114 protein-coding genes, 1 tRNA gene and 2 pseudogenes (1 of these 117 running past the window's edge) are annotated in these 115,343 nt (G+C 43.7%); 85 read left to right on the forward strand and 32 right to left on the reverse strand.

The features are described from left to right. Positions 1–78, reverse strand: a pseudogene (locus BU202_RS10405) (IS200/IS605 family transposase); the annotation flags it as partial. 178 nt (positions 79–256) lie between these two features. Beyond that, positions 257–622, reverse strand: a complete 366-nt coding sequence (locus BU202_RS06045) for a MerR family transcriptional regulator (RefSeq protein WP_075104898.1) — start codon at positions 620–622, stop codon at positions 257–259. Between the two features lie 71 nt (positions 623–693). On the opposite strand from BU202_RS06045, the gene BU202_RS06050 reads away from it, so the two are divergent. After that, positions 694–996, forward strand: coding sequence for a hypothetical protein (locus BU202_RS06050; protein WP_075104899.1), 303 nt, complete (start codon positions 694–696; stop codon positions 994–996). On the opposite strand, the gene BU202_RS06055 is transcribed toward BU202_RS06050, so the two are convergent. Beyond that, the gene (locus tag BU202_RS06055) at positions 982–1,488 is read right to left on the reverse strand and encodes an NUDIX hydrolase (RefSeq protein WP_075104900.1); all 507 of its coding nucleotides are present in this window, start codon (positions 1,486–1,488) and stop codon (positions 982–984) included. The two genes, BU202_RS06050 and BU202_RS06055, sit on opposite strands and share 15 nt — an antisense overlap. A gap of 154 nt (positions 1,489–1,642) precedes the next feature. Between BU202_RS06055 and rnpA the strand changes: the two genes are divergently transcribed. From rnpA to jag, 3 genes are read left to right on the forward strand one after another with little or no spacing between them, the layout of a single operon-like run. Then, the gene (rnpA, locus tag BU202_RS06060) at positions 1,643–2,002 is read left to right on the forward strand and encodes a ribonuclease P protein component (RefSeq protein ID WP_075104901.1); all 360 of its coding nucleotides are present in this window, start codon (positions 1,643–1,645) and stop codon (positions 2,000–2,002) included. After that, positions 1,986–2,798 carry a membrane protein insertase YidC gene (locus BU202_RS06065; RefSeq protein WP_075104902.1) on the forward strand — a complete coding sequence of 271 codons (813 nt, stop codon included), beginning with the start codon at positions 1,986–1,988 and terminating at the stop codon, positions 2,796–2,798. The genes rnpA and BU202_RS06065 overlap by 17 nt, the downstream gene beginning before the upstream one ends. Positions 2,799–2,816: 18 nt before the next feature. Next, complete coding sequence (jag, locus tag BU202_RS06070; protein ID WP_075104903.1) at positions 2,817–3,776, forward strand: RNA-binding cell elongation regulator Jag/EloR; 960 nt, start codon at positions 2,817–2,819, stop codon at positions 3,774–3,776. Between the two features lie 519 nt (positions 3,777–4,295). Here the strand turns inward: jag and BU202_RS06075 are convergent. Next, positions 4,296–5,459 carry an IS110 family RNA-guided transposase gene (locus BU202_RS06075; protein ID WP_075104904.1) on the reverse strand — a complete coding sequence of 388 codons (1,164 nt, stop codon included), beginning with the start codon at positions 5,457–5,459 and terminating at the stop codon, positions 4,296–4,298. Between the two features lie 444 nt (positions 5,460–5,903). On the opposite strand from BU202_RS06075, the gene rpmH reads away from it, so the two are divergent. The 6 genes from rpmH to rsmA all read left to right on the forward strand — a co-directional run bounded on the left by rpmH (position 5,904) and on the right by rsmA (position 10,361). Next, positions 5,904–6,041 (forward strand): 50S ribosomal protein L34, encoded by a 138-nt coding sequence (gene rpmH / locus BU202_RS06080; protein WP_018368178.1) that lies wholly within the window; start codon positions 5,904–5,906, stop codon positions 6,039–6,041. Between the two features lie 109 nt (positions 6,042–6,150). Continuing rightward, positions 6,151–6,930: a TatD family hydrolase gene (locus BU202_RS06085; RefSeq protein ID WP_075104905.1), complete on the forward strand. Its 780-nt coding sequence runs from the start codon at positions 6,151–6,153 to the stop codon at positions 6,928–6,930. Between the two features lie 28 nt (positions 6,931–6,958). Then, positions 6,959–8,419, forward strand: coding sequence for a PIN-like domain-containing protein (locus BU202_RS06090; protein ID WP_075104906.1), 1,461 nt, complete (start codon positions 6,959–6,961; stop codon positions 8,417–8,419). After that, positions 8,323–8,901 carry a ribonuclease M5 gene (gene rnmV / locus BU202_RS06095; RefSeq protein ID WP_075104907.1) on the forward strand — a complete coding sequence of 193 codons (579 nt, stop codon included), beginning with the start codon at positions 8,323–8,325 and terminating at the stop codon, positions 8,899–8,901. The genes BU202_RS06090 and rnmV overlap by 97 nt, the downstream gene beginning before the upstream one ends. Next, a complete protein-coding gene (locus BU202_RS06100) occupies positions 8,894–9,421 on the forward strand; it encodes a DUF1697 domain-containing protein (RefSeq protein ID WP_075104908.1) in 528 nt (175 codons plus the stop codon). The genes rnmV and BU202_RS06100 overlap by 8 nt, the downstream gene beginning before the upstream one ends. Before the next feature lie 64 nt (positions 9,422–9,485). After that, positions 9,486–10,361 (forward strand): 16S rRNA (adenine(1518)-N(6)/adenine(1519)-N(6))-dimethyltransferase RsmA, encoded by an 876-nt coding sequence (rsmA, locus tag BU202_RS06105; RefSeq protein WP_075104909.1) that lies wholly within the window; start codon positions 9,486–9,488, stop codon positions 10,359–10,361. A gap of 59 nt (positions 10,362–10,420) precedes the next feature. On the opposite strand, the gene BU202_RS06110 is transcribed toward rsmA, so the two are convergent. Beyond that, entirely contained in the window at positions 10,421–11,293 is an 873-nt protein-coding gene (locus tag BU202_RS06110) for a metallophosphoesterase family protein (RefSeq protein WP_244149027.1), read from the reverse strand. Positions 11,294–11,489: 196 nt separating this feature from the next. Between BU202_RS06110 and BU202_RS06115 the strand changes: the two genes are divergently transcribed. The 23 genes from BU202_RS06115 (at position 11,490) to purR (ending at position 35,640) form a co-directional block, all read left to right on the forward strand. After that, the gene (locus BU202_RS06115) at positions 11,490–12,437 is read left to right on the forward strand and encodes an aldo/keto reductase (RefSeq protein WP_244149028.1); all 948 of its coding nucleotides are present in this window, start codon (positions 11,490–11,492) and stop codon (positions 12,435–12,437) included. A gap of 6 nt (positions 12,438–12,443) precedes the next feature. Beyond that, complete coding sequence (locus tag BU202_RS06120) at positions 12,444–13,208, forward strand: sugar phosphate isomerase/epimerase family protein (RefSeq protein WP_075104912.1); 765 nt, start codon at positions 12,444–12,446, stop codon at positions 13,206–13,208. A gap of 18 nt (positions 13,209–13,226) precedes the next feature. Then, positions 13,227–14,480, forward strand: a complete 1,254-nt coding sequence (locus BU202_RS06125) for an ABC transporter substrate-binding protein (RefSeq protein WP_075104913.1) — start codon at positions 13,227–13,229, stop codon at positions 14,478–14,480. Positions 14,481–14,559: 79 nt separating this feature from the next. Further along, entirely contained in the window at positions 14,560–15,447 is an 888-nt protein-coding gene (locus BU202_RS06130) for a carbohydrate ABC transporter permease (protein WP_075104914.1), read from the forward strand. A 2-nt stretch (positions 15,448–15,449) separates the two neighbouring features. Further along, complete coding sequence (locus BU202_RS06135) at positions 15,450–16,274, forward strand: carbohydrate ABC transporter permease (protein ID WP_075104915.1); 825 nt, start codon at positions 15,450–15,452, stop codon at positions 16,272–16,274. An 8-nt stretch (positions 16,275–16,282) separates the two neighbouring features. After that, positions 16,283–16,843, forward strand: a complete 561-nt coding sequence (locus BU202_RS06140) for a hypothetical protein (RefSeq protein ID WP_075104916.1) — start codon at positions 16,283–16,285, stop codon at positions 16,841–16,843. Between the two features lie 17 nt (positions 16,844–16,860). Continuing rightward, on the forward strand, positions 16,861–18,876 hold the full coding sequence (locus BU202_RS06145; protein ID WP_075104917.1) for a BglG family transcription antiterminator: 2,016 nt from the start codon (positions 16,861–16,863) through the stop codon (positions 18,874–18,876). Next, positions 18,873–19,175 carry a PTS sugar transporter subunit IIA gene (locus tag BU202_RS06150; RefSeq protein WP_075104918.1) on the forward strand — a complete coding sequence of 101 codons (303 nt, stop codon included), beginning with the start codon at positions 18,873–18,875 and terminating at the stop codon, positions 19,173–19,175. Before BU202_RS06145 ends, BU202_RS06150 begins: the two co-directional genes overlap by 4 nt. A 1-nt stretch (position 19,176) precedes the next feature. Next, positions 19,177–19,518: a PTS sugar transporter subunit IIB gene (locus BU202_RS06155; RefSeq protein ID WP_075104919.1), complete on the forward strand. Its 342-nt coding sequence runs from the start codon at positions 19,177–19,179 to the stop codon at positions 19,516–19,518. 3 nt (positions 19,519–19,521) lie between these two features. Beyond that, the gene (locus BU202_RS06160; protein WP_142354769.1) at positions 19,522–20,739 is read left to right on the forward strand and encodes a PTS transporter subunit EIIC; all 1,218 of its coding nucleotides are present in this window, start codon (positions 19,522–19,524) and stop codon (positions 20,737–20,739) included. A 15-nt stretch (positions 20,740–20,754) separates the two neighbouring features. Continuing rightward, positions 20,755–21,351 carry a YitT family protein gene (locus BU202_RS06165; protein ID WP_083605765.1) on the forward strand — a complete coding sequence of 199 codons (597 nt, stop codon included), beginning with the start codon at positions 20,755–20,757 and terminating at the stop codon, positions 21,349–21,351. A 3-nt stretch (positions 21,352–21,354) separates the two neighbouring features. Further along, complete coding sequence (locus tag BU202_RS06170) at positions 21,355–24,471, forward strand: alpha-mannosidase (protein WP_075104922.1); 3,117 nt, start codon at positions 21,355–21,357, stop codon at positions 24,469–24,471. After that, positions 24,462–25,277: a 5-deoxy-glucuronate isomerase gene (iolB, locus tag BU202_RS06175; protein WP_075104923.1), complete on the forward strand. Its 816-nt coding sequence runs from the start codon at positions 24,462–24,464 to the stop codon at positions 25,275–25,277. The genes BU202_RS06170 and iolB overlap by 10 nt, the downstream gene beginning before the upstream one ends. 11 nt (positions 25,278–25,288) lie before the next feature. After that, complete coding sequence (iolC, locus tag BU202_RS06180) at positions 25,289–26,251, forward strand: 5-dehydro-2-deoxygluconokinase (protein ID WP_075104924.1); 963 nt, start codon at positions 25,289–25,291, stop codon at positions 26,249–26,251. Positions 26,252–26,257: 6 nt separating this feature from the next. Beyond that, positions 26,258–28,174 (forward strand): 3D-(3,5/4)-trihydroxycyclohexane-1,2-dione acylhydrolase (decyclizing), encoded by a 1,917-nt coding sequence (iolD, locus tag BU202_RS06185; protein WP_075104925.1) that lies wholly within the window; start codon positions 26,258–26,260, stop codon positions 28,172–28,174. Positions 28,175–28,195: 21 nt separating this feature from the next. Next, complete coding sequence (locus BU202_RS06190; protein WP_075104926.1) at positions 28,196–29,347, forward strand: iron-containing alcohol dehydrogenase; 1,152 nt, start codon at positions 28,196–28,198, stop codon at positions 29,345–29,347. 10 nt (positions 29,348–29,357) lie between these two features. Further along, positions 29,358–30,137: an endonuclease/exonuclease/phosphatase family protein gene (locus BU202_RS06195; RefSeq protein ID WP_075104927.1), complete on the forward strand. Its 780-nt coding sequence runs from the start codon at positions 29,358–29,360 to the stop codon at positions 30,135–30,137. Positions 30,138–30,327: 190 nt separating this feature from the next. Next, positions 30,328–31,203, forward strand: a complete 876-nt coding sequence (gene rsgA, locus BU202_RS06200) for a ribosome small subunit-dependent GTPase A (RefSeq protein WP_075104928.1) — start codon at positions 30,328–30,330, stop codon at positions 31,201–31,203. Between the two features lie 15 nt (positions 31,204–31,218). Further along, positions 31,219–31,878, forward strand: a complete 660-nt coding sequence (rpe, locus tag BU202_RS06205) for a ribulose-phosphate 3-epimerase (RefSeq protein ID WP_075104929.1) — start codon at positions 31,219–31,221, stop codon at positions 31,876–31,878. Next, positions 31,871–32,503: a thiamine diphosphokinase gene (locus BU202_RS06210; protein WP_075104930.1), complete on the forward strand. Its 633-nt coding sequence runs from the start codon at positions 31,871–31,873 to the stop codon at positions 32,501–32,503. Before rpe ends, BU202_RS06210 begins: the two co-directional genes overlap by 8 nt. Before the next feature lies 1 nt (position 32,504). Then, positions 32,505–33,740 carry a DNA recombination protein RmuC gene (locus tag BU202_RS06215; RefSeq protein WP_075104931.1) on the forward strand — a complete coding sequence of 412 codons (1,236 nt, stop codon included), beginning with the start codon at positions 32,505–32,507 and terminating at the stop codon, positions 33,738–33,740. Next, on the forward strand, positions 33,730–34,671 hold the full coding sequence (locus tag BU202_RS06220) for a 3'-5' exoribonuclease YhaM family protein (RefSeq protein ID WP_075104932.1): 942 nt from the start codon (positions 33,730–33,732) through the stop codon (positions 34,669–34,671). Before BU202_RS06215 ends, BU202_RS06220 begins: the two co-directional genes overlap by 11 nt. Before the next feature lie 156 nt (positions 34,672–34,827). Then, positions 34,828–35,640, forward strand: a complete 813-nt coding sequence (gene purR / locus BU202_RS06225; protein ID WP_075104933.1) for a pur operon repressor — start codon at positions 34,828–34,830, stop codon at positions 35,638–35,640. A gap of 729 nt (positions 35,641–36,369) precedes the next feature. Here the strand turns inward: purR and treC are convergent. After that, positions 36,370–38,004: an alpha,alpha-phosphotrehalase gene (gene treC / locus BU202_RS06230; RefSeq protein ID WP_075104934.1), complete on the reverse strand. Its 1,635-nt coding sequence runs from the start codon at positions 38,002–38,004 to the stop codon at positions 36,370–36,372. 116 nt (positions 38,005–38,120) lie between these two features. Next, the gene (gene treP, locus BU202_RS06235; protein WP_075104935.1) at positions 38,121–40,097 is read right to left on the reverse strand and encodes a PTS system trehalose-specific EIIBC component; all 1,977 of its coding nucleotides are present in this window, start codon (positions 40,095–40,097) and stop codon (positions 38,121–38,123) included. Positions 40,098–40,289: 192 nt separating this feature from the next. Between treP and treR the strand changes: the two genes are divergently transcribed. From treR to trxA, 7 genes are all read left to right on the forward strand, one after another. Continuing rightward, positions 40,290–41,003, forward strand: a complete 714-nt coding sequence (gene treR / locus BU202_RS06240) for a trehalose operon repressor (RefSeq protein WP_083605766.1) — start codon at positions 40,290–40,292, stop codon at positions 41,001–41,003. A 68-nt stretch (positions 41,004–41,071) separates the two neighbouring features. After that, the gene (gene zapA, locus BU202_RS06245; protein WP_075104937.1) at positions 41,072–41,383 is read left to right on the forward strand and encodes a cell division protein ZapA; all 312 of its coding nucleotides are present in this window, start codon (positions 41,072–41,074) and stop codon (positions 41,381–41,383) included. Then, complete coding sequence (locus BU202_RS06250) at positions 41,380–41,928, forward strand: CvpA family protein (RefSeq protein ID WP_075104938.1); 549 nt, start codon at positions 41,380–41,382, stop codon at positions 41,926–41,928. The genes zapA and BU202_RS06250 overlap by 4 nt, the downstream gene beginning before the upstream one ends. A gap of 130 nt (positions 41,929–42,058) precedes the next feature. Further along, complete coding sequence (locus BU202_RS06255) at positions 42,059–44,392, forward strand: endonuclease MutS2 (RefSeq protein WP_075104939.1); 2,334 nt, start codon at positions 42,059–42,061, stop codon at positions 44,390–44,392. Between the two features lie 41 nt (positions 44,393–44,433). Next, positions 44,434–44,823, forward strand: coding sequence for a VOC family protein (locus tag BU202_RS06260; protein WP_075104940.1), 390 nt, complete (start codon positions 44,434–44,436; stop codon positions 44,821–44,823). Between the two features lie 119 nt (positions 44,824–44,942). Next, complete coding sequence (locus BU202_RS06265) at positions 44,943–45,593, forward strand: GNAT family N-acetyltransferase (RefSeq protein ID WP_075104941.1); 651 nt, start codon at positions 44,943–44,945, stop codon at positions 45,591–45,593. A 66-nt stretch (positions 45,594–45,659) separates the two neighbouring features. Next, entirely contained in the window at positions 45,660–45,974 is a 315-nt protein-coding gene (gene trxA, locus BU202_RS06270; protein WP_075104942.1) for a thioredoxin, read from the forward strand. Positions 45,975–46,030: 56 nt separating this feature from the next. Here trxA and BU202_RS06275 read toward each other — a convergent pair whose 3' ends face one another. Further along, entirely contained in the window at positions 46,031–46,330 is a 300-nt protein-coding gene (locus BU202_RS06275; protein ID WP_075104943.1) for a YbaB/EbfC family nucleoid-associated protein, read from the reverse strand. Between the two features lie 73 nt (positions 46,331–46,403). Continuing rightward, positions 46,404–46,550 (reverse strand): annotated as a pseudogene (locus tag BU202_RS06280) (MurR/RpiR family transcriptional regulator); the annotation flags it as partial. Between the two features lie 61 nt (positions 46,551–46,611). On the opposite strand from BU202_RS06280, the gene BU202_RS06285 reads away from it, so the two are divergent. Together BU202_RS06285 and BU202_RS06290 are read left to right on the forward strand one after the other, a co-directional pair. Continuing rightward, entirely contained in the window at positions 46,612–48,213 is a 1,602-nt protein-coding gene (locus tag BU202_RS06285) for a serine hydrolase (RefSeq protein WP_075104944.1), read from the forward strand. 379 nt (positions 48,214–48,592) lie between these two features. Continuing rightward, positions 48,593–49,756: an SIS domain-containing protein gene (locus BU202_RS06290; protein WP_075104945.1), complete on the forward strand. Its 1,164-nt coding sequence runs from the start codon at positions 48,593–48,595 to the stop codon at positions 49,754–49,756. Between the two features lie 172 nt (positions 49,757–49,928). Here the strand turns inward: BU202_RS06290 and BU202_RS06295 are convergent, their stop codons facing one another. Beyond that, positions 49,929–52,199 carry a Xaa-Pro dipeptidyl-peptidase gene (locus BU202_RS06295; protein WP_075104946.1) on the reverse strand — a complete coding sequence of 757 codons (2,271 nt, stop codon included), beginning with the start codon at positions 52,197–52,199 and terminating at the stop codon, positions 49,929–49,931. A gap of 91 nt (positions 52,200–52,290) precedes the next feature. Here BU202_RS06295 and gla point away from each other — a divergent pair, with 91 nt between their 5' ends. The 3 genes from gla to BU202_RS06310 all read left to right on the forward strand — a co-directional run bounded on the left by gla (position 52,291) and on the right by BU202_RS06310 (position 54,937). Next, complete coding sequence (gene gla, locus BU202_RS06300) at positions 52,291–53,142, forward strand: aquaglyceroporin Gla (protein ID WP_075104947.1); 852 nt, start codon at positions 52,291–52,293, stop codon at positions 53,140–53,142. 134 nt (positions 53,143–53,276) lie between these two features. Beyond that, the gene (locus BU202_RS06305) at positions 53,277–54,008 is read left to right on the forward strand and encodes a CppA N-terminal domain-containing protein (protein WP_075104948.1); all 732 of its coding nucleotides are present in this window, start codon (positions 53,277–53,279) and stop codon (positions 54,006–54,008) included. After that, a complete protein-coding gene (locus tag BU202_RS06310) occupies positions 54,005–54,937 on the forward strand; it encodes a serine hydrolase domain-containing protein (protein ID WP_075104949.1) in 933 nt (310 codons plus the stop codon). The genes BU202_RS06305 and BU202_RS06310 overlap by 4 nt, the downstream gene beginning before the upstream one ends. A 168-nt stretch (positions 54,938–55,105) precedes the next feature. On the opposite strand, the gene pflB is transcribed toward BU202_RS06310, so the two are convergent. Further along, on the reverse strand, positions 55,106–57,448 hold the full coding sequence (gene pflB / locus BU202_RS06315) for a formate C-acetyltransferase (protein ID WP_075104950.1): 2,343 nt from the start codon (positions 57,446–57,448) through the stop codon (positions 55,106–55,108). 210 nt (positions 57,449–57,658) lie between these two features. On the opposite strand from pflB, the gene dinB reads away from it, so the two are divergent. From dinB to BU202_RS06330, 3 genes are all read left to right on the forward strand, one after another. Next, entirely contained in the window at positions 57,659–58,723 is a 1,065-nt protein-coding gene (dinB, locus tag BU202_RS06320) for a DNA polymerase IV (RefSeq protein ID WP_075104951.1), read from the forward strand. A 167-nt stretch (positions 58,724–58,890) separates the two neighbouring features. Continuing rightward, on the forward strand, positions 58,891–59,811 hold the full coding sequence (locus BU202_RS06325; protein ID WP_075104952.1) for a 1-phosphofructokinase family hexose kinase: 921 nt from the start codon (positions 58,891–58,893) through the stop codon (positions 59,809–59,811). Positions 59,812–59,826: 15 nt separating this feature from the next. Next, a complete protein-coding gene (locus BU202_RS06330) occupies positions 59,827–60,096 on the forward strand; it encodes a DUF4177 domain-containing protein (RefSeq protein WP_075104953.1) in 270 nt (89 codons plus the stop codon). 60 nt (positions 60,097–60,156) lie between these two features. Here the strand turns inward: BU202_RS06330 and BU202_RS06335 are convergent, their stop codons facing one another. From BU202_RS06335 to BU202_RS06380, 10 genes are all read right to left on the reverse strand, one after another. Continuing rightward, positions 60,157–61,227, reverse strand: coding sequence for a DUF4097 family beta strand repeat-containing protein (locus tag BU202_RS06335; protein ID WP_075104954.1), 1,071 nt, complete (start codon positions 61,225–61,227; stop codon positions 60,157–60,159). Continuing rightward, a complete protein-coding gene (locus BU202_RS06340) occupies positions 61,224–61,811 on the reverse strand; it encodes a DUF1700 domain-containing protein (protein ID WP_075104955.1) in 588 nt (195 codons plus the stop codon). Before BU202_RS06340 ends, BU202_RS06335 begins: the two co-directional genes overlap by 4 nt. After that, positions 61,798–62,124 carry a PadR family transcriptional regulator gene (locus BU202_RS06345; RefSeq protein ID WP_075104956.1) on the reverse strand — a complete coding sequence of 109 codons (327 nt, stop codon included), beginning with the start codon at positions 62,122–62,124 and terminating at the stop codon, positions 61,798–61,800. Before BU202_RS06345 ends, BU202_RS06340 begins: the two co-directional genes overlap by 14 nt. Before the next feature lie 439 nt (positions 62,125–62,563). Continuing rightward, the gene (recD2, locus tag BU202_RS06350; protein WP_075104957.1) at positions 62,564–64,933 is read right to left on the reverse strand and encodes an SF1B family DNA helicase RecD2; all 2,370 of its coding nucleotides are present in this window, start codon (positions 64,931–64,933) and stop codon (positions 62,564–62,566) included. A gap of 100 nt (positions 64,934–65,033) precedes the next feature. Continuing rightward, positions 65,034–65,627, reverse strand: a complete 594-nt coding sequence (gene lepB / locus BU202_RS06355) for a signal peptidase I (RefSeq protein ID WP_075104958.1) — start codon at positions 65,625–65,627, stop codon at positions 65,034–65,036. A gap of 10 nt (positions 65,628–65,637) precedes the next feature. Continuing rightward, positions 65,638–66,537: a ribonuclease HIII gene (gene rnhC / locus BU202_RS06360; RefSeq protein WP_075104959.1), complete on the reverse strand. Its 900-nt coding sequence runs from the start codon at positions 66,535–66,537 to the stop codon at positions 65,638–65,640. A 178-nt stretch (positions 66,538–66,715) separates the two neighbouring features. Further along, positions 66,716–67,465 (reverse strand): CPBP family intramembrane glutamic endopeptidase, encoded by a 750-nt coding sequence (locus tag BU202_RS06365; protein ID WP_075104960.1) that lies wholly within the window; start codon positions 67,463–67,465, stop codon positions 66,716–66,718. Positions 67,466–67,501: 36 nt separating this feature from the next. Further along, positions 67,502–68,368, reverse strand: a complete 867-nt coding sequence (locus tag BU202_RS06370; RefSeq protein WP_075104961.1) for an RluA family pseudouridine synthase — start codon at positions 68,366–68,368, stop codon at positions 67,502–67,504. A 4-nt stretch (positions 68,369–68,372) separates the two neighbouring features. After that, entirely contained in the window at positions 68,373–69,341 is a 969-nt protein-coding gene (locus BU202_RS06375; RefSeq protein ID WP_075104962.1) for an NAD(P)/FAD-dependent oxidoreductase, read from the reverse strand. Positions 69,342–69,426: 85 nt separating this feature from the next. Then, entirely contained in the window at positions 69,427–69,684 is a 258-nt protein-coding gene (locus tag BU202_RS06380) for a hypothetical protein (protein WP_075104963.1), read from the reverse strand. A gap of 152 nt (positions 69,685–69,836) precedes the next feature. Here BU202_RS06380 and pbp2a point away from each other — a divergent pair, with 152 nt between their 5' ends. The 8 genes from pbp2a to BU202_RS06420 all read left to right on the forward strand — a co-directional run bounded on the left by pbp2a (position 69,837) and on the right by BU202_RS06420 (position 75,622). Continuing rightward, on the forward strand, positions 69,837–72,020 hold the full coding sequence (pbp2a, locus tag BU202_RS06385) for a penicillin-binding protein PBP2A (RefSeq protein ID WP_075104964.1): 2,184 nt from the start codon (positions 69,837–69,839) through the stop codon (positions 72,018–72,020). A 48-nt stretch (positions 72,021–72,068) separates the two neighbouring features. After that, entirely contained in the window at positions 72,069–72,221 is a 153-nt protein-coding gene (rpmG, locus tag BU202_RS06390; RefSeq protein WP_075104965.1) for a 50S ribosomal protein L33, read from the forward strand. Between the two features lie 9 nt (positions 72,222–72,230). After that, a complete protein-coding gene (gene secE, locus BU202_RS06395) occupies positions 72,231–72,407 on the forward strand; it encodes a preprotein translocase subunit SecE (protein ID WP_075104966.1) in 177 nt (58 codons plus the stop codon). Between the two features lie 87 nt (positions 72,408–72,494). Then, the gene (gene nusG / locus BU202_RS06400; RefSeq protein ID WP_075104967.1) at positions 72,495–73,034 is read left to right on the forward strand and encodes a transcription termination/antitermination protein NusG; all 540 of its coding nucleotides are present in this window, start codon (positions 72,495–72,497) and stop codon (positions 73,032–73,034) included. Between the two features lie 72 nt (positions 73,035–73,106). After that, entirely contained in the window at positions 73,107–74,111 is a 1,005-nt protein-coding gene (locus BU202_RS06405; protein ID WP_075104968.1) for a YdcF family protein, read from the forward strand. 133 nt (positions 74,112–74,244) lie between these two features. Further along, a complete protein-coding gene (locus BU202_RS06410) occupies positions 74,245–74,547 on the forward strand; it encodes a DUF4298 domain-containing protein (protein ID WP_075104969.1) in 303 nt (100 codons plus the stop codon). Between the two features lie 424 nt (positions 74,548–74,971). Further along, on the forward strand, positions 74,972–75,157 hold the full coding sequence (locus BU202_RS06415) for a type II toxin-antitoxin system HicA family toxin (protein WP_075104970.1): 186 nt from the start codon (positions 74,972–74,974) through the stop codon (positions 75,155–75,157). 60 nt (positions 75,158–75,217) lie between these two features. After that, complete coding sequence (locus BU202_RS06420) at positions 75,218–75,622, forward strand: type II toxin-antitoxin system HicB family antitoxin (RefSeq protein WP_075104971.1); 405 nt, start codon at positions 75,218–75,220, stop codon at positions 75,620–75,622. A gap of 169 nt (positions 75,623–75,791) precedes the next feature. Here the strand turns inward: BU202_RS06420 and BU202_RS06425 are convergent. Next, a tRNA-Cys gene (locus BU202_RS06425) sits at positions 75,792–75,862 on the reverse strand. Positions 75,863–76,101: 239 nt separating this feature from the next. On the opposite strand from BU202_RS06425, the gene rpsB reads away from it, so the two are divergent. Both rpsB and tsf read left to right on the forward strand, forming a co-directional pair. Continuing rightward, positions 76,102–76,884: a 30S ribosomal protein S2 gene (gene rpsB, locus BU202_RS06430; RefSeq protein ID WP_075104972.1), complete on the forward strand. Its 783-nt coding sequence runs from the start codon at positions 76,102–76,104 to the stop codon at positions 76,882–76,884. 75 nt (positions 76,885–76,959) lie between these two features. Continuing rightward, a complete protein-coding gene (gene tsf / locus BU202_RS06435) occupies positions 76,960–78,000 on the forward strand; it encodes a translation elongation factor Ts (RefSeq protein WP_075104973.1) in 1,041 nt (346 codons plus the stop codon). A 190-nt stretch (positions 78,001–78,190) separates the two neighbouring features. On the opposite strand, the gene BU202_RS06440 is transcribed toward tsf, so the two are convergent. After that, entirely contained in the window at positions 78,191–78,760 is a 570-nt protein-coding gene (locus tag BU202_RS06440) for a hypothetical protein (protein ID WP_075104974.1), read from the reverse strand. Position 78,761: 1 nt separating this feature from the next. Beyond that, on the reverse strand, positions 78,762–79,106 hold the full coding sequence (gene traF / locus BU202_RS06445; protein ID WP_075104975.1) for a conjugal transfer protein TraF: 345 nt from the start codon (positions 79,104–79,106) through the stop codon (positions 78,762–78,764). 486 nt (positions 79,107–79,592) lie between these two features. Between traF and BU202_RS06450 the strand changes: the two genes are divergently transcribed. Both BU202_RS06450 and BU202_RS06455 read left to right on the forward strand, forming a co-directional pair. Next, a complete protein-coding gene (locus BU202_RS06450) occupies positions 79,593–80,051 on the forward strand; it encodes a CtsR family transcriptional regulator (protein ID WP_075104976.1) in 459 nt (152 codons plus the stop codon). Position 80,052: 1 nt separating this feature from the next. Next, positions 80,053–82,503, forward strand: a complete 2,451-nt coding sequence (locus BU202_RS06455) for an ATP-dependent Clp protease ATP-binding subunit (protein ID WP_075104977.1) — start codon at positions 80,053–80,055, stop codon at positions 82,501–82,503. Between the two features lie 36 nt (positions 82,504–82,539). Here the strand turns inward: BU202_RS06455 and dusB are convergent, their stop codons facing one another. The 4 genes from dusB to BU202_RS06475 form a co-directional block, all read right to left on the reverse strand. Then, positions 82,540–83,532: a tRNA dihydrouridine synthase DusB gene (gene dusB / locus BU202_RS06460; RefSeq protein WP_075104978.1), complete on the reverse strand. Its 993-nt coding sequence runs from the start codon at positions 83,530–83,532 to the stop codon at positions 82,540–82,542. Beyond that, entirely contained in the window at positions 83,525–84,391 is an 867-nt protein-coding gene (hslO, locus tag BU202_RS06465) for an Hsp33 family molecular chaperone HslO (RefSeq protein WP_075104979.1), read from the reverse strand. Before hslO ends, dusB begins: the two co-directional genes overlap by 8 nt. 390 nt (positions 84,392–84,781) lie before the next feature. Beyond that, positions 84,782–85,732 (reverse strand): 1-phosphofructokinase family hexose kinase, encoded by a 951-nt coding sequence (locus BU202_RS06470; RefSeq protein WP_075104980.1) that lies wholly within the window; start codon positions 85,730–85,732, stop codon positions 84,782–84,784. 24 nt (positions 85,733–85,756) lie between these two features. Then, positions 85,757–86,494 carry a DeoR/GlpR family DNA-binding transcription regulator gene (locus BU202_RS06475; RefSeq protein WP_075104981.1) on the reverse strand — a complete coding sequence of 246 codons (738 nt, stop codon included), beginning with the start codon at positions 86,492–86,494 and terminating at the stop codon, positions 85,757–85,759. A 223-nt stretch (positions 86,495–86,717) separates the two neighbouring features. Between BU202_RS06475 and BU202_RS06480 the strand changes: the two genes are divergently transcribed. The 6 genes from BU202_RS06480 (at position 86,718) to rhaD (ending at position 90,741) form a co-directional block, all read left to right on the forward strand. After that, positions 86,718–87,173 (forward strand): PTS sugar transporter subunit IIA, encoded by a 456-nt coding sequence (locus BU202_RS06480; protein WP_075104982.1) that lies wholly within the window; start codon positions 86,718–86,720, stop codon positions 87,171–87,173. 14 nt (positions 87,174–87,187) lie between these two features. After that, entirely contained in the window at positions 87,188–87,490 is a 303-nt protein-coding gene (locus tag BU202_RS06485) for a PTS sugar transporter subunit IIB (protein WP_075104983.1), read from the forward strand. A 23-nt stretch (positions 87,491–87,513) separates the two neighbouring features. Continuing rightward, a complete protein-coding gene (locus tag BU202_RS06490; protein WP_075104984.1) occupies positions 87,514–88,863 on the forward strand; it encodes a PTS galactitol transporter subunit IIC in 1,350 nt (449 codons plus the stop codon). Next, the gene (locus BU202_RS06495; protein WP_075104985.1) at positions 88,853–89,095 is read left to right on the forward strand and encodes a hypothetical protein; all 243 of its coding nucleotides are present in this window, start codon (positions 88,853–88,855) and stop codon (positions 89,093–89,095) included. The genes BU202_RS06490 and BU202_RS06495 overlap by 11 nt, the downstream gene beginning before the upstream one ends. Beyond that, positions 89,096–89,848, forward strand: a complete 753-nt coding sequence (locus BU202_RS06500; RefSeq protein ID WP_075104986.1) for a class II aldolase/adducin family protein — start codon at positions 89,096–89,098, stop codon at positions 89,846–89,848. Between the two features lie 77 nt (positions 89,849–89,925). Beyond that, a complete protein-coding gene (rhaD, locus tag BU202_RS06505; protein WP_075104987.1) occupies positions 89,926–90,741 on the forward strand; it encodes a rhamnulose-1-phosphate aldolase in 816 nt (271 codons plus the stop codon). A 701-nt stretch (positions 90,742–91,442) separates the two neighbouring features. Here the strand turns inward: rhaD and gshAB are convergent. Then, positions 91,443–93,695 carry a bifunctional glutamate--cysteine ligase GshA/glutathione synthetase GshB gene (gene gshAB, locus BU202_RS06510; RefSeq protein ID WP_075104988.1) on the reverse strand — a complete coding sequence of 751 codons (2,253 nt, stop codon included), beginning with the start codon at positions 93,693–93,695 and terminating at the stop codon, positions 91,443–91,445. A gap of 265 nt (positions 93,696–93,960) precedes the next feature. Here gshAB and mvk point away from each other — a divergent pair, with 265 nt between their 5' ends. From mvk to BU202_RS06545, 7 genes are all read left to right on the forward strand, one after another. Next, the gene (mvk, locus tag BU202_RS06515) at positions 93,961–94,896 is read left to right on the forward strand and encodes a mevalonate kinase (protein ID WP_075104989.1); all 936 of its coding nucleotides are present in this window, start codon (positions 93,961–93,963) and stop codon (positions 94,894–94,896) included. Then, positions 94,889–95,923: a diphosphomevalonate decarboxylase gene (gene mvaD, locus BU202_RS06520; protein ID WP_075104990.1), complete on the forward strand. Its 1,035-nt coding sequence runs from the start codon at positions 94,889–94,891 to the stop codon at positions 95,921–95,923. The genes mvk and mvaD overlap by 8 nt, the downstream gene beginning before the upstream one ends. Continuing rightward, positions 95,916–96,992, forward strand: coding sequence for a phosphomevalonate kinase (locus tag BU202_RS06525; RefSeq protein ID WP_075104991.1), 1,077 nt, complete (start codon positions 95,916–95,918; stop codon positions 96,990–96,992). Before mvaD ends, BU202_RS06525 begins: the two co-directional genes overlap by 8 nt. 9 nt (positions 96,993–97,001) lie before the next feature. Continuing rightward, positions 97,002–98,099 carry a type 2 isopentenyl-diphosphate Delta-isomerase gene (fni, locus tag BU202_RS06530; protein ID WP_075104992.1) on the forward strand — a complete coding sequence of 366 codons (1,098 nt, stop codon included), beginning with the start codon at positions 97,002–97,004 and terminating at the stop codon, positions 98,097–98,099. Positions 98,100–98,216: 117 nt separating this feature from the next. Continuing rightward, complete coding sequence (locus tag BU202_RS06535) at positions 98,217–98,651, forward strand: MarR family winged helix-turn-helix transcriptional regulator (protein WP_075104993.1); 435 nt, start codon at positions 98,217–98,219, stop codon at positions 98,649–98,651. A gap of 13 nt (positions 98,652–98,664) precedes the next feature. Continuing rightward, entirely contained in the window at positions 98,665–99,027 is a 363-nt protein-coding gene (locus BU202_RS06540; protein ID WP_075104994.1) for a DUF1304 domain-containing protein, read from the forward strand. A 127-nt stretch (positions 99,028–99,154) separates the two neighbouring features. After that, positions 99,155–99,715 carry a DUF6287 domain-containing protein gene (locus BU202_RS06545; RefSeq protein ID WP_089503453.1) on the forward strand — a complete coding sequence of 187 codons (561 nt, stop codon included), beginning with the start codon at positions 99,155–99,157 and terminating at the stop codon, positions 99,713–99,715. Positions 99,716–99,879: 164 nt separating this feature from the next. Here BU202_RS06545 and BU202_RS06550 read toward each other — a convergent pair whose 3' ends face one another. After that, the gene (locus BU202_RS06550; protein ID WP_075104995.1) at positions 99,880–101,967 is read right to left on the reverse strand and encodes a GH92 family glycosyl hydrolase; all 2,088 of its coding nucleotides are present in this window, start codon (positions 101,965–101,967) and stop codon (positions 99,880–99,882) included. A gap of 166 nt (positions 101,968–102,133) precedes the next feature. Between BU202_RS06550 and BU202_RS06555 the strand changes: the two genes are divergently transcribed. From BU202_RS06555 to BU202_RS06595, 10 genes are all read left to right on the forward strand, one after another. Next, the gene (locus BU202_RS06555) at positions 102,134–103,420 is read left to right on the forward strand and encodes a glycoside hydrolase family 125 protein (protein WP_075104996.1); all 1,287 of its coding nucleotides are present in this window, start codon (positions 102,134–102,136) and stop codon (positions 103,418–103,420) included. Position 103,421: 1 nt separating this feature from the next. Next, the gene (locus BU202_RS06560) at positions 103,422–106,052 is read left to right on the forward strand and encodes an alpha-mannosidase (RefSeq protein ID WP_075104997.1); all 2,631 of its coding nucleotides are present in this window, start codon (positions 103,422–103,424) and stop codon (positions 106,050–106,052) included. 326 nt (positions 106,053–106,378) lie between these two features. Then, positions 106,379–107,248, forward strand: a complete 870-nt coding sequence (locus tag BU202_RS06565) for an ROK family protein (RefSeq protein ID WP_075104998.1) — start codon at positions 106,379–106,381, stop codon at positions 107,246–107,248. Further along, positions 107,242–109,119 carry a beta-N-acetylhexosaminidase gene (locus BU202_RS06570; RefSeq protein ID WP_075104999.1) on the forward strand — a complete coding sequence of 626 codons (1,878 nt, stop codon included), beginning with the start codon at positions 107,242–107,244 and terminating at the stop codon, positions 109,117–109,119. Before BU202_RS06565 ends, BU202_RS06570 begins: the two co-directional genes overlap by 7 nt. Positions 109,120–109,626: 507 nt before the next feature. Then, positions 109,627–109,791, forward strand: a complete 165-nt coding sequence (locus tag BU202_RS10555; RefSeq protein WP_167364747.1) for a hypothetical protein — start codon at positions 109,627–109,629, stop codon at positions 109,789–109,791. 18 nt (positions 109,792–109,809) lie between these two features. After that, entirely contained in the window at positions 109,810–110,190 is a 381-nt protein-coding gene (locus BU202_RS06575; protein WP_083605767.1) for a hypothetical protein, read from the forward strand. Positions 110,191–110,282: 92 nt separating this feature from the next. Next, positions 110,283–110,678, forward strand: coding sequence for a DUF1310 family protein (locus BU202_RS06580; RefSeq protein ID WP_075105000.1), 396 nt, complete (start codon positions 110,283–110,285; stop codon positions 110,676–110,678). 79 nt (positions 110,679–110,757) lie between these two features. Beyond that, entirely contained in the window at positions 110,758–111,156 is a 399-nt protein-coding gene (locus tag BU202_RS06585; protein ID WP_075105001.1) for a DUF1310 family protein, read from the forward strand. A 73-nt stretch (positions 111,157–111,229) separates the two neighbouring features. Next, complete coding sequence (locus BU202_RS06590) at positions 111,230–111,628, forward strand: hypothetical protein (RefSeq protein ID WP_075105002.1); 399 nt, start codon at positions 111,230–111,232, stop codon at positions 111,626–111,628. Between the two features lie 161 nt (positions 111,629–111,789). Continuing rightward, positions 111,790–112,188 (forward strand): hypothetical protein, encoded by a 399-nt coding sequence (locus BU202_RS06595; RefSeq protein ID WP_075105003.1) that lies wholly within the window; start codon positions 111,790–111,792, stop codon positions 112,186–112,188. A 116-nt stretch (positions 112,189–112,304) separates the two neighbouring features. On the opposite strand, the gene BU202_RS10695 is transcribed toward BU202_RS06595, so the two are convergent. Then, positions 112,305–112,433 (reverse strand): hypothetical protein, encoded by a 129-nt coding sequence (locus BU202_RS10695; RefSeq protein WP_279626017.1) that lies wholly within the window; start codon positions 112,431–112,433, stop codon positions 112,305–112,307. Positions 112,434–112,454: 21 nt separating this feature from the next. After that, the gene (locus BU202_RS06605) at positions 112,455–114,071 is read right to left on the reverse strand and encodes an ATP-binding cassette domain-containing protein (protein WP_075105005.1); all 1,617 of its coding nucleotides are present in this window, start codon (positions 114,069–114,071) and stop codon (positions 112,455–112,457) included. Positions 114,072–114,382: 311 nt separating this feature from the next. On the opposite strand from BU202_RS06605, the gene BU202_RS06610 reads away from it, so the two are divergent. Continuing rightward, entirely contained in the window at positions 114,383–115,312 is a 930-nt protein-coding gene (locus BU202_RS06610) for an ABC transporter permease (protein ID WP_075105006.1), read from the forward strand. An 11-nt stretch (positions 115,313–115,323) separates the two neighbouring features. Further along, positions 115,324–115,343 carry the start of a carbohydrate ABC transporter permease gene (locus BU202_RS06615; RefSeq protein WP_075105007.1) on the forward strand. 910 nt of this gene lie beyond the right edge of the window, so the window shows 20 of its 930 coding nt (coding positions 1–20); its start codon is at positions 115,324–115,326; its stop codon lies beyond the right edge, outside the window.

The raw sequence follows: 115,343 nt of genomic DNA on the forward strand, positions 1-115,343 counted from the left end.
TCTATACTTAGGGGTAAACACAATGTGATATTTACACATCCATTTTGTGTGCGATAAACTATGTGCCTTTTGTGCCATATTAGTATCTCCTTTCGCTTTACAGTAGGCTTGAACACCTTTATTGTATTGCGTTTGGAGATTTTTTGTATAACAGTCGATGCGCACCCGCATAGCGGGTGGTTGATTTGTCTCGCACCTATCGGAGCGAGACTGGGCTTAAAGCCACATAAATAAAATGAAAAGCCTAGGCTTTTTCCTAGGCTTTTTCTGCTATTTTCTCGTTTAACTGCTCTAGCAACTCTGTCATGTTTTGGATTTGCTGTTCTAGTTGCTGGATGTGAGCTTTGCGCTCTGCGATTTCATCTTGCAAGACTTGGCGGTTTTCTAGCCATTGTTCTCTTGTACCGCACATGGTATCGTGAACTTCTTTCATGCGTTTAATGGCTTTGATAGACAGTCCTAGTTCTCTTAATTGGAGAATATTTTCCAAGTCCTTGCAATCATCTTTGCTCCACTTGTAGTGGCCTTGGACAATCGCTGGGGCAAGCAAGCCTTTCGTGATATAAAAACGAAGTGTATCTCGGCTGATGTGATAGGTTTGGGTGATTTGTCCAGTTTTCATCGCTCTTCCTTTCAAAAATGCTTGACAGGGGCTTAGCCCCTCATGATTTAATGGCAAAAAAGGAGGAAAATATGTTTCAAATGTTCATCAGTGTGTATGTTTCTTTGCCATTTGTGGCGGCTCTATCCATGAAAAATCAGCTTTCTGCGGTTTGGCGGATTGTGTATGCTCTGCCAATGTTACTAGCGCTGTTAGCCGTTCTAGGGAATGGTGACAAGGCTACCTGTCAAGGATTGTTGATTGCTAGTCTTTTTCTTGCTTGGGTGATTCGTCCCTTGGGGGGAAAATTCGTCTTTGGTCAGGTTCACCTGTCTCATTTTCTCGTTCATGGCATCATCAGTTTGCTTCTTGTCTTTGGGCTACTCTTTTTCTAAAAACAACCGCTCGACATACTCTTTTTGTCGCGGAATGACGCGCGCGGTATCTAAAAAGGCTGGGAGGTCTTGGCGTGCCACCCAGATGAAATCAGTCGTTTCTCCTTCTTGGAGGACAATGCTGTCCTTCTTGCAGTCGACTTCTGCCCAATAGAGGTCGAAGATACATTGGTGTTCGTGCGCAACAAAGTCGTGGTGATGAATGAGCTGACTAGCTTCTAGCTGGATGCCAGTTTCTTCATGTATTTCACGAAGAATCGCTGTTTTAGGGTCTTCATCAAGCAGTGCAGAGCCACCTGCTGTTGCTTCAAAATAGTTGGGAAAGGCGGGTTTCGTGCTGTCTCGCTTCATGAACAGAATGCTTCCGTCCTTGTGAGCAATGATACATTCGACGACCAAGTGATAAAGTCCTGTGGGAATAGCCTTGCCCCGCTCTAAAATGACGTCTGTTTTCTCCCTGTTTTCCAGATAGGCGTTCCAGTATTCTGACATAACCTGCTCCTCTTATTTTGTAGTGCAATTAGCATACCATAAATTTTTAAAAAAATCTGTAAAAAATCGTGGGAAAGGGCATAACTAAGCAGTTTATTGGCTTTTTTGAAAAATATGGTATAATAGAAGTAATTTTGAAAGATGGAGTTAGATTTTGAAGAAAACGTATCGTGTGAAGCGTGAACGTGATTTTAACGATATTTTTACACAGGGCAAAAATGTAGCCAACCGGAAGTTTGTGATTTATCGATTGGCTAAGGAGCAAGCGCATTTCCGAGTCGGTTTATCTGTCAGTAAAAAATTGGGAAATGCAGTGACGCGCAATAGAATTAAACGTAAAATTCGGCATGTTCTGATGGAATGCGCTCCTTATCTAGCAACAGATGATTTTGTAGTCATTGCTCGTAAAGGGGTCGAGGAGTTATCCTATCAAGAAATCAAGCAAAATCTTCTGCATGTTTTAAAACTAGCTAAACTATACCAGGAAGGTGTTTCTCTTGAAAAAGAAAGTTAAATGGGCTAGCCTGCTCACTTTATCCCTGCTTTTACTGACGGCTTGTGGTAGGGGAGATGTGACTAGCCAATCGACCGATGCTTGGGAACGATTGATTTATTGGTTCGCAAGTATCATCAAATTGTTGTCTATCAATGGACAGTTGGGAGTGGGGATTATTCTCTTTACCATCTTAGTCCGTACGCTCCTCTTGCCGCTTTTCCAATTGCAGATGACCTCATCTCGGAAAATGCAGGAATTGCAGCCTCAATTGCGAGCTTTGCAAGAGCAGTATCCAGGAAAAGATTTGGAGAGCAGACAGCTTCTCACGGAAGCAACGCGGAAGCTCTACAAGGACAATGACGTCAAAATGTCAGCGTCCATGATTCCAGTCTTTATCCAGATGCCGATTTTGTTGGCTCTTTATCAGGCGCTTACAAGGGTGCCAGACTTGCGGGTTGGACAGTTCCTTTGGTTAAATCTTGGGGAGACCGATCCTTATTATATCTTGCCTATTCTAGCCACTGTGTTGACATTCTTGAGTATGTGGTTGAGCAATAAGGCTGCGCCAGAGCGCAATGGCGCCATGACCGTCATGATGGTTGCGATGCCACTGATGATTTTGATGTTTGCCCTAACAGCAGCAAGTGGGGTCACTCTTTATTGGACGGTATCAAATGCCTATCAGGTCTTCCAAATCTTGGCCTTGAACAATCCCTTTAAAATCATTGCGGAACGAGAAGCCAAAGTTGCAGCGGAGAAGGAGCGTCAAGCTAAAATCAGAAAAGCTCAGAAAAAGGCTCGGAAAAAGAAATAGGATATTAGGAGATAAAAGATGAAATTTACAGGAGCAACAGTAGAAGAAGCGATCCAGAATGGATTAGCAGAATTAAACATTCCTCGTAAGAGAGCACACATCACCGTACTTGCACGTGAAAAAAAAGGATTTTTAGGATTTGGGAAAAAGCCTGCTCAAGTCGACATCGATGTTATTGATGAAACCACGGTTGTTAAAGCCAATCAAAAGGCTGTTCGTGGTGTTCCAAGTGAGGTCAATGAGCTCAATGAGCCGGTTAAAAGTGTTTCTGAAGCAACGATTGACCTTGGGAAAGTGGTTGCAGCAGTCAAAGAATTTGAAAAAACGGGTCAGCATTTAGAAGATACAGTAAAGGCTAAAATCTTGAAAAACAAGAAGGATGCGAAGGCCATTCTTGCTGAAACAGGTCGCATCGAGATTCTTAAAGACGAAGATATCGTAGCAGGAGCAGAGCCTGAAGCAGCTAAAGCCGAATCGTTTGATGACTTAGATATCAAGGTTGAGCAACAATACGACATTGACCAAGTGGTAGCAGAAGTCTCTGCCTATATCCAAGAAATCTTAGATGACATGGATGTGGAAGCCCGTATCGAAACAACCCACAATCGCCGTACAATCAATCTCCAAGTGGATACGGATGAGCCAGGACGCGTCATTGGCTACCATGGAAAAGTTTTGAAGTCCTTGCAACTCTTGGCGCAAAACTTCCTCTACAATCGTTACGAGCGTAATTTCTATATTACAATCAATGTCAATGACTATGTAGAACATCGGGCAGAAGTCTTGCAAGGATATGCGCAAAAGCTAGCTGAACGGGTGTTGGAGGAACAAGAGGCCTACCATACAGACCCAATGTCTAGTAGCGAACGCAAGATTATTCACCGCATCATTTCCAAAATGGACGGCTTGACCAGCTATTCAGAAGGTAGCGAGCCAAACCGTTATGTGGTGGTGGACATCGAAGGAAAACATGACTAAAAATGGATAGGGAGTGGGACTCAATCGTGATTTCGTAGAAATCGATTATCCTCACTCCTTTATTTCTAGGTTCGGGCTAAAATAATCCACTGGATTATTTTACTCCCACCCTCGCAAGTTGACTAGCTTCCACAATTGAGAATTGTGGAAGGTTAGAAATAAGGCTAGCGAACGCTTCTTCGCTAGCCTCTTCTAATAGAATGTTGATTTATCAACGTCATGGATAAGTTGCTCACAACTTTCTGTTCTCTTCAATGCTCCACTGGAGCATTGAACCCAGAGACAAGCCTCGCTTTCGGATTTCTAGGCTCGGGTATCAATAGTCACTCCCCTGACTGTCTTCGCTTTCTAGTTTCCGAGCTCAGGTATTAACAGTCCACTGGACTGTTAATATATACGTCAAACTGTTAAAACTATAAAACGTAAGGAGATATGGGACTTTTTATACGAAAACTAAAAAAGTGCAAAAAATCCTCCCCTATGATATACTATAGGTGAAACTTTTTATGTATTAGATTGTTAGCTCGTCTCTAACAATCTTTTTTGTTGGTAATATTCAGAATAGGTTCGATTCGTTGATAAGAGTTCATAGGCTAGTTTCAGTAAGTAATGGGCAATGGCAATCGTGGCTTTCTGTGGTCCTCTTCTAGCCCGTAATCTGTTAAATCGTTGGGATATGGGACTTCCTTTCTGTCGCTTGGCCGCAAAAGCAGCTTGACATAAGCATTTCTTCAAGTAAGCATTTCCATGTCGTATCCTAGTACTTTTCTTCTTGCCTGCACTCTCATGATTTCCTGGGCATAAGCCCGTCCATGAACTCAACTGTCCAACTGTTGGAAACTGATTCATATCAGCACCAACTTCAGCTAGAAAGACCGAAGCCGTAATGTGATCAATTCCTGATATACTCTCTAAAATGTCTACTTCTCTCTCATATTCGGCGAGATAGGACTCTATTCGTTCTTCTAATGAGTGGATTTTCCTTTGGTAGAAATCATATATCTCTAAGGACTCCTCAAGCATAAACCGATGATGTTCAGAAAAATAACCATCCAAAGCTTTTTCGAGCTGAGGCACTTTCCGTTTTAAACTAGTGTATACGTTGTCTCGAATGGTTTGAGGAGTTATCTGTTCTCCCTTAACAAGAAGATTCATCAAATTGCGACCGGAACTCCCCATAATATCTTCAATATAGGTAGTGAGCTTGATACCACCTGATTGAAGAATCATGTGAATCCGATTCACTTCTCGGTTACGTGTTTCTACATGATGTTTTCGTTGACGAGTCAACTCTCTCATCTCCTGAATCCTTTCCTCGGGTACAAAACTTTTTGGAAGAAGTCCGATACGGGTGAGTTTGGCAATCCACAATGCATCCTTCTTATCTGTTTTTTTACCAGGGATAGTTCTCATGTGTGCTGGATTAGCCAAGATGAGTTCAAAATCATGACAGAGCGCATGCCAAATAGGTTTCCAGTAAACGCCAGTACTTTCCATGCCAACAACCTGAACATCCAATGCTTTTAGAAAATCGCGACACTCTTTAAGACCTTCTGCTGTTGTATCGAACTGGGCCTCTTCACGTTTAGGACGAGTAGTAGTGAGAGAGCCGTGTAACACACAAACAGCTATCATAGCTTGGTGAACGTCAATGCCTGCACAAGACTTATATAGGATATCCATCTTTTTTCCTCCTTGCATAACAAAATAATGAGGACTTATCTACCTAAAGATTCGTATTTTTATACTCATGCCATAAAGGCGATATTTTGGGGTGCTCGTAGGTAGACTGGATTAGTTTGTCCCTCGATTCATTTTTCAATAAAATATCAACCACAAAGCCCTCACTAGGAGTATACACCTAATGAGGGCTTTATGCGAGTTTTCATATGTTTGTGGGTGAGCGCGACGCGCTCATCGTGGTTTGTCCCAGCCTCTTTTCTTGAAAATTTCTATTTTTTCTCTCGCTTTTTCATGCAAATAGGTAAATTATTGAAATTTAAAGACTTGACTAGCCAGAATAGCTTGACAAAGCCGACAGAATCAGATAGAATAGTAAAGTATGTTTAGTAACTGATCAAAACTAGCCGGCTAAACGAATACAAAATCTATGAGGAGGTATTCATCGTGAAACGTACTTTTCAACCAAGTAAAATCCGTCGCGCACGCAAACACGGATTCCGTAACCGTATGTCAACTAAAAACGGCCGTCGCGTGTTAGCAGCTCGTCGTCGTAAAGGACGCAAAGTGCTTGCAGTGGCATAATAAAACGATAAAAAAGCCAGCAGAAACTCGAGTCTGTTGGTTTTTTTATGGCAAAAGCGGTATAATAAAGAAAATGAGTTTTTGAGTTGCAAATAGTACAGGAGAAAAAATGATTCAAATTTTTGATACCCATACCCACCTCAACGTTGAAGAGTTTGAAGGACGGGCTGATGAGGAATTAGCCTTAGCAGCAGAAATGGGCGTGACTAGAATGAATGTGGTGGGCTTTGATAAGCCGACGATTAAACGTGCCTTGGACTTGGCAACTCGCTATGAGCAAGTCTATGCGACCATTGGCTGGCATCCGACTGAAGCTGGTACCTATACTGACGAGGTTGAGCAGTTTTTGCGTGAGCAATTGCAGCACGATAAGGTCATCGCCCTGGGAGAGATTGGGCTGGATTACCACTGGATGACGGCTTCTAAAGAGGTGCAGGAGCAGGTCTTTCGCCGGCAGATTGCTTTAGCAAAAGAGTTGGACTTGCCCTTTGTTGTCCACACCCGCGATGCCTTAGAGGACACCTATGACATCATCAAGAGCGAGGGCGTGGGACCTCGTGGCGGGATTATGCACTCTTATTCAGGCTCTTTGGAAATGGCAGAGCGGTTTATTGAGCTTGGGATGACCATTTCCTTTTCAGGTGTTGTCACCTTTAAGAAAGCAACGGATATTCAAGAAGCAGCGACTCACTTGCCACTAGATAAAATTTTGGTTGAAACCGATGCTCCGTATCTAGCTCCTGTTCCCAAACGTGGACGGGAAAATCGCACCGCCTATACCCGCTATGTGGTCGATAAAATCGCAGAGCTCCGCGGTTTATCTAGCGAAGAAGTCGCAAGTGCGACTTACCAAAATGCCCTGCAGATATTTAATTTAGAAGTGAAGTAGAAAGTATTGAATTGAGAGGTTTATAATTATGAATTATATAAAGTATTGTAAAGATGTTTTAGCACAAAAAAAGGAATCAATAAGTAAAAAAGATCTTATAGAAGAATCGGTAATTATTATTGATACTAATTGCTTATTGTATCCTTTAAAAGATATGAAGTTAGGGGGAAAGTTAATAAAGAATTTTAATAAAATTAAAGATAGTTGCTACATCCCCTTTATTACTCAACAAGAGTATATCAATAACGAACAAATTACTATTACTCAGACAGCATCTAATATAGATAAGTGTGAAAAGACGATAAATAATTTAAAAAATACAAAAAATATTTTATCATCTAGTTTAATAGAGAAACGTATTTGTGAACAGATACGTGAAAAAATCAAAAATCAAGACAAGGAAGATGGTTTTAAAACATTTATTGGTACAATAGAATCATTTGAAGAAGATTTAAAAAACTTGTTGAAAGAGGATATAGAGAAAGAAGTAAATACTCTTAATGATAAGATTAATAAAAAATTATCAGAAAAGTCAGCTGAGTTTGAAAAACAGAATAAAGCAGATTTTGATAAGAAGTTTTATATAGAGAAATATTCTAAAAAGATTGTAGAGGCTTTATCAAGGTGGCTAGATGATGTTCAACTAGGTGAGATGTATACAGAAGAACAAATAAAAAAATATGAATCAATAATTTCTTCTCGCTATCAGGCAAGAGTTTCTCCTGGATTTGAAGATGATGGTAAAAAAGATAAATATATTATTATGAATTCTATTCCCATTAATAGGAGTTATTCGGATGCTATTTTTTGGTTAGATGCTTTGGAACATATAGAAAAAAATATTAATAATAAGAAATATTTGGTTGTTTTATCCAATGAAAAGAAAGGTGATTGGGTAGTTAATGAAGATGCTAAAGATATAAATGAGGATATGTTTATTGAATGTCATAGAAGAACAAGGTTAATTGCTAAGAAATTAGACGTCTGGTCGTTTATGGAATTGATGGGAGTTCCCCAAGACTCTGTTGAAAAATCTAAACAGCGTTACTCAGAATCAATAGATTACACTTTATATGGTCAGCTATACAGTCAAAAAAGTCAACGGCAAATGATGATAGATATTTTCTCTAGAGTTTTGGAAGAGACTTCTGGAGAAAAATATGTTTCATCACTTCCGTGTTTACAGCAAGAGGATGAGTTTAGACATAATACAATTTTTGATAGTAAAGTTGTGATTAGTGATAAAAAGAATAAAAAATTCGTATTAGGATTACAATTAAATAGAAAAGACAAATTACAGTATATCTGTAAATTATTAGAGACTAGAGTCATTGACAGTTCTGATCAACTACAATTTTTTGACGAAGAGAATCAGAACGAATGGGAAGATATATGCAAGCAAGTAAGGGAGAAAAGAGACAAATTACAGAAATCATCGTGGTTGAAGGACGAGATGATACGGCTAACCTCAAACGATTTTACGAGGTAGAAACCTATGAAACCAGAGGGTCTGCCATTTCGCAGGCGGATCTCGAGCGGATTAAGCGCTTGAATGACCTGCATGGGGTGATTGTATTTACAGATCCAGACTTTAACGGTGAGCGGATTCGGAAGCTGATTATGGCGGCTATTCCGACCGCCAAGCACGCCTTTTTAAATCGCGATGAGGCAGTACCCAGCTCCAAGACCAAGGGCAAGTCGCTCGGTATCGAGCATGCGTCTTTTGAGGACTTGGACAAGGCCCTCTCGCAAGTCTTAGGTGCAGAGGAAGAAAGGCCTGCCTTTGACATCGCACGGAGCGATTTGATTCGCCTCGGCTTTCTGGCAGGATCAGACAGCCGCAAGCGTAGGGAGTACCTCGGTGAGCAGCTCCGCATTGGCTACACCAACGGCAAGCAGCTCTTGAAACGCCTAGAGCTGTTTGGCATCTCGCTAGCTGAAGTCGAAAAGGTTATGGAGGGGTATGAATAAGAGGATTGTATTGCTGCGTGGTGTGATGCCGACAGGGCAAAATCACATTCCCAAGATGTCTTATCTGGTAGAAATTTTGGAGGAAGCGGGTTTTAAAGAAGTCAAGACCCACATTCAAAGTGGGAATGTCGTATTGAAGACAGAGCACTCTGATGAAGACGTCAAGCGAATCGTTCATGATGTGATTGTTGCTAGGATTGGGGCTGATTTGGCGGTGATTGTCAAAACACCTCAGCAGTTGGAGAGAGCCGCAGCTGAACAGCCGTTTGCTGAGCTTCTTGATCGTTCGCGTATTCATCTGGTCTTTACCAATGATTTCCTTCCTCAAGACAGTTTGGACAGGCTGCTGCGGGAAGATTTTGGAGCTGAACAGTTGGTTCAAGGGCATGAGTGCTTATACTTGTACCTGCCCCGTGATGCGAAAAAGAAACGCTTGTACACGAATTTTCTCGAAAAACGCTTGGGCAGTATCATGACAGCCCGCAAGTTGAGCGTTGTAGAGCGTTTGATGGAGATGTAGGAAACGTTTGTTTTTATAGTGGGGTAAATGATAACCCTGAAATGAAAGAGAGTTACAAGAAGGTATGCATATTGCAGATTACAGCGTGACGCGTGCGATTTTGGAGCGTCATGGTTTTACGTTTAAGAAGTCGTTTGGTCAGAATTTTTTGACTGATACCAATATTTTACAGAAGATTGTGGATACGGCAGAGATTGATGAGGCGGTCAATGTCATTGAGATTGGGCCTGGAATTGGGGCTTTGACGGAATTTTTGGCAGAGCGGGCAGCGGAGGTTATGGCCTTTGAGATTGATGAGCGTTTGGTGCCGATTTTGGCGGATACGCTCCGTGATTTTGACAATGTGACCGTGGTCAATCAGGACATTCTAAAGACCGACTTGGAAGCAGCTGTCAAGCAGTTTAAAAATCCAGCCTTGCCGATTAAGGTGGTGGCAAATCTTCCTTATTACATCACGACACCGATTTTGATGCACTTGATTGAAAGTGGCATTCCCTTTAGCGAATTTGTCGTAATGATGCAGCGGGAGGTGGCTGACCGCATTTCAGCAGAGCCCAACACCAAGGCTTACGGGAGCTTGTCGATTGCGGTGCAGTATTACATGACGGCTAAAGTAGCCTTTATCGTACCGCGCACGGTCTTTGTGCCTGCGCCAAATGTGGATAGCGCTATTTTGAAAATGACCAGACGTCCAGAGCCCGCGGTAGCGGTGACAGATGAAAAGTTCTTTTTCAAGGTGGCAAAAGCCAGCTTCACCCATCGTCGAAAGACCTTGTGGAACAATCTGACCAGCTATTTTGGCAAGGCAGACGGTGTCAAAGAAAAGCTAGAAGCGGCGCTTGAAGCAGCTAGCTTGCAACCGTCTGTCCGCGGGGAGGCTTTGACCTTGGAAGATTTTGCACGTTTGGCAGATAGCCTAAAGGCAGAAGGATTGGGATAGAAATTGATTGAAGAAAAAAATACCGAGAGAACAGGGTATCCGTGTTCTCTCGGTATTTTTTATGAGTAGGTGTGAATCTCAGTTTCCATATTATCAGGAGAAAGAGTGATTGATCGGTAGCCTCGTGGTAAAACACCATAGCAATTATAGCCAGAAACATTTCCATAGATAAACCGATGGTTTAAGAAGACTCCCTCGAAGTTATTATCGTGATCGTGTCCGCAGAAAATAGCATGTATGTGGTGTTGATACAAGATATGGCTGAAGAGTCCAGTATTTAATTTAGGGGCTGAGATACGAGGGTTCATTTCCCAATAATGCCCATCGATGATATGTTCTCCTGCCTGTTCAAATTCAGGGAGTGGAATATGCAAGAAGAGTAAATCGTGAGTCAAATCTGGGTGTTGCATCAAATATTGTTGAGATGTTTCTTTGTACCAGTTTACTTGCTCTAAGGACACCCAGTCATAGCTTTCAATATCTAGTAAAGCATCTGCTCCAGAATCAATGAAATAAAGCACATTGCTTAACCGTTGGTCTTTATAAAGTTCAATGGTAAAGCATTCTTTATGGTGGCTATCGCAAAATACATGTGATTTTGGCGCTAGGTAATGGAAGTATTCTTGTTCTAAGGCTTGCAAATCTTGACGGGATAAGGATTGTTCGGAGTCGTGGTTTCCATAAGTGATGGCTAGTGGAATAGGGTACTGATTAAAGATGTCTGCTAGGGCCTTCAATCCTTTTTGGGGGTCCTTCACGCCATCAGACCAAATCAAATCACCGGTAATGCAAATCAAATCAGCTGGTGTTGACTCAAGAGTGGCCTTGATTTTTTCAAAACTTTTGAGATCCTCCTGATTAAAAGGTGCTTCACCGATATGAATATCGGTAAACTGTAAAATAGTGAATGTTTTGTTTGGATAAGTGAGCATCAAGAACATCCTTTCGTTAAATTTTCTATGCTTTTACCATAACCAAGATTGACTTAAAAATCAAGTTTATTAATAACATTTTTTTGTATAAAATTTGTAAAAGTTTGTTATTCATTCTGTTGAAAGTCATTTTTGTATATGGTAGACTGGATATGTATAAGTAAGCGCTTTCTAAAAACAGAAAGGAGATTTCTTGGTGAAAAACGAAATCATAAAGGTAGACAGTGGAGAAATTCGGCTATCTAAAATTATTTTGGGATCGAGTGATTATCTGAAATTAAACAATATGTCAAAAGTCCATGCGATGTTTGGGGCTTATGTCAATGCAGGTGGATTAGCCATTGATACTGCGCGTCATTATAGAGAGAGCGAGTCAGTCATTGGTGAGTGGCTAAATGGGAAACCGCGTTCTGCCTATACGATTATTACCAAGTGTTGTCATCCCGTTCGAGAAGCACCTCACGCACCGAGAGTGACCCCAGAGGATATTATTCAGGACTTGACGACTAGTTTAGAAATGCTTGGTACAGACTATGTGGATATTTTGTTACTCCACCGTGATGATATTAACTATCCTGTAGGTCCTTTAATGGAGACACTTAGTCAGCTGGTAGATGAACAGAAAATCCGAGCATTTGGAGTATCTAACTGGACCTTGGGCCGAATCAAGGAAGCTCTAGCTTATTGTCAGGAGCATCAGTTGCATCCTCTATCCTTTAATAGCCCCAATTTAAGTTTGGCTGCTGTCAACTGTCAGCGCTGGGACAATACTGTAACAGCTAATCAAGAAATGCTAGACTGGCATGAAGCCAATCAGTTCCCTTTGATTGCTTGGTCTGCTCAGGCGGAAGGCTTCTTTGGCCATCGCTTCAAAAAAGAAGACAAGGATAATCCAGAATTAAAAGAATTTGTAGATGTCTATTTTAACGAGTTGAATTGGAAACGCTTAGATATATGTGATCGATTGGCGCGAGAAAAGGGTGTAAAACCGATTCAAGTTTCATTAGCTTATGTATTAAATCAACCATTTCCAGTATTTGCAACGATTGGTCCAGAAGAAGAGTGGCATCTTCAGGATTCGCTTGATGCATTGGACATTCGCCTTTCAGATGAGGAAATGGAATCTTTAAGGAAAGGAGAGTAGAAATCAGTGGAGAAAAAGAAAATAGCGGCGCAGCTCTATTCGGTTCGCAAGGAATTGGCCAAGAATCCAGAGGAAACCTTTAAAGCTTTAAAGGAAATTGGATTTGAAGCCGTGCAGTTGGATGGAATGCGTGGTCATTCTCCTAAGGAAATCAAGTCATTGGTGGATCAATATGGTTTTGAGATTGCTGGAATGCATATCAAGCATGATCGATTCTTTCATGACATCGACGGTATCATTGAAGAGGCCTTGCTCTTTAACTGCAAGACAATCTATGATAAATACATTGATGATGAAGAACAGCACTTGGACGGCTATGTCAAGACCAAGCAGCAGCTATTGCGCGTTCAAGAGCAGTTAAAAGGTCTAGGCTTTCGTGTTGGTCTGCATTGTCCAGAGTATGACTTTAACAACCAGATAGAGGGTGTGACAGTTTTGGACTATATCACTGCTCCAGAGTACGGTTTGGGCATTTATGCTGAGCCAGACACTTATTGGATGTCGGTTGCAGGAAAAGATCCTGTTGAAGAGTTCAAAAAATTCTCGTATCGTGCTCCGATTGTGCATTTGAAGGATTATAAAAAAGGCTTTGATCCTAAAGATATGGACAACAACCTGACGGAGTTGGGTAGTGGAGATGTACGGTTTGATCAGATTGTTCGCTGGGGAGAAGCAAACGGCGTAGAGTATTATTGTATTGAACAAGATTACTCGAAGATTGGAATGCTACATAGTTTAGCAAAAAGTTTTGATTATTTATTGTCAATTTAAAAAAGTGAGGAAATACAGATGAAAAACAGGTCAAGATGGGTATTGATGAGCAGTGTATTGCTAGGTGGGGCTCTGCTTAGTGCTTGTGGTAGTAGTTCGTCAACATCAAGTGATAAGGTATCGCTATCGATTAACTATTATAATGGTGCCATTAGTGACACAGCTATCGAAAATGCAAAGAAGGAATTTCCTGATTATGAATTGAACTTCAAGCAAATTCCAGCCAATGGGGATTTTGATACCAAATTGAAAGCCAGTCTAAATTCAAAATCAGCACCAGATATTACCGCAATCAATAGCAACATTGCCGACTACATTCCTTATAGTGATCGCTTTGTGAATCTATTAGACTATGGCACAGCCGATCTAGCCAAAGACTATGTTGAGTGGAAATGGGATTCTTGCTTTACAAATGATAAATCAGCTCAGATTGCGATGCCGATTGATATTGGGCCAACGGCTTTGTTCTACAATGTTGAAGCCTTTAAAAAAGCAGGGTTACCAACAGATGATAAGTCAGTCAGCGAGTTGTTGAGTAGTGATGAGAAGTACATGGAAGCGGCGAAACAGATGAAGGAAAAAGCTGATATGCCGATGTTCCAATCTTCATTGTCTCTTCTTCAACAACGCTATCGTGCGATGACTAAGCACATCTATGATAAAGATGGCAACTTAATCTATGCTGATGGCGAATTGAAAAAAGCCTGGGATTATGCTGTTATGGCAGAAAAGAATGGCTATACACTTGGGGCAAAAGGAAATAGTGCCGATGGTGCAAACTCCGTTCAACGAGGCCTATTTGGTGGTATGATTGAAGCCTCTTGGGGGATCAATGACTTGGCTGAAGATGGAGCTTCTCCTGAGCAATGGTTGATTGCGAAATCACCATTCTTACCATCCAACTATGGTGGTTCCTATCTTGCAGTTATCAAGACAACTGCTCATCCAAAAGAAGCAGCTGAAGTGGTTAAATATCTCACTAATGAAGAAAGCCAACGAGTGAACTATAAAGAGTTGGCGCTCTTCCCAGCAAATAAAAAAGTATTTGATGATGAATTTGCCAATGTGAAACATGAATTGTTCGGTAATGAGCAATACAATCATTACTTTATTGAAGCAGCGAATGCCTTGGAGTACATTCCATTTGATCCACGTGAATCTGCTGCCTTTGAATGTTTTGAAAATCAGATGACTCTTGTTGCAGAACAAGGAAAAGATCCTGAACAAGCATGGAATGATGCGATGAAAAAGGTAGAAGAAATCTCTAAATAGTTGATAGAACATTGTTTTGCTAGTAGATAATGTGTTCTACTAGCAAAACTTATCTTTCAAAGAGATGAAAGGTAGGACGATGAGTAAGAAAAAAGATATTGACAAGTATGTTCCCTATCTTTTTATTTCTCCATTTTATATTTTGTTTTTGATTTTTGGCCTCTTTCCCATTGTATTTGCGGGTATTTTAGCGTTTAACAAATGGGATGGTCTGGGAGAAATGAGATTTGTCGGATGGGGAAATTTTATCCGATTGATACATGATGCGGATTTTTATCTATCCGTAAAAAATACATTGATTATTTGGGCAGTTGGAACCTTCCCGATGCTCTTTATAGCTTTGGTGTTGGCTTTTATGATCAATCTAAAGTTTGTGAAGCATAAAGAATTGTTAAAGGCCATTTTCTTTTTACCGAATATTACTTCTGTTGTTGCAGTTACCATCCTGTTTGGTCTGATTTTCTCCAATCTGGATGGTCTTGCAAATAGTTTATTGCAGTTTTTAGGTTTGGCACCGATAAAGTGGGTGACCTCGACATTCTGGGTTCGGATTGTTATCGCCCTCATTAATATTTGGATGTATCTGGGATACAATACCATTATCTATCTGACAGGTATTACGAAAATTCCAAATGATTATTATGAGGCGGCCATAATGGATGGGGCGACGAATTTTCAAATCTTTCGTCACATTACCATTCCGCAATTAAAGCCGATTATCTTATTTACTGTGATGATGTCGACAATCGGTGGTTTGCAGGTATTTTCAGAAGCGCAGGTTCTCGTACCGCAAGGCGCTACGCCAGAAGGTGGTGCGATGACTATTGTCTATTACTTGTATAATACAGCGTTTTCTAATAATGATTATGGATACGGGTCCGCAATCGCTTGGGCTTTGGTGATTATTATCATGATCTTCTCATTATTAAACTGGTATTTGACGACTTATCGCATCAAGGGAGAGTAGGTATGGGAAATAAGCCGTTTAAATTATTCGTGAGAATTTTTCTAGGAATTGGTGTGGTTCTATCCATTTTTCCATTTTACTGGATGTTAGTGATGGGCAGTAAGCAGAACAAGGAAATCTATCAGATTCCACCCAATTTACTACTTGGTTCTGAGTTATTTCATAATATTGAGACTGTGTTTAGAGAGACATCGTTCTTTCATTCGGTACTCAATACGCTCTTTATTGCAATTACATCAACGATACTTATTTTGTTCTTTGATTCCCTGGCAGGCTTTTCCTTTGCAAAATTAAAATTTAAAGGCAAGGGCTTCTTGTTTACCTTTTTATTGGGAACGATGATGATTCCAGGACAGTTAAACATTATTCCATCTTTCTATTTGATGGATAAGTTAGGTTGGGTTGGCTCGTATAAAGCATTGATTATTCCAGGGATGGCAAATGCTTTTGGGATTTTCTGGATTAAGCAATACTGTACAGATGCGATACCGGATAGTCTCATTGAATCAGCAAAATTAGATGGGTGTTCGACCTTTAAAGTGTACTTTAAGATTGCACTCCCTATCATGAAACCAGCATTGGCCTTCTTAGCCCTGTATTCCTTTATGGGGTCATGGAATGATTATGTGTGGCCGTTGATTATTTTGAATGATGAGTCAAAGTATACCTTGATGTTGGCGCTCACTCAGCTAAAAGGACTTTACACCGTTAACTATCCATTGGTCATTACAGGAACGCTATTAGCAACGATTCCATTATTGATTGTATTTGTAATCTTTAGTAGACAGTTGATTGCAGGTATTACAGAAGGGGCTGTGAAACAGTAGGCAAGGCGATGAAAGAAAAAGTAATAGAATGGCAAGCAAAATTGATGGATATCATCATCGTGAGTATGATGATTGTGCTGGGCTTGTTGACGGTCGTTGGAGGGGTATACAGCCTATTGATTGCGTTTGTATATCTGGCTCCACTATCAGATAGCAAGTGGACAGTTACAAAAGACAAGAAGGTTATTGCAGTTTGTATAGGGGCGCAGATTCTGGTCTATGCTCTCTTAGCTATTCTGTTCCTAAATCTTCAGCTTCTTCCAGTCTTGCCGAATCTTTTGGTCATTGTCAGTAGCTTTTTACTAACAGTATTGAGTATTACCAGTTTTTCACTCTTGACAACAGGTATATGGCAATTAGCTAGGGGTTATGTCCCATCTATGGCTCTTGTCTATCAAGGGATGCGAGGGTTGGTTTTGGGTGTTCCCAGTTGGATTGTCTTATTTGCTTTGTTGTTAATGGCAGTTTTTGCAGTGGTGGTTTATCCGCCCTGTTTGGTGATAGTAATCGGCAGTTTTCTTAAGCTACTCAATAAAATGAGTGAGAAGATGATGCTAGAAAGAAGCTAGTGCTAAGGAGGAGTACCATGAAGTTGACCCAGCGGGAAATTGACTTACTCCGGTTCATTTTAGAACAAAAAGATGGGCTGGACATCGAAAATATCCGCCAAAGATTGGGCCTGTCTGATAATCAGATTCGATACACCATAGGGAAAATCAATCAGTTTTTACGAAGCAGAAAAGCCAGTTTGTTAAAGGTGGAGAAGGACTGTATTGTGATTGGAAATCGAGAAAGAGTCCTAGAAGAATTTACCTTTTTTGTGTCTCATACAACACCAGGGCAGTTCAAATTTACTCCCCGACAGATGGAATATTTCATTTTACTGAAGCTCCTCATCGCAGATGACTATATTCCGATTAATTATTTTACAAAAGTGCTAGGATCTTCTAGAACTAGCATTGTCAACCTGCTTGAAAAGGTTAAAAAAAGATGTGCGAGGGAAGCGATTCAACTGGACTATGTGCTGAGACGAGGCTATCGTATACCAGAATACAGCTTTAAGCGATTTGCTTTCTTTGTATCGATTCTAAAAAAATTAATCAATATCCGGGAAATCTACAGTTTCTATTACAAGGACAATGTCTACTCTAAAGTAGGCGACTTGGTTTTCTTTGATATTTTTGAATTAGATGTGCTCTTTGAAGCCTTGGAAAAAACGATTGAATATTCCAAGACGGTAGATGATCAGATGGATGATACGGCCTTTTTGAATATGATGATTCTCAATTATAAATTGATGAAGGTGGAAAAGGAAGCGCCTAATCCAAGCCAACAAGAAAGGCTGAAGCAACTGAGCCAGTTCCTATCTAGTTTAGAGATGAATCATGAACAAAAAATTGAAGACTTACAGTTGGCACAGGACTTACTGGCGTACCTGAATGCTAAAATCGCATCCGCATTTCGACTGGTCGAATCACGACATTCTACAGAAGTATTGACGCGCCATCTCCAGCGCTTCATTTTGCGGCAAAAGCAACACAATCCGATGCAAGATGTCAATTTAGAGTTCGTCAAAACGCATCCTGAGTTATTTCAGATTATTTTTACAGCGCTCCGTTCCTACAAGGGGCAGCTATTTCAACATGTGACCGTATCAGAAGCCGCCTTGGTGACTCTTTATTACATCAATGGTATTGATGATCACCCAGTAGTGTGTCAAAGTTGTCCGCGGATTCTCATTATTTGCGCAGAAGGACGGGCTATTTCGCGTGTCTTAAAAGGACGTATCGCACGCTTTGTCGATGAGAGCTATATTGATACGATAGCGGTTTTTGAATTTAAGCCGCAACAGCTTCAGGATTACGATTACATTATTACCACGATTAAACTACCAGAAGTGGATTCAGAAAAAGTGATTTATACAGAAAACGCCTTTTCAGAAGCCTTTTTGCAAAAAATCCAGCCCCTATTGATGGGCCAAATGTGTGTAACACCCGCTCGCGATGTGACTAAGCTCTCGCAGATTATGGAAGTTCTAGTAGAAGAATTGGGCGATCAGATTCAGATGGATCGGATAGAAGCGAAGATTATCAACATTCTAGCAAGCAATGTTATCAAGAAACCATCGATTGCTTCTGTGGATTTTGTCTTTGATCCGACGATGCTCGTCTATCATCAAAATCATGAGGGATTGGCATGGAGAGAGGCTGTACAACTTAGCTCGGAATGCTTACTAGAACACGGTAGCATTGAAGAACGCTATACCCAAAAAATTATTCGCAATATCGAACAATTCGGGATGTACATGGTCATTGCTCCTGGTGTGATGTTGGTCCATGCTGGAGCAGAAGACGGTGTGAGACAAAATGGACTCAGTATGCACGTCTTTGAAGAGCCGGTCATTTTCCCTTCGACAGATGGGATGCCCATACAAGTCATCGTTGTCGTTGCGATGGATAAACAAAATTCCTACCCGGTAATTGAAGGCTTGATCCATTGGATTACGCAGGAAGAATCGCTATTTACCCTGCGGGATAGCGGCAATCGTTTGAAATGTATACAAAAAATAAATACTTTATTAGGAAAAAAAGAGGGAAGATGATGAACGAGATTTCTTTTGAATTGATTTCAAAAGCAGGAACTGCTTTTTCACTATTAGTAGAAGCGTTGCGAGAAGCTAGGAGACACCATTTTGAGATTGCAACACAAAAAAGAGCAGAAGCAGAGCAATTGATGAATGAGGCCCATAATCTGCAAACACAATTGATTGTGAAGGAGATGAATGGTGAGGAAAATCAAGTGAATGTATTGTTGGTTCATGCCCAAGGAACGCTGATGAATACTATTTTGATGTCTACCATTGTTGAAGAATTTATTTTGTTATATAAAGAAGGAGAATAAGATGGAAACATTATCAATCTGTTTAGCTTGTAATTTAGGCGCCTCTACTAGCATACTTGTCGGTAAAATGAGAAGTATCGTTGAAGCGAGTGAGAAGCTATCAAGTAGCAATGTGACCATCGATGCGGTACCGGCGGGAAGCATTGATGAAAAGATTTTAGAGAAGTATCAAGTTATTTTATTAGGGCCACAGATTGGCCACCGAAAAGAAGAAATTGAAGAGAAGGCTAGGCCTTACCATGTGCCGGTAGCTGTGATTCATGCGGCCGATTACGGAACCATGAATGCAGCAAATATCTTAAAAGAAGCCATCTATTTGATAAAGACCAATTCAGAGGGGTAAAGAGTGCTAGGAGATAGATTTCATCATAGGCTTGAACGATTTCAGAAGTTGATGTTGCCCTTGGTTGCTACAATTGAAAAAAATAACTGGTTTCAAGGTTTGAAGCAATGCTTTATACACCTAAATATTCTGATGATGACAATGTCTGCTCTTGCCATGCTCAAGGTTATCACTCACTCTTTAGGCTATCCATTGCTCAATCAGATGACGACCGAATTGTTAGGGCTTTTGACGCAACATTTTTCATGGATTTTTCTGGTTTTTTTAGCCTATTTAGTTGCTCGAGATCAGACAAGATACCTGTTTTATGGCTGTAGTGTCATTGTCTTCTTTCTCTTGAAAGGAGAAGGGAATTCGGCCCTTGTAGATATGCCTGCCGCCTTTCTCTCGCTTCTTGTCAGTGCAGGGATTCTTCAAGTCTACCATCAAGTGCTGGAGCGTTTTTTGCGCTCTATATCTTTACCGATGAAGGGGATGGAATACTTCTGTCAGGTGCTCTATCTTATCCTGGTATTTGGAGGTTTGTGGGTGGTAGCGCAGTGGTTATCTGTTCACTCTCTCCTTTCTTGTTTTGAGTACGTGACATTGGATCATCCCTTGGTCGTTTTTCTCATTGTTTTTATGGAGATGCTCTTGTGGTATGTTGGTATCAACGGTTATGGCGTCTTGGTTCCGTTTGTCCTCTTTTTTGCTGTGAACAATTTTCAAGCAAATCTAACTGCTCTTGCAGCTGGGCAAACTCCTGAGCATATTTTCACACCGAATTTGTGGGATTATTTTTTTAGTGTGACGGGTTCTGGGCTAACAGGGGCCTTGGTAATCCTATCCTTGTTTAGTTCTAAAAAGACCTTTAAAGAAGTAGGGAAAGCAGCGGTTTCGGGGATGTTTTGGTCTGTATCAGAGCCAATTGTCTTTGGTGTTCCCGTGGTAATGAATCGCTACTTATTTGTACCTTTTGTTATTGGAACTCCGCTATTAGCGGTATTTCAATGGTTTGTTTTTCGACAAGGTTGGGTCAATCCACCTATCTTTTTTGTAGCAGATGTACCACTTCCACTTGCACCTTTTCTTGCGACTTTAGATATTCGCTCTTTGGTACTGGTTGCTGTCGTTTTGCTACTTGCAGTAGCGATGTATTATCCATTCTTTAAGGCCTACGAAAAACAATATCAGGAAAAAGTAGAGGAGGATCGCTACGGAGACTTAGATCTAGATTTTTAAAAAGGAGGTACAGGATTGCAAAAATCAATCTTAAAAATAATGTTTGGGAATATTTTGCTAGGTTTAGCCTACGCCAAACTGATGGTACCGAATCATATTATTAATGGCGGGGTGACGAGTCTATCCTTGATTTTTAGTCGTATTTTTCAGCTGGATATTACGATTTTTACAAATGGACTTACCTTAGCCTTACTGGTCATAGCCTATCTATTTGTAGGGCGATCGTTTCTACTATCGTCGATGGTCAGCAGTGTTTTTTACTTGCTATTTTTCAATGTCTTTTACCACCTACCATTCACCCTGCATACCGTTCTTGCTGTAGATTTTCTGCTTGCTGTCTTCTTGATTGCTGGAGGCTACTATTGCTGTTTATCAGAAAATTCATCGACAGCTGGTTTGGATGTCTTTGCGGTTATTTTACACAATCGTTTTCCTAGATACTCAGTTGGGACTTACTTGCGGTATATCAATGTGCTAGTTCTAGGATTGGGCTATACTTCTTATGGTTTTCGTTCAGTATGTCTAGGGATTTTGTTTAGTGTTTGTTTTACCAAGGTGATGGACATGTTGATGAAGCAGGAAAAAAAGAAAGAAAACGTTTCAAGGAGCTAATAAATGAGTTTATTTTATCTAACAGAGAAGCTACGTACTCGAATCAATGAGTTAGAAAATTATCGCTTTCATACAATTCAGACCATTCCAGAATGGAAATTGTTGGAAGATGAGACGAAACAAGAGAAATACCCTCCTTCTCCATTTGCCAATAGCGCTCCTTTCGTGCTAGGAGATATATGGAAGGGAAGGGATTATTATCTGTGGATTCAACAAGATATAACCATCCCTAATGAGGATGATTTGTACCTATACTTGGATTTTGGTCATACTGGTGGTGGTTATAATTCAGGTTTTGAATCTCTTTTATTCATTAATCGAGAAATCTATCAGGGAGTCGATTCGAATCATAAGGAAGTCAAGTTGAAGGATGAGTATCGCAATCGGACTATTACAGTTTCGCTCAAGTTGTGGTCAGGTTTAGAAGGTGGTGGCGAAGAAAAGATTCAGACACATGAATTTCGGAAAGCTGCCGTGTGCCGTCTAAACCGTTCAGTAGATGCCCTAATTTGTCATGCAGATTTGCTCCACAAGACAATGGCGGAGTTAGGGGAAAATCACCCGCTCTATCATCGCTACTCTACCCTACTAAATCAAACTTTCCAATTGATTGACTGGGCAGAGCCTGGTAGTAGGGCCTTTTATCAATCAGTAGAAGGTGCCTATCACTCGCTAAAATCAGAGCTTCAATCCATGCCTAAGGATAGCCCGATTACGGTGACAACGGTTGGCCATACTCACATTGATGTGGCCTGGTTATGGAGATTAAAGCATACGCGCGAAAAAGCGGCTAGAAGTTTTGCGACTGTTCTGCGTTTAATGGAGGAGTATCCAGACTATATCTTCTTACAGACCCAACCGCAACTTTATCAATTTATCAAAGAAGATTATCCAGAGCTCTTTGAAAAAATCAAGGAACGTGTGGCAGAAGGTCGTTGGGAGGTTGATGGAGCCATGTGGCTCGAAGCCGATTGTAATATTCCGTCAGGTGAGTCCTTGACCAGGCAGATTTTACATGGTTCACAATTTATTCGCGATGAATTTCAGAAGGATGTCCACTATCTCTGGTTGCCTGATGTCTTTGGCTATTCGTGGGCCTTGCCACAAATTCTGAAAAAGAGTGGTATCGATACGTTTATGACCACAAAAATCAGTTGGAATCAGTTCAATCGGATGCCCCATGACACCTTTATTTGGAAAGGCTTGGATGGTTCTGAGGTCTTAACTCATTTTATTACGACGCCAGAGCCAGGAGAAGAAAACGAATGGGAGTCCAATTGGTACTACACCTATAATGGTGAGCTAGAACCTGAAACGGTTTTAGGGGTTTATGAAGCTTATCGGGATAAAAATATTAATCAAAATCTGCTCATCTCTTATGGATTTGGAGACGGCGGTGGTGGTGTTACTCGCGATATGCTAGAGAAACGCAGGGTCATGGACCAATTACCTGGCTTGCCGCATGTGAAAAATGGTCGGGCAGATGACTATTTTGCTACTCTGCAAGAAACCTTCCAGAATACGGATGAGTATGTTCACACTTGGGACGGAGAGTTGTACCTAGAATACCATAGGGGAACGTATACCTCTCAAGCATTTGTGAAAAAGACCAATCGACAATGTGAATTGTTCTTACGTAAGTTGGAATACCTGTTCTCATTGCTTGACGTGAAAGCGCATACTAAATATCCGAAAGAAGAATTGTATGCTCTATGGGAGACAGTTCTTCGGAATCAATTTCATGATATTATACCAGGTTCATCGATTAAAGAAGTTTATCAGGATTATCGCCTAGAAATGGGAGATGTCGTAGACAGCTGCAATCGATTACTCAAGGGAGTATCGATGCCTTCCACAGCTGTAACGGTTTGTAACAGCAGCACTTGGGAGCGGACTTCCATCCTAGAATTACCACTAGCACCTTTAGGAACTGCCTATACAGATTCCAAAGGAAAACCATTGCCTAGCTTCAATGCGCAAGATAAGACATATGCCTTGATGGAGCGTCTACCAGCTTATGGGTCTGAAACCGTACAACTATCAGACAGTCCAACAGCTGGTGAGCCAGTCCAAGCAGCCGCCACTTTTGGTCCGTCATCTGTTGAAAATGAATGGTATCAAATTCAATGGAATGAGGAGGGGCAGTTAACACGGATTTACGATAAAGAGTGTCAAAAAGAAGTGCTTGCAGGAAAAGGAAATGTTTTCCAACTCTTTGAAGATAAGCCGATGAATTTTGATGCTTGGGATATTGATATTTTCTATCAAGAGAAACACCGTGTATTGACGGTAGACCGCATTGAGGTGCTGGCGACAAATCCTTTATTTGACAGCGTTCAATTTTGTTATCGTTTTGGTAGATCAACCTTAGTGCAGGAGATGAGACTCTATCATCATACCAAACGGATTGACTTTGTGACCGAAGTTGACTGGCAAGAACGCCAGCAATTGCTGAAAGTCAAATTTGATGTCAATGTCCGAAACACTTACGCAACCTACGATATTCAATATGGAAATGTGCGTCGCGCAACCAACTGGAATACTAGCTGGGAATTGGCCAAATTTGAATCTGTTGTGCATCAATGGGTTGATTTATCGCAAAGAGATTACGGAGTAAGTCTGCTCAATGATTCCAAATATGGTTGCGATGTCAAAGGACAAACCTTACGCTTGAGTTTGTTAAAAGGAGCTATCTACCCAGACCCGACAGCAGATATTGGTCGTCATCAATTTACCTACAGCTTATATCCGCATAAAGGCGACTTTATTGAGGGAGAAACAGTAAAAGAAGCTTGGGAGATCAATGATTCCTTATTAGTAGTAGATGCAGCTATTGAAATGCCGAAAATGACCTTGACAGGTGGGGAACATGTAGCTATGGATGCCTTTAAAAAAGCTGAAGATGGACAGGGTTATATCCTTCGATTCCACGAGTATGCCGGAGGAACAGAGAGCCTCGAACTTTCGCTTGAGAATAGTCAGTGGTGGCAGGAAGTTGATTTGTTAGAACGCCCAATAAGTATCAAACAAGAAGGTCCTATCCATATGACAATAGAGCCCTATGAGATTAAAACCGTTCGTGTAGGAATGAAAGACGAGGAGGACGAAGTATGCAAGTAATCAAACACCCAATCTATTTTCCGGTCACGGAAGGGGTGGAGCTCATCCAGTATGTCAATCACGAAAATAGCAGGATGCAGTATACGGCAGTTGAAGTTTATGAGTTGAAAGCCGATGCCGAGCTGATGATTGCTACAGGTCAAGAGGAATGCTGTGCAGTTGTTTTGTGCGGGCAGGCCAGTTTATATGTTGATTCTGATACTTCTTTCTTGCATCTTGGCACTCGACAATCCGTTTTTGAGAAAAAACCAACAGACAGCGTCTACCTCGGTATCGAGAATCAGTCTAAGCTAGTAGCAGATACAGATTGCCGCATTTTACTGGCAAAATCAAGAACGACAGTGAAAAAGCCAGTCACCTTAATCCCTCATACAGAGGTTGAGATTGAATTTCGAGGAAAAAATCAAAACCAACGGTGTGTACACACCATGTTATCCGATGCTAGTGATATCAGTGATCGTTTACTGGTGGTAGAAGTCTACACAGACAGCGGACATTTCTCTAGTTATCCTCCGCATAAACATGATGAGGATAATCTTCCTCAAGAATCCTTGTTAGAAGAGATCTATTACCATGAAATAAATCCTTCGCAAGGCTTTGTATTTCAACGAGTCTACACCGATGATCGCTTACTGGACAGCAGTCTCTCATGCCATAACAAAGACATTGTATTAGTGCCCAAAGGCTATCATCCAGTAGGGGTGCCAGATGGATATGAATCCTATTATTTAAATATCATGGCTGGCCCGCATAAGGTGTGGAAATTTACAGATGATCCGGATCATCAATGGACAAAAAATAGATAGGAGATGGTAAAATGAGCTTTTCGTTGATTGCTCTTGGGAGAGCATGTATTGATTTAAATGCGGTGGACTACAATCAACCGATGGAAGAGACCATGACTTTCCAGAAATATGTTGGTGGCTCACCAGCTAATATTGCTATTGGACTAGCAAAACTTGGTGAGAATGTCGGTTTTATTGGGAAAGTATCAGATGATCAGCATGGTCGTTTTATCCGTGAGTTTATGAGAAAATCTGGCGTGGATGTATCTCAGATGATTTCAGATGATGCAGGCCATAAGAGTGGTCTTGCCTTTACAGAAATCAAGAGCCCGTCAGAATGCAGTATCTTGATGTATCGTGAGGATGTAGCGGATCTGTATCTGGATGCGACAGAGATTTCAGAAGACTACATTCAGCAAACCAAGTTCTTATTGGTTTCAGGTACAGCCTTAGCCCAAAGTCCATCTCGAGAAGCTGTTCTCAGAGCAGTAGAAATTGCCCGAGAAAAAGATGTGCCAGTCATTTTTGAGCTGGACTATCGTCCCTACACCTGGCAATCTCTAGCAGAAACAGCAGTTTATTATCAGCTGGTTGCACAAAAGGCTACAATCGTGATTGGCACACGGGATGAATTTGACATTTTGGAAAACAAAGAGGGTGGAGACAATGAGACAACAGTCACATCGCTCTTTGCTCACTCACCAGAGCTCATTGTCATTAAGCATGGTGTGGATGGCTCCTATGCCTATGAGAAAAATGGAACTGTGACGAGAGGTTATGCCTATAAAGCCAAAGTTTTAAAAACCTTTGGTGCAGGGGATTCCTATGCGGCAGCCTTCATCTATGCCTTGCTGCATGAAAAAGGAATTGAGGCTGCCCTCCAGTATGCAGGTGCTGCATCAGCCATCGTTGTGAGTCGTCATAGCTCGTCAGAGGCCATGCCAACAGTTCAAGAAATTGAGGAAGTCATTCAAACACAAACATGGGGAGGGTGACGACTGATGAAGAAAACAATCCGTTTAACGACCGCTCAGGCCTTGGTCAAATTTTTAAACCAGCAATATCTCTCCAGTGATGGAGAAGAAATTCCCTTTGTCAAAGGTGTCTTTCATATCTTTGGTCACGGGAATGTCTTAGGAATCGGTCAGGCTTTAGCAGAAGATCCTGGACATTTGGAAATTTATCAGGGAAAGAATGAACAAGGAATGGCACATGCTGCAATCGCTTTTGCCAAACAGAGCTTGCGCAAGCAAATTTTTGCCGTAACGACTTCTGTGGGGCCGGGTGCAGCGAACCTTGTTACGGCTGCTGGATGCGCTCTAGCGAATCATCTCCCGGTTCTCTTTTTGCCGGGAGATACCTTTGCGACACGGCAACCCGATCCTGTTCTGCAACAGATTGAACAAAAAAGTGGGATTAGTATTACAACAAATGATGCCCTACGTCCTGTTTCGCGCTATTGGGATCGCATCCATCGTCCTGAGCAATTGATGAGTGCCTTGCTCCGTGCTTTTGAAGTTTTAACAGATGCTGAATCAAGTGGGCCGGTGACCTTGGCTCTTCCTCAAGATGTTGGAGGAGAAGCCTATGATTTTCCGGTGGAATTTTTTGAGAAACGTGTGCATTATCTAGATCGGCGCGCAGCTACAGATCGCGAAGTTGCTCAGGCTGTAGAGCTCATTCAGAGCAGTCGTTATCCAGTCCTCGTAGTTGGAGGCGGTGCGCATTATTCAGGGGCTGGAAGCATCCTTGAGAGGCTTGCTACACAGCACCAGATTCCGATTGTAGAAACGCAGGCTGGGAAGGGGACAGTAGTTGCTCACTTTTCGCTAAACTTAGGAGGAGTGGGAGTTACTGGAAATGCAGCTGCTAATGAGGTGATGAAAAAGGCTGATTTGATTATTGGTGTTGGAACACGGTATTCGGATTTTACCACCTCATCAAAGACAGGTTTTGCTATTAGTCGTGCCCGCTTTTTAAATATCAATGTATCCCGTCAACATGCCTATAAGCTAGATGGGGTGTCCATCGTGGCAGATGCAAAGAGGGCCTTGGAGCAAATTACGGCTAGTCTTGCTACGGACTATCAAACGGCTTATGGAGAAGAAATAGCGCAGATTCAACAATCGTGGCAAGAAGAGAGAAAGCGGCTATCACAGACCACCTTTGATACAACAGATTATCAGCCAGAAATTGCAGGCCACTTTACGCCCGAACATCTAGCTGACTATGTTGCAGCTTTGGGCACCACTTTGACACAAACTAGTGCTGTCTTAACCATCAATGAGTCGATTTCGAAAGATAGCATTATTGTAGGAGCAGCAGGATCATTGCCAGGGGATCTACAGCGTTTGTGGGAAGCAAGAGATGTGAACACTTACCATATGGAATACGGTTATTCGACAATGGGATATGAAATTGCAGGTGCTTATGGGGCAAAAATAGCTGCTCCAGACCAAGAAGTTTATGCATTTGTAGGCGATGGTAGTTTTCACATGCTCCATTCAGAGTTGTTATCTAGTGTGCAATATAGCAAGAAGATTACGATTCTCTTGTTTGACAATGCTGGTTTTGGTTGTATCAATAATTTACAAATGGGAAGCGGAATGCCATCTTTTGGAACAGAATTTATTGATGTCAACCAGCAGTTGATGACGGTTGATTTTGCTCAATTAGCCCAGGCTTATGGCGCAGTAGGTTATACTGTCGGTAGCGCTGAAGAATTGAAAATAGCATTGAAAGAGGCACAGCAGCAAACCAAGACTAGCTTGATCCATATTAAAGTGCTGCCTAAAACAATGACAGGTAATTATCTATCATGGTGGAATACAGGCCTTGCTCAAGTTACCCGAGACGATCAAAGTCAAGCTGCCTTGGAAGAAAAGGCGGAAAAATTGGCAGCCGCTTTGCGATATTAGAAATAGATGCTTGGAGAAAATATGAAACGACTATATTTACCACAAGAAATAATTTATGGACAAGATGCGATTAAAAGTGCGTGTGATAGTATTGTAGGATATGGAAACAGCTTTTTGATTATTACAGATGAAACCATGCTGAAGTTGGGCCTAGTAGATAAACTAACGCAGACATTAGAGGGGAGCTGGACAATCTTTTCAGGAGTGACCAGTGAGCCGACTGATGCGATTGTTAATCAAGTTCTAACACTCATGCATGGCCAAGAACAGCCGATTGAAGCTCTTATCGCACTAGGGGGCGGTAGTTGTATTGATACAGCTAAGGCAGCCTCTGTCATGTATCGGAATGGCTACTCGACGATTCCTGCTTTAGCTAGTGCCAAGGAGTTCAAGGTCTCGCCTTTACCAGTCATTGCTATTCCAACAACAGCTGGCACAGGATCTGAGGCAACAGATGTCACCGTTATTACAGATACGCAACAACAGATTAAATACATGATGAAAGACAAGAATTTCTTGCCAAAAGTTGCAATTATCGATCCCTTAATGACTCAGTCCAGCCCGCCATCTATTACAGCTGCGACAGGTCTAGATGCTCTTTGTCATGCTGTTGAGAGTTACATTTCAAGAAAAGCTCATGCCTTGACGCAGGAATTATCCTTATCGGCAGTAAAAGCGATTATGCACCATATTGTGACGGCCTATCAAGATGGAGATCACTTAGCGGCAAGAGAAGAGATGGCCTTGGCTGCTTTGAAAGCAGGGATTGCTTTTTCAAATGCCTCCGTCACATTGATTCATGGGATGTCACGTCCAATCGGAGCTCTATTCCATATTCCACATGGTTTTTCAAATGCAATCCTTATGCATGAAGTATTGGCCTACTCTAAGCCTGCGATTATACAGCAATTAGCTGAGTTGACCCAAGCTGTTTACCCTGCGTTTACGGGTACAGATGAGGAGAAAGCCACTTATTTCTTACAACAATTGGAAGACATTTGTCAGATTCTTTCTATACCGACCTATAGTGACTTCGGAGTGACAAAAGAGCAATTTACAGCATCTCTCGATAAAATGTGTGAGGATGCTTTTGCGAGTGGCAGTCCAGCCAATAATCCAATTGTACCAACCAAGGACGAAATGAAAGCTATTTATCTACGTAGTTGGAAGTAAGGGGTGCCAGATGATTACCGTTGCGACATATAATATAAAAAATGCCCAGCCAGTAGCAAGAAAAGAACATAATTGGCCCTATCGAAAAGAGGCTATCCTAGAGATGATTTGCTCTCGAAACTGGGACATTGTAGGATTGCAGGAGGTCACAGAAGAGCAATGGCAAACCATTGCCCAGCTTGAAGACTTTGAACAGCTAGGCACGATTCGTGACACAGAAGAGTATGGAGAATACAATCCGATTTTATTTCGTAAAGCCAAATACAAGTGTTTGGAGAGCGATACGTTCTGGCTTTCGCCAACACCTCAGAAAATGTCAAAAGCGGATAGCTGGAAGGCAGCCTGTTTTAGGATTGCCACTTGGTCAGTTCTAAAGGATAAAATCTCAGGAAAAGAAATCTTAGTCATCAACACCCATTTTGATCATATGAGCTGTCTAGCTAGACAAGAATCTGCTAAGCAGCTACTTGCATTTGTTAAAGCGCAACCGTATCAAGAGGTGATTTTGATGGGTGATTTGAATGCAGAACCAGATGAACCATTTTATCCCATCTTGTGTCAACTGTTTACAGATGTCAGCGTAGCTGCAACCTCTTGTTTGGGTCCCAAGGGGAGCTTTATAGACGAGGATTTCCCAGAAGAAATTGAAGGGAAAATCTTGCAAAAGATTGACTACATCTTCGTTTCAGGTCAATTCGCCATTCAATGTGTAGAGATTGTAGCAGAAAGGAAAGGAGACGCTTATCCATCCGACCATCTGCCCTTAGAATGTCAGTTAATCGACTCGTAAATAGTTCAAATCAGAAGAGAACGGAAAGTGTCTAGGATGCTTTCCGTATTTCTCTGCCTTTAAATTTCTGTTTTCACCCCAAAAACCAACTATTTCGCTCGTTTTTTGATATAATAGGGGCAAGTATACTCGGTGAAATAGTCGTTAGCAGCTAGTTTCTGAAAGAGTAGGAAGCGAAAAAGGAGCAGATTTGCAAGGTATTATCATGAAAGCTCTTGCTGGATTCTATTATGTAGAGTCAGAGGGGCAAATCTATCAGACGCGTGCGCGCGGTCATTTTCGGAAAAAAGGCCAGACACCTTACGTAGGAGATATTGTGGATTTTTCAGCAGAGGAGCAGTCCGAGGGCTATATCCTCAAGATTCATGAGCGGAAAAACAGCTTGGTGCGGCCACCGATTGTCAATATCGATCAGGCGGTAGTCATCATGTCGGCCAAGGAGCCTGACTTTAATGCCAATCTCTTGGATCGCTTTTTGGTCTTATTAGAGCAGAAAGAGATGACGCCGATTATCTATATTTCAAAGCTGGATTTGCTGGAAAATCAGGACGAACTGGATGCTTACCGTGCCATCTATGAGAAGATAGGCTATCATTTTGTCTATACCTTGGAGGAATTAACGTCTCTTTTGAAAGACAAGGTGACGGTATTTATGGGGCAGACAGGTGTTGGAAAATCAACCCTGCTCAATCGCATCGCCCCAGAATTGCACTTGGAAACGGGAGCCATTTCAGATAGTCTAGGACGCGGTCGCCATACGACGCGTGCGGTCAGCTTCTACAATGTCTATGGTGGAAAAATTGCGGACACTCCAGGATTTTCATCGCTCGATTACGAAGTGAAAGAAGCAGAAGCCCTCACGGATTGTTTCCCTGAAATTGCCAGAGAAAGCCAGTCGTGCAAGTTTCGGACCTGTACCCACACGCACGAGCCAGATTGTGCAGTCAAACCTGCTGTGGAAGACCAAGAAATTTCCCAAAGCCGTTATGACAATTACGTGCAGTTTTTGACTGAAATTCAGAACGTGCGTGAAACCTATAAAAAAGTAAGCAAAAAAATAAAATAGAAAGTTGGAATTCCTATGTCACATTATAAAATTGCCCCTTCCATCCTCGCTGCGGATTATGCGAATTTTGAAGCAGAGTTGAAACGCTTAGAAGCAACAGGTGTTGACTACATTCATATTGACATCATGGACGGACATTTTGTACCGAATATTACGTTTGGTGCAGATGTGGTAGCTGCGATGCGCCCGCATAGCAAGTTGGTCTTTGATTGCCATTTGATGGTGTCGAATCCCGAGCAGCATATTGAAAATTTTGCCCGTGCAGGTGCCGATATTGTGACCATTCATGCCGAAGCAACCAAGCATCTTCATGGGGCTTTACAAAAAATTCGCGCCGCAGGAATGAAAGTGGGTGTTGTGATTAACCCTGGGACACCGCTTGTTGTGATTGAGCCTGTGCTAACTCTGGTGGACCAAGTGCTCTTGATGACCGTCAATCCAGGTTTTGGTGGGCAAGCCTACATTCCAGAAGTAGCAGAAAAGATTGCGGCTTTAGCCCAGCTTCGTGAGGCAAAAGGCTTGTCCTTTGACATTGAAGTAGACGGCGGAATTGATAACAAGACGATTTTATCTGCCAAGGAAGCAGGGGCAAATGTCTTTGTGGCAGGTTCTTACCTGTTTAAGGGAGACTTGCAGGCTAATGTCAATACCTTGAAAGCGGCTCTCCATGACTAAGATTGCCTTGATTGCAGGTGGCGACATAGACGGGATTTCATCGTCCTACGACCTTTATGTAGGGGTTGATCGGGGGTCGCTCTATCTTCTTGAGCATGACCTGCCTCTTGATATGGCTATCGGTGATTTTGACTCGGTCACAGCGAGCGAACGGCAGCGGATTGCCCAAGCTGCGGCTGTCTTTGTAGAGGCGCCAGCTGAAAAAGATGATACGGATTTGGAGCTGGCCTTAAAAGCGGTTTTTGCTCGCTATCCAAGTGCCATGGTCACGGTTTATGGGGCCTTTGGTGGGCGTTTGGACCACATGATGAGCAATTTGTTTCTAGCGAGTGAGCCTGATTTGGCGCCTTATATGCGGCAGATTGAGCTGGTTGATGCGTGGAATATTGTGCGCTTTTACCCTGCGGGGCTACATCAGATTTCACCGATAGAGGGGATGACCTACGTCTCCTTTATGCCGGCAGATGAGAGTCGCTTGACGATTGCTCATGCCAAGTACCCGCTGAATGAAAGCAATTATTTTTTCAAAAAATGTTATAGCAGTAATGAATTTATCGGAAAAGAAATCGAATGTATTATAGATAAGGGCTACATGGTGCTTATCTATAGTCGCGATAGGAGGTAAGATGGCGGATATCCTAGCTTTTATCATACTAGCGGTTGCAGTTGCTAGCCTGTTTCGCCTAGAGCAGCATGCCAAGCGTCTCTACATGCAATCAGAAGATACGGCTGATCACTTGTCAGACCAGCTGACCTATCTCTTGGATCAAAAAAATCAGCAGACCTTTGCGCAACAGCAGGCCCTCCATCAGGAGATGACGGAATTACGCAGGGAGCTGTATCAACAGTTGACCGCTTTGCGGCAGGAAATCCATCACCACTTGACGCAACATCGTGACGTGGCGGATCAGCGCTTGCAGGCCATTCAAGATTCCAATGAAAAACGGCTGGAAGAAATGCGCCAGACGGTGGAAGAAAAGCTGGAGCAGACCTTGCAGACGCGCTTACAGGCCTCTTTTGAAACTGTGTCCAAGCAATTGGAATCAGTCAACCGTGGTCTAGGAGAAATGCAGACGGTGGCGCGTGATGTCGGAGCCCTCAATAAAATTCTCTCCAATACCAAGACGCGCGGTATCATGGGGGAACTGCAACTGGGACAGATTATCGAAGATATTTTGACACCCTCCCAGTACGAGCGTGAATTTGCTACGGTGGTAGGTTCGAATGAACGGGTCGAATACGCCGTGAAATTACCCGGTCAGACCAAGGACGATTCGGTCTATCTTCCGATTGACTCCAAGTTTCCGCTAGCGGATTATTACCGTTTAGAAGAAGCCTATGAAGCAGGTGACAAGGAGCAGATTGAGCTGCACCGCAAACATCTCTTGGCTTCTGTCAAGCGCTTTGCCAAGGATATTCAGCAAAAGTATCTCAATCCTCCTGCCACGACGAATTTTGGCATTCTCTTTTTACCGACAGAAGGGCTGTATTCAGAGGTTGTGCGCAATCCGATTTTCTTTGATGAATTACGGCGGACAGAGCACATCGTAGTGGCAGGTCCTTCGACCTTGTCTGCTCTCTTAAATTCGCTATCTGTCGGCTTTAAGACCTTGAATATCCAACGTTCAGCTGATGATATCAGTAAGGTCTTAGGCAATGTCAAGTCGGAATTTGGCAAGTTTGGCACTGTCTTGATGAAAGCGCAGCGCCATTTACAGCATGCTTCAGGCAACCTAGATGATCTCTTGACAAGACGAACCAATGCGATTGAACGCACCTTGCGCCATATCGAATTACCAGATGATGCAGAACCGTTGAACCTATTGAATTTCCAAGAGGAAGGGGACGAAGATGAAAATTAACCAAATGAAAAAAGATGAGCTCTTTGAAGGCTTTTATCTGATTAAGACAGCCGATGTTCGGCAAACGAGGGCTGGTAAAGATTATCTTGCCTTGACCTTCCAAGATGATACTGGAGAAATCGAAGGGAAAATCTGGGATGCCCAGCCGGGGAAAATCAAAGATTTTACAGCGGGCACCGTTGTCCACATGCAAGGACGTAGAGAAGTCTATAACAATACACCGCAGGTCAATCAGATTATCCTTAGACTGCCAAAACCGGGTGAGCCTAATAATCCCGCGGATTTTAAAGAAAAACCACCTGTTGATGTGGAAGACACACGCAAGTACCTCAACCAGATGATTTTCAAAATCGAAAATGCAGTTTGGCAACGCATTGTGCGGGCCTTATACGGCAAGTATGAGCAGGAATTTTACTCCTATCCTGCGGCCAAGACCAACCACCATGCCTTTTACTCCGGTCTGTCTTTCCATACGGCGACCATGGTACGCTTGGCGGATAAGATTGGCGATGTCTATCCACAGCTCAATAAGAGCCTGCTCTTTGCAGGGATTATGCTGCATGATTTGGCCAAGGTGATTGAATTATCAGGGCCTGAAAATACTAACTATACTGTACGAGGCAATCTAATCGGGCACATTTCCTTGATTGATGAGGAGATTACCAAGGTCTTGATAGAGCTTGGTATCGATGATAGCAGGGAAGAAGTGACCGTTCTGCGCCATGTCATTCTCAGCCATCACGGCTTGTTGGAATACGGCAGCCCTGTTCGGCCACAGATTATGGAAGCAGAGATTCTCCACATGATTGACAATATTGATGCGGAGATGATGATGATGCTAACTGCCTTAGACAAGATTGGACCAGGCGAGATGACGAGCCGCATTTTTGCCATGGATAATCGCTCCTTCTACAAACCGAATATTGACTAAGGTCATGCCTCTTTTAGGCTCGGTGCATGAGCGTTTCTTTCTGCGAAATAGAAGGAAAATAGGATAAAAAACGAAAAAAGCGAGCTAATGGATAAAAAAAGTTCGTTTTTTCCTTTTTTATGGTATAATATTAAAAAAGCAAAGAAGGATTCCGCTATGAAATTAAGAAGAAGTGAACGAATGGTTGTCATCTCTCATTATCTCATCAACCATCCCTATGAATTAACTAGCTTAAATATGTTTGCAGAGAAGTATAGCTCTGCTAAATCGTCGATTTCAGAGGATATTGCCATTATCAAAAAAGCCTTTGAAGAAAGCGCCATTGGTCAGATTGAGACCATTACAGGAGCGAGTGGTGGCGTGGTCTTTATCCCTTCGATTTCGGACGAGGAATCCCTAGCCATCGCCGAAGAATTGCGCAGTCAGATGGCAGAAAGTAGCCGTATCTTGCCAGGTGGCTACATCTATTCTTCTGATTTGCTGTCAACCCCTCATACCTTGAAAAATGTCGGGCGCATCATTGCCAACAGCTTCAAGGACGAGCAGATTGACGCGGTCATGACGGTTGCAACCAAGGGGGTGCCCTTGGCTAATGCAGTGGCCAATGTTCTCAACGTTCCCTTTGTCATTGTGCGCCGTGATTTGAAAATCACCGAAGGTTCAACTGTCTCTGTCAACTATGTGTCTGGCTCTAGCGACCGAATTGAAAAAATGTTCCTCTCAAAACGCAGTCTCAAGGCAGGTAGCCGTGTGCTGATTGTCGATGACTTCTTGAAAAATGGTGGAACCATTAACGGGATGATTAGCCTCTTGTCAGAATTTGACAGTAGCCTAGCAGGTGTGGCCGTCTTTGCGGAAAATCAAAAAGGTGCCCGCAATGTAGCCAACTACAAATCGCTGCTAGCCGTTACCAACATTGACGTCAAAGAAAACAAGGTGGATGTCGAGTTGGGCAATATTTTTAAATAGGATACGAACAAAAGCCCTGTCATGCGACAGGGCTTCAGAATGTAGAAAATCTCAAGATCTATTGAAGCAAGTTAAAAAGTTCTGCTAATGTAACATTGTATTTCCGATTTTTGCGAGCGGAGCGAGCCTCATCAGATACTTTTCGCTGTGGTGAAAGTAGCGTCATGACCGGTGATGACGCTACTCGGAAATTTTGAGACTTTGGGCTCAAAATGTAGGTATGGAATTCCGTAGGAAGTCGCTACCGTCCGCACCACCTAAGAAAAGTATTACAGAAGAACTTTTTCTTCAAAATAAAGCCCTGTCATGCGACAGGGCTTTTGAAGGAGATTTCGTCACAGGAAACTGCTTATACTCGTCAAAAATCAAATTCTGACGTCGTTAACTCACCTTGCTGAACTTCAGTTCTAGCTACGATTTCGTTGCCTAGTCAGATTTTGATTTTTATAGAGTATTAGATAAGGTATCTAGTCCAGCTTCAAAGACGATATGAAAAAGAAAAGTTATTTAGGATAGATAAAGTATAACTTTTAAACCTTAATTTTTTCTTAACTGGCGATATTCAATTGAAACTTAAAGACTATATGTTTGAGATTTTGAGTAACGAATGTAAAACAAGCTGGGAAAATCCCCAGCTTGTGCTTCTTCATCGAATTTCCTATTTTGTCGTAGCTGTTACGAGTTTACTCGTTGTACAGATACGGATGCCCTAGGGGTACACTTTGTGTTTTACGGTCTTGTATCTTGTATAATCGCAAGGGTTTGATAGGGTTTGAGGGTGATGGTTTTGTGAATTGTTGTATCTGTGTAGTTGCTAATGAGCATTTTGCCGTTTTCATAGCCTGCTGGCAATTCCAGTTCAACATCTTTGGCAAAGAAGTTGTTGAGGACGAGGAGTTTTTGTTCTCCGAGGCTACGTTCAAAGGCATAGACGCTGTCGCTATCCTTGTAGGCTGCGGTATAGTCGCCTTCTGCAATGATTGGGAGGGTCTTGCGCAAGCGAATCAATTCTTGATAGAAGGTGAAGATTGGCCCTTCTTTTTCAGCAGCCACATTGATGGTTGGGTAGGATTTTCCTGCCTTGAGCCAAGGCGTTCCTGTGGTAAATCCAGCATTTTCACTAGCATCCCATTGCATTGGTGTGCGAGAATTGTCACGGGATTTTGCTTGGATAATGGCGAAGGCTTCCTCAGGTGTTTTCCCGTCCTCTAGCAGGATTTGATAGGCATTGAGGCTTTCCACATCGACATAATCCGCCATCGAATCATAGTCTGGATCCATCATACCGATTTCTTCGCCCATGTAAATGTAAGGAGTTCCGCGTGAAAGATGGATGGAGGCTGCCAGCATGGTTGCCCCTTCGTTACGGAAATTCTCCACATCGACAAAGCGGTTGAGGGCCCGCGGTTGATCGTGGTTGTTGTAAAAGAGTGCATTCCAGCCATTACCCTCACTCATGCCTTCTCCCCAAGTGTGGAAGAGGCGTTTTAATTCTGGAAAATCAAAGTCCATGATGGTCCATTTTTGACCATCTTTGTAATCCACCTTGAGGTGGTGGAAGTTAAAGGCCATGGACAATTCCTCGCGGTCAGGTGCGGTATAAAGGATACAGTTTTCAATCGTGGTTGCAGACATTTCTCCGACCGTCATAAAGCCCTCTTCAGCCCCGAAAGTCGCTCTGTTCATCATCTTGAGATAGTCATGCGTGATAGGACGGTCTGTGTAGGCAGGTTTTCCGTCGTTTATCGGACAATCTTCTAACACTTCATCTTTTCCGATGAGGTTGATGACATCAAAACGGAAGCCCTTGACACCCTTGTCTTTCCAGAAATTCACGACCTTGAACAATTCCTCGCGGACATGCGGGTTGCGCCAATTGAGGTCGGCCTGGGTCACATCAAAGAGGTGGAGGTAGTATTTGCCAGTATCCCCAAAGGGCGCCCAAGCGTTTCCGCCAAATTTCGACACCCAGTCTGTCGGTTCATCGCGCAGGATAAAGAAATCTTGGTAGTAGGGATCGCCAGCAAGGGCTTTTTGGAACCATTCGTGGTCTGTTGAGCAGTGGTTGAGCACCATGTCAAGCATGAAATCAATGCCCAGTTCTTGCCCAACTGCAATCATCTCTTCAAAATCTGCCATCGTCCCAAAATCAGGATTGACCGCCGTGTAGTCTGAAATATCGTATCCATTGTCACGTTGAGGGCTAGGATAGAAGGGATTGAGCCAGATCATGTCGATGCCTAATTCTTTCAGATAAGGCAGTTTTTGGATGATTCCTTGCAAATCTCCGACACCATTTCCAGTTGTATCCTTGTAAGATTTTGGATAGATTTGATAGACGACCTTGCGTTTATCGATTGCCATGTGTTTCTCCTATTCTATTCAATTCAAAGCTAATGGCAGAAGCTGAGTTCCTTCCAACCCATGTCAGAATGGTGGTGGAAGAGAGCTCAGCTTCAATGGTTGATTTTTGACGAGTATTAGGCTTTTAGGATTGCTTGTCCGCGCTCTACTTCACGTGGCAAGTCTCCGATGATTTCTGCTGGGAAATCAGTATGGTTGGTAATGATGACGGGTGTTTCAACGACGAGTCCTGCTTCTTTAATCACGTTGATATCAAAGCTAATCAATTTGTCACCAGCCTTGATGTGGTCACCTTGTTGAACGTGTGCTTCAAAGCCTTTTCCTTCAAGGGTGACAGTATCCATACCGATGTGCATGAGCATTTCAACACCGTTTGTACCTGTGATACCGACAGCGTGTTTGGTTGGGAAGAGGACAGACACGACCCCATCGATTGGAGCGACCAATTCGCCCTCGCTTGGGTCAATCAAGATTCCTTGCCCCATCACGCCAGAAGCAAAGACAGGGTCAGTTGCAGTAGAGAGTTCTTTGGCTTGACCAGTCAAAGGGCTGATGATTTCAGCAGGAGTTTTTGCTTCAGTTGTTTCTGCGACAGTTACAACTTCTTCTGCGACCTCTTCTTTTTTCATGAATAAACCAGTTTTGGCAAAGACAAAGGTGAGGATGAATGGCACGGCAATGGCAATCGCCATCGTCAATAAGAAGGCACCAAAGTATTTAGAGTTGATGGAAAGGATGGCTGGAAGTCCACCAATACCGATGGCGTTGGCTTGGACATTCAACATCACGCAGACAAGTCCTGCAAGAGATGATCCAATCATTCCTGCGACAAATGGGTAGACATATTTGACGTTGACCCCAAAGAGGGCTGGCTCTGTAACACCGAGGTAGGCAGAAACAGTAGCTGGAAGAGCAACTTGGGCGTCACGCTCATTGTGGCGTTTCATGAAGAAGTAAGCAAATACAGCAGAACCTTGTGCGATGTTTGAAAGAGCGATCATTGGCCAAAGACCTGTTCCGCCAGTATCTGCCATGAGTTGTGTGTCAATGGCATTGGTCATGTGGTGGAGACCAGTGATAACGAACGGCGCATAAAGGGCACCAAATACAAGACCGAAGAGCCATTTAAGTGAGCCAGTCAAACCAGCTAATACTACAGCAGAAATCCATTTACCGATTGTCCAGCCGATAGGACCAAGAACCGTATGCGCAAGGATAAGGGCTGGGATAAGTGATAAGAATGGAACAAATATCATTGAAATTACTTCTGGTACAACTTTTCGCCAGAATCGCTCAAGATATCCGAGTGATAGACCAGCAAGGAGGGCTGGGATCACTTGCGCTTGATAACCGACACGAGCGACTGAGAAGTAGCCAAAATCCCAGTATTTTAAAGTCCCTTCAGCTACGGCTTTAGTATAGTCATAAGCATTGGTTAACTGAGATGAAACTAGACAGATACCAAGGACGATACCAAGGATTTGGCTGGTCCCCATTTTACGGCTGACAGACCAAGTAATTCCGACTGGGAGGAATTGGAAGATTGCTTCACCTGGTAGCCAGAGAAAGTCATTGACTCCTCGCCAAAATGTTGATACATCAACAATCGTATTATATCGAGGAGAGCCGTCAGGCATGACTTGTTTCACACCGTCAATGATTTTTTGGCCGAGCCACTCCATTTGAACGCCTTCAAGGACATTACGGAAACCGAGAATCAATCCCCCAACAATCAAGGCTGGAATAATAGGAGTGAAGATTTCAGCCAGCATCGTCATGACACGTTGGACAGGATTTTGGTTGCTTTTAGCAGCTGATTTGGCAGCTTCTTTTGAAACGCCTTCGATGCCTGAAATGGCTGTGAAGTCATTGTAGAAGATAGGCACGTCGTTTCCGATAATGACTTGGAATTGCCCTGCATTGGTGAAGGTTCCCTTAACCGCAGGGATGTTTTCGATGGTTTTTACATCCGCTTTTTTCGGGTCTCCCAATACAAAACGCATCCGCGTCGCACAGTGCGTTACAGCTGTAACGTTTTCCTTGCCGCCGACCGCATCAAGCAAGGTCTTAGCATCTTGTTCAAATTTTCCCATTGAGATATTTCCTTTAGACAATCGTTGAACGATGTCTCCTTTCCTTTTTGCAAAATTTGTACGGACAAATTTATAAGACAAGAGTATTGTATCCGATTTCAAGATAGAATGCAAGCTTTTTTGTAAAAAAAATTTAAATTTTGTTATAATAGGAACAGTTGTATGATAAAAAGCAGACCAATGGAAAGAGTTATGAAAAAATATCAAGAAATTTTCAATGATATAAAGGAAAAAATAGCAGCCAATGTCTATCCTGCAGAGCATGTCCTGCCCACGGAAAAAGACTTACAAGCTCAGTATCAGGTGAGCCGTGACACGATTCGCAAGGCCTTGGCCATGCTGACAGAGCGCGGCTTGATTCAAAAGGTGCAGGGCAAAGGTTCACTGGTGCTAAAGCAGGAACTGCTTGATTTTCCTGTGTCGGGCCTCACCTCCTATCAGGAATTGACCCAGTCGCTTCACATGGACAGCCACACGGAAGTGGTGAGCTTGGAGTTGCTGACGGTGACGAGCAATCTCGCCCAATTAACAGGCTTTGAACCCTATAGTCAGGTTTGGAAACTTGTCCGTACAAGATCCATTGATGGCAAGGTGTCGGTCCTTGATACCGACTATCTTTCGCAGGACTTGGTGCCTCATCTGACCGAGGAAATTGCCCAAGTCTCGATTTATGCCTATTTGGAGGGCGAATTGGGGCTGGATATTGCCTATGCCCAAAAGGAAATCACGGTGGAGCCGACCAATCGAGAAGAGCGAGAATTGATGAACAGTAAGGATGATTATTTAGTTCAGATTCGTTCCCGCGTCTTTCTAGGCAACACCCAGCAGTTTCAATACACGGAGAGTAAGCATAAAATCGACAAATTTCGCTTTGTTGATTTTGCACGGAGAAAGAATGTTCTCTAATCTTTTAAGGAGCATGGAGATTAGCCAAACGGCTGATTTTACGATATAATAGTAGGTGAGGTAATGTTATGGCAAACTTAAATCGATACAAATTTACTTTCGGAGACAAACAGTTAACGCTCACGACAGAGCATGACAATCTCTTTATGGAAGAGATTGAGCGAATCGCGCAGGAAAAATACCAGGCGATTAAGGAAAAGATGCCGACGGCAGATTCTGAGACCCTAGCGCTTTTGCTTGCAATCAATGCCCTGTCTGTTCAGTTGAAACGGGAAATGGAGCATGAGAAGGTAGAAGCTGAATTGGCTAGTATGAAAGAAAAGGTTCTCAAGAAAAACGTGACCCTATTAGACTTAGATGAACTTGAGGAGCTATCATGATTACAGTATTGTTGCTGCTTATTTTACTGTGGAGTTTTTACATCGGCTATAGCCGGGGCTTGGTCTTGCAAAGTTATTATACCTTTGCAAGCATTTTTGCTCTGATAATCGCAGCGGGTCAATTTAAAAAGCTGATTGGCCTCCTATATCTTTGGGTGCCTTTTGCGACTGCTTCTCAAGGCGCAAGTACCTACTATTTTGATAGCAAGTATCTGTTCAGCTTAGATAAGATTTTTTATGCTGGACTCGCCTTTCTAGTAGTCTATGCGCTCGTTTATGCCTTGATGAGATTGCTAGGGCTCTTGATGCACTTGGTGCGATTTGCTGATCCAGACACGACCGTAACCAATGTGGTGAGTGGTGTATTGGCAGTGGTGGTGACCCTTATCTCCTTGCAGATTGTCCTAACGATTGCAGGGACCATTCCCCTAGCGCTGGTGCAGGATACCCTCCACAAGAGCTGGCTTGCCAATGCAATCATCCAATACACACCGATGACGAGCAGTTTGTTCAAAAATCTGTGGATTGGCACTATTGGACACTAGGCCGTCAGTTGAGCTGTTTTATAGAGTATCATTTGTAAAAAGGGGTTGAGCACAGGGTGTCCAGTCCCTCTGTTTTTACCAAGAATAGCACTCATAAAGAATAAAAGAGGAAAATCCTCGGAGAAAGAATATGAATCAAAAAATTATGGAAACCCTAGAGTTTCACAAGGTCAAGGCCTTGTTTGAACCTCTTATGTTGACAGAACAAGGAGCTGTTGAACTACGAGAGCTCATGCCTATGACAGATGCGGCGAAAATTCAGCAGGCCTTTGATGAAGTGACCGATATGGCGCAATTGTTCGTCGAACACCCTCGTTTTAGCTTGGGAGCTACGATTGATATCGCACCTGCCATGAAACGTTTGGATTTGGAAGCCGATCTCAATATTTCTGAGATACTGGCTGTCAAAAAAGTCTTGGAAGTATCAAAGGAATTGGTCGATTTTTACCAGCAGTTGGAAAATGTGGACCTGATTCAGTTGCCGTCCCTGTTTGAAAAGATTGAGCTATTCCCCCATATCCAAGGGAGTTTACAGGCCATTAACAATGCAGGTTTTGTCGAAGACTTTGCTAGTGAAACCTTGACCAAGATTCGCAGAAAGATTCGCGAATCCGAAGATCAAATCAGGCAGGTCTTACAAGACATGCTCAAGAGCAAGAGCGATATGTTGACAGATACCGTCTTAGCCAGTCGGAACGGGCGCAATGTCCTACCTGTGAAAAATACCTACCGCAATCGCATTTCAGGTGTTGTGCATGATATTTCAGCTTCAGGCTCAACCGTCTACATCGAACCGCGTGCGGTCGTCTCCCTCAATGAAGAACTGACCCATGCCAAGGCCGAGGAACGCCATGAAATCAGCCGTATCTTGCAGGAATTGTCCGATATGCTACGTCCCCATAGTCGCGTCATTCGCAACAACGCTTGGGTGATTGGGCATCTAGATTTCATTCGTGCCAAGCATGTCTTTGCCCGTACCTATCAGGCTACCATTCCAACCTTATCCCTGACCAAGGATATTGCCCTGTTAAATGTTCGTCATCCGCTCTTGGCTAATCCTGTGCCTAATGATTTGTATTTTAAGGAAGCATTAACCGCAATCGTGATTACAGGTCCCAATACAGGTGGTAAGACCATCATGCTGAAAACACTAGGGCTGACGCATCTCATGGCCCAGTCGGGGCTGCCGATTTTGGCCGATAAGGGCAGTCGGGTTGGCTTGTTCCACGACATTTTTGCAGATATTGGAGATGAGCAGTCCATCGAGCAGAGCCTCTCAACGTTCTCCAGTCACATGACCCATACAGTGGATATTTTGGCAACTGCTGATCAAGATTCCCTTATCCTATTTGATGAATTGGGAGCGGGGACTGATCCACAAGAGGGTGCATCCCTTGCGATGGCGATTTTGGAAGACTTGCGCTTGCGAGGCATTAAAACCATGGCAACGACCCACTATCCAGAATTAAAAGCCTACGGAATTGAGACACTAGGCGTGGAAAATGCCAGCATGGAATTTGATAGCCAGAGTCTGCGACCGACCTACAAATTTATGCAGGGTGTTCCCGGACGTTCCAATGCCTTTGAGATTGCAAAGCGCCTCGGCTTATCAACAGCCATTATCAAGGATGCGGAAAATATGATCAGCACCGATAGTGATGTCAACCACATCATTGAAAAGCTAGAAGCGCAGACCGTGGAAAGCCGCAAGCGCCTCGATACCATTCGTGAGGTCGAGCAGGAAAATCTCAAGATGAACCGTGTCTTGAAGAAGCTCTACCATGAATTTTCACGGGAAAAAGAAACAGAGTTAAACAAGGCGCGCTTGGAGGCGCAGGAGATTGTCACCATGGCCTTGGCTGAAAGTGATGATATTTTAAAGAACCTCAACAGTCAGGCCAGTCTCAAACCGCATCAGATTATTGAAGCTAAAAGTCAGCTGAAAAAACTAGCACCAGAAGTCGTTGACCTTTCGAAAAACAAGGTCTTGAAAAAGGCAAAGAAAGAAAAGGCTGCGCGCGTGGGTGATGATATTTTGGTGACCAGTTATGGACAGCGCGGAACCTTGACCAAGCAGCTCAAAGACGGACGTTGGGAAGCCCAAGTTGGCTTGATTAAGATGACCCTAAAAGCAGACGAGTTTACACTTGTTAAGGCTGAAAAAGCAGAAAAGCCAAAACAAAAACAAGTCCATGTCGTCAAACGCACAACTGGCAAAGGGCCGAAGGCCCGCCTTGATTTACGAGGAAAACGCTACGAAGAGGCCATGCAGGAACTAGATGAATTTATCGACCAGGCTCTTCTCAACAATATGTCTCAAGTCGATATCATTCACGGTATCGGGACAGGGGTCATCCGTGAGGGAGTGACCAAGTATCTTCGCCGCAACAAGCAGGTCAAAGAATTTGGCTATGCTCCCCAGAATGCAGGAGGCAGCGGTGCTACCATTGTGATCTTTAAGTAATGAGTAGCGGTAGATGATTTTAAAAATATGGAGAACCTGCCATGCATTTCAATAAACTTATTCCAGCATTATCTGTCTTTGACATCACGCGGACAAAAGATTTTTATGCAACCCTAGGCTTTAAACTAGAGTATGAGCGAGCAGAAGACAAGTTTGCTTTTATGACGTTTGAGGATAGTCAGTTTATGTTTGAGCAAATCCACGATGACGGCTGGAACATTGGTGAATTAGAATATCCCTTAGGGCGGGGAATCAATTTTTCAATCACCTGCGACCGTGTGGAAGAGCTCTATCGAACGATTCAAAAGGAGCAAATCGAGATTTATAGAGAATTGACAAGAAGTTCATATCTCGTCAATGGTATCGCTATAGAGCAAATCGAATTTCTCCTGCAAGACCCCAATGGCTACTTGCTACGATTTACAAATTGATTATTTCTAGTTCAGTAGTAAGGAAGCGGTCTACCATTATGAGCTTTAAAGAGCCTACCCCCTTGACAGATAGTATTTGTGGAGTACAATACGAATATCAACCATACAGGAGGTCAATCATGCTCATCAGACAATACCAAGCCAGCGATGAAAAAGGCTGGGTCTATACCAAGGCACTCAGCTATCTCTTTTCGCCCTTTTTTGACGACAGGGAGACGGAAAAACCAGCCTTAGATACAGACATCTACGACCACCGCATCGAGTTAGTGGCAGAAATGGACGGCCAGATTGTCGGCTTATTGGACATGGATATCTACAATCAAGAGTATAGCCAGTCTTATCTGTATGCGCCGGCAGACAAGGTAGCTTATTTCACCAATCTAGCTGTTCATCCAGATTATCAAGGAAAGAGCATTGCGCAAGCGCTCTATGCCAAAGCCTTGAGCGAGTTGCAGGAACATCAGGTGGAAAAACTAGCCATTTTTACGCGCGCGGGCGATGTGGCCAATCATCTCTATCAAAAATGGGGTGGCAAACTGGTCTGTAGCGATTATCTGGTTATCGGGCAACCCAAGGATACGCCAGCTTTTCGTTTTGGGGTGGATTTGGACAAGGGACAGTTAGCCTTGAAAGATATGGATAATCAGCGCCTGCCTTATTACCTCAGAGAGGGGATTTACATCGTTACGGATCAGACAGACCTGGACTTGTTTGACATCGAGGAATGCTACCAAGAATTGACCTATGTCGTAGATATTCCGCAGGCGTAGCAAATATTTTGAAAAAGCATTTTTTTGGTGTAGAATAGCAGTACAAAGAAAAAAAGGAGAACGAATATGGTTCAAGCAGTTACTGATGCAAACTTTGTCGAAGAAACCAAAGAAGGACTTGTGTTGATTGATTTTTGGGCAACTTGGTGTGGTCCATGCCGCATGCAAGCACCGATTTTGGAGCAATTAGCAGAAGAAGTTCATGAAGATGAGTTGAAAATTTTGAAAATGGATGTCGATGAAAATCCAAACACCGCCCGCGAATTTGGGATTATGTCCATCCCAACCCTTCTCTTCAAGAAAGACGGAGAAGTCGTAAAACAAGTCGCTGGTGTCCACAGCAAAGAGCAACTCAAAGCGATTATCGCTGAATTGGCGTAAATAAACGAAAAAACCAAGGATTTCCTTGGTTTTTTGGTTTGTGACGGAAAGCTAGATTAAAACGGCAATTTTCCAGCGAAAGTCCCTAATTTTTTCTGGGTTGTTTCATCGATTTTTGTCAGAGCTTGATTGACCGCTTGGATGGTCATCTCTTGCAAGGTTTCCAAATCATCTGGGTCTACGACTTCAGGCTTGAAATCGATGGAGATGAGCTTTTTATCGCCCGTAAAGGTCACAGAGACCAAGTCTTGGGCAGATGCCCCTGTAAATTCTGTTGCAGCAAGTTCAGCCTGGCTTTTCTCCATTTGCTTTTGCAATTTCTGCGCCTGCTTCATCATCTGTTGCATATTCATCATAGTATATTATTCTCCTTTTCATCATGACTGATAAGATGATGTCATGTAATACACTCTTCATTATACCACATTTTCAACGGAGGCTAGCGGCATAAGCGTCTAATAAAATGCGTGACAGGATAAAAAGAGGGAGCCTAGAGTGGACTTCAAAGTCTGGAAAATAAGAAAGCTCTGTCTTAAAGCCGAAGAGGGTAAGCGGGGCTAATTTGGCAAGGGAGTTGATATTTACAAATCAATCAATGCCATGTATAATAATGGGGTATACAAAAAAGGAGAATGGTATGAAAAAATTTTCGATTGCAGGCATGCTATTATTGGGCTTTTGGGTGTTGTTTGTGGGAGCGACTCCGACATCTCTTCAAGCCCAAGGAGTGGATAGTTTGCCGTCTTCAAGTGTGGTAGAAGAAAGTAGTGCTCGTTCAGAAATAACTAGTCGCCAAACGGGAACATCAACTCGTCAGTCTGATGAGCTAGAAACAAGTGTGAGTGAGCAGAGTGAAGCCCCAACGGATACTGAGACGAGTACAAGTCTAGAAGAAGTGGTTGAGGTGGAACCAGCGACCTCGGCGACTGATACAATAGATTCAGATCAGTCAGTGTTGGAGTCATCGGACTCTGCAAGTTTAGAAAATCAAGAGAATGTTCTTCCAGCTACAGCTGAAGCAGAAAAAGCGCAACAAGAACCCACTGCAACTGAAGTGGCTATCTATCGCCTCTACAATCGATTGAATGGAGAACACTTATATACACAAGATGTGAATGAAAAAAATGTTCTCTATAGTAGACATGGGTGGGGCTATGAGGGTGTAGCTTGGTATGCACCTAGCAAGGGAACACCAGTCTATCGTCTCTATAACCCAGTTCTTCAAAATCATCTTTATACGGCTGATACGAATGAAGTCAATATTCTGACCAGCCGTCACGGGTGGCGAAAAGATAATAACGGTCAGCCAGTATTTTATTCGGATGGAGATGTTTCCATTTACCGTCTATACAATGCTCGTCTACGTGGTTTGCATCATTGGACCACTGATACCAATGAATATCGCATCTTACCAAAGCATAATTGGAAACAAGAAGGAGTGAAATTTAAAGCTCTGCGTCTGGGGAATCCTATCCAAACGCAGTATGCGCATGATGAGGCTATTGCTGCTAAAATTGGAACTTCCGGAGGCTATGCCTTATCACCGTCTGCCAAGATTCAATTGGTAACAGCAATCAAATCTTTCCAAGCTCAAGGCCATGATATAGGCTTTGTCATGATGGATGTCCATACAAAAAAAGGAGTAGAGTATAACGCTGACAAGCAATTCTACTCAGCAAGCACTGTAAAAGGTCCATTTGTTGCGAGTCTAGCTGCTAAGAACCCACGTGCTCTTAGAAATAGTGTTGGGACCATGCAAAATGTGCTACGTTATTCTAGCAATGACGGCTATGAATATTTGGCCAATGCTTACGGTTTTTCCAGTCTATCTGCTTGGGCATCCGAAGCAGGTGTGCGGACCAGTATTGCTAGAAAACTCTATCCATACTATAGTAGCCGTGAACTCTTCAAGTTATGGCAACGGAATTATGAGTATTTTACCAATGACAAAACAGGTCAGCAGGTTGGTCTATGGTTTGAAAATCCAAATTTATCGCCCATTAAGAGTGTTTTAGGCAGCCGGTACCGTGTCCGTAGTAAAGCAGGATGGATTGGCTATCCAGGTTATCATGCAGCTAGTGATGCAGGCATTGTCTATGCCAAGTCTGGTCCTTACATCATTGCTATTATGACAGATGCTGACGCTAAATTACCAATGCTCAATACCACTGTTTCAGCCTTGAATAATATTATACTTGCTTTGAATGAGACCCATACAGAAATGGCAGAGCTGGAATAGAACGTTATTTTTAAAGGTTGCTTCATTATGAGGGATAGGAAAAGAAATAGCGGAAGAGAAAAGGGAATAGTTTACCCTATTGCCAACCCATGCTATGCTTAATCCTCAAAATTTTTATAATCTCTTAGACCAGTCTTTCAGCTGGCGCGTCTGTTGATGAGAAGAGAGTTTAAGGAACAGTTTGAAGCAGCAAGGACCAGTCAAGAGATTGAACAGCTCTTGAAATCTTCCTTGGACTTGTAAGAAATGAAAAACAGAATATCGTTGGCAGGGATGTCAACGATATTTTTGATATATTAACCTACTTTTTATTGACGAAAGCGTTTTTATGGAGTATAATAAAAGAAAAACTGGTTATAACCACTATAGAGGAGGTCCTATGTTTCATTTACCAAAAGAAGAATTGGAACGACTAGGTGCGATTATCACGGCGCCTGAAATTTATCAGCAACCGGGCTTGTGGAAAGAGGCCTATCAACTCTATCATGACAAGTTAGAGACGATTACAGCATTTTTGAATGACATTAAAGCAAAACATGACTTTGTGCAGGTCATCTTTACAGGTGCTGGAACATCAGACTTTGTGGGTCAAAGCATTGCCAATCATTTGAATCAGGTCAATGACATGAAGCATATCCGCTTTGTGACAGTCGGTACGGTGGAAATTGTCAGTCGTCCACATGATTATCTACAGGCAGATATTCCAACGATTCTCGTATCCTTTGCCCGTAGCGGAAATTCTCCAGAGAGCTTGGCGACCGTTGAGATTGCTAAAAAACTAGTCGATACCCTCTACCAAGTGACCATTACCTGTGCACCGGAAGGGAAATTGGCTCAAGCAGCAGAAGGTGATGCTACCAATCTGCTCTTGCTTCAACCAGCGCTTTCAAATGACAAAGGCTTTGCGATGACAGGCAGTTATACCTGTATGGCCTTGACAGCCTTGTTGGTATTTTCACCTGAAACACCAGAAGTAAAAGCAGGCTGGGTGGAAACTATTGCACGCCTTGGGCAAGATGTTTTAGACCGTGAAGATTATGTGCAAGAATTGGTGAACCTAGACTTTGAACGTGTGATTTACCTAGGAGCTGGTGGTTTCTACGGCCTTGCCCACGAAGCACAGTTGAAGATTCTGGAATTGACAGCAGGAAAAATTGCGACCATGTACGAGTCTCCACTCGGCTTCCGTCATGGACCAAAATCGCTGATCAATGAGAAGACCATTGTCATTCTGTTCACATCAAACGATGCCTACACCAGACAATACGATGTCGACTTGGTCAACGAAGTCTATGGTGATCAGATTGCAGCTCGTATCGTTGCGCTGTCAGCAGATACATTGATCAATACCGAGGCACCGAACTTAGTCCTAGCAGAAGGCGGTTCCAGTTTACCAGATGTCTTCTTGACCTTCCCATACATTTTATTTGGTCAAACCTTTGCCATTATGACAGCATTGAAATGCAAGAATCTCCCAGACACACCATCGCCAACAGGAACAGTCAACCGTGTCGTACAGGGAGTGACCATTCACCCATTATAGGATTCAAAAGAGAAGGTTAGGCTGGATGGGAATGAGAGACGCTTTACCCTATTTATCTTTTTCCTAGTACAGACTAGCTTTCGAAGATTCGCTTCTTTTCTTCTGGATACTGAAAGAAGGGGAACGATATTGAACAAAAAAGCAGGAGAGTTTGAGACTCTCCTGCTTTTGGTTATTCATGAGGTAAGATTAATAGCGAATGGTCCAAATCGACGTCAAGCTGCCAGTCGCCGTTGTCGCGAATGGTGCATTCAAAGTCTGTTGTATAAAGGATGACACGCAGAGTAGCGTTCTTGCCTAACTTGTAAATAGTCGGCTGCAATTCCCACTCAAGCTCCATCCATTCCCCTGCAGGTACTCTTTCAATTGTGAGCAGGTCGTTGCGGTTTTGCAGATTGAGATAGCCCTTAGTGATGACGCGGTGTGGGCTTTCCACAAAGGGGAGCTCCATCAAGTTTTCCGTAGCGTAGAAGCGGCCGTTGTCGAGACTAGCACGGGCTTTCATGGCTGGAATGGGAGCGAGGCGCTTGGCTGGTCCCAAGTCCAATACTTGCGCTGATAAAAGTCCTTTTGCGACGCTTGATTTGACACGCAATTGCAAGCGCGCCCGCCCATTTAGGTGCAGGGCTTCTGAAAGCGGAATATCAATCGTGATTTGCTGGGCCTTGTTTTCAAAGAGGTCTTGGAGGAAACGTGGGTAGGATTTGCCATATGTTGCAAATTGCTCTTCTGGGTACTGATTTTGAATGGTGCGGATGCCGTTTCCGAGAGGGAAGGTCCTTTCTTCTTGTCCACCAAATTGAGCCAATTCTGTCCATGTCTGCGGCATGCTATTGTCCTGCCAGATGATGTCAGGAAGCTGATAGTGGTTTTCCTGCCCGAGTAGCTTTTGCGTGAGCAAGGCATTCATCGCTTCCCTAAAATCAATCGACTGCCAGTTATTCATGTAGACATGAGCGCCATTGTGGAAGAAGAGGTGCTTGGATACATGGTTTGGCAAGGCGTGAAACATATTCCAGACATGAATGGGCTTGACATTCCAGTCTTGTGAGCCATGGGTAAAGACAACTTCACACCGCACCTGCTCTGCCTGAAGGAGATAGTTGCGGTCATGCCAGTATTGATTATAGTCGCCAGACGTGCGTTCAAGCGCCTGTCTTTCAGCATCAATTGCTGCTTGATACTGGGTCTTATTTCGCAGGAAATCGCCTGCTTGCAGGCTTCTAGAATAGGTGAGTGCCGTCAAGCTATCCAAGTCTTCACCCGGGTAGCCTCCAGGGCTTGTCACAAGACCATTTTCCCGATAGTAGTTGTACCAAGACGAGATACCAGCTTCCGCAATCACAACCTCTAACCCCTCTACAGCTGTTGTCGCAAGGGCGTTTGACATGGTGCCGAGATAAGATAGTCCTGTTGTAGCCACTTTACCGCTTGCCCAATCAGCGAGGACAAGCTGCGAGCGGCTGTGATCTGTATAGGCTCTTGCCCGACCATTGAGCCAGTCAATCACGGCCTTAAAGCTGTAGACCTGTTGGTAGTCGCCCGAGGTCATCATGCCTGTAGAGCCGAGAGTTCCGACACCTGATACGTGGATGCTGGCAAAGCCACGGGCTAGGAAATAGTCGTTGAGCGAGTAAGAGCCGATGTGTGCGACCTTTTCTGTTGCGCTGCTGATAGGAAGTGGGCGTTGGTCAGCAGGGATCGTTGCGGTGCTTGGTGGCGCTACCTCGATGGTGTGGGGCTCTTTGATGGCGAGTTCGCCCTCCATTTTATGGAGCGCCTTGTCGCTGGCCTGGTCATTCACTCCCTGATGATAGGGGCTGTTGGTGATGACCGCAGGGATTTTTCCTGCGAAGGCTGGACGTAAAATCGACACCTTAACGATGTCTGTCTGCCCAGATTGGGTCGTATCAACAGGTGTTTCAACATAGACCACTTCACGAATCACGTCGCTCGTTGAGAATGTCGCTAAAGCCTTTCCATTGAAGAAATGGTAGGTCTGATCTTCAGGAATGAAACCGTCGCTGACCAGTTGGTCTATTAGGGTATTCCCAGACTTGGTGCGGGTGACCAGAAGCTGGTAGAGGTTTTCGATGAGAGGACCATAGGTAATTGGAAATCGGCTGTTTGAGACAAAGTCCATGACATCTGTGTAGTCAACCCCAGGCACAAATCCGAGTAGCTGAAAAGCCACTTGATAGAAGATTTGAGGTGATAATTCGTCGTCTGACTGAAAGAAGCTCAACAGGTCAGTCTCCCAGTCGGCGATGAGATTGGACAGGGGAAAGTCCGTATTTTTTGTCAAAAAGAAAACCTTGCGGACAAAGTGTTCTAAATTTTCCTTGTCGCCGAGTTCAGGCTGGAGTGAGAATCCCAAGTCTGCAAGCTCTGCTAGCATGGTTTTTGGGGGTGTTTGGATATAAGAAAATTGATTAAAACGCATACATTCTCCTAAATGTTAAAATAGTCTTTACATTACCTATTATAGCTGATACAATAGTGTTTGTCTAAAAATTATCGGAGGATATGAAAAAATGGATGTAGCAGTACATATTAAGTACATTACAGAATTTCTTGCCACAGCTTTGCTTATTATCTTAGGTAACGGAACAGTGGCGAATGTGGACTTGAAAGGCACAAAAGGAAACAACGCAGGTTGGATTTTGATTGCCATCGGTTATGGCTTGGCAGTGATGATGCCAGCGTTGATGTTCGGAAATGTTTCTGGAAACCACATCAACCCAGCTTTCACACTTGGTTTAGCAGTATCAGGTTACTTTGATTGGGCCTTGGTTCCAGGATATATCGCAGCACAATTGCTTGGAGCGATTGCAGGTCAAGCAGTAGTCGTTGGTGTTTACCGTCCTTACTTCATGAAAACAGAAAATCCAAATCATGTTTTGGGATCATTTTCAACGATTTCAGCACTTGATGACGGGACAGTAGCGAGCCGTAAAGCATCATGGATTAACGGATTCTTGAACGAGTTCTTCGGTTCATTCGTCTTGTTCTTCGGTGCAATGGCGATTACCAAACACTACTTCGGTGCAGAAGTGCTTAGTTTTGCAACAAAACAAGGGGTAGATTTATCTGACCCAGCCATGAAAGTTCAAATGAGTAATTTCTTGAACCCAGGGTTGAACGTGGCTCACTTGGCACTTGGTTTCTTGGTAATGGCTCTTGTAGCGGCTGTCGGTGGTCCAACTGGTCCAGCGCTTAACCCAGCTCGTGACTTGGGTCCACGTATCTTGCACCAATTGTTACCAAAATCTGTTCTTGGTCAAGCCAAAGCTGATTCAAAATGGTGGTACGCATGGGTACCAGTCCTTGCGCCAATCGCAGCAGGTATCAGTGCGGTTGCACTTTACAAACTCATCTACGGATAAAACAAAAAGAGGCCTTGTAGCCTCTTTTGTTGTCTAAAGATAAGAAGATTTTACTTTCAATCTACAGTCAATTATTTGTAAATTTTAGCGTTTTCCATTACAATAGAGAGGTACTGAAGTAAGGGAAATGGAGTATGGTGAAAGTAAAGAAGATGATTCCAGCTATTCGAATAAACAATCGTGGCGCAAATCAGCGCTTTTTAGAAGACAATCTCGGATTTAAGACCTATTTGGAAGATGCTGCTTTTGCAGAATTTGGAGCGAAAGAAAGTCCAGAGATTAAGCTTATTTTGGTAGAGTCACCAAGTATGCGGACACGGGCTGTGAAAGGTCCTAAAAAGTTGCACAAAGTCGTGATACAGGTGGAGCATCCCGCAGAAATCGAGGCTCTGTTAGCGCGTGGTGCGGTCTTTACTAAGCTCTATAAAGGGGCTCGCGGCTACGCTTTTGAAACTATTTCGCCAGAAAATGATTGCTTCTTGCTTCACGCAGAAGATGATGCTTCACAACTTGTGGAAATCTTACCACCAGTAGTCTTTCAGGCCTTGGACGGTTTTGAAAAATTGACGGCATTTTCCGTTGAAACAATTGTTATCAACACGCCACAACCCGAAAAAAGTCGTAGCTTTTATGAGCAAATCTTGCCAGGGCAGCAAATGCTTGCCTTCCGTGAAGCAGTCGGAGAAGATTTGCTTGCTTCTAGCGAGTCCACTTGGGACTTAGACAGCTTGCGCATCCCTGTTTCAGCCGATATGGATTGGGCAACTTTAGAAGAAAAGCTACAGGCTCCTTTCTTTAAGGATAAGAAAGAGCGCTTCTTACAGACAAAGGATATGAGCAATATTGAGCTGTGGTTTGAAAAATGAAAGCTATCTTAGAAAAAATCGAGCAGCAAATAGCAGAAGGATTATACCGAGGGGCGAGTCTAGCCCTCTATCATCAGGGTAAATGGGAAGAATATTACCTCGGTCATAGTGAGGAAAGCGTCGTAACGCAAGCGGGATTGACCTATGATTTGGCATCTGTTTCAAAGGTTGTCGGAGTAGGCACAGTCCTGATTTTTTTACTACAAGAGGGAACCATCGAGCTAGATAAGCCTCTTGTGACTTATTACCCTCGTTTTCATGACAAGAGTGTGACCATTCGTCAACTTGTCACCCATACGACAGGGATTGACCCTTATATTCCCAATCGGGATTCTCTAGATTTTGCAGGATTAAAAGAGGCGATTGAAGCGATTGAGGTGACAGGTGATAAGCAGTTTCGCTATACCGATATCAACCTGATTTTGCTTGGCTTTATGCTGGAAGAGTTGCTCGGTCAGCCCCTAGATGTCATCTTACAGGAGCGTATCTTTATACCGTGGGGGATGGAAGAAACACAGTTTGGGCCTGTTTCTCCTGCTGTTCCGACCGTCAAGGGAGTACAGGCAGGTATGGTCCATGATCCTAAGGCCAAGGTATTGGGAGTACATTGTGGCTCTGCGGGCCTATTTTCAACTGTAGAGGACTTGAAAGTCTTTCTCGACCATTATCTGCAAGAGGAGTTTGCGAGACATCTGGCTCACAATATCAGCACATCAAAACCTCGTTCCCTTGTCTGGAATCTTGAGGACGGTGGTTGGCTGGATCACACAGGCTATACAGGTCCTTTTCTGTTGGTCAATCCCAAGCAGCAGCTAGCAGCCATTTTTCTCACCAATCGTACCTATGATGAGGACAATCGTCCCTTGTGGATTGAGAAACGTAGAGAGTTGTATCAGGTCATCGTGACAGCTCTGGAAAGCCAAACTTAACGTACATAGACAATAATCAATAAGAAAAGTAGTTCTGATTTCTCAGAACTACTTTTTAAAATCTTATACTCTATAAAAATCAGAGTCTAACTAGGCAACGAAACCGTAGATAGAACTAAAGTTCATCAAGGTGAGTTAACAACGTTAGAGTTTGATTTTTGACGAGTCTTAGTTACCTGCAACTTCCGCAGCGTGATCATCCATTGAAAGAACTTCGTGGAAGACACGTTGTGTCAATTCAGTTTTTTGCTCTTTAGTGAGGTATTTAGTGTTGACACAGTAACCTGAGATACGGACGATAACGTCTTCGCCGTTCATGATCTTGTCATAAACATCTTGAAGGTCCATAACGTTCAAGTTGACGTGTTGTCCACCATTTTCAAAGTAACCATCAAGGATTGTTACCAAGTTGTTGACTTGTTCGTCAAATGTCTTACCAAGTGCTTTTGGTGATACTTGAGTTGTCAATGAAATTCCGTCATTTGCATGTTTGAAGTTCAATTTAGACAATGAGTTCAAGTTTTGCAACCAACCACCACGAGATTTAGAAGTTGGGTTTGCACCTGGTGGGAAGAATTCTACTTTAGAAGTGTTGACAGAGCCATCTTCGTTGAGGAATACTCCACGGTGAACAGGAGAGTTCGCTGTTTGTTTAGAGTAAGCAACGTTAGAAGTGATGGTCAAGATAGAAACAGTCGCTTCTGCGTTCTTGTACAATTTATGTTTGTTCAAGCGTGTGAAGAATGCTTCCATGAGCCATTTTGCGATGTCATCTACACGGTCATCATCTTCACCGTAGCGTGGGAAGTCACCTGTTACTTCGTAGTCGTAGATGAAGCCATCTTCGTCACGGATTGGTTTTACTTGTGCGTATTTAATCGCAGAAAGTGAGTCAACTGTGTTTGCAAATCCACAGATACCGAATCCCATGTTTGCACGAAGGAAGGTTGGCAAGAAGGCCATTTGAACTGCTTCGTAGTTGTACTTGTCAGTCATGTAGTGGATGATGTTCATCGCATCTACATAGGTGTCAGTCAACCAGTCAAGTGCTTTTTCAAAGTTTGCGATAACTTGGTCGTATTCGAAGATTTCAGAGTTGTTTGGCTCTACACAGTCAAATACTTTGTAGTCTTTGTGGACATCGTCATAACCGTTGTTCCAGCTTGAAAGAAGGGCTTTAAGAACGTTTACGCGTGCTCCAAAGTATTGGATGTTGTGGCGTTTGTCTTCGCTTTCAGGATCAAGTGGTGACACACAGCAAGAGATACAGCTCATTTCACCATATCCGTCTTTCGCCATTGTTGTAACACCTTCGTATTGGATAGAAGAGTGTTTGTGGCTCATTGCCATACAGTAGCGACGGAATGAGTATGGAAGTTGGTCAGACCAAAGAACTGTCAAGTTTGGCTCTGGAGAGTTACCGATGTTGTCAAGTGTGTTCAAGAAACGGTAGTCCATTTTTGTAACACGGTGACGACCGTCATTTCCCATACCTGCCATAGAAGTTGTAAGGAAAGTTGGGTCTCCTGAGTAGATTTCGTCAAATGCTTTTGTACGAGCAAATTTAACAGTACGGAGTTTCAATACGAAATCATCAACGAATTCTTGGATTTCTGATTCAGTGAATGTTCCACGAGCTAAGTCACGTTCTGCATAGATGTCAAGTACGATTGGCACACGTCCAAGTGATGTTGCAGCACCGTTGATGACACGACATACAGCCATGAAGGCGATGTTTGTCCATTGGATAGCTTCTTTTGTATTCAATGCAGGACGGCGAACATCGACACCATAGTGGTCACCCAAGCGAACAACTTGTTGCAATGCTTGGTATTGCAAGTTGATTTCTTCGCGAAGACGGATTGACTCTTCATCGATTTCGTTGATAGAGTTCCAGTCTGCCACTTTTTCTTCCATCAAGTAGTCAGCTCCGTAAAGGGCAAGACGAGCGTACATACCGATGATACGTCCACGTGAGTAAGCATCTGGAAGACCAGAAACGTGGTGAGAGTGACGAGCACGACGGATATCAGATGTGTAAGCACGGAAGATACCATCGTTTACAGTTGTTGCATGTTTTGTGTAAATTTCATGCAAAAGTGGGTCTGGAGTATAGCCGTTTTCAATCAATGTTGTTTCAGCCATACGGATACCACCACGAGGCATGAAGTTCAATTTGAACAATTCATCGTTTTGGATACCGAAGATGACTTCGTTTTCTTTGTCGATGAAACCAGCTGGGATATCAGCGATTGAAGTCGCACGGTCAATATCCATTGGGAAACGAGTGTCTTCGTATCCTGCTTTTGTTTCTTCGATAATTTTCTTAATATGAAGAGAGCGTTCCGTTGGGCCTGCAAGGAAACTTTCGTCTCCGTCATATGGAGTGTAGTTAGCTTGAACAAAGCGGGTTACGCTAGCTTTTTCTTGCCAGTCATCACCTTTGAAACCTTCCCAAGCTTGGGCGAAAATGTCTTCAGTTACATTTTTTGTTTTAACTTTTGTTGACATGAGGGTTCTCCTTTTATATTTAGGCGCAATGCGTCTTTATGCCTCTTATTATACCACTTGCAACCACTTTATACAAGGGAGAAATACTTGAAAATAAATGAAAAAACTTACACCCCTCTTACATTCTTTCATTGATTTTCATAGACTTGTAGCGATTTTTGGCATAAATGGAAAAGTTAAGCTATACTAGAGGAAAGAGGTGATCAAACGATGCTGATTTTTCCCTTAATCAATGATACATCACGAAAAATCATTCATATCGATATGGATGCCTTTTTTGCTGCCATCGAAATCAGGGATAATCCGAGTTTGAAAGGCAAACCTGTCATCATTGGGCGGGATCCGCGCTTGTCTGGTGGGCGTGGGGTCGTGTCGACCTGCAGCTACGAGGCACGGGCCTTTGGGGTGCATTCGGCCATGAGTAGCAAGGAAGCCTATGAGCGCTGTCCACAGGCGATTTTCATTTCTGGAAATCATGAAAAATACCAGGCAGTTGGTCAGCAGGTGCGGGAGATTTTTCACCGCTATACAGATCTTGTGGAGCCCATGAGTATCGATGAGGCCTATCTCGATGTGACAAACAATAAAAAAGGAATTAAGTCAGCCGTCAAAATTGCAAAGCTCATCCAGCATGACATCTGGAATGAACTCCATCTGACAGCCTCTGCGGGCGTGTCTTATAATAAATTCTTGGCAAAAATTGCTTCAGACATGGAAAAGCCCCATGGGTTGACCGTGATTTTACCAGATGAGGCAATCGATGTCCTATCGCACTTACCAGTAGAGCAATTTCACGGGGTTGGCAAGAAGACCGTCGAAAAACTGCATGATATGGGAGTCTATACGGGAGCGGATTTGCTGGAAGTTCCAGAGATGACCTTGATTGACACCTTCGGGCGCTTTGGCTATGATTTGTACCGCAAGGCGCGAGGGATTTCCAACTCACCTGTCAAGGTCAACCGCATCCGCAAATCAATCGGCAAGGAGCGGACATATCGGAAACTCCTGTATCTGGAAGAAGATGCTAAAAAAGAACTGGCTAGCCTCTCCAAACGGGTGGCTGACAGCCTGCAACGCCACGAGAAAAAAGGGCGTACCATTGTCCTAAAAATCCGCTATGCTGATTTCACCACCTTGACCAAGCGGGTGAGTATGGAAGAAGCGACAGATGAGGCAGAACTCATCCAGCAACGGGTCGAAGAAATCTTGGAGCAGGTGGCAGACTGGTCTAAGGGCATTCGCCTGCTCGGGGTCACGCTAACGAATTTTGAATAGTAGTCAACAGTATCCATTGGAAAGAAGAGAAACTGACTGGTCTGTGAGGGGAATTCTATCAATAGTAGAATTTTTTAAATCAGTATAATAACATATACAAATAAATATATACAAACAATAAAAAAGGTGGTACAATAAAAGAAAACGCCTAAGGAGGCCCTTGTATCATGATTCATTTAGTGTGTCCCAACCCTGCTTTAGACAGAACGCTTTTAGTAGAGCAGATTGAAAAAAATATTCCCCTTCGTCCGAGCGAAGTAAGGGAGTATCCCGGTGGGAAAAGTTTTAATGTCGCTTACGCCCTCAAGGAAAATGGCGAGTCTGACTATGTTATTCATACTATTTTGGGAGGTCGGATTGGCCAGTATATTCAGGACTTAAATGCGGATAAAGGCAACGCCTTGCAGGTTGTGGAAAACTCGCAAAATACCCGCACCTGTAACATTTATGTGGAAACAGAGACAGGCGATGTGACCTTGTTTTACGAGAAGGGGTTGGATTTGACAGCAGACTTGCTGGCGCAATTCACCCGTCAATTAGAAGATAGTTTGTCAGATGGAGACTGGCTGGTCTTTTCTGGTAGCCTGATGAAGGGGATGCCAGATGACTACATCCAGCAATTGATTGACCGTCACCCGGGAGTGCACACCATTGTGGATACGAGTGGCGCAGCCTTGCGTGCAGCCTATCAATCCCGACCAAGTTTGGTCAAGATTAACAATGAGGAGTTGAAGGACATCTATCCAGAATTGGACGAGAATAGTCCAGAGCAGATTTTAGCGATTTTAAAAGAAAAAACACCTCATGAGAATATGATTGTGACCATGGGTGCCAAGGGGAGTCTAGCGAAAATTGGGGAACGCTTCTTCCGAGTAGCCCCTCTGCGGGTGGAGGCGCTCAATCCGATTGCTTCAGGTGACTTTTACTTGGGAGTGCTAGTCAAAGGGTTGAGCCGACAAGAAGCACCTGAACTCTACTTGCGTGAAGCGGCAGCCTTTTCTGCGGCCAACTGCTTGCAGTATTTCCCAGAGGTGGATAAGGGGCAGTACCAAGACCTGCTCGAAAAAGTGACTCTTGAGGAAGTGTAGGAAAAGGAGCAGACGATGGGATTTTTTGATACGATGAAAGAAGAAAGTTCTTTTTCAGTGGCTTCTGGCGTGGAAAATCTACATTACGTAGTCCTTCAGGTGACATTAAAAGAGAAGTTTTGGGGCACAGGTTCTGGCAATCTAACGGAACTAGAACAGGTCATCAACCAGCAAGTTCAAAAAGGTTATCGGCTTCACACCATTACAACGGCTAATGGTGGAAGTAAAGGCTTGGGCGGAGGGGACCGCATTCAAGCCACGATGGTCTTTGAAAAGATTGTGTAAAGTGATGAAAATGAAAACATCAGTAGTGTTCGACTACTGATGTTTTGGTTTTTCTTGCTTTTAATGACTCAACTCCACTGCTCCAAGGTTGATTTGTTCATTGGTTGCACGGATAATGAGTTTATTTGGTGCGTCTTTTGGAGTGTAGCTTGCCTTGGCACCGTCTTTGTTTTCTTCGATTTTGACGTCCTTGTACTCGCTACCTGCCTTGATGCCCATCTGCTCCAGATGTTCTTTGCGGAATTCTTCTTGCGCTTGGGTCGCTTCATCTGTTTCTGGATCGATATATTCTGGATAGTAATAGTGTTCGCGCAGCAGATCCCAATCATAGGTTACTGCCAAATCGAGCTGGGTATCTTTTTTGCTCTTTTCAGATAGGTTGATGTTGATGTATGTGTGGTAGAAACTAGTTGCCTCCATCTTGGTGGTGCCGAGAATCGTTGCATCATGCAGGTGGATGGAGGCGGCCTTTTGAATCGTGACATTTTCGAGGGTGCTTGTTTGGTAGGACTGTGTCCTAACGGGCGCATCAATCGTCATGTTTTTCAAATGAGAGTTCACGAAATAAAGGCTTCCAATATCGGATGAACTGATGGTTCCGCCTTCCATTGTCACATTGTCCCCATTGATATAGCCACCCCAGTCCAAGTGTTTGATGCGGACATTGGTTAATGAGATAGAAGAGGCAAAGCCAAAGCCAGAAAGGGTTTCAAGGGTTTTGCCTTTGGGAACTGAAATTACCAATTCTTGGAGTTCGTGCTTGCGATGAATGGCTAATTCCTGCCCTAGGAATTGCATGATTCCCTGTATGTGAAATGTGGGATTGTTCCCCTCTACGGTGAGGGTCTGCTTCTCTTGGTGTAGGGAGAGATTGTGATAGCGAAAATTATCGAAATTGGCATAGCGGACATGGAATTTGTCGTCTGGTGACTGCTCAACCCGCACCTCTCTTGCTTGGAAATTGAGGTGGATTTCTCGAATATCCTGATAGGTTTCTTCTGTCAAGACAGGAGTAGCCATGGTTTCGATGTCTTCAATGCCACCCATAAAATAGCCGACACCGCAGAGAATCAGGCCAGAAATCAAGGCGACAAAACCAGTTAATAAGGTGATAGTAACTTTCTTTTTCATGCTGTTTTACCTCGCTTAAGAATCCATTGAAAGAGGGTCTTGACTAGGCGACCTGACCAGTAAGCAAAGAGACCTGTTACAACGTAGAGAATAGCAGCTCCACCGATGAGACCAATACCGGTCCCAAATCCCATGAGAAAGGCAGGTAGAGACTGGTTAACTAGACAAAAGGCCTCCCAGATAAAGTAGCCGCCTGTCACGATGAGACCGAGGCCCAAAAGAAAGGCTGAAAGAATCAATCCTGCAACTCCTGAGATGATGAGGAGGAGCACTCCAATCAAGCATAGCAAGAGCGGAATCGCAATCGGAAGTGATAAGAGTGCAAGCAGAGCGAGCCAGATGGTCTTGGTCTTATTTTTTCGCTCGGCTGTCATTTCTTCTTCGATATGGCGGTCGAGGATATTGTTGATAATGTCGCTAGCGGCTTCCTTGGGTGAGCCTAATTCTTCAATCAAGGCAGCTTCGCCTTCTGGACCCGCATCATCAAAGTATTCTTTAAAATAATTGACGGCTTCTTGGTATTCTTTGTGGGGCAGTTTTTTCAGGTGTTTTTCCAACTGCTCCATGTATTCAGTTCTTGTCATGACGAATGCTCCCTTCTATGATGCCATTGATAGTCGATGTGTAGGTATCCCAATCTTCCTTGAGATTGATGAGGTGCTCGTGCCCCAATTGGGTCAAGCCATAATATTTCCGAGTGCGACCTTGGTATTCTCGGGAATAGGTCGCCAAGTAATCATTTTGCTCCATTTTCTTTAAAATGGGGTAGAGGGCCGACTCCTTGATGTTGGCAATCAGCTTAATGGTCTGGCTAATCTCATAACCGTAGGAATCATTGGACTCCAGAATCGCTAGGATGAGAAATTCTGTCAGTACAGCGGGTACAGGAAAATACATCTCAAGACCTCCTTTGCTTATAGTGTTTTTGAATATACGTTTTGATTTTATATATATCAAATTTTATTATATATTAAATATACACCTATAATCTGGAAATGTCAACAAATCTACAAAAAAAAAACTGAAGAAAGGGAGCTTTCTTCAGTCAGAACGTAGATAAACCAAGATTTATTTAAACAAGTTCAAAAGTCCTGCTAACTTACCATTCGATTTTTCGATTTTCGCGAGCGGAGCGAGCCTCATCAGCTCCTTTTCGCTGTGGTAAAAGTAGGGAGTGGGACTCAATCGTGATTTCGTAGAAATCGATTATCCTCGCTCCTTTGTTTCTGGGCTCGGGCTAAAATAATCCACTGGATTATTTTACTCCGCAGGAAGTCGCTACCGTCCGCACCACCTAAGAAAAGGAGCATAAAAGAACTTTTCTTCAGTTTGATGGTTACGTATTCTTGAAAAATGCCTGAATATCTTCTTCAGTAATGCCAATCATGGGGTCAATGCTGAGGAGGTTTTCTTCGGTGAGCATGTAGGATTGGGGTGCCTCTTCTGGGGCTATGTCTGATGTGGTGTCGGTCTCCAGCATCAGCTCGGTCTGCCCTGTATCAAAGCGTTCTTTGAGGTAGGTCTTGCGGACGGTGCCTGCATTTTTTACCGCGTAGTCAAAGGCGCTGTAATCTCCCAAAAGGATGAGCTTGCTCTTTGAGCGAGTAATGGCGGTGTAGAGGAGGTTGCGTTGGAGCATGCGGTAGCTGGTCCGTGTGATGGGCAGAATCACCACCTGAAACTCGCTCCCCTGCGATTTGTGAATGGACATGGCATAGGCCAGGGTGATTTTGTACCATTCGTTGCGGGGGTAGACGATTTCGCTACCGTCAAAATTAATCGTGATTTCGTCTTGTTTGGAATCGGTATACTTGGCAGGTAGAAGGTCTGTAATATAGCCCAAATCCCCATTAAAGACATTGGCTTCGGTATCATTGACCAAGTGAATGACGCGGTCTCCTTGGCGGAAATGGGTATCATTTTGGAGAAATTCCAGTTGGCCTTCTGCGAGCGGATTGAGGAGGGCTTGGGTCGTGATATTGAGCTGGTCAATCCCTGCTTGACCCCGATACATGGGGGCAAGGATTTGGACTTCCTGTGCCTTGATTCCAGACTGAACGGCTGCGCTGACAATTCTGTCGATGAGGGCGGGAATCTGTTCGTTCTGGGCTTCAAAGTAGGAACGGTCAGCCTTTTTCTCTCGGAAATCAGGGGGCAGATGTCCCTGACGGATATGATTAGCCAAGGTCACAATGGTTGAATCATCGGATTGTCGGAAGATTTTTTCCAAGGTAATGCTTGGGATAGCGGGAATTTTCAGCAGGTCAGCGAGGACTTGACCGGGGCTGACAGACGGGAGCTGCTCGGCATCACCGACAATCAAGACCTGTGTATTGGAGGAAATATGCTGAAAGAGCTGATTGGCAAGCCAAGTGTCCACCATGGAAAATTCGTCAATGATGATAAATTCAGCATCTAGATAGTCATCGCGGTAGCTTTCTTCTTGTCCTTCGGTCAAGCCCAGATGCCTGTGGATGGTCGCACTTGGAAGTCCCGTCAATTCATTCATCCGCCTAGCCGCTCGACCTGTTGGCGCAGCTAGTAAAATCGGGCAATCTCCCATCACCTTGGTCAGGTTGATTCCATGGAGCATAGCGTAGATGGAAATGATACCATTGATGACCGTTGTTTTACCAGTTCCGGGTCCTCCAGTTAGGATAAAGAGGGGATTGTTGAGGGCTTGGTGAATGGCCTGCTTTTGAATCGTATCGTAGCGAAAACCAGAGACTTGCTCGACTTCTGCGATGGCTTCATCAATCTTTTCAGCAGGAAAGGTGTGGATTTCTTGCTTGTCTAGCAAGCGTTTGAGTTGCTTGTGAATGCCTTGCTCTGCAAAAAAGAGGGAGTTGTCAAAGATTTTGGTGTCTACTTGCTGGACCTTGCCATCTTGAATCAAGCCTGTCAATTCCTGTGCGACAAGGGCAGGGTCTAGCTCCACTCTGCGGGCTGTTTCCAGCACTTCTATGGTGTGTTCGAGTAGGTCACGGGCTTCGACATAGGTATCGCCTGTTTCCATGGACTGGTGAATCAGACTAAAGAGCATGGCCGCTCGAAAACGCTGCGGCGAGTCGCTTGCAATCCCTAGGTTTTCTGCAATCTTATCGGCGATGGTAAAGCCCAGCCCTTGAACATCTTCTACCAGTTGATAGGGATTTTCTTGGATGATGTCCAGCGTTTTTTCCTTGTACTGGTCTTGGATTTGAAAGGCGAGTTTGTTGGGAATGCCGTATTCTGCCAGCTTTGCCAGAGTGACCTCTGTTCCATAGTTGAAGCGCAGTTTCTCAATAAATGCCTGACGATTTTTAGCAGAAAGTCCTGTGATTTGCGTCAGCTTTTCAGGTTGAGCTAAGATGTGGTCGATGGTATTTTCGCCGTAGAGTTCGACGATTTTCTCAGCAGTTTTGCGCCCGATTCCCTTAAATTGATCGCTAGAAAAATACTTGACCAAGCCAGCAGAGGTTGGTTTGCTGCGTTCATAGCGCGTGATTTGTAGCTGTTGACCGTATTTAGGGTGGGTGACCAAGTGTCCGTAAAATTGATAATCTTCCCCCTCAATGACATCAGCAATCGTTCCTGTCACGATGATTTCATAGTCATCATAGTCACTATCGGTATCCTCAATCTCAAGGAGCAAAATTTTGTAAAAATTGGACGGGTTTTCAAAGATGATGCGGTCAATGGTTCCTGTAAAATAAACTTCACTCATATCAGTTCCTAGTTCTATAAGCTATTGAAAAATCACAAGCCACTCGCTCTCCAGGTGCGAATTGATGCTGGATATGCGCTTGATAAGCCTGTGATTGATTTTAAAAGCCTTGGATACGATTAAATGGGTAGACACGGGAGATGATTTTACCCTTGATGGCCGTTTTTCTAAAGGTTCCGACTTTACGGCTATCTGCTGATACGAGGCGATCGTCTCCTAGGAGATAGTATTGCCCCTCAGGGATTTCGATGGTGAAAGTAGAGTTCCCTTGTGCGTCTAAGGTGAAAGCTGATGCGTCTTGCGCACTCGCCTGAAAGTTTGGGTTATAAGAATAGGTGGATTGGAGCTTGTCTTTGGCAAATGCTGCCTTATACTCTTCCAAATATTTTTCTTTAACTTCCTGGCCATTGACGTAGAGAGTGTCATTTTCATAGTGGATAGTGTCGCCAGGCAGTCCGATGAGGCGTTTTACAATCAATTTTTCTTTGCCAGCATCATCTATCTCGCTTGCGACTACGATGTCAAAGCGGTCAATTTTTCCAATTTTTAGCATGACTAGTGCATCCTTGTCGCGCAAGGTGGGGTCCATTGAATGTCCTTCAACGCTCACCAAACTCCAGATAAATAATCTGGAAAGCAGAATCAGTACGAGAATAAAGGAAAAGAAGCCCCATTCTTTCAAAAAATGTTTCATTGATAAAACCTCATTTACGATGTGATAAAAGCGCTTGTGCCTTTTGGGTATTGGCAAAGTGCAGTTTGGCAGTTTTTTCTAGTCCTGCCATGCCGTATTGGGCAAGGATGTCGCGCGCGACGTAATCAGACTTTTTCCCAGCACCAGAGGGTAGGGAATACCCGATTTCGTGGCTTAATTGGGCTAAATTTTCTAAAAACATGGCACGTGCGATAATGGATGATACGGCGACAGCCAAGTATTTTCCTTCGGCCTTTTCTTCTAATGTGACAGGATTTGGAAAGCGATTGGCTTCTTGAGCCAGGTAGCGATTGTAGTTCTTGCTGCTAGTAAAGGCATCGATGACAATCTGTTCTGGTGCCACTCCCTTTTGCAAAAGCAGGAAAATCGCCTGATTATGCAGGGCAACCTTGACAGAGACCGCATTGTAGCCTCGTTCAATGACCTCATTGTATTTTTTGGGGGTAAGTAGCAGGGCCTGATGCGGAATTTTCTCTTTTAACAAGGGTGCGATTTGGCAGATTTTTTGGTCTGTCAATCGTTTGGAATCATCAACACCTAATGACTTGAGAAAGGCATGGTCGCTTGGAGTGACGAAACTCGCAACGACCGCAAGTCCACCAAAATAAGAACCATTTCCCACCTCGTCTGTTCCAATCATGGGAACCTGCTGCGACAGGTCTTGCTTGGGAGTTGTTTTTTCTGCTTGATATCCCCATTTCTGGGCATGAAGATTAGCGTGTTCTCCCTGAAACATGACCTTTCCAGACTGATAAAGGGTGATGCTGACGCCATCTACCTTGAAAAATGCCTCTACATAGGGATTGTTACTCGGCTGTTGGTAGGCAGTATAGTAGGCCTTGATTTTCTCTTTCTGTCTCTTATCTACAGTTATCACAAGATTGTTCATCTTCTTATTATATCACAAAGAAGCCGAAGTGGGACAATCGGGTGAAAAACAAACACTCCGAGATATCAGTAAATCACAGAGTGTTTGAGGAGATTTTATGAAAAAGAAAAGTTTTTTAGGATAGATACAGTATAGCGCAATAAACTTAAATTTTTCTTAACGATCTCTGAAATCATTCCTAGGGCCAGATTTGCTTGTCTATCAGCCGTTGGATTTGTTTTGGTCGGATGAGAATAAAGGCGATAACCGTGACAAATAGCCAGATGAGAAAGGGAACGAGTCTTGGTTTTGAGGTGGAGTCTGTACCCGCAGTTGCTAAAATGGCAGCAAAGTCAATCATAAAATGAATAAAAATTGTCCACCACAAGCTGCGCGTGCGAATGACAACGGCAGAAAAGTAGATTCCCATTGCCATAGCATAGTAAACCTGAAATAGGGTGACATCAAGTGGTTGAGTACGTAGGTTTCCCAGATGAGCCAGTCCGAAAACCAAACTTGACAGAAGGACAGCTTGCAGGACATTCTTGTAAGAATGCAGCCCGTCTTTAAAGGCGATTTGTAACAGAATGCCACGGCAAATGTACTCTTCCACAAATCCAGCTCCCAGAGCCGTTATCAAGGCAACGGGCAAATAGTTCAGATGTTCTACAAGTCCAAAGACCAACAGAGGAATGCAGACGAGAAAGAGGTAGACAAAATTGATCCAGTTGACCCGTAATTGCTCTCCTACTCCAATACGAGCTTTTAGTGGCATTGTTAAATGGAGAAAGTGATGCCCGACTAGGTAGAAAATACAGGCCAGTAAGCCTGTTTTGATAACATAGTAGGTAGTACCAGTGAAGAAGTAGCTGAGAAACCCCAAGCCCCAATTAGCTCCGAGTAATAGTAGGCCATAGAGGCAGAGTTGTTGCGATGATGTTTTTGTCATCTTGTCTCCTTTAGTCTTATTTATGTTCGGTGATAGCTAGCGATTTCCCAACCCTTGTTCAAAACTACTTGATACTGCCTTAACAGAAATTATCTCAAGGGTAAAAGGGTGAGTAAAGGTGAGCTTGTGGGCATGGAGCATGAGCCTACTAGCAGGAATCGTGCTGTAGAGAGGATCTCCGATAATGGCATATCCGTGATGAGAGAGATGGACTCTGATTTGATGTGTTCGTCCCGTTTCTAACTGGCAGGCAACAAGGCTCGTTTTTCCTAGTGTTTTTAATCGAGTGACATGGGTAAGGGCTGGCTGCCCTTTTTGCGGGTCGACCACTCGTTTGCGTCTGTCATGGCGGTGGCGTCCGATTTTATCTGTTATGGTCTGTGTGTGTTCTGGGAATCGTCCTTGGCAGAGGGCCAGGTATTCACGGAAAATCACCTTGTCTTCCAAGAGTCGATTGAGAATCGGTAGGATAAAAGGATTTTTGGCAAATACAATCGCACCGCTGGTCTCCATATCGAGACGATGCACGACATAGCAGGTTTGCTGGACATAAGCGGACACATGATTGAGCAGGGCGATTTCAGTCGGCTCATTGCCATGGGTCTTCATGCCTTCAGGCTTATTGACCACAATCAGGTGTTCATCCTCATAGAGAACATCGACTAATTCACTTTTCCCCCAAGGAATGGCTTTTTCGGGATAATCTTCCTCATCAAAGATGAGTTCTAGCTGGTCACCTGCCGTAATCGGGCTCTGCCAGTTGATGACTTGCTCGTTTACGCGGACATGTTTTTTGGTGCGCAGGAAATGGCGAATTTTGCGCGGAATCAAAAAGTAATCTTCCAAGGCTTCCTTTACCGTCATAGCGGGAAATTGAGCAGGAATGGTAATGGTATATTTCATAGGCTTACAAACTTGAAGAGTGCTTTGGTTGCACCTTTTCAGCAGGATTGATGAAATGCATGGCGTTGTTAACAGCAGTCGGGGCTTCACCCAGACCCGTTGCAATCAAGTCCACTTTTCCCTCGTAAGAACAACAGTCACCGACCGCATAGATACCCGGGATAGAAGTTTCTTGCTTGCTATTGACGAGAATGCGATGGCGTTGCAACTCCAGTCCCCATTCCTTCAAACTACCGACAGACGATTTGAAACCGTAGTTGACAAAGAGATGGTCAAAGGGCAAGTTCAGGCTTTCATCACTTTTGACCTTGGTCAATTCAATTGCTGTCGCAAGTCCATTTTCTCCTTGAAGGGCTTTAGGAATATAGGGAGTATGAATCGTCACCGTGGATGATTTGAGGGCTTCGACACTATGTTCCATAGCACGGAAGTGATCCCTCCGGTGCACAATTTGAGTGCTTTTAGCGATTGGCTCAAAGGCTAGTGACCAGTCCACCGCAGAATCTCCTCCTCCAAGCACGACCACATGTTGCCCCGCATATTGCTGGATATTGGCCACGTGATAGTGAATGTTTTCAAAGTCCTCCGCATGCTCAAGCTCTAGCGGACGCGGTTTGAAAGCCCCGCCTCCCATAGCGATGATAATAGCCTTTGAAGCATGCTCCCCTTTTGAAGTGGTAATGGTGAAATGCTCGCCTTGTGCAATACCCGTCACGGTTTCATTGAGGCAAATGCTGGTCTCAAAAGGTTCTAATTGCGCAAGGAGATTGTCTGTTAATTCCTGACCTGTCAGACGTGGAAAGGCTGGAATATCCAAGATGGTCTTTTCAGGATACAAAATAGCAGGCTGACCACCCAGTTGGGGGAGGGAGTCAATGATTTTTACCTTAGCTTGGCGTAAATGCGCATAAAAAGCAGTAAATAGACCTACAGGGCCGCCTCCAATAATCGTAATATCATACAGTTCCGTCATTCAAATGCCTCTTTTCAATCAGAATATTTCTATTTTACCACAATCTATGCGCTATCGCTCAAATGAAAAAACAAATGACAATCTGTCATTTGCGATGGTTGCGATGGGTCACTAAAAAGGCAATGCCATAGAGGAGACACAGGACGACAACGCCTTCGAACAGGTAGACAAAGAGGGCAGGATAAATCCACATTTGCGTCCAAGCAAGCCAGCAAAGAACTATCAGGATAATCTTTCCTTTATCAGAGAGATGGCGCTTGAGAAACCATTCTAAAAAATCTTCGTTTGACCTGCCACGAGTTTCACGGTATTCTTGACGGATTTTTTTGAAAGGATGATACATGGGGCTCTCCGTTCTTGTTAGCGCTTTCTTTTTAGTCTACCATAAATTGAAAGGCTTTTCCAGCTCCTACAAGCCGTTTTGAAGGTTCTATCGGGTCGAATGGCGCAAAATGTAGTATAATGGTACAAAATTAAGTAGAAAGAGAGAGGGTTATGGACCAATACGATGTAAGAGAAGATGAAGATTTAGTTGCAGAAGGCCGTCAGATGCGCCGCAGTCGGCGCAAGCCTACCGACCACGAAGCGAAACCCAAGAAGAAATCCCGCATTCCTGAGCCTATTCGCAAGTTTTGGAGAAGATATCAGTTAACCAAGATTGCCTTGATTTTGATGGGGCTACTGGTTTTGACCGTAGGAGGGTATCTCTTTTTCCTTGCTAAGACCGCCAATGTTGGAGATTTACAGGCTGCCTTAAAAGCAACCACAGTCATCTATGACAAGGACGGCAATGAAGCAGGTGCCCTTTCTGGTCAAAAAGGGACCTATGTCGAGCTAGATGCGATTAGCCCCAATTTACAGCAGGCTGTTATAGCTACGGAAGACCGCACCTTTTATAAAAATTCTGGGATCAACTACAAGCGGACCATTCTTGCAATCCTGACCTTGGGACGATCAGGCGGTGGCTCCACCATTACCCAGCAGTTAGCCAAAAATGCCTTTCTGACCCAAGACCAGACCATCAGCCGAAAGGCCAGAGAGTATTTCCTAGCCCTTGAAATCAATAAAAAATACAGCAAGGAAGAGATTCTGACCATGTATCTCAACAATGCCTATTTTGGCAACGGTGTCTGGGGCGTTGAAGATGCCAGTCAGAAATACTTTGGGACATCAGCGAGTCAACTGACGGTTGAGCAGGCGGCGGTGATTGCAGGAATGCTCAAAGGTCCTGAAATCTACAATCCTTACTATTCCCTTGAATATGCGACCAATCGAAGAAATACGGTGCTACAGGCCATGGTAGATGCAGGCTATCTAGATCAGGCGACCGCAGATGCGAATGCCCAGATTGATTTGGCTAGTCAGCTGAATGATACCTACGGAGGCAAGCAGAGCAATTACAGCTACCCGTCTTATTTTGACGCTGTTATGGCAGAAGCCATTGACCGATACGGTCTGAAAGAAAGTGATATTATCAATAACGGTTACCGTATTTACACGGAATTGGATCAAAATTCGCAAGCCAGCATGCAGCTGATTTATGATAACGAATCGCTTTTTCCAGCCTCGAACTATGACGGCTCCTATGCTCAAGCTGCAAGTGTTGCGATGGATCCCAAAACAGGTGGTGTTCGTGCGCTTGTAGGGCGGGTCAATAGTTCGGAAAATCCAACCTTCCGCAGCTTTAACTTTGCGACCCAATCTCAGCGCAGTCCAGGTTCTGCCATTAAACCTTTGGTGGCCTATACGCCCGCCATTGCAGCAGGCTGGTCGATGAACAAGGAACTAGACAATCATACTGAAACCTACGGGACCTATACGCTCCATAACTTTGACTATTCAACTTCCGACACGGTTCCGATGTATCAAGCCTTAGCCGTGTCTTACAATCTACCTGCGGTCGCAACGGTCAATACTTTGGGGATTAATAAGGCCTTTGAATACGGCAAGAAATTCGGTCTCAATATGGACAAGGTCGATCCTGTATTGGGAGTGGCAATCGGAAGCGGTGTATCCACCAATCCCCTTGAAATGGCGCAAGCCTATTCAGCCTTTGCCAATGCTGGAGTGATGAAAGATGGTCACCTGATTACACGGATTGAGACAGCAAGTGGAAAAGTTCTGGTCAAGCACAAGGAAGAAAGCAGCCGGGTCATGGATCAGTCGGTAGCAGATAAGATGACCTCGATGATGCTGGGAACCTTCACCAATGGGACTGGGGTCAATGCCGATGTATATGGTTATACCCTTGCAGGAAAAACAGGGACGACAGAAACCAGCTTTAATCCTAATTTGACCAATGATCAATGGATTATTGGCTATACGCCAGACTTGGTCATCAGCCAATGGGTCGGATTTGAAAAGACAGATGAGCAGCATTACATCGATGGCAATAATTCTTGGATGGCACCAAATGTCTTTCAAACGGTTGCTGCATCCATCTTACCAAATACAGCTGGAACAGACTTTACAGTGGAAAATGCCTATGTTCAAAATGGTATTGAGTCACCAGCTCAACCTGCACCAACCCCAAGTACAGGCAATTACCAAGACCAAATCAAAGATATCAAGGCTCGGGCTCAGAATTTGATTGACCAAACCAAGCAAGAAATTATCGATGCCAAACTTCCACAGCGGGCTAAAACCCTTTGGGATAAATTCAAGAGTTGGTTTGAGTAGTTGCCAAATCTTAGAAAACATGATAAAATAGCAAAGATGGAGGGCTTTATGGCACTGAAAAAAGCAAGCCTAGCGTGTGCAGTTTGTGGATCGCGAAACTATTCGATTAAACTTTCAAGCAATCCTAAGCCGACACGATTAGAAGTAAATAAATATTGTAAACACTGTGGACAGTACACCGTCCACAAAGAAACCAGATAGGAGTTTGTTGTGAAATTTTTAAGCGATACAATACAGATTTTAAAAGGAACAACCTGGCCAACCAAAAAGCAAAGCTGGAGAGATTTTGTGTCTGTCATTCAATACACAATCTTTTTCGTAGCAATTATTTATCTTTTTGACTTAATCTTGTCTAAAGGCATTATCAACCTTATCAATCTTTTCTAGAAAATACTTGCAAGACGAAAATCGCCATGCTATAATGAAGAAAAGGGAAAAGCCTTCGGGCTTTTTTATTATGAAAGGAAGAAAGCTATGTTAGATAGTTTTGATAAAGGCTGGTTTGTCCTTCAAACTTATTCTGGATATGAGAACAAGGTCAAGGAAAACCTGTTGCAACGCGCCCATACCTACAATATGCTGGAAAATATCCTCCGCGTAGAAATCCCTACTCAGACCGTCCAAGTCGAGAAAAATGGCGAGGTCAAAGAAGTAGAAGAAAACCGCTTCCCGGGTTATGTCTTGGTCGAAATGGTCATGACGGACGAAGCATGGTTTGTTGTGCGGAATACCCCGAACGTTACAGGGTTTGTCGGTTCCCACGGAAACCGTTCAAAACCAACACCGCTCTTGGAAGAAGAAATTCGTCAAATCTTGGTATCTATGGGACAAACCGTTCAAGAATTTGACATTGATGTCAAGGTCGGAGACACGGTGCGGATTATCGACGGTGCCTTTACTGACTACACAGGTAAGATTACCGAAATTGATAACAACAAGGTCAAAATGGTCATCTCTATGTTTGGAAATGACACGATTGCTGAAGTGAACTTGAGCCAGATTGCAGAATTGTAGTCTGGACTGAAAAGAGGGAATGCATTCTCTCTTTTGTTTTTATATCGACTATTAGAAATATAAGGAAATAGGATGCTGTTGTATATTTTAACTGCCGTCTTTGTACTGGCTTTTATCATTAGTTTTTTGCGTGATCCGCGCAATCTCCTCAATGCTTTTTTGTTCTTATTTGCGCTGGGCCTTCTGTATCTGTCAGCATTAGAGCTAGCATTTGCGCATTCGGATACGCTTTATATGCTCCTGCTCTTGATTTTTCTGTCGGTGCCCTTGGTGATTGTTCTAGTCGGTATCTTTCTTTTCATCAATGGCTTTATTATTTTGAAAAAAGAAGGAAAATCCCTTGGCAATAGCCTGTCGCTTCTATTGGGGCTAGGCCTTTTAGGCTATATGGGACTGGCATTTTTGGGAATCCAGCATGCAAAGCTCCTCGCGCTTGACTACCCTATTGTCTACTATGTCTTCGTCTATATGAATTTTCTCTTTGTCCTCTTTGCGGTGGTTTTTGTCGCCTTTTTCCTCTATTCCATCTTGTACCACATACTGCCTAAGAAACGAGATTATGACTACATTATCATCCATGGGGCGGGCTTGTTAAATGGGGAGACGGTGACACCGCTGCTTGCTAAACGGATTGACAAGGCGATTGCAGCCTTTGAAAAAGCAGCTAAACCTCATGTTACATTGATTCCAAGTGGCGGTCAAGGGCCTGATGAGAAGGTGTCAGAAGCCGCAGCCATTGCTAGATATCTCCGTGAGAAAGGTATTCCAGATGAGGCGGTTATTTTGGAGGATATGTCACGAACCACCTATGAAAATCTCCTCTTTTCCAAACAATTGACAGATAAAGGGGACAATCCTTACTACCTCTTTGTGACCAATGACTACCATGTTTTGCGGACGAGTTTCTATGCTAAAAAACTAAAGATGAGAGGGGCAGGATTGGGCTGTCAGACTGCTTCCTACTACCTCCCAAGCGCCTTTATCCGTGAATATGTAGCCATCTTACAAAAACTTAAAAGGCCCTTACTCATCTTGTCGATCTTGTTCTTCTTGTTTATGATGCTGAGTTTTTTATAGGAAATAAAAAAATCGGTCTACAGACCGATTTCATCTGAAACAAAAGAGGGTATACTATAATCAATCCTAAATATTTTTCATAATCTCCTTAGAACACTAGCAAATCCGCTAGTGTTTTTGATATACTGATAGTATGAACGATATCAAAAAAATTCAGGAAATGGAAGACATTTTACAGCAGGCAGAGCCTGTTTTGACAGCCTTAGAAAAATCTCTCGAAGAGTTTGAGGATTTCCTTCCGTCCTTGAAGCGCTTATTTGCGTATTATGAAAGTAGCGACTGGCTGCGCCATTACGAGATGGATGAGGCAGGGAAAATTCCGCAGAGTATCTCGCGAGGTGTCCTGTCCCAAGATGCTGTCTACAATCTCATGGTGCGTTATCATGAGCTAATGCAGACCATGAAAGAGTTAGGGAAAGCTGAAGAGAACAACTAAGTTAAAATATCCGACCTCAGACGGATGTATTTGTGATTTATTTCCTTTATACTATAGTCAATCCTAAAATTTTTCATAATCTCCTGCACCAGCCTTGTGCTGGTGTTTTTTATTTCTTTTTTTCGAATAGATAAGCAGGAGGATAAGTTTAAAAAACGATATAGTATATAACTATGAAATGTTTAACATCAGACCTGCTTATCAGAATTGGTGTGCTCAACTTAGCTATAGCACATTTAAAAAAACTTGTCGGACCAACGCAAAAAAATGTAGAGAGTGTTGTCGTCATTGATTGAAGGCTTCGTTTTCAGTTATAACGGACTTTGATAGCAAAATGTTAAAAATATTCGTTTAAAACAAGTGTTTTGTCGACAATTGTTTAAAACAAGTGTATAATATCATTAAAGATAAGGAAAGGAGATCAATGACAGAGCGAGAGCTTAAGAAAATTGCTAGGAAGCAAGGTTTCAGTAAGACCAACTTTGGCAAGGGCTCACATGAAGTTTGGAAACATTCAGATGGACGGATTGTGACGATACCCAAACCAAAGGAAAAAGATTACAGACCTGGTACACTAAACAACATTCTTAAAATTTTGCATGGGGAGTGAGAAAATCCCCCCTTATCCCCTCAAGAGGGCTTACTCTGATTATTGGTTTAATCTAACATTATGAAATACACTTATTTAGCATTATTTGAAGCAGATAAAGAAAACGGTGGATATAGCATTTCTTTCCCTGATTTTCCTGGAGCATTTAGTGAAGCTGATAGCTTGAACGAGGCCATTTTCAATGCTCGGGAAGTGCTTGAAATCTATACTATTATGTTCGAAGATGAAGGAAAAGAATTTCCTAAAGCATCATCATTCAAGGCTCTTGCCGGTAATTTAGCAAGTGACGAAGATGTGATTCAGGCTATTTCAGTTGATACCGAGCTTGTCCGTGAGCGTGAACGCTCTAAGGTTGTCAATAAGACTGTTACACTACCAAGTTGGCTTGTGGAAGTCGGAAAAGAAAACAAGGTCAATTTTAGTCAGCTATTGCAAAAAGCAATCCGTGAGGAATTGCAAGTTTAAGATAGAGTGGTCAATGATGGCCACTTTTTTGTTGCGCGAAAAATAAAATCGTCCGAAAATCGTCCGAAATAATTTCTTTTTTTATCAGTATTTATCCGAATTGGAAATCAAAAAAGCCCGATTTTAAGGGCTTTTCATTCGGTTAATTCCTGACAAATCAGGTACTAAAAGGCGGTAGACGGATTTGAACCGACGATCAAGCTTTTGCAGAGCCGTGCCTTACCACTTGGCTATACCGCCATAACAAATAACATTCTACCGAAAAAAACTGGATTGGTCAAGTGGGAAATGTGCGAGAATTGCATTTATCCTTTTAAACCTCAACAAATCCCTTGCCAAATCGCGGGAAATTTGATAAGATAAGAGAGTTGCAGTAGCAACAAATACTCATCTCAAATCCATTGTGGGCCTGTTGCCGAAAGGTTGGACTGCAAGTTGACGTTTGAGAGAGGAGAAAAAACAAAAAGGAGACATTACTCATGGCAGTAATTTCAATGAAACAACTTCTTGAGGCTGGTGTTCACTTTGGTCACCAAACTCGTCGCTGGAATCCTAAGATGGCGAAATACATCTTTACAGAACGTAACGGTATCCACGTTATCGACCTTCAACAAACTGTAAAATTGGCTGACCAAGCATACGACTTTATCCGTGATGCAGCAGCAAACGATGCAGTCATCTTGTTCGTTGGTACGAAGAAACAAGCTGCAGAAGCAGTGAAAGACGAAGCGATCCGCGCTGGTCAATACTTCATCAACCACCGTTGGTTGGGTGGAACTCTTACAAACTGGGGAACAATCCAAAAACGTATCGCTCGTTTGAAAGAAATCAACCGTATGGAAGAAGAAGGAACATTTGACGTTCTTCCTAAGAAAGAAGTCGCATTGTTGAACAAACAACGTGCTCGTCTTGAAAAATTCTTGGGCGGTATCGCAGATATGCCACGTATTCCAGACGTGATGTTCGTTGTTGACCCACATAAAGAGCAAATCGCTGTTAAAGAAGCGAAAAAATTGGGTATCCCAGTTGTTGCGATGGTTGACACAAACACAGATCCAGATGATATCGATGTCATCATCCCAGCAAACGATGATGCTATCCGCGCTGTTAAATTGATCACTGCGAAAATGGCTGACGCAATTATCGAAGGCCGTCAAGGTGAAGATAGCGTTGAGTCAGTAGAAGCAGAATTGGCAGCTACTGAAGCAGAAGCAACATCAATCGAAGAAATCGTTGAAGTTGTAGAAGGCGACAACAACTAATCACTCGAAAACATCCTAAGGGGCGGGGCTCAGCCCTCCCCTTTTTTACTTAAATATTAAAATAGGAGAAAAACTATGGCAGAAATTACAGCTAAACTTGTAAAAGAATTGCGTGAAAAATCTGGTGCTGGTGTCATGGACGCGAAGAAAGCCCTTGTTGAAGTAGATGGTGACATCGAAAAAGCGATTGAATTGCTTCGTGAAAAAGGAATGGCAAAAGCAGCTAAAAAAGCGGATCGTGTAGCAGCAGAAGGTTTGACTGGTGTTTACGTGGATGGAAACGTAGCAGCAGTTGTTGAGGTTAATGCTGAAACAGACTTCGTTGCGAAAAACGCTCAATTCGTGGAATTGGTAAACGAAACAGCAAAAGTAATCGCAGAAGGCAAACCAGCGAACAACGAAGAAGCTCTTGCTCTTACAATGCCTTCAGGTGAAACTCTTGAAGCAGCTTATGTAAATGCAACAGCAACTATCGGAGAAAAAATCTCATTCCGTCGTTTCGCTTTGATTGAGAAAACAGATGCACAAGCATTTGGTGCTTACCAACACAATGGTGGACGTATCGGTGTTATCTCTGTCATCGAAGGTGGCGACGAAACGCTTGCAAAACAAGTATCTATGCACATCGCTGCGATGAAACCAACTGTTCTTTCATACAAAGAATTGGATGAGCAATTCGTGAAAGATGAATTGGCACAATTGAACCACAAGATTGAACAAGACAATGAAAGCCGTGCAATGGTTGGTAAACCAGCTCTTCCATTCTTGAAATATGGATCAAAAGCACAATTGTCTGACGATGTGATTGCACAAGCAGAAGAAGATATCAAGGCAGAATTGGCAGCTGAAGGCAAACCAGAAAAAATCTGGGATAAAATCCTTCCAGGTAAAATGGACCGCTTCATGCTTGACAACACAAAAGTTGACCAAGCCTACACACTTCTTGCACAAGTATACATCATGGACGACAGCAAGACAGTTGAAGCATACCTTGATTCAGTAAACGCTAGCGTTGTAGCATTTGCTCGTTTCGAAGTAGGTGAAGGAATTGAAAAAGCAGCAAACGACTTTGAATCAGAAGTTGCTGCGACAATGGCTGCGGCTCTTGGTAAATAAGAATGCTAATAAAGAGAGAAACAAGCGTTTCTCTCTTTTTGTGTTTTCATTTTTATGCCAAAACATAGGTATCCCAATACTCGTTTGTACGGTCTGTAAAGAGGGACTTGAGTGTCATGGCGCAGGAATCCACATCGTCTGCTTCAAAGGTAATCTGGTCATGCTTTTGAAAGAGATGGGGAATGTCTGATTAGCGAGGGAACGGAGGTGTTCTTGACTCTTTCCCCATAATCTCATTGTCTTCGATAAAGGCTAGACTTTGAATCTCATTGTGCGCGGTGTGATAGTAAACCGTTGAGGGAAGCTCGTTGAAAAAATCTTCCTTGCTTCCTGTAAACGGACTGATGGCCTCGTGCGTTTCTTTATAGTAATCCAGCAGGAGCTGGCAACAACGATTATAGATGCTACTAGCTTGCTCTGCGATTTGGAAGTCACATGGTTCGGGATTTCCAAGGTAGTCTTGAGCGCTAACGTCCATTTGGTAACATTTTCGCAGGCATCGAAACCCTCCTGACTCTAAAAAGGTGATGCGGGTCTGGTCTGTCGAGTCAAGCATGACCTGTAAAGGCTGCTTGGTATGCTGGCGGATTACTTGAAAAAGTGAGGGTGCAAGGCTTGTATCATACTGCTTCAAATGACACTTTAGGTAAGTATGCTGGTGATGGTAGGGATTTTTGTGGAAATCAATTGTGCCGATACACTGATTTTTATGGTAGATGACCACAGAGTTGGGTTGAAAGTGGACTTGGAGAGCCGTCATATTAGCGGGCCAAAAAGTGACGGATTTCGTCTTCTGTCATGGAGCTGTCACAGCGGACGTGTACGCCCGTTGGACCTGCGTATAAGAGGGCAGGAACGGTGACTGCCTGGTATTGGGAACGCAGTGCTTGTAGTCTAGGGTCTGGATTGGTACTATCTATAAAATACACCGTTAATCCAGTTGCTTGTGCCACGCTGTGGAGTTTAGGTACAAAACGCTGGCAATAGGGACAGGTTTCGCGTCCTAAAAAGAGAATAGTCCCTTCTTGCACCAGTAAGCGTTCTGCTTCTTCTATTGAAATAGTTGTAAAATCTTGTACAAGTTCTTGAAATGAATGGGTAAACATAGTATCTCCTTTCTAAATCTTATGATATAAGAGCGTTAAAAAATCGACAGAAAATTAGGGAGACGGACGAAGAAATTGTATTTCTAGGACGGCTCGTCTATTTTCCGAGATTTTAGCTCGCATTCAAATAACATGATATAAGAGCGTTAAAAAATCGACAGAAAATTAGGGAGCCAGCCGAAGAAACCGCATTTCTAGGGCAGCTCATCTATTTTCCGAGATTTTAGCTCGCATTCGAATAACATGATATAAGAGCGTTAAAAAATCGATAGAAAATTAGGGAGCCAGCCGAAGAAACCGCATTTCTAGGGTGGCTCATCTATTTTCCGAGATTTTAGCTCGCATTCGAATCATTATTACTTATTATAGGAAAAGCTGGTGAGAAAGGCAAGTGATTTTATTGATTGAGGTCTGTTGCTTTTGCTTTTCAAAGTTAGGGATTTACGGTATAATAGTCAAAGATAGTCAGAGAAAGAGGTGGATTCTATGGCGATGAAAAATACATCTGATTATATTGAAGAACATATCAAGGCGATTTTAGAGCAGGTGAGTGTGGCAGAGTTGCGTCGGAGTGAGTTGGCCAGCCGATTTGAGGTGGTGCCGAGTCAGATTAACTACGTGATTAAGACACGATTTACAGCTAGTCGCGGCTATATTGTAGAAAGTAAGCGCGGGGGCGGAGGCTATATTCGGATTGGTCGGATTACCTTTTCGGATAAGCATGAATTGGTCCACGATTTGTTACACAATATGGGAACAGAATTGTCCAGCACAGTCTTTGCGGATATTTTGCAGCTCTTATTTGATGAGCAGTTGATGACAGAGAGAGAGGGCAATTTGTTTCTGGCAGCTGGTACCGATGAGGTCTTAGGACAAGACGCGAGTGTGATTCGGGCACGGATGATGCGACAGATTTTACGCCGATTGGATAGGAAAGAGGATTAGAATGAAATTTTCAAAAGGATTACAACGTGCCTATGAGGATGCGCAGTTAATCGGGCAACGTTATATGTGTGACTACTTAGAGACATGGCATCTTTTATTGGCTTTTGTAATCAACCCGGACACGATTGCAGGGGCTGCTTTGGCGGATTACCCCGCAGATGTTGCGGATTATGAGCATGCGACCTATCTGGTGACCGAGCGTGTCTATCGGGAGGAATTAGAGGAATTTACGCTGTTGCAGAGTTCAAAGCGCCTCGATGAGGTGACTCGTTTTGCTCAAAAAATTGCAGAAGTCGTCAAGGCAAAGCAAGTTGGGACAGAGCATCTCTTCATGGCCATGCTCCTTGACAAGCGTTCGATTGCTTCTCAAATCTTGGATAAGGCTGGCTTTCATTTTGAGGATTCAGATACCAAGATTCGTTTCATCGATTTGCGTAAGAATTTAGAAGCAAAGGCTGGCTTTACGAAAGAAGATTTGAAGTCGATTCGTAGTATCATGAAAGGTGGCAAGACGAATCGTCCTACCATGGCCAATATGATGGGCATGCCTCCAGCACCACAGACAGGTGGTTTGGAAGATTACACACGGGATTTGACTGCCCTAGCGCGTGCGGGACAGATTGAACCAGTCATTGGTCGTGAGGCTGAAATTTCCCGGATGATTCAGGTTCTTTCTCGTAAGACCAAGAATAATCCTGTTTTGGTCGGAGATGCAGGGGTTGGTAAAACAGCGCTTGCTCTAGGCTTGGCTCAACGAGTGGCGGATGGTGAAGTCCCAGCTAGTCTAGCTAAGATGCGGGTCTTGGAACTGGATTTGATGAATGTCATCGCAGGAACGCGTTTCCGTGGGGATTTTGAAGAACGGATGAACAATATCATCAACGACATTGAAGAAGATGGACAGGTCATTCTCTTCATCGATGAATTGCATACGATTATGGGTTCTGGTAGCGGGATTGACTCAACCCTAGATGCGGCCAATATCCTGAAACCTGCTCTTGCCCGTGGAACTCTTCGCACGGTTGGGGCAACGACACAGGACGAGTATCAAAAGCATATTGAAAAAGATGCAGCCCTTTCTCGTCGTTTTGCCAAGGTGACAGTTGAAGAGCCTAGTGTGGCAGATAGTATCGCCATTTTGCAGGGCTTGAAGAAGGCTTACGAACGCCATCATAAGATTCAGATTACAGATGAAGCGGTTAGCACAGCGGTAACGGTTGCCAAGCGCTATTTGACCAGTAAAAATTTGCCAGATTCGGCTATTGATTTGCTCGATGAGGCGAGTGCGACGGTGCAAAATCAGCAAAAATCAAGCGGTCGGCAGTCTGAATTATCCGCAGCAGATCAGGCGCTCATGGCTGGAAAACACAAGACAGTCAGCCAATTATTGATCAAGGAATTGGAAGCAGAAAACCAAGAAATCCTAGGTGATGCCCAAGTGACTGAAGCAGATGTCTTACTCACGCTCAGCCGTTTATCAGGTATTCCAGTTGCCAAGTTGAGTAAGACGGATGTCAAGAAATATTTGAACTTAGAAACGGAACTGCACAAGCGCGTGATTGGACAGGATGCAGCCATTTCTGCAGTCAGCCGTGCTATTCGCCGCAATCAATCAGGGATTCGTACAGGAAAACGTCCGATTGGTTCCTTTATGTTCTTAGGACCGACAGGGGTCGGAAAGACAGAGCTAGCAAAGGCCTTGGCAGAAGTCCTGTTTGATGATGAGTCAGCCCTCATTCGCTTTGACATGAGTGAGTATATGGAAAAATTCGCAGCCAGCCGTTTGAACGGTGCCCCTCCGGGCTATGTCGGCTACGAAGAAGGTGGCGAGTTGACCGAAAAAGTACGGAACAAGCCTTATGCGGTCTTGCTCTTTGATGAGGTCGAAAAAGCCCATCCAGACACCTTCAATATCCTCTTGCAGGTCTTGGATGATGGGGTTCTGACCGATAGCAAGGGGCGGAAGGTTGATTTTTCAAATACCCTCATTATCATGACCTCAAACCTTGGAGCGACAGCCTTGCGGGATGATAAGACGGTTGGTTTTGGTGCGCTTGATCTGTCGCAGAGTCAGGAACATGTGGAAAAACGGATTTTTGAAGAATTGAAAAAGGCCTACCGACCAGAGTTTATCAATCGGATTGACGAGAAAATTGTCTTCCATAGTCTGACTGCTCAAGACATGCAAGAAGTGGTGAAAGTGATGATTCGTCCGCTTCAAGCCGTCATGGTTGAAAAAGGCATCCAGTTCAAGATTCAACCATCAGCGCTGAAATTGTTGGCGCAAGAAGGCTATGATAGAGAAATGGGAGCGCGTCCGCTCCGTCGTGTGATTCAAACGAAAGTGGAAGATCCACTAGCTGAAATGTTACTGCGTGGAGAATTACAGGCAGGGGATACGCTGAAAATCGGTGTTAAAGCTGGAAAATTGCATTTTGAGACAAATCGCTAATGAAAACAATAAGAGATTGGGAAAATACCCAATCTCTTATTGTTTATAGGCTTCGCGTGCTTGGTTAAATAATGCTTCGACTTCTTCGACAGATTCGGCGCGGGCAACTGCTCCGCGGATTTTAGCCGCACCAGCTGTTCCACGTAGGTAGTGAGGAGCAAGGCCACGGAATTCACGCACGGCGATGGTTTCCCCCTTGAGGTTGACCAAGCGAGTGAGGTGTTCAAAGGCGATGTTGAGCTTATCGTCAAAACTCAAATCAGGCAAGATTTCCCCTGTTTCCAGATAGTGATTGATTTGCTCGAAGATATAGGGATTTCCCATGGCGGTGCGCCCAATCATGACGGCATCTGCGCCGACTTCTTCCATCCGTTGTTTGGCATCTTGGACAGTGCGAATATCGCCATTTGCGATGAATGGAATCTTGGTCAGGGCTTTAGCTACCTTGCTAAGGGTGTCCAAATCGACAGTTCCAGTATACATCTGTTCACGAGTACGACCGTGCATGGCAAGAGCCGCTACACCAGCACTTTCTGCGGCAAGGGCATTTTCAACAGCTAGACTTGGGTCTGCCCACCCTGTCCGCATTTTGACAGTCAGAGGAATGTCAAGAACAGAGCTTACCTGCTGGATGATGTGGTAGATTTTGTCTGGATCTTTGAGCCACTTGGCACCAGCTTCATTTTTGATGACCTTGTTGACAGGGCACCCCATGTTGATGTCGACCATGTTGGCCTTGGTATTTTTCTGGATAAATTCTGCGGCGCGTGATAGTCCGTCCGCATCGCCACCAAAGAGTTGAATCGACATTGGGGCTTCGTTTTCCTCAATGTGCAACATGTGCAAGGTTTTTTCGTTGTTATAGAGCAGTCCTTTTTCTGAAATCATCTCCATCACCACGAGTCCTGCGCCCATTTCCTTAGCGATGGTACGAAAGGCAGAGTTGGTGACGCCAGCCATAGGGGCTAGGACTGTTCGGTTGGGGATTTCGACATTTCCAATCATAAATGGGGTATTGAGATTAGCCATTGATGAGTTCCTCCAAGTCGTTTTCGTCAAATTGGTAGTGGGTTTGGCAGAATTGACAGGTAATTGCCGCTCCCTGATCTTCTTCTTTCATTTCCTCTAGGTCTGTTTTTGGCAGACTCGCAAGAGCAGTTAAGAAGCGTTCTTTTGAGCAATCACAGGTGAAGCTGACAGTATCTTCAGACAAGCGCTTGAAAGGCTGGTCACCATAAATGGCCTCAAGGACGGCCTCGATATGGTTATCCGACTCAAGCAGGCTAGAAATGGCAGGCATGGTTTGAATTCGTTTTTCAAACTGTGCAATTTCCGCCTCTGTCGCACCAGGTAAGACCTGCACGAGAAAACCGCCTGCAACCTTGACCTTGTCTTCTTCATCAAGCAAGACATTGAGACCAACTGCTGATGGTGTTTGCTGGCTTTCTGTCAAGAAGTAGGCAAAATCTTCACCAATTTCCCCTGAAATCAAGGGTGTCATGGAGTTGTAGGGATGTCCCATACCATAATCCGTAATCACTAAAAACTGCCCCTGACCGACCAGAGGGCCTACGATAACTTCACCCGTTGCCGTTTTTTTCAAGTCAATGTCTGGATTTTGAATATAGCCCTTAACGTGACCGTGGGTGTCTGCCACGCTAATAATGGCACCAAGAGAGCTGTTGCCGAGGATCTTAAGGGTGATTTTGGTGTTGCCCTTTTCATTTGCGGCAAGCATCTGGTTGGCAATTAAGGTGCGACCTAGGGCAACCGTTGACGAAGCCATGGTATCGTGCTTTTCTTGAGCTGTCTTGACTGTTTGCGTACTATCTAATACAAAGGCACGAAAGTGCCCATTTTCGGAAATTGTTTTAATCATTTTGTCCATAAGAATTATTATAGCACAACAGCGTCAAAATGCCAGCAGGTTGGGTTTGGAAGCTCATCTAAAAACGGTTTGGGGTATCAAAAAACAGGGAGTGGGACTCAATCGTGATTTCGTAGAAATCGATTTTGTAGACCTCGCTTTCTAATTTTTAGGCTCGGGTATCAACAGTCACTCCCCTGACTGTCAATACCCCGCAAGTTGACTAGCTTTCACAATCAAGAATTGTGGAAGGTTGGAAATAAGGCTAGCGAACAATTCTTCGCTAGCCTCTTCTAATAGAATGTTGATTTATCAACGTTTTACAAACCAGACAACTACTGCGCCAAACTGTTAAAACTATGAAACGTAACGAGGCAAGTGACTTTTGCCCAGCCTCTGTAAAATAAAGGCTTATTGAATTGGTTTGATGATGACTTGATCAAGGAGTTGTGAGACAACCTCGTTTTTGGCAATCCCCACACCTTGCTCCATAGCGTTAGCTGTGCCGCTAGCTATAGCGTAGCGAATCACCATTTCATCGCTCATTCCATGTTCAAAAGCATAGATTGCTCCTGCAACAGTAGAATCGCCTGAACCAGTCGGATTGACGAGCTCGATACTAGGCGCAGTGACGTCGTATAATTTGCCGTTGAATTGGGCGATTGCTCCTTGTTCGCCGCAGGACACCAAGGTGTATGGAACAGGAATAGGATTGGTTATTAAGTAGTCGAGCACTTGTTGTTTATCACGTACGACTTGACCGATCAGCTCGGAAAATTCATCTATATTTGGTTTGATGAAATCAGGTTTGTAGAATGAGTCATTTACGATGAGGTGGAGCGACTCTTTGGAGAAATCTGCAAAGATTTTCGTGGTTGTCGGAAGTTTTTGTCTTAAAAGAGCAATTAAATCGTTATAGAAGTAAGGGTCATCTGAATGAACAGAGCCATTGAGTGAGATAACTCGTGGTTTTTCTTTTGTTGCGAGTTTTATAATGGTATCAAATATTTCCATTCTGAGCTCAGGGCTTGATACTTTTGGTCCTGCCTCTACAATTTCGGTATGAACACCATCGTTATGCATGATGGTAATCGAATGCCGTGTCTCATCGTCTATAGATAAAAAGACGGGGTGAAAGGTTTCTGTTTTGAGTAGCTCTTTAAAGAAGACACCTGTCTTGCCGCCTACGAGTGCTAGTGAGGTCGCTTGGATTCCTAAATAGGAGAGCGCGCGTGAACAGTTAATGCCTTTTCCGGCAGCCATAATAGTTGAATGTTGAAAACGATTATGAGCGGCAAGAGAAAAGTTTTTTTCAAAATAAAGTAGATCAACAGATGGATTTAATGTAACAATTAGTACCATATATGATTCCTTTCTCGATAAAGACTAGTTGATAATTTCGGTATACACTCCGTAGTAGTCTTTGATCTCGTCTGAAATATCTTTATCGGTGATAATCGCTGTCAGACGGTCTAATTTTCCAAAGATATATGAATCACTATTCCCAAATTTTGAATGATCTGCTAATAGGTAGGTCTCCTTGGACTGATTGAGAACCACCGATTGCAAGCGTCCTGCAGTTGGGGAGAAAGTGGTCATGTTTTCATCAGTAATTCCATTTGTTGCAAGGAAAGCGTAGTCGATTGAGAAATCAGTAATCAGTCGCTCGGCATGCTGTCCATGGAATTCTCCTGTTTTTGCATAAAATTCTCCACCAGTTAGTAGAACGTTTTCAAAGTGGTTTTCAATTAACCAATTAAATGTAATCAAACTATTAGTGATGATGTGCTTGTGATCATTACGGAGATGTTTTGCCAGAGCAAGAACAGTTGTTCCAGCTCCTAAGTAGAGAACGCTTTTAGGGCGTATCATATTGGCCGCAAGGACGGCGATATACTCTTTTTCTTTTGTAAAGAGCGTCATCTTTTCATAAGTTGGTTTGATGCGAATGGCTTTTCGTACACCACCATGTTCTTTGATAATCTTTTGTTCTTTTACGAGCTCATTGATATCACGACGGATGGTCATGACGGAAACCCCTAATGATTGAGCGAGTGTTGTGTAAGAAATAATCTCAAATTTATCTGCTAGTGCGAGGATTTCCTTCTGCCGATTGGCTTTCATATAGTTTCTATTCCTTTCTTATATTCAGACACTTTAAGACTATCATATCATAAAAAAACTAGATACAAAAACAAATGGTATGGTAGATGTTTTCTCTAAAAAAACAAAAGTTTAACAAAGAAATCAAAAAAACATCATTGAAAGCGTTGACAACATCTAAAAAATAACTTATAATCAAATTATAACAAAAGTTTAACAAAATGTTAACAAAAAGAGGTGAAAAATGTATAAAGATATGTTGCAAGCTGATTTGGTAAAGTTGGATTGTAATGTTTCTAACCATGTTGATCTGTTTCAATTAATTGGAAAGGAGCTAAAAGAAAAAGGATATGTAACAGATCAGTATGTGGAGGCGTTATTGGAGAGAGAACAGCAATTTCCAACAGGCCTAAAGACAAAATTTGTCAATATTGCAATTCCTCATACCGATCCGCAAGTGATTGAAAAACCGTTTATTTTTATTGTAAAAAATAGTACCCCCCTCGATATGCTCCAAATGGGAGATAATTCCGAGATGACGTGTTGCTATTTCATGTTCCTAGGAATCAAAGATCCTACAGGACAGGTAGGTCTACTTGCAAAGCTGATGGAAATTTTTTCACAGGAAGCATTTGTACAGGAATTTGTTCAAACAACAACAGATTTGGACATGTATCAGTTAGTAAATCATTATTTATAAAGGAGTCCATTGTTATGGCTAAAAAACTTATTGTCGCATGTGGTAGCGGAGTGGCAACTAGTACTACCATTGCAGAGAAAATTAAATCACGCTTTGAAGATGATAACATTAGCTATCCTGTTGAAGCGGTTGATTACAAATCAATTTTAAACGAGCTACCTCAAGCAAGTATCTATGTCTACATTGCAAAACCAGAAACAGAAGTTCTGGAAGAAGCAGAGCGTCTAGGTGTAGCGGTATTTCCGGGTGTACCATTTTTAACTGGTATGGGTGTAGATGGTGTTTATGAAGAAATTGTAGCCGCAACAAAAAAATGATGCGTTGAGAGGAGTGAAAAATTATGAGTATCTTTAAAGATGTCATTCAATGGATTTTGAATTTAGGATCAGCTATCTTTGTTCCCTTGATTATTCTAGTTTTAGGATTATTGGTTGGAATGAAGGTTAAAAAAGCATTTATTTCAGCTATTACGCTAGGGGTTGCGTTCACAGGAATGGGCATGATTATTGGATTCATGTCTGGAGCGGTATCGCCTGCCTCTGAAGCACTCGCCTTGAATACAGGTATTTCTCTGCCAGCCTTGGACTTGGGTTGGACAGGTGCCGCTAGTATTGTATGGTCTTGGACCTTTGCCTTCACATTCTTTGCTGTTCAAATTGCGATTAATATTTTAATGCTCAGCTTTAACTGGACCAAAACATTGAATGTGGATATGTGGAACGTTTGGGGCAAGGCTCTTACGGGCTACCTCGTATATTATGTGAGTGGAAAATTGTGGGCTGGTTTCCTCGTAGCAGCTCTCCAAGTTGTCCTTGAGTTGAAACTTGGCGATATGTTCCAAAAACATATTGAAGATTTGACAGGTATTCCAATGGTGACTGTTACACACTGTATGAATTTATCGGCTGTATTCATGTTGCCAGTGAATAAATTGATGGATAAAATTCCATTCTTGAATAAAAAAGCAGATACGGACTCTCTCCGTAAGAAGATTGGTATCTTCTCAGAAAACTCTGTGATGGGCTTCATTATCGGGGTGTGTCTTGGTTTTGCAGGAGCGTATACTGTCTCTAATTCCTTGAATCTAGGGATTCAGGTTGCAACAGCGATGGCCCTCTTCCCAATGGTCAGCAAGTTGTTTATGCAATCTCTCTCACCACTTGCGGATGCCATGTCTGAATTTATGAAAAAACGCTTTAATGACCGTGAAGTGTATATCGGAATGGACTGGCCGCTACTCGCGGGTCGTTCAGAAGTTTGGGTAACTCTTATCTTGATGGTACCATTCTTCATTGGTTATTCGTTGATTTTACCGGGGAATACGGTATTACCAATTGCAGGTGTATTAAACTATTCTATCGCAGTCGGTGGACTTTTGCTGACCGGTGGTAATTTGGCACGGATGATGATTTTAGGTGTTATCTACCTACCACTCTATCTTTACAGTGCAACATACTTTGCACCGATTTTAACAGGTCTAGCAAACCAGACTGGCGCTGTTGATGTAGAAAAAGGGAAATTAATCACTTGGTCTACGATTGAAGCACCAGAACTGCGGATATTATTTGCCGAAACCTTTAATGCCAATGTGCTTGCGATTGGAGGGGCGGTGTTATTCCTTGTCTTGTTCGTATGGTTGTATAAAACAATGATGCAACAAGAAGTACCGTCAAAACGTTATGAAAACTAAAAAAGCCTTTTGGCTAATGCTATTGTTGGTTGCTGTCATCTTGTTCTTGCTTGGTCTCAATACGGGTTACTATCTCTATAATCTCGTAGCGATTGTGCTAAGTTTTATCGTCTATCGCAAAGGATACGATGAATTATTTAAAGAATATGATGACAGTCAAAAAGAAAAACGTGAAACAGCAGAAAAAATTTATGCTGCCTTACGCCAAGGAAAAAAGAAAGGGGAAGAGTAGATGACGAGTGGAAAAATTCTATTTTCAGAAGAAAGAAAGGCTCTCGCAGATGCGGTATATTTAACATATCACCGTAAGAATACAAATACAGCTGGAGGGAATTTCTCCTTCAAAACAGTTGATAAAAATGGTAAGGAATACATTATCATGACACCGTCAATGATGTCAGAGGCTTACCATGGAAAGATTAGTCCATCACAAGTCTTAGTTGTGGATTATGATACAGAGGAAGTCGTTGCTGGTGAGGGGAAAGTAACGCGTGAGATTAACATGCACTTTGCTTGCTATCGTACAAATCCTGACATCAAGTGTGTTTTCCATGCGCATGCACCAAATGCTATGTTCTGGGCAACGAGCCATCTGGACATGCCAAATGTGACAGAGTCAACGCAGAAAGTAGAATATATCAAGGTCTTGGATTTTGCTCCAAATACGACACCTGAATTAGCAGAAATTGTCCGCCAAGAGTTGTTGCATTCAGATGGCAAACTGCCGAAAGAATACCTGCTCGATAGCCATGGGGTATTGATTTTAACGCCGGGTGCTGATGGAGAAGAGGCCTTAAACAAAGCTCTTCAAATTCTTGATACAGTCGAGTGGAATGCAGAAATAGCATATAAACAGACCATTTTCCAAAAATTAGGTATTTTGGATGGCTACTATTCAAAAGGCCGTAAAATCGGAACCATTGATGATTTAATTCATCACAGACCGATTTGGAATCATATTGAACAAGATGAAGGATATGAATAAGTAGACATGAGAGGGAGAGGCTGGGAGAAAGACCAGCCTCCTTTTGGTTGTAAATAAGCATAGAGGAGACAGTTGATATGAAACAGTTTGAGCATTCTCAGGTAGTCCAGGAACTTTGTGCGATAACGTATGATATGTGGCGCAATGGTTGGGATGAATATAATGGTGGAAACGTCAGTTATTTGCTCTCAGAAGATGAGGTAGGTGAACTGCAAGAGGCAGCACCTCGGGTCAAGGTAGAAGTCGAGGCTATTCCAGAGAGCCTTGTTGGGCGGTACTTGTTGATTACAGCGTCGGGAAGCCATTTTAGGACCTTAAAGGATCATGTAAAAAGAGATACAGGAGTTGTACGGATTGTAACAAATGGGTATGAAGTTCTTTGGGGATTTGAGGAAAATCGCAAGCCTACGAGTGAATTTTATATGCACATCTTGGCGCATGCAAAACGCTTGTCAATCAACCCCCATCATCGAGTGGTGGTGCATAATCATGCGACGAATATCGTGCTGTATTCACTCTTAAATGAGGTGACGAGTCGATCGTTGACGCTTGATTTATGGTCGGTGTTAACAGAATCAATCGTTGTTTTTCCAGATGGGATTGCGGTGTTGCCATGGGAAGTGCCTGGTACGCACCAGATTGGACTGGACACGGCGGAGGAATTGGCGGAGCACCGCATTGTCGTATGGGCCAAACATGGCGTCTTATCAACAGGGGTTGATTATCAAGATTGCTTTGGCTTGATTGAAACAGCAGATAAGGCAGCAAAACTGGCCTTAGATTTGCAACGGATTAGTGGAAAACCAATCGCAGAAAACAATGTCTTATCAAAGGATAACCTTAGAGCAGTCTGTCAGGCCCTGAAAGTGAAAGGAAAATATTTAGGGGAGTAAAAAGGGAGTGGGACAGAAATCGATAACTCGTAAGAGTTCGATTTTGTAGTCCTCGCTTTCTCATTTCTAGGCTCGGATATCAACAGTCACTCCCCTGACTGTCCTCGCTCTCTAGTTTCTAAGCTCGGGTATCAACAGTCACTCCCCTGACTGTTGATACCCGCAAGTTGACTAGCTTCCACAATCGAGAATTGTGGAAGGTTGGAAATAAGGCTAGCGAAGAATCGTTCGCTAGCCTCTTCTAATAGAATATTGATTTATCAATGTCATGGATAAGTTGCTCACAACTTTCTATTCTCTTCAATGCTCCACTGGAGCATTGAACCCAGCGACAAGCCTCGCTTTCGGATTTCTAGGCTCAGGTATCAATAGTCACTTCCCTGACTGTCTTCGCTTTCTAGTTTCCGAGCTCAGGTATTAACAGTCCACTGGACTGTTAATATATACGTCAACCTGTTAAATCTATAAAACGTAACGAGGTAAGGGACTTTTATCCCAACCTCTACTTTTACCACAGCGAAAAGTATCTGATGGGGCTCGCTCCGCTCGCGAAAATCGACAAATCGAGTGTTCAGTTAGCAGGGCTTTTGAACTTGTTTAAATAGATTTTGGGGTTGTCTACGTTCTGAAACAGCTGAAAAACCAGCTGTTTTTTTGTTCCATAGTTTATCTTGCTACTTCTCTAATCTATAGTCAAAAGACTATACTATCTCAGGAAATAGCTTAGCGATGATTTTGGGAGTGAGTGCCTGTCCGGGTCCTTGGTAGCAGTAGGTGTGCATGTACATGGACGGATTGAAGTTGAGCTCGATGCAGGTGCAGTTCGGAGTTTCCTTGCTAGACGGTAAGGTCGTATCTGGAATAATCAGGTCAACGCCGCAGACCCAAGCTCCAATAGACGTCGCCATATCGGCTGCCAGTTGTTTGTAGCTCTCATCCATCTGATTGGTCACATCAATTGAGTCACCGCCTGTTGAGATATTAGAGTTACCGCGCAATTCTGCTTTTTGTCCTGCTTCTAAAATGGTATCTGGACGGTAGCCCTGCTGGTCTAACATCAGTAGCTCAATCTCGCCTAGATTGATGATTTCAAGCGGAGACCGGTGATCGCGTCCACGCAGTGGATCTTGGTTTTTCAGGTCCACCAATTCTGCAATCGTATGAATCCCATCTCCCACCACGTTTGCAGCGACACGTAGCAGCACAGCCTCGCATCTTCCGTCTAGGACAAAGAAGCGGTATTCAGTGCCTGCGATAAATTCTTCAACCAAGATTTGTGTGTCCTCTAAAAAGGCGATGTCTAGGGCTTTTTCGTAATCTGCCAGGTTGGCACCATCTTGGAAAATGGAAATGCCAAGCCCAAAGTTGGTTGATTTCGGTTTGACCACAATGGCACGTTTTTCAATCTGTCCATAGTAGCGTAGGGCTGCAGCCTTGCTTGAAAATTCAGCACCTGCTGGTACGGGAAATCCTGCTCTTGCAAGGATTTTTTTCGTGACCGTCTTATTGGCCATGGCAAGGGGAACCACGTAGTTGTCTTTTGAAGTCATGTTGCCATTTTTTACATATTCGACATGGTCCTTGTGCCAGAGTTTGAGAAATTGGTCTTCTTCGTCGAGAATCTCAAGATGAACTCCTTTTTGAATGGCATCAAACATGAGCATCTGGGTCGAGAGTTCCATCTCTTCGTAGCCCTTGAGGGCATAGGGTGCGCTCCAAGCATGGTCATGAAAAGTTTGTCCCTGCATGCGGCCAAATTCCTGAAGTGATTGGTCTTTGACCTGGCGGACTAATTGTCCTGATAGAGTCAACTCAGGCTGGGCAAGCTGTTGTTTAACCGTATCGACCAAGTCTTGGTAATACTCTTCCAGTTGGAAATGGGAGATGATAGCTTCCATAGCATCAAGAATGGTCTGCGCATCCGCTTCTAGGGGTAGTGGGGTGAGTGGATGGGCTAGGGCAATCTGGTTGTTAAGCTCTGTAGCCGTTTTGAGCGTTTCATCTACCTGTTCAGGGCTATCGATCCAAAGCAGAGCAAGGGCAAAGAGATGCACGGTATCCAAGGTTTCTTGACTGATAGCAAGAGTATCAAAAGGATTTAGATCAAAACAGCGAAATTCTAAGTAGCGGATTCCCTCGGTCAGATAAGCCCGATTGTGCTTGTGGCCACGCAAGCGAACAGCTGAGTAAAATTCTTTCTCGGCAGAGAGGTCGCCTGTTTCCACATAGTGCTCAATATCACGGACATAGCTTGCCAAGTCCGCAAAGGACACGTGGATAGTAGAAGCATTGACATAGCCGTAGGAGCTATTACGAAGAGAGCGGACAGGATGCTCCAAGTCCTCTTTTAAAAACCCTGTTTCAGCAATAGGGCTTGCGCCGTATAAGTAGGTTAAAAACCAGCGATAGCGCAAGAATTGTTGAGCCAGCTTGAGGTAGAGGTCGTTGGTAAAGGCAAGCCGAGAGCTATAGCTACTCGTCTCGAATAACTGCTGAATCAAATCAGGTCCCAGCTCCATATTATAATGAATGCCAGACATAGACTGGAGGAGTTTGCCGTAGCGTTGTCCTAGACCTTGTCGATATTGGTACTCAAAGGCATCGTCTAGCTGGGCGATGCGGATGTCCTCTTCGCTCGCTTTCGGGGGCATTGAAAGCGGCCAGAGGTACTCGTCTGCCTCCATGGAGCGGTAGGCGACTTCGGTAATGGCTCCCAGCACCCGTCTGGCTTCCTTGGTAGAGCTGCTCACAGGGGTAATCAATTCCAATTGGGACTCGCTATAGTCGGTCTGAATGTAGGGATGAAAATTGCGAGAGCCTAGCTTTTCTGGGTGCGAGGTTTGTGCGATGTGATGGGCTGCGTTCATGCGTAATGATTCGCGCTCCAATCCAAAACTGGCTTGCAAAATAGGGAGATTTTGTGGTGCTTGCTGGAGTAAATAATTCATCGTCATAGATTGTTTCCTCGTCATTTCTACTAGTAATATTGTAGCGACTTTAGCTAGGAAAAACAAATTTTTGCTACGTTTTACGTGCTTTCTTGGGGCTGAAATGTCAGATAGTAGAAACTTTTTCTTGAAACATGGTATAATATAAGCTGCAGAATACTCTATAAATTTCAAAATCTGACCAGGTAATGAAACTGCAGGTTGAACGAAAGTTCAGCAAGGTGAACGAAGGACGTCAGACCTTGATTTTTGACGAGTATAAGGAGAGATCATGATTGCAAGAGGAAATTCGACAGGTAAGATTATTTTGATGGGAGAGCATGCGGTGGTCTATGGTCAGCCAGCCATTGCCATGCCTTTTTCTGCTGTTCAGATTACGGCGGAAGTCCAAGAAGAAGGGCAGGCTCTTTCTGTTAGTTGTGATTTTTATCAAGGGTTGGTTCATGAGATGCCCAAAATCTGGGAAAGTTTGAAACATGCCATTCGTTTTTCCCTTTACCGAATTGGGGCGCCGACAGATCCAGCTATTCATATTGAAATTCACTCCACCATTCCAGCCGAACGAGGGATGGGCTCTAGTGCGGCCGTAGCCGCAGCCGTAGCGCGGGCCTTGTTTGCCTTTTATCAAAAGAACTTATCCGATGAGGAATTGTGGGAAATTGTCCAGTCGTCTGAAAAAATCGCTCATGGCAATCCGTCAGGAATTGATGCAACGACGGTGACGGGAACAGCCCCAGTCTTTTTTATCAAGGATCAGCCGATTGAGCCCGTGGCACTGTCCTTGGATGCCTATCTTGTCGTAGCAGACACGGGAAAGACGGGCAATACCTTGGAAGCCATCACCGATGTGGCATTGCTGTACAGGCGCCGTAGTGAAGTGGAAAATTGGATAAAAGCCCTAGGAGACTTGACCTATCAAGCAAGGGATTATTTGGCGCACAACCAAGCAGAATTGCTAGGGCAGGTGATGAATCAAGCTCACACCTATTTGAAGGACTTGACGGTGTCAGATGAGAGCTTGGATAGGCTGGTTGTCATTGCGCGTCAAACGGGGGCCTTGGGGGCAAAATTAACTGGTGGTGGCAGAGGTGGCTGTATGATTGCCCTTGCTAAAACCAAGGAAGCAGCCGAGACAATTGCGCAGGCCTTAGCTGGAGCAGGTGCTAGCCAAACGTGGATACAGTATTTAGGAGAACGACATGAGTAAGAAAGTGGGAATCGCGCGTGCCCATACCAATATTGCCCTTATTAAATATTGGGGAAAGCGAGACAAGGACTTATTTTTGCCGATGAATTCGAGTTTATCGTTGACCTTGGACGCTTTTTACACAGACACCAAGGTTGTGTTTGATGATTCCTTGACGGCAGACGAGTTTTATTTGAACCATCAAAAACAATCCGAAAAAGAAAATCAAAAAATTTCGCAATTTTTGAATTTGTTTCGCGAATATACAGGTGAGAGGACATACGCTCGTGTCGACAGTCTCAATTTTGTCCCGACAGCGGCAGGTCTAGCGAGTTCAGCTTCTGCCTTTGCAGCTCTAGCCTTAGCGACCGCAACGGCCTTGGGACTGGAAATATCCCGCGAGGAATTATCGACCTTTGCCAGACGTGGTTCAGGCTCTAGTACCCGTAGTTTATTCGGTGGCTTTGTCGAATGGGACATGGGGACAAGTTCAGCAGATTCGATGGCGCATCCGATTGACGATGCCAGTTGGGACATTGGCATGATTATCCTCGCAGTTGATACGGGCAAGAAAAAGATTGCCAGCCGTGTCGGCATGGAGCATACGGTTCAGACCTCGCCCTTTTATCCGATGTGGGTGGAAACAGCAGCTCAAGATTTGAAAGAGATAAAGGCTGCGATTGCACAGCGGGATTTTGAGCGAGTGGGGCAACTGACCGAGCATAATGGTATGAAAATGCATGCGACAACCCTGTCTGCCAATCCTCCCTTTACCTACTGGACGGCCGATACGGTACGAGCGCAGGACGCAGTTCGTCAGGTGCGGGAAGACTTAGGATTGCCAGCTTATATGACCATGGATGCTGGTCCCAATGTCAAGGTGCTCTGCCGAGCGAGCGACATGGAGCGGCTGGTCAATGGCTTGACAGAGTATCTGCCGACAGAGCAAGTCTTGACCAGTCTTCCGGGATGTGGCGCCTATACCTTATCAGACGCGGACTGGCAGGAGTCGCAAGGTACTTTCTCGAGAGGTGGAGACCATGATTGAAGCGAGCGCACCTGGGAAATTGTACCTAGCAGGGGAATATGCGGTCGTTGAAGCGGGGTATCCAGCCGTTATTGCAGCGGTTGACCAGCACTTATTTGTCCGCTTGGAGCAGGTTGAGACAGGAAAGATTCATTCCACTCAACATCCTGACTTATTTGTTACTTGGACTCGTCATGACCATCACATTTGTCCAGGTGCGACCAATCCCTACCAGTTGATTACCAGCAGTATGCAGGTAGTGGAGGACTATGTCCGTGCGTTGGGAGTTGACACAGAGACATTCTATCAAGTTGAGATTCGTTCGGACTTAGATGATGAGCAGTCTGGCACCAAGTATGGGCTTGGCTCTTCAGGGGCAGTAACAGTTGGCGTCGTCAAGGCCTTGTTAGCTTATTATAAACAAGCTGCGGTACCGCTATTGGTGTATAAGCTCTCAGCTCTTGCCCAGTTACGCATCGGTGCGTCAGGCTCCTTTGGTGACCTCGCCGCCTCCAGTTTTGGTGGAATTGTCGCCTATCATTCGGTTGATAGGACTTGGCTCAAAGAAGCGATGGAGTGCTTGACGATTCTTGAGTTGGTAGCGCAAGACTGGCAGGGCTTATCTATCGAGTCGCTTGATTTACCAGAGGGACTAGAGCTACTGGTTGGTTGGACAGGCTCTGCGGCTTCGACAGACCAATTGGTGGCAGGTATGCAGGGACAACTCCAGCAGGAAGAAAAAGAAGCTGTCCACCGTCAATTTTTAACTGCCAATCGTCTTTGTCTGGAGCAGTTCATTCAAGCCTGTAAAGCAAATGATAGGGAAACTGTCAGAGAAGCCATTCGAACCAATCGGCAGCAGTTACAGGACTTTTCGGCTGGTATGGGAATCGTGATTGAAACACCTCAACTTGCCCGATTATGCCAGCTGGCTCTAGCACAAGGAGCCGTTGCCAAATCTTCAGGAGCAGGCGGCGGGGACTGTGGCATTTGCTTGGTGGATTCCCCTAAACAGAAAGAGAAGATTACAAAGGCCTGGGAAGAAGTAGGAATTGTTCCCTTACCCTTGTCAATCGCTTATAGAGAATAAGGAGAAATCATGTTGGAAAATGAACTTGTTGCTCCAAATCGCAAAGATCAGCATGTGGCCTTGGCCAATCAGCAATTTACAATGGCATCAGCAAGCGATATGGAACAGACACGCTTTGTCCATCATTCATTACCAGAGATGAAAGTGGCCGATGTTTGTTTAAAAACTTCTGTAGCAGGCCTAGAGTTTGCCATGCCCTTTTTTGTCAATGCGATGACAGGTGGGAGTGAAAAAACAGGGAAAATCAATCAACTATTAGGGATTCTAGGCCATGAAACCAAGGTTCCTTTGGCGACGGGTTCGGTGAGTGCAGCCTTAACAGATCCAAGTGTGGCAGATACTTTTTCCATTATGCGTAAAGAAAATCCTCATGGGATTATCTTTGCAAACCTAGGAGCTCATCATGGTGTGGACAATGCCAAGCGGGCTGTAGATTTACTAGAAGCAGACGGTCTACAAATCCACTTGAATGCCCCTCAAGAAATCGTTATGCCTGAGGGAGACCGTGATTTTTCAATGTGGTTGAAGAATATAGAGCAGATTGTTGCTGCGCTTGAGGTACCAGTCATTGTGAAAGAAGTCGGCTTTGGAATGAGCCGTGAAACGGTGGCTCAATTAGCCTCTATTGGTGTTGAAACGGTTGATATTTCTGGAGTAGGCGGGACGGACTTTGCGAAAATTGAGAATGCTCGTCGGACAAGAAGTCGCTATGACTATCTACATGGTTGGGGGCAATCGACTATGATCTCCATGGTAGAAGCCATAAGTTTACCTGCAGCTAGTCGTCCGCAAATCATTGCTTCAGGCGGTGTTAAGAATCCCTTAGATATCGTCAAATTACTGGCAGTGGGGGCAGAAGCAGTAGGCTTGTCCAACCGCTTTTTGCAACTAGTCAAGGAGAAAAATTCCGTTGAACAGGCTGTTGAAGAAGTGCAGGTATTTTGCGAGAGTATTGCTTCGATTATGACCTTGCTAGGCGCTCGAAATGTAGCTGATTTACGTCAAACGGACCTTGTCCTAGCGCCAGCAGTCCAAGCCTGGTGTTCGGCTCGGGGAATTGATTGGACGCATTATGCCAACCGTTCGTCCAGAAGCATTGAAAAGTAACTTTGTAAGTTTTTTGAAAAATGATGAAAATTTCAAGCATAAGTCTTGATTTTTTCTTTTGTTTAGATTAAAATTGACTAGTCAATAATTGATAAGTCAATCATAAAAGGAAATGTCATGCTAGCAATAAACGACCTACTGTATCAACTCCACGTAACGGATCAGGCGATTACCCAGTTGTTTGAAAAGCGTTTGGGAATCAGTCTGACACGATATGAACTCTTGCAGTTTTTATTGGAATCAGCTCCTTGTAGCCAGATTCGACTGCAGGAAGTGTTGAAAATTGATCAGGCTGCTCTGACTCGTCATTTTAAGATTTTGGAGGAAAGTGGCTATGTGACCAGGACCCGCAATCCGCAAAATCAAAGGGAGATTCTGGTGGATGTGACAGAGTTTGCAAAAAAACAGCTCGTCACGTCTCCTCCGCGCCATCATTTGGCTGTAAAAGCGCAGATAGAGCAGATTTTAACGGATGAGGAAACGCATACGTTTCAAAACTTGTTGGACAAGCTAGTAACAGGCTTAGAAACGATTACGATTGACAAAGATTAGAAAGAAGGAAACTATGTCACTCATTACTACGATTTTAGCAACCATTGTTGCTCTCGAACACCTCTACATTTTTTATCTTGAGACGATTGCAACGACATCAGCCAAGACCAGTCAGACTTTTCATATGGCTCAAGACGAGTTGGCGCGCCCATCTGTTACAGTTCTCTTTAAAAACCAAGGGATTTACAATGGATTATTAGCAGTCTTTCTTCTCTATGGGATTTTCATTTCTCATAACTTGGAAATTGTGACGATTTTCGTCTTGTATGTGATTGGCGCAGCGGTTTATGGTGCAGCAACCTCTAACAAATCGATTCTCTTGAAACAAGGTGGACCAGCGATTTTAGCGCTCTTGAGTATTTTATTATTGAAATAAACGAAGGTCGTTCTTCGTTTTTTTGCTGTATCAGGGTATGTTTAGAGGGGATAAGCGCAAAGTCTTTTTCTATTTTGGGAAAAAGGATATAATAGGGGTAGGAAAGCAATGCGAAAGGAGTGTTTTCATGAACACAAATAGTTGGATGAAAAGCCTATCTCTGATGGCGGTAGTGAGTGTGTCTCTGTTAACCGCTTGTTCGCTGTCAACAGGCAAGTCAGCAGGTGCAAGTAGTAGTTCTACGACTCCAGCTACAATGGATGCGTCCACTTCCACGATGAGCGCAAGTGATACTTCCTCTAGTAGTGTAGAACCTTCAGCATCGTCCACGAACCTTGGAGTAAGTCAAATGCAGGTGTCAGAGCTGGTTGATGGTCATTATGCTAGTGTAAAAGGAAGCTGGCAGGACGCAGCAGGGAACCAATTGACCTTTGATGAACACGGCTTGGTTTCAGATGTTTATACGAGTTATGGTCTGTCTGCGACAGATTATGGGACAGCTTCTGGCGGTGTCTATGGTGGGGATACAGGTGGTTTCTTGCTTGAATTTATCCCCGCAGGTATCACGATTCAAAGCAATGACCAGTTCACCGATACATCTGACACTAGCAAGGACCGTATCTGGACAGGTGTTGGAATCAATACCTTTGCTGAACAAGGCCAGTTCTACTATCGAGTTGAGGAGTAGTGAGAACCGTGGAGTGAAAACGAAAATGATACATTAGATAGTGAATTAAATAAAGGTTAGGACATCGTTCAGTCGTTTTGATTAAGGCCAGTTCTATCTGCAGCTCCTTGCCTTTCTCAACCCACTATAAAAATCCCAGTCGTGTGGCTGGGATTTTTGCTTTGCTAGGATACTGGTAACCAAGAAAGGCTAAAGTCGAGTTGACTGCTGGTAAGGAGCTCGTGGTGAGAAAGGCTGGTTGCGGGCTTGCCATCAAGGGCAATGCTCTTGACAAAGTTGAAATGAGGGTGGTTATCGTGGCTTGTAATCGTGAGCCATTTGTCATTTGTGGGAAGATAAATCTTGAACTTTGGAAAGAGGGGGACGCCGCAGACATATTCGTCCTTACCGGGGCAGAGTGGGTAAAAGCCTAGGCAGCTAAAAAGGTACCAGGCAGACATACTGCCATTGTCTTCGTCACCCGGATAGGCCTCAAAGCCCGGTTGGAAACTTTCTTGGCGAATGCTTTTGATCAGGAGGCTAGTGTATTCTGGGCGCAGACTTTTTTGGAAGAGGTAGGGGATGTGGAAGCTCGGTTGGTTGGAAATGGCAAGCTGGCCGAAGTTTTGGGTCGCCATCTCGCTCATCTCGTGGATTTCGTAGCCATAACCCGTGACCTCAAAGAGGGGCTTGCTGTTGCAGACGTGAAGGAGATAGTCGGTGAAGGCTTGCTCTCCTCCCATGGCTTGCCTTAGCCCATCTATATCGTGGAGAATTCCCAAAGTCGCTTGGATACTGGAACATTCGGCATAGTCCTGTCCCCAGCTATAGGGTGAAAAGTTTGGACGCCAGTTGCCCTGCTCATCTTTGGCTCGGAGATAGCCCGTATCAAGGTCAAAAAGGTGTAGGTAGTTTTTGGACTGTTGCTGGTATTCTTCAGCGATGGAATCGTGTCCGAGTTTTTTGGCGACAGTCGCAATACAAAAGTCGCTGTAGGTGTAGTCAATGGTATGGCTGACACTTTCATGAAATTGGGTATAGGGGAGGTAGCCAAGTTCTTTGTAAGTATCGGCTCCATGACGTCCAAAGATATTTTTCGGATCGGTCTTTTCAGCCGTATCAAGCATGGCCTGAAAGAGTTGTTCGTGAAGCTCTGGAGCAATCTCTTTGGTGCAGGCATCGGCAATAACCCCATCGATTAGGGTACCGGGCATCATCCCTCGTTCGTCAGGCGCCAGCCATTTTGGCAGGTAGCCAGTTTCCTGATAGAAATGCAAGAATCCTTCTAAAAAAGCAGTGTATTGCTCGGGTGCTACGAGGGCAAAGAGAGGAAAGGAGGTGCGGAAGGTATCCCAAAAACCATTGTTGGTAAAGAATTTCCCGGGGCGGACTTGGTTAGAAGCAAGGTCAAGGTGGATTTCCTGCCCTTGAGGGTCTAGTTCATAGAAGGTCTGTGGGAAGAGGAAAGTTCGATAGAGGGCATGGTGAAACATGCGGGTATCGTAGCCTCCGTCATCGACAATTTCAAAGCGATGGAGGTACCGGAGCCAGCTTTCCTTGGCTTGGATTTTGCAGTCCTCAAAAGGACGGTCTGGTGTATTGAATAAGGCCTGCTCGTGGGAAATGTAGGACGTTCCAATCTGTACTTCTGCCTGTGGTGCAGCCAGTTCAATGAGGGTATCCTGCTCCAGTTGGCTCACGGCTGTAATCGCTGTGTCAAAGCGCAGATGAACATAGAGTGTAATAGGTTTGTGGGTAGTTTCGGTGACATCCTGTACGCAACCTCGTAGGGAGTGGCTGTCGATTTGTTCAAATGTACAGCCTTTTTCGCTATGGAGAAAAAGGGCCAAGTCTTGTTGCCTGAGACTTTGGAGCTTCAGGCAGGCACCATAGGTCGTAGGTGTCAGCTCAGTCGTGATTTGGTAGCGCTCGGAGTGAATGGCCAAGTGGTGCGGATGGAAGGTGGCCTCTTTTGGTCGGTAACTGCTCTGGCGGTGAAAGAGGCTGGCTTGTGTCATCTTTCCTGTAACAGGGGTCAATAGCAGCCAAGCATAATCACCAATCCATGGACTTGCTTGGTGGGTCAGCCGTATGCCTTGAAAAATCGGAATGGTCGGATTGAAGAACCAGGACCCCTGATTATCGGTCGTTTGGGGAACAAAATAATTCATGCCAAATGGTAGGCCTGTGTAGGGCAGAGTGTTGCCGTTTGAGTAGGCGTGGCAGTTTTCAGAGCCGTAGCGGGTGTCGATGTGTTCGAGGATTGTTTTCATGTATTATCTCTCCGTGAAAGTGTTTTCTAACATGATTATATCATGATTTTTTTCCATAGGGACAAGTGGAAAAGATATTATCGAAAGGACTATAGTTTGTGTAGGATTTTTATCGTGCTTTGTTTTATACTAGAAACTGAGAAATAGTCTAAGTAAAGGAGACAATATGTATTCAAAAGAACTAGTCAATCAATGGTTGCAAGCGATTGCAGAAAAGGCAAAAGATCATCCAGAATGGGTGCAGGTCTTTGAGCGTTGCTATACAGATACGCTGGACAATACGGTGAAACAGTTAGATGACGATACAGCCTTTGTCTTGACGGGAGATATTCCTGCCATGTGGTTGCGCGATTCGACTGCTCAGATTAAGCCTTATTTGTTTTTGGCTAAGACCGATGACCGCCTGCGCAAGACCATTTTAGGAGTGTTGAGACGCCAGCTTCGTTTTATTTTGCACGATCCGTATGCCAACGCTTTTAACATGGAAGAAAATTGGAAAGGGCATCACGAGACGGATCAGACGGATTTGACCGGCTGGATCTGGGAGCGGAAATATGAAGTGGATTCGCTCTGCTATCCGTTGCAGTTGGCCTATCTCTTGTGGAAGGTGACGGGGGAAACAAGTCACTTTGATGAGGAGTTCATCGCAGCTACGAAAGAAATTATCCAGCTTTGGAAATTGGAACAGGACCATAGCCGTTCCCAGTATTCGTTTGTTCGAGAAGGAGACCGTCAGGAAGATACCCTGGTGAATGACGGGGCTGGACCAGCCTTTGGTTTTACGGGAATGACCTGGTCTGGTTTTCGGCCGAGCGATGACGCCTGTGAGTATAGCTACCTTGTTCCGTCTAATATGTTTGCGACGGTTGTCTTGGGCTATGTCGTAGAAATCTTTGAAGAGTTGCAGCTGTCTGATAGCGATGAGATTGTGCCACAGGCAAGAGAATTGCAGGCAGAAATCAAAGAGGGAATCGAAACCTACGGACGAACTAAAAATCAGGCGGGGGAAACCATCTATGCCTTTGAAGTCGATGGTTTGGGCAATGCCAGCATTATGGACGATCCAAATGTGCCGAGCCTCCTTGCGGCTCCTTACCTAGGCTATTGTGAGATGGACGATGAGGTCTATCAAGCGACACGCCGGACGATTTTAAGCACGGAAAACCCTTATTATTACGAGGGAGAATATGCCAAAGGTTTGGGAAGTTCCCATACATTTTACCGCTATATCTGGCCGATTGCGCTCTGTATCGAGGGCTTGACGACCAAGGATCAGGCAGAAAAAGAGCGGATTTTGGACTTGTTGGTGGCTTGTGACGGTGGGACAGGTGTCATGCACGAAAGTTTCCATGTGGATGATCCGACCAAGTTCTCACGCGAATGGTTCTCATGGGCCAATATGATGTTTTGTGAACTAGTGCTTGATTATTATGGAATGAGAGTGGAGGTGTAGAGTGGAAAACGTTGTTGTCCATATTATTTCCCATAGTCACTGGGACCGCGAATGGTACCAGTCCTTTGAGGGGCATCGAATGCAGCTGGTTGAGCTGTTTGATGATTTGTTTGACCTATTTGAACATGACCCAGAATTTAAGAGCTTCCATCTGGACGGTCAGACCATTGTGCTCGATGATTATTTGGCCATTCGTCCTGAAAATCGAGCGAAAGTACAGTCTTACATTGACCAAGGCAAGTTAAAGATTGGGCCTTTCTATATCCTGCAAGATGATTACCTCATCAGTAGTGAGTCCAATGTCCGCAATAGTCTCATCGGTCACCAAGAATGTCAAAAATGGGGCAAATCAACTGCGATTGGTTATTTCCCAGATACCTTTGGGAATATGGGGCAGGCGCCCCAATTGCTCAAGCAAACAGGGCTAGATGTGGCAGCCTTTGGCCGTGGTGTGAAGCCGATTGGCTTTGACAATCAGGTGCTAGCAGACCAGCAATTTACCTCTCAATTTTCCGAAATGGTGTGGCAGGGGGCAGATGGCAGTGAAGTCTTAGGCATTCTTTTTGCGAACTGGTACAGCAATGGAAATGAGATTCCAGTTGATAAGGCGGAAGCAGCAGCCTTTTGGGAACAAAAATTAGCAGATGTAGAGCGCTATGCAGCGACCAATCAATGGCTCATGATGAATGGTTGTGATCATCAGCCTGTGCAGAAAAATCTGAGTGAGGCCATTCGAGTCGCCAATGAATTGTACCCAGAAATCACCTTTGTCCACAGTAGTTTTGATGAGTACGTGGCAGCCGTCAAGGAACATCTTCCTGCCAACTTGTCGCAGGTGACAGGTGAACTGACCAGTCAGGAGACAGACGGTTGGTATACCTTGGCCAATACAGCTTCTGCACGGATTTACTTGAAACAGGCCTATGTGGAGACCAGCAATCTCTTAGAGCAGGTGGTGGAGCCTCTGCTCGTCTTGACCAAGGGCGACCACTACCAAGACCAATTGACCTACGCTTGGAAAACCTTGCTGCAAAATGCTCCGCATGATAGCATCTGCGGCTGTAGTGTAGATGAGGTTCACCGCGAAATGGAAGTGCGGTTTGAAAAAGCCAAGTCGGTGGCAGCCTTTGTCAAGACCAATGCCCTCAACGCTTGGAAAGACCAGCTCGATACCGAGCAAGCAAGTGGCGAATACCTCTTTACCGTGGTGAATACTGGCTTGCACCGTAAACGAGATCAGGCGACTGTCGTGCTAGAAGTTGCCACATGCGATTTCAAAGAAGCTGCTCCAACGATGGCTTTTCAGCGGATGTCAGACTTGGTGCTCCCCAACTTTTGTGTGCAGGATTTGGATGGACAGTCTATTCCTGCCATCATTGAAGATTTAGGGGCACATTTCAACTACCAGTTACCAAACGATGCCTTTCGGAAGGCCTATATCGCGCGTCAAATCAAAGTGACCATACCTGTTGACCTCGAGGCTGTTTCTTGGCAGACCTTCCAGTTGGTTGAAGGCGAGCAAGCTCACGAAACAGGGCTCTATCAAGATGGACAGATTGAGACAGAGTATCTCAAGCTGTGTGTGGAAGAGTATGGCTTGACGCTCCATGATAAGCGGACAGGTCAGGTCTATGAAGACTTTATCCAGTTTGAAGACCGCGGTGATATTGGCAATGAATACCTCTATTTCCAACCGCTCAACACTCAACCAATCTATGCTGAATTGGTCAATGTAGCGGTAGTGGAAAATACCAGCCAGACCGCTCGCTTGCGTTTGACCCATGCCTTGACAATTCCCGTTAGTGCAGATGAGCAGTTAGAAAGGGAACAAGAAGGATTGGTCGAATACATGAAACGGACCGCTGGTCGTTCGCAGGACAGGACAAGGATAGAGCTTACAACAGATGTATGTGTCCTTGCTTTCGACCCTCAGATTCGCTTTAAGACACGCTTTACCAATACTGCAAAAGACCACCGCATTCGCGTGCTCTTCCAGGCGCATCATGCGGGACAAAGCCATGAGGCGGAGAGTATTTTTGAAGTGGTGGAGCGCTCCAATCAGCCATCAGCAGCTTGGGAAAATCCAGAAAATACCCAACGCCAACAGGCCTTTGTCAGTCTGACAGACGATGAAAAAGGAGTGACGGTCGCAAATAAAGGGCTCTATGAGTATGAAGTGTTAGATGATAAGACCCTTGCCTTGACCATTTTACGCGCGGTAGGGGAATTGGGCGATTGGGGCTATTTCCCAACACCAGATGCTCAATGTCTACGGACGTTTGAAGTGGAATATGCGCTGGAATGCCACCGTCCAGAAGAACGCTTTGCGGCTTTCAGACGGGCGAAGGCTTTCCAGACACCTTTGACCACTCTTCAAGTACCTGTCCAAACAGGAACAGTTGCAGCGACTGGTCATGCTTTGGAGCATAAAGCCTTGCAGGAAGAACAGATTTGCCCAGCTGCTTTGAAACAGAAAACAGCTAGTCAACAGGTCCTTCTACGCTACTATAATATGAGCCAAGAGCCTGTCTCATTGGGACACGAAGCCCAGTATCTGAATCTCTTGGAAGAGCCTTGTCAGGTAGAAACAGACTTTGTGAACCCACAAGAAATTCGCACGGAATTGCTATAGTCAAATGAACGAACTTTCAGACAAGGAACTTAAGACTATAGTGGATTGAGAAAGGAATAGGACAAGGCAAGGAGTTGTAGATAGAACTTGGTGTTCATCAAAGCGACTGAACGATGTCCTAACCTTTATTCAATTCACTATACTTGCAGTACGGCAAGTCGAAAGTGACGATGTATCAAAGTTCATTCAAAAGACTATACCTATTTGAATGCGAGCTAAAATCTCGGAAAATAGACGACCCTCCCTAGAAATACGATTTCTTCGGTAGTCTCCCTAATTTTCTGTCGATTTTTAACGCTCTTATATCATACAATAAGGAGAATATTATGGTAATAGCCTGTATTGATATTGGTGGCACCAGCGTCAAATTTGCCAAAATGACCAAAGAAGGGGCGGTGCTTGAAAAAGAAACCTGTCCGACACCAGAGAATTTGGAAGCCCTGCTCGCCTTTCTGGACGCTTGTCTAGCCAAGGCAGACTATGAGGGAATAGCCTTTAGTGTGCCAGGGGCGGTCAACCGAGAGACAGGGGTCATCGAGGGAATCAGTGCGATTCCTTATATCCATGGCTTTTCTTGGTATGACAAGCTCGCGACCTATGGGGTGCCTGTGACCTTGGAAAATGATGCCAATTGTGTCGGCTTGAGTGAACTGTTGTCGCGACCTCACTTGCAAAATCTAGCCTGCGTTGTCATTGGGACAGGGATTGGCGGAGCCATTATTTTAAATGGGAAGTTGCACCGAGGGCGGCACAATTTAGGCGGAGAATTTGGCTATATGACCTTGCGTGAGCCAGACCAAGAACTTCACAATTGGTCGACGCTGGCCTCGACGGGAAAATTAGTTCGCACCGTTCGAGAACAGACTGGTGATGTCAGTTATGACGGCCGTAAGGTCTATCAAGAAGCCCATCTGGGCAATCCAATCTGTCTGGAAAGTATCGAGCAGATGTATCATCATCTGGCCTTGGGCATCTTGAATATCCAGTACAGCCTTGACCCAGATGTGATTAGCATTGGTGGTAGTATCAGTCAAAATGAGGAATTTATCGCTGGAGTACAGAAAAAGGTTGAAGAAATCGTCAATCGGTATCCTGAATATAGCATTGTGCCAAAGATTGTCGCTTGCCATTATCAGGAAGATGCAAATGTATATGGAGCCTTGGTGAATTGGCTTCAGGAGGAACAACAATGGTAGTTATAACGGGGTTATCAGACCAGCAACAGCAGGCAGTTGAGCAAATACAAAAACGGTTGAATCTAGGGGATTGTCAGATCGAAATCTCGCCTTGTGCAGAGCATTCCATCGTCCTTGAAGGAGAAAAAGGCCAGTATCGTCTCGGTTATGACCAGCCTTTTCGGCTCTACCGAGGGCTCAGCCTCTTAACAGCAGCCTTGGAAGAGGGAGATGAAGTTTCTCTTACAGAAGATGCAGCCTATGAGCGCTTGGCTTATATGGCTGATTGCTCGCGCAATGGGGTGTTAACAGTTGATGCCTGTAAGGAGATGATTGAACTTCTGGCTTTAATGGGGTATTCCACCTTTGAGCTTTACATGGAAGATACCTATGAAATTGAGGAGCAACCCTACTTTGGCTACTTTAGAGGACGGTATACGGTTGAGGAATTAAAAGAGATTGAGGCCTATGCCAATCTCTTTGATATGGAATTTGTCCCTTGTATCCAAACCCTTGCCCATTTGAGTGCTTTTGTCAAATGGCAGGTCAAAGAAGTTCAGGAACTGCGGGATGTAGATGATATTTTGCTAGCTGGTGAAGATAAGGTTTACCAACTAATTGAGCAGATGTTCACGAGCCTGTCTGCTCTCAAAACACGTAGAATGAATATTGGCATGGATGAAGCCTATCTAGTCGGGCTTGGTCGCTATTATGATAAACATGGTGCACGAGAGCGCAGTCTTATCATGTGTGAGCACTTGGATCGGGTTTTGACCGTGGCGGAGAAATACGGTTTTACATGCCAGATGTGGAGTGACATGTTTTTCAAATTGATGTCTGCGACCGCTAACTACGAGGGTGAATTACAGATTCAACCTGAAACGCAGGCCTATCTCGAACGCTTAAAAGATCGTGTAACCTTGGTTTACTGGGATTATTACCAAGATGCCAGCGAGAAATACGAGCGCAATTTTGAACGACATTTAAGCATCAGCTCTGATATTGCCTTTGCAGGTGGAGCATGGAAATGGATTGGTTTTACACCGCATAATCACTTCAGTCAGCTGATTGCCAAGGAGGCGCATCAGGCCTGTCAGCGGTATCAGGTCAAGGAAGTGATTGTGACTGGCTGGGGAGACAATGGGGGCGAAACCGCTCAATTTTCCATCCTTCCTGCCTTGCAAATCTGGGCAGAGTTAGCCTATCGGAATGATTTGGAGAAGGTTTCCCATCATTTTGTGGTGAATACGGGTGTGACCTTTGAGGACTTCATGCAGATTGATTTGGCGAATTTGTTGCCGCATATTCCTGAACATCTTAGTGGAATCAATCCAAACCGATATGTTTTCTACCAAGATATTCTCTGTCCCTTGCTGGATCAGCATATTTTGGCAGAAGATGCGGAGCATTTTCTCCAGTCGGCCAGTCAGCTAGCAACTATCGCACAGACAGCAGGAAATTTTGCCTACCTCTTTGAAACCCAAGCCTTGCTCAACCGCATACTCGCTGTCAAGACTTGTCTGCCAAAGGACATCAGAAAGGCCTATGAAAAAGGAGATACGGCCAGCTTGCTCGCCTATGCTGAAAAAGATTTGGTTCAGCTCGAAGCAGCTTTGGTCGAATTTATAGACTGTTTCAGCCGCCAATGGTTGCGAGAAAACAAGGTCTTTGGCCTTGATACGGTGGACATTCGCATGGGTGGCTTGCTCCAGCGCGTGCGCCGTGCCAAGGAACGCCTGACACTCTATGCCAAGGGTGAACTCGCTAGCCTGCCAGAATTAGAAGAAGCCCTGTTGCCATTTACGGACTTCTATGCGGGCAAAAGTCCAACAGCCACAACCGCCAATCAATGGCACCTCATCGCCACCGCGTCAACCATTTATACGACCTAAAAAAGAGAGCTATATTGAAGAAAAAGTTCTTTTGTGCTACTTTTCTTAGGTGGTGCGGACGGTAGCGACTTCCTGCGGGCTAAAATAATCCAGTGGATTATTTTAGCCCGAGCCCAGAAACAAAGGAGCGAGGATAATCGATTTCTGCGAAATCACGATTGAGTCCCACTCCCTACTTTTACCACAGCGAAAAGTAGCGGATGTGGCTCACTCCGCTCGCGAAAATCGAATGGTAAGTTAGCAGATTTTTTGAACTTGTTTAAATAGATCTTGAGTTTGTCTACGTTCTGAAGAGACCTGCGGGTCTCTTTTTATGATTGATTAGAAAGGAAACGACAGTTTCATTCAAGGCTCGTGACAAACGTCATAGAGCATTTTACGGAAGCTATTTTTAGCGCCTATCGGCATTGGACCAACTGTGGATGCTGAAGCGAAAGTCTACTCATCTTCCTTGGTGCTTTTCGTGAATGCTTGAAAAATAGTGTATAATAGAGAAAAGGGAGCCGCATGAAAGCAAAGCATATGATTGGTATCTTGGTCTTTGCAGATTTTGGCTCAAGCACCATAATCCAGCGAACGACCATCAAACAAGGGCACCGAGAATATGAACTCAAATGGCATCCCCAAAATAATGGCTACAGTATGACAGTTGCGTGCCCAGTCAATTTCTAAAAGGAGAAGGCAGAGAATATGAAGAAATTAGTGACATCTATCTTATTGGTCATGTGTATAATAGGTGCACTAGCAGGCTGTGGCATGAACAAGGAGAACTTGACTAAGGAACAGCAGGATAGAATTGTAGATGAGATTATCCAAAATTATACTATTTCATCTATTCAGTTTACGAGTTTTACGAAAGATAGAAATACGGGCTCATATTATTTGAAATTTACGATAAATGATGACGAAAAATTACAAACAGGTCTAGTATTTTCACATATTGAAGAATTAGACGATGTAGCATATAACATAGGTTTGAGTCCTGTAGAAAACTTTGCTATGTTGGAAAGAAAAAAAGGTGACATGGTTCAAGAGAAAATAGATATTAGAATTACCTACTTAGGTGACTAGAATGAATAATTTACAGATAAAATGGATTGCTGAACAGTCATATTAGGTCGAAGAAAACAGGTCACTATTAGTAAAGAAATGAGGAAATCGAAATGAAAACATGGCAGAAATGGTTACTCGGTATTATCGCAAGCGTATCCGTCATACTTGGAATAGTAGTCTTGGGACAGGTAAGTAAACAAGAACAACGAAAACAAGAGATGCTGGAATTTGTTCAGAGTAGGGAGGCTAAAGAAGCGATTGAAATTGTTCTGAAAAATAGAGACCCTCAAGCCCTCACTTCCGAAGGAATCATTCAGAAGTATGAAATTGATACGGATACGGTCAAGTATAATCCCATGGGCGCAGTAATGGTGAAAGTAGTAGTTAATGGAGATGGTGAACTTTTTATTGACTATATAATATATCCGAATCAAGATGATATATCAATTGCTACGAGTAGCGCTTCTGAAAAGTTAGCAACATTGTTGAGGGAGGCGTATGAGTAGTTTTACTAGTCAAGAACAGTTAGAACTAGCAATAGCGGTTGCACAGGCGGAAAGGTAAAAAAGAAATGAGGAAATCGAAATGAAAACATGGCAGAAATGGTTACTCGGTATTGTCGCAAGTATAGCAGTCGTCGTTGGAATGGTAGTCTTGGGACAGGTAAGTAAACAAGAACAACGAAAACAAGAGATGCTGGAATTTGTTCAGAGTAAGGAGGCCGCTGTCGCCGTTGAAAATGTTTTAAAAAAAGAAGACCCGAAGGCGTTTACTAGTGAAGGAATTATTCAGACTTATGAAGTCGATAAGAATACGGTCGAACACAATCCTATGGGCGCAGTCATGTTTGACATCATCATTAATGGTAATGAGGAATACTCGGTAGGGTTTATCTTGTACAAGGATTCTCGCGGTGATGTGGAGGGCAGTAGCACCAGTTGGTCAGAGGCTATTATTAGCTTGCTAGAAAGAGGGATGGAATGAATGTTTATTCTGATCAAGAACATCTAGAAATAGCGGTTGCGGATATTCAGTAAAATGTTGCAGGAGGCATAGAATGAAAAAGAAATTACTCATTTTAATTGTGGTCATAGGAGGTTTATTGATGGCACTTCGCCTGACTGGTGAAATCCAAAAGCAAAAAGAAGAACAACGCAATCGGGAATATGAGGTTAGTTTGGTCAAGGCGTTGAAGAATAGTTATCGGGATCTTGAAGAGATAGAGCTTAGTAGCCCTGATTATTCAGTTCCGCCAGGAGATTGGAACTGTACGGTTCAATTAACTTTTTCTGATGGACAAGTTGTAGAATACTTTTTAGGGCATAGTCTATATTTGAAAATAAATAAATCTGCAATTACTAATGATGCAAACTCTGAAGTTTTATCGAATCATTATGGGAGTACGAAAAGTAAAGTAAAAGTCATTTTTTCAAATGGTGAGGAGGAAATACAGTAATGACCTTTAGCTACACAGACGAACAATTAAATAATTTAAATAAAGGGAAAAATGTTTATAGTGTCAATTCAGGTTTGTTAACCGAAAAATAAAAAAAGGCAAAAAGTATAAACATATCGTAGATAAGCCATCAAGCACTTTCACTTTATGGAGGGCATAGCATGAAAAAGAAATTACTCATTTTAATTGTGGTCATAGGAGGGCTATTGATGGCACTTCGTCTGAATGGTGAAATCCAAAAGCAAAAAGAAGAACAACGCAATCGAGAATATGAAGTCAGTCTGGTAAAGGCGTTGAAGAATACATATAGAGATATTGAGGAAATACGTATGAGTAGTCCGGTTTATGCAAAACCACCGGGAGATTGGTCTTGTTACGTGGAAATAGAATTTTCAGATGAGGAAAAAGTAGGCTATCATCTTGGACATAGTTTGACTGATGAGAGAAATGGTTCAGCCGTAGCCCATCCAAATGTAGTAGATATATTAGATAATTATTATGGTATAACGCATCAACAGGTCAGAGTTATATTTTCTAATGGAGAGAAGGGAATTCAATGAGTGATTTTGTATATACAGATAGACAGCTAAATTATTTAAATAGAGGTAAATATGTCTATAGTGTTAATTTGGACTTTTCTCGGAAAAATAAGACAAATCAGGTCGTAGAATCTCCGTCAAATAAAAATCAGACGAATATCCTTGAAGTTGACAATCAACAATTCAAAGTCATCAAGACCTACTCCGACCCTAGGACTGGTTTGAATGTCAATAAAAGAGCAAAGACAGCCGTGATTCGTAGTCACCGCTGTCTTCGCTCTTTTTTGCTACTGAAATCCCTCTGGGAACACGAGCTCCTTGGTGAAGTAATGAGCTAGTTCGGGATGGGAGGTGTGGGAAATCATGATAATGGTCAAATCGGCTTGTTGGAGTAGTTCTCCTTCGATGGCGATAGCTGTTTCGCGATCAACGGCGGATGTTCCTTCGTCAATTAGGATTATTTTTTGTCCTCGCAATAAGCCACGGGCTAGTGCTATTCGTTGGCGTTGTCCACCCGACAAGGACCGTCCACGGTCTCCGACTTCCCGATTGAGAAAGTCTTCAAAGGGTTCAAGGTGGGTCAGGCCAGCTTGAAGGCAGGCAGCTTTGAGTTGTCCTTCTGAGAAGTCCTGCCCGAGGCAGAGATTTTCGCGAATCGTTGTCGAAAGCAAGTAGGCTTCCTGTGGGAGGAAGAGAATGTGCTGAGCCAGGTAGTGGGGTGGCAGGTCGCGGATTTCTTGCCCATGGAAGGTTATACTTCCAGCGTAGTCTCGTAGGAAGCCCATCAGGATTTTTAGAAGTGTAGACTTGCCGCTACCACTTTCTCCGGTAATGAGGTATTTACCATTTTTCTCGAAACGCACCTGCAAATCTTGGAAGAGGCTCTGTTGGCCGTAGGCATAGCCTAAGTGTTTAGCAACTAAGACGGGCTCCTGTTCATTTGTGGTTGTTTGTACAGGTTTTGTGGCAGTTGTTACAGGTTTTGGAATGGTTTCTTGGAATTTCTGGAAGATCGGCTGACAGCCGTGAACAGAGGCTAATTGCCCACTCAGCTCACCGAGGGTTGTAAAGATAATACCAGTCAGAGCACCTGTTGCTTCAATGGTTCCAATTGAGACAAATCCCTGAATGGCTAGATAGCCTGTAAAAACAGTCAAAGCAATCTGAAAGAAGATATTTCCTGTAAAACCAAGCGCTCCAACAGCTGCTTCTACACTGGTTTGCTTGAGCACCACCTGCTTGAGGAGAAGCGAGGACTGGACAATCCGTTTGGGGATTTCCTTCAATAAGGAAAGGGAATAAAAGACGTCAAATCCGTTTAAAATTGTCTCGCTGTCCTTGAGAAAACGCTCGTTTTGCTGGCTCGTTTTTAGGCTGACTTCCTGCATTTTTTGGCCGAATAATTTAGGGATGGCGAGCATACAAGCGACAGAAATAAAGGTGACCAGCACCAAGGACCAGTGATAGCGAAAGAGCATGATGACCGCAAGAATCGTGCCAGAGATGCCCTTGATAATCAAAAAGAGAGGTTCAAAGGCCTGTTTGTTCAGGCTGTGAATATCATTGTTAAGCCAGGAAAGATAGGTATTGACAGACCGCTGATGGTAGCTTTGGTAATCCGTATCTGCTAGCCTTTTACTAATGTCTTTGCGAATAATGGTGTCTAGTTCCTGAATGACCTTCATCTGGTAAATCTTGGTCAGCCAGTCAAAGAAAATCAGACCGCACCAGACCAACATCAGATATATTTCTTGAACGAGAAAGGCTTTAAAGCGCAGGGCAATCAGCTGGTTCAAGGCCTCGGCATTAATGGTCGCTGCATAGACATGGCAGATTTGCCCAGCGATGATTAGCAAGCTAACACTGATGAGTTTTTGCTTTCGCTGTTTGAGGATGTGAAACATGATTTTCCTCCTTTCTATTTTTGATTCTATAGTGAATTGAATAAAGGTTAGGACATGATGAACGCCAGTTCTATCCGCAGTTCCTTGCCTTGTCCTATTCCTTTCTCAATCCACTATAGTATCTTTGGGAGAAAAAGCTAGTCACAAACTATAGAAAAAAATCTCATCGTTATAGATATTGAAGGAACCTTTATTTATTTTCTACAGGATTTAAAAAATTTGTAGAACTTTTTCTATAAATAGTAGTTAATACTATTGAGGAAAAGGAGGTACACTAATAATGTAAACGTTAACAAAGAAAGGGGATTCAGATGCAAAAGCTAGGAAAAACGCTGAAAGAAAACTGGATATTTCTGCTGATGGTTTTGCCAGGAGTCATCTGGCTAATACTTTTTTTCTATATTCCTGTTGTCGGAAATATTGTAGCCTTTAAGAATTATCGGTTAAGCGGCGAAGGATTTATCCATAGTTTACAGACAAGTGAATGGGTCGGATTGGATAATTTTAGATTTTTATTTAGTTCAAGCGATGCCTATATTATTACACGAAATACCATTCTTTATAATGGAGGCTTCATTATCCTAGGTCTGATAGCGGCTGTCTCACTTGCGATTATCTTTAGTGAATTACGTTCCAAGCGCCTAGTGAAAATTTACCAGACTACCATGCTGTTTCCCCACTTTTTATCATGGATTATCATTTCCTTTTTCGTCTATGCCTTTTTGAGCCCAGATAGAGGATTGCTCAACCATGTATTGACCAGCATGGGGATGGAAGGAAAGAGTTGGTATAATGTATCTGCCTTTTGGCCACCGTTTCTTCTCTTCATCGGGATTTGGAAGGGGTTGGGCTATAATAGTATTATTTACTATGCGACCATTATGGGAATTGACCCAACCTATTATGAAGCGGCGACAGTAGACGGAGCAAGCAAATGGCAACGAATCCGTCATGTGACGCTTCCGCAATTGACACCCCTCATTATTATTCTAACCATTTTAGCAGTTGGAAATATCTTCCGTGCAGATTTTGGTCTCTTTTTCCAAGTTCCGCGGGATTCAGGTACCATTTACAATGTGACCAATGTCTTAGATACTTATGTTTATAGAGGATTGGCAACGACGGGTGACATCAGTATGGCGGCAGCCGCCGGTTTGTATCAATCGGTAATCGGTTTGATTTTAGTGTTGACGACGAACTTCATTGTCCGTCGCATTGATAAAGAATCTGCTTTATTCTAGAAAGGAGTCCTATGAAATCAACGATTTCCAA

The organism is Streptococcus cuniculi, from assembly GCF_001921845.1.
In the GTDB taxonomy this organism is placed as follows: domain Bacteria; phylum Bacillota; class Bacilli; order Lactobacillales; family Streptococcaceae; genus Streptococcus; species Streptococcus cuniculi.

Bases quoted from the DNA above. Each gene is read 5' to 3' on its own strand.
- BU202_RS06210 (WP_075104930.1), top strand. From the start codon at position 31,871: ATGACTAAGATTGCCTTGATTGCAGGTGGCGACATAGACGGGATTTCA.
- BU202_RS06495 (WP_075104985.1), top strand. From the start codon at position 88,853: ATGAAAACTAAAAAAGCCTTTTGGCTAATGCTATTGTTGGTTGCTGTC.
- BU202_RS06585 (WP_075105001.1), top strand. From the start codon at position 110,758: ATGAAAACATGGCAGAAATGGTTACTCGGTATTGTCGCAAGTATAGCA.
- BU202_RS06455 (WP_075104977.1), top strand. From the start codon at position 80,053: ATGAAATTTTCAAAAGGATTACAACGTGCCTATGAGGATGCGCAGTTA.
- BU202_RS06490 (WP_075104984.1), top strand. From the start codon at position 87,514: ATGAGTATCTTTAAAGATGTCATTCAATGGATTTTGAATTTAGGATCA.
- traF (WP_075104975.1), bottom strand. From the start codon at position 79,106: ATGTTTACCCATTCATTTCAAGAACTTGTACAAGATTTTACAACTATT.
- gshAB (WP_075104988.1), bottom strand. From the start codon at position 93,695: ATGACGATGAATTATTTACTCCAGCAAGCACCACAAAATCTCCCTATT.
- BU202_RS06260 (WP_075104940.1), top strand. From the start codon at position 44,434: ATGCATTTCAATAAACTTATTCCAGCATTATCTGTCTTTGACATCACG.
- BU202_RS06405 (WP_075104968.1), top strand. From the start codon at position 73,107: ATGCTGTTGTATATTTTAACTGCCGTCTTTGTACTGGCTTTTATCATT.
- BU202_RS06440 (WP_075104974.1), bottom strand. From the start codon at position 78,760: ATGACGGCTCTCCAAGTCCACTTTCAACCCAACTCTGTGGTCATCTAC.
- rnhC (WP_075104959.1), bottom strand. From the start codon at position 66,537: ATGAACAATCTTGTGATAACTGTAGATAAGAGACAGAAAGAGAAAATC.
- BU202_RS06365 (WP_075104960.1), bottom strand. From the start codon at position 67,465: ATGACAAAAACATCATCGCAACAACTCTGCCTCTATGGCCTACTATTA.
- zapA (WP_075104937.1), top strand. From the start codon at position 41,072: ATGGCAAACTTAAATCGATACAAATTTACTTTCGGAGACAAACAGTTA.
- BU202_RS06570 (WP_075104999.1), top strand. From the start codon at position 107,242: ATGGTAGTTATAACGGGGTTATCAGACCAGCAACAGCAGGCAGTTGAG.
- trxA (WP_075104942.1), top strand. From the start codon at position 45,660: ATGGTTCAAGCAGTTACTGATGCAAACTTTGTCGAAGAAACCAAAGAA.
- mvaD (WP_075104990.1), top strand. From the start codon at position 94,889: ATGAGTAAGAAAGTGGGAATCGCGCGTGCCCATACCAATATTGCCCTT.
- BU202_RS06295 (WP_075104946.1), bottom strand. From the start codon at position 52,199: ATGCGTTTTAATCAATTTTCTTATATCCAAACACCCCCAAAAACCATG.
- iolB (WP_075104923.1), top strand. From the start codon at position 24,462: ATGCAAGTAATCAAACACCCAATCTATTTTCCGGTCACGGAAGGGGTG.
- BU202_RS06580 (WP_075105000.1), top strand. From the start codon at position 110,283: ATGAAAACATGGCAGAAATGGTTACTCGGTATTATCGCAAGCGTATCC.
- BU202_RS06470 (WP_075104980.1), bottom strand. From the start codon at position 85,732: ATGGTACTAATTGTTACATTAAATCCATCTGTTGATCTACTTTATTTT.
- BU202_RS06045 (WP_075104898.1), bottom strand. From the start codon at position 622: ATGAAAACTGGACAAATCACCCAAACCTATCACATCAGCCGAGATACA.
- BU202_RS06340 (WP_075104955.1), bottom strand. From the start codon at position 61,811: ATGACAAGAACTGAATACATGGAGCAGTTGGAAAAACACCTGAAAAAA.
- BU202_RS06150 (WP_075104918.1), top strand. From the start codon at position 18,873: ATGATGAACGAGATTTCTTTTGAATTGATTTCAAAAGCAGGAACTGCT.
- lepB (WP_075104958.1), bottom strand. From the start codon at position 65,627: ATGAAACATTTTTTGAAAGAATGGGGCTTCTTTTCCTTTATTCTCGTA.
- nusG (WP_075104967.1), top strand. From the start codon at position 72,495: ATGTTAGATAGTTTTGATAAAGGCTGGTTTGTCCTTCAAACTTATTCT.
- BU202_RS06195 (WP_075104927.1), top strand. From the start codon at position 29,358: ATGATTACCGTTGCGACATATAATATAAAAAATGCCCAGCCAGTAGCA.
- BU202_RS06140 (WP_075104916.1), top strand. From the start codon at position 16,283: ATGAAAGAAAAAGTAATAGAATGGCAAGCAAAATTGATGGATATCATC.
- BU202_RS06135 (WP_075104915.1), top strand. From the start codon at position 15,450: ATGGGAAATAAGCCGTTTAAATTATTCGTGAGAATTTTTCTAGGAATT.
- rnmV (WP_075104907.1), top strand. From the start codon at position 8,323: ATGCAAGCAAGTAAGGGAGAAAAGAGACAAATTACAGAAATCATCGTG.
- BU202_RS06590 (WP_075105002.1), top strand. From the start codon at position 111,230: ATGAAAAAGAAATTACTCATTTTAATTGTGGTCATAGGAGGTTTATTG.
- BU202_RS06450 (WP_075104976.1), top strand. From the start codon at position 79,593: ATGGCGATGAAAAATACATCTGATTATATTGAAGAACATATCAAGGCG.
- BU202_RS06525 (WP_075104991.1), top strand. From the start codon at position 95,916: ATGATTGAAGCGAGCGCACCTGGGAAATTGTACCTAGCAGGGGAATAT.
- BU202_RS06595 (WP_075105003.1), top strand. From the start codon at position 111,790: ATGAAAAAGAAATTACTCATTTTAATTGTGGTCATAGGAGGGCTATTG.
- BU202_RS06550 (WP_075104995.1), bottom strand. From the start codon at position 101,967: ATGAAAACAATCCTCGAACACATCGACACCCGCTACGGCTCTGAAAAC.
- BU202_RS06565 (WP_075104998.1), top strand. From the start codon at position 106,379: ATGGTAATAGCCTGTATTGATATTGGTGGCACCAGCGTCAAATTTGCC.
- BU202_RS06485 (WP_075104983.1), top strand. From the start codon at position 87,188: ATGGCTAAAAAACTTATTGTCGCATGTGGTAGCGGAGTGGCAACTAGT.
- dinB (WP_075104951.1), top strand. From the start codon at position 57,659: ATGCTGATTTTTCCCTTAATCAATGATACATCACGAAAAATCATTCAT.
- mvk (WP_075104989.1), top strand. From the start codon at position 93,961: ATGATTGCAAGAGGAAATTCGACAGGTAAGATTATTTTGATGGGAGAG.
- hslO (WP_075104979.1), bottom strand. From the start codon at position 84,391: ATGGACAAAATGATTAAAACAATTTCCGAAAATGGGCACTTTCGTGCC.
- BU202_RS06555 (WP_075104996.1), top strand. From the start codon at position 102,134: ATGTATTCAAAAGAACTAGTCAATCAATGGTTGCAAGCGATTGCAGAA.
- BU202_RS10555 (WP_167364747.1), top strand. From the start codon at position 109,627: ATGAAAGCAAAGCATATGATTGGTATCTTGGTCTTTGCAGATTTTGGC.
- pbp2a (WP_075104964.1), top strand. From the start codon at position 69,837: ATGGACCAATACGATGTAAGAGAAGATGAAGATTTAGTTGCAGAAGGC.
- BU202_RS06050 (WP_075104899.1), top strand. From the start codon at position 694: ATGTTTCAAATGTTCATCAGTGTGTATGTTTCTTTGCCATTTGTGGCG.
- BU202_RS06325 (WP_075104952.1), top strand. From the start codon at position 58,891: ATGATTCATTTAGTGTGTCCCAACCCTGCTTTAGACAGAACGCTTTTA.
- BU202_RS06330 (WP_075104953.1), top strand. From the start codon at position 59,827: ATGGGATTTTTTGATACGATGAAAGAAGAAAGTTCTTTTTCAGTGGCT.
- BU202_RS06055 (WP_075104900.1), bottom strand. From the start codon at position 1,488: ATGTCAGAATACTGGAACGCCTATCTGGAAAACAGGGAGAAAACAGAC.
- BU202_RS06220 (WP_075104932.1), top strand. From the start codon at position 33,730: ATGAAAATTAACCAAATGAAAAAAGATGAGCTCTTTGAAGGCTTTTAT.
- BU202_RS06170 (WP_075104922.1), top strand. From the start codon at position 21,355: ATGAGTTTATTTTATCTAACAGAGAAGCTACGTACTCGAATCAATGAG.
- BU202_RS06215 (WP_075104931.1), top strand. From the start codon at position 32,505: ATGGCGGATATCCTAGCTTTTATCATACTAGCGGTTGCAGTTGCTAGC.
- rpmG (WP_075104965.1), top strand. From the start codon at position 72,069: ATGGCACTGAAAAAAGCAAGCCTAGCGTGTGCAGTTTGTGGATCGCGA.
- BU202_RS06345 (WP_075104956.1), bottom strand. From the start codon at position 62,124: ATGTATTTTCCTGTACCCGCTGTACTGACAGAATTTCTCATCCTAGCG.
- BU202_RS06380 (WP_075104963.1), bottom strand. From the start codon at position 69,684: ATGTATCATCCTTTCAAAAAAATCCGTCAAGAATACCGTGAAACTCGT.
- BU202_RS06145 (WP_075104917.1), top strand. From the start codon at position 16,861: ATGAAGTTGACCCAGCGGGAAATTGACTTACTCCGGTTCATTTTAGAA.
- BU202_RS06420 (WP_075104971.1), top strand. From the start codon at position 75,218: ATGAAATACACTTATTTAGCATTATTTGAAGCAGATAAAGAAAACGGT.
- iolC (WP_075104924.1), top strand. From the start codon at position 25,289: ATGAGCTTTTCGTTGATTGCTCTTGGGAGAGCATGTATTGATTTAAAT.
- iolD (WP_075104925.1), top strand. From the start codon at position 26,258: ATGAAGAAAACAATCCGTTTAACGACCGCTCAGGCCTTGGTCAAATTT.
- treC (WP_075104934.1), bottom strand. From the start codon at position 38,004: ATGGCAATCGATAAACGCAAGGTCGTCTATCAAATCTATCCAAAATCT.
- purR (WP_075104933.1), top strand. From the start codon at position 34,828: ATGAAATTAAGAAGAAGTGAACGAATGGTTGTCATCTCTCATTATCTC.
- recD2 (WP_075104957.1), bottom strand. From the start codon at position 64,933: ATGAGTGAAGTTTATTTTACAGGAACCATTGACCGCATCATCTTTGAA.
- jag (WP_075104903.1), top strand. From the start codon at position 2,817: ATGAAATTTACAGGAGCAACAGTAGAAGAAGCGATCCAGAATGGATTA.
- BU202_RS06130 (WP_075104914.1), top strand. From the start codon at position 14,560: ATGAGTAAGAAAAAAGATATTGACAAGTATGTTCCCTATCTTTTTATT.
- BU202_RS06155 (WP_075104919.1), top strand. From the start codon at position 19,177: ATGGAAACATTATCAATCTGTTTAGCTTGTAATTTAGGCGCCTCTACT.
- BU202_RS06535 (WP_075104993.1), top strand. From the start codon at position 98,217: ATGCTAGCAATAAACGACCTACTGTATCAACTCCACGTAACGGATCAG.
- BU202_RS06190 (WP_075104926.1), top strand. From the start codon at position 28,196: ATGAAACGACTATATTTACCACAAGAAATAATTTATGGACAAGATGCG.
- BU202_RS06610 (WP_075105006.1), top strand. From the start codon at position 114,383: ATGCAAAAGCTAGGAAAAACGCTGAAAGAAAACTGGATATTTCTGCTG.
- dusB (WP_075104978.1), bottom strand. From the start codon at position 83,532: ATGGCTAATCTCAATACCCCATTTATGATTGGAAATGTCGAAATCCCC.
- BU202_RS06310 (WP_075104949.1), top strand. From the start codon at position 54,005: ATGAAAGCTATCTTAGAAAAAATCGAGCAGCAAATAGCAGAAGGATTA.
- BU202_RS06290 (WP_075104945.1), top strand. From the start codon at position 48,593: ATGTTTCATTTACCAAAAGAAGAATTGGAACGACTAGGTGCGATTATC.
- gla (WP_075104947.1), top strand. From the start codon at position 52,291: ATGGATGTAGCAGTACATATTAAGTACATTACAGAATTTCTTGCCACA.
- BU202_RS06090 (WP_075104906.1), top strand. From the start codon at position 6,959: ATGAATTATATAAAGTATTGTAAAGATGTTTTAGCACAAAAAAAGGAA.
- BU202_RS06255 (WP_075104939.1), top strand. From the start codon at position 42,059: ATGAATCAAAAAATTATGGAAACCCTAGAGTTTCACAAGGTCAAGGCC.
- rsmA (WP_075104909.1), top strand. From the start codon at position 9,486: ATGCATATTGCAGATTACAGCGTGACGCGTGCGATTTTGGAGCGTCAT.
- BU202_RS06605 (WP_075105005.1), bottom strand. From the start codon at position 114,071: ATGTTTCACATCCTCAAACAGCGAAAGCAAAAACTCATCAGTGTTAGC.
- BU202_RS06410 (WP_075104969.1), top strand. From the start codon at position 74,245: ATGAACGATATCAAAAAAATTCAGGAAATGGAAGACATTTTACAGCAG.
- BU202_RS06275 (WP_075104943.1), bottom strand. From the start codon at position 46,330: ATGATGAATATGCAACAGATGATGAAGCAGGCGCAGAAATTGCAAAAG.
- BU202_RS06375 (WP_075104962.1), bottom strand. From the start codon at position 69,341: ATGACGGAACTGTATGATATTACGATTATTGGAGGCGGCCCTGTAGGT.
- rpe (WP_075104929.1), top strand. From the start codon at position 31,219: ATGTCACATTATAAAATTGCCCCTTCCATCCTCGCTGCGGATTATGCG.
- fni (WP_075104992.1), top strand. From the start codon at position 97,002: ATGTTGGAAAATGAACTTGTTGCTCCAAATCGCAAAGATCAGCATGTG.
- BU202_RS06540 (WP_075104994.1), top strand. From the start codon at position 98,665: ATGTCACTCATTACTACGATTTTAGCAACCATTGTTGCTCTCGAACAC.
- rhaD (WP_075104987.1), top strand. From the start codon at position 89,926: ATGAAACAGTTTGAGCATTCTCAGGTAGTCCAGGAACTTTGTGCGATA.
- BU202_RS06285 (WP_075104944.1), top strand. From the start codon at position 46,612: ATGAAAAAATTTTCGATTGCAGGCATGCTATTATTGGGCTTTTGGGTG.
- BU202_RS06415 (WP_075104970.1), top strand. From the start codon at position 74,972: ATGACAGAGCGAGAGCTTAAGAAAATTGCTAGGAAGCAAGGTTTCAGT.
- pflB (WP_075104950.1), bottom strand. From the start codon at position 57,448: ATGTCAACAAAAGTTAAAACAAAAAATGTAACTGAAGACATTTTCGCC.
- BU202_RS06500 (WP_075104986.1), top strand. From the start codon at position 89,096: ATGACGAGTGGAAAAATTCTATTTTCAGAAGAAAGAAAGGCTCTCGCA.
- BU202_RS06085 (WP_075104905.1), top strand. From the start codon at position 6,151: ATGATTCAAATTTTTGATACCCATACCCACCTCAACGTTGAAGAGTTT.
- BU202_RS06250 (WP_075104938.1), top strand. From the start codon at position 41,380: ATGATTACAGTATTGTTGCTGCTTATTTTACTGTGGAGTTTTTACATC.
- BU202_RS06110 (WP_244149027.1), bottom strand. From the start codon at position 11,293: ATGCTCACTTATCCAAACAAAACATTCACTATTTTACAGTTTACCGAT.
- BU202_RS06370 (WP_075104961.1), bottom strand. From the start codon at position 68,368: ATGAAATATACCATTACCATTCCTGCTCAATTTCCCGCTATGACGGTA.
- BU202_RS06125 (WP_075104913.1), top strand. From the start codon at position 13,227: ATGAAAAACAGGTCAAGATGGGTATTGATGAGCAGTGTATTGCTAGGT.
- BU202_RS06075 (WP_075104904.1), bottom strand. From the start codon at position 5,459: ATGGATATCCTATATAAGTCTTGTGCAGGCATTGACGTTCACCAAGCT.
- BU202_RS06475 (WP_075104981.1), bottom strand. From the start codon at position 86,494: ATGAAAGCCAATCGGCAGAAGGAAATCCTCGCACTAGCAGATAAATTT.
- BU202_RS06575 (WP_083605767.1), top strand. From the start codon at position 109,810: ATGAAGAAATTAGTGACATCTATCTTATTGGTCATGTGTATAATAGGT.
- treR (WP_083605766.1), top strand. From the start codon at position 40,290: ATGAAAAAATATCAAGAAATTTTCAATGATATAAAGGAAAAAATAGCA.
- BU202_RS06335 (WP_075104954.1), bottom strand. From the start codon at position 61,227: ATGAAAAAGAAAGTTACTATCACCTTATTAACTGGTTTTGTCGCCTTG.
- BU202_RS06100 (WP_075104908.1), top strand. From the start codon at position 8,894: ATGAATAAGAGGATTGTATTGCTGCGTGGTGTGATGCCGACAGGGCAA.
- treP (WP_075104935.1), bottom strand. From the start codon at position 40,097: ATGGGAAAATTTGAACAAGATGCTAAGACCTTGCTTGATGCGGTCGGC.
- BU202_RS06305 (WP_075104948.1), top strand. From the start codon at position 53,277: ATGGTGAAAGTAAAGAAGATGATTCCAGCTATTCGAATAAACAATCGT.
- BU202_RS06265 (WP_075104941.1), top strand. From the start codon at position 44,943: ATGCTCATCAGACAATACCAAGCCAGCGATGAAAAAGGCTGGGTCTAT.
- tsf (WP_075104973.1), top strand. From the start codon at position 76,960: ATGGCAGAAATTACAGCTAAACTTGTAAAAGAATTGCGTGAAAAATCT.
- BU202_RS06480 (WP_075104982.1), top strand. From the start codon at position 86,718: ATGTATAAAGATATGTTGCAAGCTGATTTGGTAAAGTTGGATTGTAAT.
- BU202_RS06545 (WP_089503453.1), top strand. From the start codon at position 99,155: ATGAACACAAATAGTTGGATGAAAAGCCTATCTCTGATGGCGGTAGTG.
- rpsB (WP_075104972.1), top strand. From the start codon at position 76,102: ATGGCAGTAATTTCAATGAAACAACTTCTTGAGGCTGGTGTTCACTTT.